Source organism: Campylobacter sp. MIT 21-1684 (genome assembly GCF_026241315.1).
In the GTDB taxonomy this organism is placed as follows: domain Bacteria; phylum Campylobacterota; class Campylobacteria; order Campylobacterales; family Campylobacteraceae; genus Campylobacter_D.
In genome coordinates, this window is record NZ_JAPHNA010000002.1 from 1 (window position 1) to 115,343 (window position 115,343).

The 115,343-nt window shown below is 32.2% G+C and carries 101 protein-coding genes, 4 tRNA genes and 2 pseudogenes (1 of these 107 running past the window's edge); 71 read left to right on the forward strand and 36 right to left on the reverse strand.

Features of this window, described 5'->3' with window-relative positions; all coding sequences use genetic code 11:
- Positions 1-15: 15 nt before the first annotated feature.
- The 6 genes from OQH62_RS00890 to lgt all read right to left on the reverse strand — a co-directional run bounded on the left by OQH62_RS00890 (position 16) and on the right by lgt (position 8,383).
- Positions 16-1,848: a dynamin family protein gene (locus OQH62_RS00890; RefSeq protein ID WP_266012600.1), complete on the reverse strand. Its 1,833-nt coding sequence runs from the start codon at positions 1,846-1,848 to the stop codon at positions 16-18.
- Positions 1,838-4,030, reverse strand: coding sequence for a dynamin family protein (locus OQH62_RS00895; protein WP_266012602.1), 2,193 nt, complete (start codon positions 4,028-4,030; stop codon positions 1,838-1,840). Before OQH62_RS00895 ends, OQH62_RS00890 begins: the two co-directional genes overlap by 11 nt.
- Positions 4,031-4,040: 10 nt before the next feature.
- On the reverse strand, positions 4,041-4,766 hold the full coding sequence (locus OQH62_RS00900; RefSeq protein ID WP_266012604.1) for a fumarate reductase iron-sulfur subunit: 726 nt from the start codon (positions 4,764-4,766) through the stop codon (positions 4,041-4,043).
- Entirely contained in the window at positions 4,759-6,750 is a 1,992-nt protein-coding gene (locus OQH62_RS00905; protein WP_266012607.1) for a fumarate reductase flavoprotein subunit, read from the reverse strand. Before OQH62_RS00905 ends, OQH62_RS00900 begins: the two co-directional genes overlap by 8 nt.
- Positions 6,734-7,507 carry a fumarate reductase cytochrome b subunit gene (locus OQH62_RS00910; RefSeq protein ID WP_266012609.1) on the reverse strand — a complete coding sequence of 258 codons (774 nt, stop codon included), beginning with the start codon at positions 7,505-7,507 and terminating at the stop codon, positions 6,734-6,736. The genes OQH62_RS00905 and OQH62_RS00910 overlap by 17 nt, the downstream gene beginning before the upstream one ends.
- Before the next feature lie 69 nt (positions 7,508-7,576).
- Entirely contained in the window at positions 7,577-8,383 is an 807-nt protein-coding gene (gene lgt, locus OQH62_RS00915; RefSeq protein WP_266012612.1) for a prolipoprotein diacylglyceryl transferase, read from the reverse strand.
- Between the two features lie 192 nt (positions 8,384-8,575).
- Between lgt and OQH62_RS00920 the strand changes: the two genes are divergently transcribed.
- Complete coding sequence (locus OQH62_RS00920) at positions 8,576-9,244, forward strand: hypothetical protein (RefSeq protein WP_266012615.1); 669 nt, start codon at positions 8,576-8,578, stop codon at positions 9,242-9,244.
- Positions 9,245-9,247: 3 nt separating this feature from the next.
- Here OQH62_RS00920 and OQH62_RS00925 read toward each other — a convergent pair whose 3' ends face one another.
- The 8 genes from OQH62_RS00925 to gatC all read right to left on the reverse strand — a co-directional run bounded on the left by OQH62_RS00925 (position 9,248) and on the right by gatC (position 15,541).
- A complete protein-coding gene (locus OQH62_RS00925; RefSeq protein WP_266012618.1) occupies positions 9,248-10,036 on the reverse strand; it encodes a shikimate dehydrogenase in 789 nt (262 codons plus the stop codon).
- Entirely contained in the window at positions 10,033-10,839 is an 807-nt protein-coding gene (locus tag OQH62_RS00930; protein ID WP_266012621.1) for an SPOR domain-containing protein, read from the reverse strand. The genes OQH62_RS00925 and OQH62_RS00930 overlap by 4 nt, the downstream gene beginning before the upstream one ends.
- 12 nt (positions 10,840-10,851) lie before the next feature.
- Complete coding sequence (locus tag OQH62_RS00935) at positions 10,852-11,397, reverse strand: DUF1882 domain-containing protein (protein WP_266012623.1); 546 nt, start codon at positions 11,395-11,397, stop codon at positions 10,852-10,854.
- Positions 11,394-12,638, reverse strand: a complete 1,245-nt coding sequence (locus OQH62_RS00940; protein WP_266012626.1) for a serine hydroxymethyltransferase — start codon at positions 12,636-12,638, stop codon at positions 11,394-11,396. The genes OQH62_RS00935 and OQH62_RS00940 overlap by 4 nt, the downstream gene beginning before the upstream one ends.
- Positions 12,635-14,146, reverse strand: coding sequence for a lysine--tRNA ligase (lysS, locus tag OQH62_RS00945; protein WP_266012629.1), 1,512 nt, complete (start codon positions 14,144-14,146; stop codon positions 12,635-12,637). The genes OQH62_RS00940 and lysS overlap by 4 nt, the downstream gene beginning before the upstream one ends.
- Positions 14,147-14,617 carry a Fur family transcriptional regulator gene (locus OQH62_RS00950; protein WP_266012632.1) on the reverse strand — a complete coding sequence of 157 codons (471 nt, stop codon included), beginning with the start codon at positions 14,615-14,617 and terminating at the stop codon, positions 14,147-14,149. It lies immediately after the preceding gene.
- Position 14,618: 1 nt separating this feature from the next.
- Positions 14,619-15,179 carry a CvpA family protein gene (locus OQH62_RS00955; RefSeq protein WP_266012635.1) on the reverse strand — a complete coding sequence of 187 codons (561 nt, stop codon included), beginning with the start codon at positions 15,177-15,179 and terminating at the stop codon, positions 14,619-14,621.
- A 74-nt stretch (positions 15,180-15,253) separates the two neighbouring features.
- Positions 15,254-15,541 carry an Asp-tRNA(Asn)/Glu-tRNA(Gln) amidotransferase subunit GatC gene (gene gatC, locus OQH62_RS00960; RefSeq protein WP_266012638.1) on the reverse strand — a complete coding sequence of 96 codons (288 nt, stop codon included), beginning with the start codon at positions 15,539-15,541 and terminating at the stop codon, positions 15,254-15,256.
- A 166-nt stretch (positions 15,542-15,707) separates the two neighbouring features.
- On the opposite strand from gatC, the gene OQH62_RS00965 reads away from it, so the two are divergent.
- The 6 genes from OQH62_RS00965 to pyk all read left to right on the forward strand — a co-directional run bounded on the left by OQH62_RS00965 (position 15,708) and on the right by pyk (position 21,138).
- Entirely contained in the window at positions 15,708-16,283 is a 576-nt protein-coding gene (locus OQH62_RS00965) for a hypothetical protein (protein ID WP_266012642.1), read from the forward strand.
- Positions 16,283-17,278 (forward strand): hypothetical protein, encoded by a 996-nt coding sequence (locus OQH62_RS00970; protein ID WP_266012974.1) that lies wholly within the window; start codon positions 16,283-16,285, stop codon positions 17,276-17,278. Before OQH62_RS00965 ends, OQH62_RS00970 begins: the two co-directional genes overlap by 1 nt.
- A complete protein-coding gene (locus OQH62_RS00975) occupies positions 17,275-17,577 on the forward strand; it encodes a tram-like protein (protein WP_266012645.1) in 303 nt (100 codons plus the stop codon). The genes OQH62_RS00970 and OQH62_RS00975 overlap by 4 nt, the downstream gene beginning before the upstream one ends.
- Positions 17,564-18,193, forward strand: coding sequence for a type III pantothenate kinase (locus tag OQH62_RS00980; RefSeq protein ID WP_266012648.1), 630 nt, complete (start codon positions 17,564-17,566; stop codon positions 18,191-18,193). Before OQH62_RS00975 ends, OQH62_RS00980 begins: the two co-directional genes overlap by 14 nt.
- A 122-nt stretch (positions 18,194-18,315) precedes the next feature.
- A complete protein-coding gene (locus OQH62_RS00985) occupies positions 18,316-19,662 on the forward strand; it encodes an FAD-dependent oxidoreductase (protein WP_266012651.1) in 1,347 nt (448 codons plus the stop codon).
- Positions 19,663-19,695: 33 nt separating this feature from the next.
- On the forward strand, positions 19,696-21,138 hold the full coding sequence (pyk, locus tag OQH62_RS00990) for a pyruvate kinase (protein ID WP_266012654.1): 1,443 nt from the start codon (positions 19,696-19,698) through the stop codon (positions 21,136-21,138).
- A gap of 2 nt (positions 21,139-21,140) precedes the next feature.
- Here the strand turns inward: pyk and OQH62_RS00995 are convergent, their stop codons facing one another.
- Both OQH62_RS00995 and OQH62_RS01000 read right to left on the reverse strand, forming a co-directional pair.
- Positions 21,141-21,791, reverse strand: coding sequence for a potassium channel family protein (locus tag OQH62_RS00995; RefSeq protein ID WP_266012657.1), 651 nt, complete (start codon positions 21,789-21,791; stop codon positions 21,141-21,143).
- Positions 21,792-21,800: 9 nt separating this feature from the next.
- Complete coding sequence (locus OQH62_RS01000) at positions 21,801-23,144, reverse strand: TrkH family potassium uptake protein (protein WP_266012659.1); 1,344 nt, start codon at positions 23,142-23,144, stop codon at positions 21,801-21,803.
- Between the two features lie 139 nt (positions 23,145-23,283).
- On the opposite strand from OQH62_RS01000, the gene OQH62_RS01005 reads away from it, so the two are divergent.
- Positions 23,284-23,359 (forward strand) — tRNA-Phe (locus OQH62_RS01005).
- Positions 23,360-23,883: 524 nt separating this feature from the next.
- Here OQH62_RS01005 and OQH62_RS01010 read toward each other — a convergent pair.
- A tRNA-Ile gene (locus tag OQH62_RS01010) sits at positions 23,884-23,960 on the reverse strand.
- A 46-nt stretch (positions 23,961-24,006) separates the two neighbouring features.
- Positions 24,007-25,131, reverse strand: coding sequence for an FtsW/RodA/SpoVE family cell cycle protein (locus tag OQH62_RS01015; protein ID WP_266012661.1), 1,125 nt, complete (start codon positions 25,129-25,131; stop codon positions 24,007-24,009).
- Positions 25,132-25,205: 74 nt separating this feature from the next.
- Between OQH62_RS01015 and OQH62_RS01020 the strand changes: the two genes are divergently transcribed.
- The 17 genes from OQH62_RS01020 to OQH62_RS01100 all read left to right on the forward strand — a co-directional run bounded on the left by OQH62_RS01020 (position 25,206) and on the right by OQH62_RS01100 (position 44,641).
- Positions 25,206-26,171 carry an RluA family pseudouridine synthase gene (locus tag OQH62_RS01020; RefSeq protein ID WP_266012663.1) on the forward strand — a complete coding sequence of 322 codons (966 nt, stop codon included), beginning with the start codon at positions 25,206-25,208 and terminating at the stop codon, positions 26,169-26,171.
- A complete protein-coding gene (locus OQH62_RS01025) occupies positions 26,119-27,354 on the forward strand; it encodes a fibronectin type III domain-containing protein (protein WP_266012667.1) in 1,236 nt (411 codons plus the stop codon). The genes OQH62_RS01020 and OQH62_RS01025 overlap by 53 nt, the downstream gene beginning before the upstream one ends.
- On the forward strand, positions 27,354-28,523 hold the full coding sequence (gene trmB / locus OQH62_RS01030) for a tRNA (guanosine(46)-N7)-methyltransferase TrmB (protein WP_266012670.1): 1,170 nt from the start codon (positions 27,354-27,356) through the stop codon (positions 28,521-28,523). The genes OQH62_RS01025 and trmB overlap by 1 nt, the downstream gene beginning before the upstream one ends.
- 79 nt (positions 28,524-28,602) lie before the next feature.
- A complete protein-coding gene (locus tag OQH62_RS01035) occupies positions 28,603-29,268 on the forward strand; it encodes a cell division ATP-binding protein FtsE (RefSeq protein WP_266012673.1) in 666 nt (221 codons plus the stop codon).
- Entirely contained in the window at positions 29,255-30,061 is an 807-nt protein-coding gene (locus tag OQH62_RS01040) for an FtsX-like permease family protein (protein ID WP_266012676.1), read from the forward strand. Before OQH62_RS01035 ends, OQH62_RS01040 begins: the two co-directional genes overlap by 14 nt.
- Positions 30,058-31,257: a murein hydrolase activator EnvC family protein gene (locus OQH62_RS01045; RefSeq protein WP_266012680.1), complete on the forward strand. Its 1,200-nt coding sequence runs from the start codon at positions 30,058-30,060 to the stop codon at positions 31,255-31,257. Before OQH62_RS01040 ends, OQH62_RS01045 begins: the two co-directional genes overlap by 4 nt.
- A gap of 52 nt (positions 31,258-31,309) precedes the next feature.
- Positions 31,310-32,026 (forward strand): UMP kinase, encoded by a 717-nt coding sequence (gene pyrH, locus OQH62_RS01050; RefSeq protein WP_266012683.1) that lies wholly within the window; start codon positions 31,310-31,312, stop codon positions 32,024-32,026.
- 10 nt (positions 32,027-32,036) lie between these two features.
- Positions 32,037-32,258, forward strand: a complete 222-nt coding sequence (locus OQH62_RS01055; RefSeq protein ID WP_266012687.1) for a DNA-directed RNA polymerase subunit omega — start codon at positions 32,037-32,039, stop codon at positions 32,256-32,258.
- Entirely contained in the window at positions 32,242-34,437 is a 2,196-nt protein-coding gene (locus OQH62_RS01060; protein WP_266012689.1) for a RelA/SpoT family protein, read from the forward strand. Before OQH62_RS01055 ends, OQH62_RS01060 begins: the two co-directional genes overlap by 17 nt.
- Positions 34,438-34,440: 3 nt before the next feature.
- Positions 34,441-35,646 (forward strand): tyrosine--tRNA ligase, encoded by a 1,206-nt coding sequence (tyrS, locus tag OQH62_RS01065; protein WP_266012691.1) that lies wholly within the window; start codon positions 34,441-34,443, stop codon positions 35,644-35,646.
- Positions 35,643-36,734, forward strand: coding sequence for a nitronate monooxygenase (locus OQH62_RS01070; protein ID WP_266012693.1), 1,092 nt, complete (start codon positions 35,643-35,645; stop codon positions 36,732-36,734). Before tyrS ends, OQH62_RS01070 begins: the two co-directional genes overlap by 4 nt.
- On the forward strand, positions 36,734-38,587 hold the full coding sequence (locus OQH62_RS01075) for an N-acetylmuramoyl-L-alanine amidase family protein (protein WP_266012695.1): 1,854 nt from the start codon (positions 36,734-36,736) through the stop codon (positions 38,585-38,587). Before OQH62_RS01070 ends, OQH62_RS01075 begins: the two co-directional genes overlap by 1 nt.
- A complete protein-coding gene (gene mnmC / locus OQH62_RS01080) occupies positions 38,584-40,422 on the forward strand; it encodes a bifunctional tRNA (5-methylaminomethyl-2-thiouridine)(34)-methyltransferase MnmD/FAD-dependent 5-carboxymethylaminomethyl-2-thiouridine(34) oxidoreductase MnmC (protein ID WP_266012697.1) in 1,839 nt (612 codons plus the stop codon). The genes OQH62_RS01075 and mnmC overlap by 4 nt, the downstream gene beginning before the upstream one ends.
- A gap of 120 nt (positions 40,423-40,542) precedes the next feature.
- Positions 40,543-41,682: a hydrogenase small subunit gene (locus tag OQH62_RS01085; protein WP_266012699.1), complete on the forward strand. Its 1,140-nt coding sequence runs from the start codon at positions 40,543-40,545 to the stop codon at positions 41,680-41,682.
- A 2-nt stretch (positions 41,683-41,684) separates the two neighbouring features.
- Positions 41,685-43,400: a nickel-dependent hydrogenase large subunit gene (locus OQH62_RS01090; protein ID WP_266012702.1), complete on the forward strand. Its 1,716-nt coding sequence runs from the start codon at positions 41,685-41,687 to the stop codon at positions 43,398-43,400.
- A 9-nt stretch (positions 43,401-43,409) separates the two neighbouring features.
- A complete protein-coding gene (gene cybH / locus OQH62_RS01095) occupies positions 43,410-44,111 on the forward strand; it encodes a Ni/Fe-hydrogenase, b-type cytochrome subunit (protein WP_266012704.1) in 702 nt (233 codons plus the stop codon).
- Positions 44,108-44,641 (forward strand): HyaD/HybD family hydrogenase maturation endopeptidase, encoded by a 534-nt coding sequence (locus OQH62_RS01100; protein WP_266012706.1) that lies wholly within the window; start codon positions 44,108-44,110, stop codon positions 44,639-44,641. Before cybH ends, OQH62_RS01100 begins: the two co-directional genes overlap by 4 nt.
- Positions 44,642-44,697: 56 nt before the next feature.
- On the opposite strand, the gene OQH62_RS01105 is transcribed toward OQH62_RS01100, so the two are convergent.
- Positions 44,698-45,306 carry a hypothetical protein gene (locus OQH62_RS01105; RefSeq protein ID WP_266012709.1) on the reverse strand — a complete coding sequence of 203 codons (609 nt, stop codon included), beginning with the start codon at positions 45,304-45,306 and terminating at the stop codon, positions 44,698-44,700.
- A gap of 335 nt (positions 45,307-45,641) precedes the next feature.
- Between OQH62_RS01105 and OQH62_RS01110 the strand changes: the two genes are divergently transcribed.
- Positions 45,642-46,871: a major outer membrane protein gene (locus tag OQH62_RS01110; RefSeq protein ID WP_266012710.1), complete on the forward strand. Its 1,230-nt coding sequence runs from the start codon at positions 45,642-45,644 to the stop codon at positions 46,869-46,871.
- Between the two features lie 119 nt (positions 46,872-46,990).
- On the opposite strand, the gene OQH62_RS01115 is transcribed toward OQH62_RS01110, so the two are convergent.
- Genes OQH62_RS01115 through OQH62_RS01125 form a run of 3 tightly spaced genes read right to left on the reverse strand, consistent with a single transcriptional unit; the run spans position 46,991 to position 50,357 of the window.
- Positions 46,991-48,232, reverse strand: coding sequence for an ArsS family sensor histidine kinase (locus OQH62_RS01115; protein ID WP_266012712.1), 1,242 nt, complete (start codon positions 48,230-48,232; stop codon positions 46,991-46,993).
- The gene (locus OQH62_RS01120) at positions 48,229-48,903 is read right to left on the reverse strand and encodes a response regulator transcription factor (protein ID WP_266012714.1); all 675 of its coding nucleotides are present in this window, start codon (positions 48,901-48,903) and stop codon (positions 48,229-48,231) included. Before OQH62_RS01120 ends, OQH62_RS01115 begins: the two co-directional genes overlap by 4 nt.
- Positions 48,904-48,932: 29 nt before the next feature.
- Positions 48,933-50,357 (reverse strand): DegQ family serine endoprotease, encoded by a 1,425-nt coding sequence (locus tag OQH62_RS01125; RefSeq protein WP_266012716.1) that lies wholly within the window; start codon positions 50,355-50,357, stop codon positions 48,933-48,935.
- A gap of 182 nt (positions 50,358-50,539) precedes the next feature.
- Between OQH62_RS01125 and OQH62_RS01130 the strand changes: the two genes are divergently transcribed.
- Genes OQH62_RS01130 through OQH62_RS01165 form a run of 8 tightly spaced genes read left to right on the forward strand, consistent with a single transcriptional unit; the run spans position 50,540 to position 58,194 of the window.
- Positions 50,540-51,421 carry a J domain-containing protein gene (locus tag OQH62_RS01130; RefSeq protein ID WP_266012719.1) on the forward strand — a complete coding sequence of 294 codons (882 nt, stop codon included), beginning with the start codon at positions 50,540-50,542 and terminating at the stop codon, positions 51,419-51,421.
- Position 51,422: 1 nt separating this feature from the next.
- Positions 51,423-51,797 carry a heat shock protein transcriptional repressor HspR gene (locus tag OQH62_RS01135; protein ID WP_266012722.1) on the forward strand — a complete coding sequence of 125 codons (375 nt, stop codon included), beginning with the start codon at positions 51,423-51,425 and terminating at the stop codon, positions 51,795-51,797.
- The gene (locus OQH62_RS01140) at positions 51,797-53,419 is read left to right on the forward strand and encodes a cation:proton antiporter (protein WP_266012725.1); all 1,623 of its coding nucleotides are present in this window, start codon (positions 51,797-51,799) and stop codon (positions 53,417-53,419) included. The genes OQH62_RS01135 and OQH62_RS01140 overlap by 1 nt, the downstream gene beginning before the upstream one ends.
- 9 nt (positions 53,420-53,428) lie before the next feature.
- Positions 53,429-53,761, forward strand: a complete 333-nt coding sequence (locus tag OQH62_RS01145; RefSeq protein ID WP_266012728.1) for a hypothetical protein — start codon at positions 53,429-53,431, stop codon at positions 53,759-53,761.
- The gene (locus OQH62_RS01150; protein WP_266012731.1) at positions 53,758-54,378 is read left to right on the forward strand and encodes an HAD family hydrolase; all 621 of its coding nucleotides are present in this window, start codon (positions 53,758-53,760) and stop codon (positions 54,376-54,378) included. The genes OQH62_RS01145 and OQH62_RS01150 overlap by 4 nt, the downstream gene beginning before the upstream one ends.
- Before the next feature lie 60 nt (positions 54,379-54,438).
- A complete protein-coding gene (gene glyS / locus OQH62_RS01155; RefSeq protein ID WP_266012734.1) occupies positions 54,439-56,433 on the forward strand; it encodes a glycine--tRNA ligase subunit beta in 1,995 nt (664 codons plus the stop codon).
- Positions 56,430-57,257, forward strand: a complete 828-nt coding sequence (locus OQH62_RS01160) for a M23 family metallopeptidase (protein ID WP_266012737.1) — start codon at positions 56,430-56,432, stop codon at positions 57,255-57,257. The genes glyS and OQH62_RS01160 overlap by 4 nt, the downstream gene beginning before the upstream one ends.
- Positions 57,247-58,194, forward strand: coding sequence for an SAM-dependent methyltransferase (locus OQH62_RS01165; RefSeq protein ID WP_266012740.1), 948 nt, complete (start codon positions 57,247-57,249; stop codon positions 58,192-58,194). The genes OQH62_RS01160 and OQH62_RS01165 overlap by 11 nt, the downstream gene beginning before the upstream one ends.
- Before the next feature lie 2 nt (positions 58,195-58,196).
- Here OQH62_RS01165 and OQH62_RS01170 read toward each other — a convergent pair whose 3' ends face one another.
- Positions 58,197-59,195, reverse strand: a complete 999-nt coding sequence (locus OQH62_RS01170) for a Ppx/GppA family phosphatase (RefSeq protein ID WP_266012743.1) — start codon at positions 59,193-59,195, stop codon at positions 58,197-58,199.
- 56 nt (positions 59,196-59,251) lie between these two features.
- Between OQH62_RS01170 and OQH62_RS01175 the strand changes: the two genes are divergently transcribed.
- The 9 genes and pseudogenes from OQH62_RS01175 (at position 59,252) to OQH62_RS01215 (ending at position 66,776) form a co-directional block, all read left to right on the forward strand.
- Positions 59,252-60,049, forward strand: a complete 798-nt coding sequence (locus tag OQH62_RS01175) for a pyridoxine 5'-phosphate synthase (RefSeq protein ID WP_266012745.1) — start codon at positions 59,252-59,254, stop codon at positions 60,047-60,049.
- A complete protein-coding gene (gene pdxA, locus OQH62_RS01180) occupies positions 60,024-61,151 on the forward strand; it encodes a 4-hydroxythreonine-4-phosphate dehydrogenase (protein ID WP_266012747.1) in 1,128 nt (375 codons plus the stop codon). The genes OQH62_RS01175 and pdxA overlap by 26 nt, the downstream gene beginning before the upstream one ends.
- Positions 61,152-61,169: 18 nt before the next feature.
- Positions 61,170-62,370: pseudogene (locus OQH62_RS01185) on the forward strand (MFS transporter).
- A gap of 17 nt (positions 62,371-62,387) precedes the next feature.
- The gene (locus tag OQH62_RS01190; protein WP_266012751.1) at positions 62,388-62,669 is read left to right on the forward strand and encodes a hypothetical protein; all 282 of its coding nucleotides are present in this window, start codon (positions 62,388-62,390) and stop codon (positions 62,667-62,669) included.
- A 61-nt stretch (positions 62,670-62,730) separates the two neighbouring features.
- Positions 62,731-63,753, forward strand: coding sequence for a uroporphyrinogen decarboxylase (hemE, locus tag OQH62_RS01195; RefSeq protein WP_266012753.1), 1,023 nt, complete (start codon positions 62,731-62,733; stop codon positions 63,751-63,753).
- Positions 63,750-64,652, forward strand: a complete 903-nt coding sequence (locus tag OQH62_RS01200; protein WP_266012755.1) for a radical SAM protein — start codon at positions 63,750-63,752, stop codon at positions 64,650-64,652. Before hemE ends, OQH62_RS01200 begins: the two co-directional genes overlap by 4 nt.
- 53 nt (positions 64,653-64,705) lie before the next feature.
- Positions 64,706-64,780 (forward strand) — tRNA-Asn (locus OQH62_RS01205).
- 126 nt (positions 64,781-64,906) lie between these two features.
- Positions 64,907-65,572, forward strand: coding sequence for a response regulator transcription factor (locus OQH62_RS01210; protein WP_266012757.1), 666 nt, complete (start codon positions 64,907-64,909; stop codon positions 65,570-65,572).
- Positions 65,565-66,776 carry a sensor histidine kinase gene (locus OQH62_RS01215; protein ID WP_266012759.1) on the forward strand — a complete coding sequence of 404 codons (1,212 nt, stop codon included), beginning with the start codon at positions 65,565-65,567 and terminating at the stop codon, positions 66,774-66,776. Before OQH62_RS01210 ends, OQH62_RS01215 begins: the two co-directional genes overlap by 8 nt.
- A gap of 18 nt (positions 66,777-66,794) precedes the next feature.
- Here OQH62_RS01215 and dnaJ read toward each other — a convergent pair whose 3' ends face one another.
- Positions 66,795-67,907, reverse strand: coding sequence for a molecular chaperone DnaJ (gene dnaJ / locus OQH62_RS01220; RefSeq protein WP_266012761.1), 1,113 nt, complete (start codon positions 67,905-67,907; stop codon positions 66,795-66,797).
- Between the two features lie 113 nt (positions 67,908-68,020).
- Here dnaJ and OQH62_RS01225 point away from each other — a divergent pair, with 113 nt between their 5' ends.
- From OQH62_RS01225 to recR, 3 genes are read left to right on the forward strand one after another with little or no spacing between them, the layout of a single operon-like run.
- Positions 68,021-68,695 carry a response regulator transcription factor gene (locus OQH62_RS01225; protein ID WP_266012763.1) on the forward strand — a complete coding sequence of 225 codons (675 nt, stop codon included), beginning with the start codon at positions 68,021-68,023 and terminating at the stop codon, positions 68,693-68,695.
- A complete protein-coding gene (locus OQH62_RS01230) occupies positions 68,692-69,912 on the forward strand; it encodes an ArsS family sensor histidine kinase (protein ID WP_266012766.1) in 1,221 nt (406 codons plus the stop codon). Before OQH62_RS01225 ends, OQH62_RS01230 begins: the two co-directional genes overlap by 4 nt.
- Positions 69,909-70,487, forward strand: coding sequence for a recombination mediator RecR (gene recR / locus OQH62_RS01235; RefSeq protein ID WP_266012769.1), 579 nt, complete (start codon positions 69,909-69,911; stop codon positions 70,485-70,487). The genes OQH62_RS01230 and recR overlap by 4 nt, the downstream gene beginning before the upstream one ends.
- Before the next feature lie 28 nt (positions 70,488-70,515).
- Here the strand turns inward: recR and OQH62_RS01240 are convergent, their stop codons facing one another.
- A complete protein-coding gene (locus tag OQH62_RS01240) occupies positions 70,516-70,977 on the reverse strand; it encodes a low molecular weight protein-tyrosine-phosphatase (protein WP_266012772.1) in 462 nt (153 codons plus the stop codon).
- Positions 70,978-71,320: 343 nt separating this feature from the next.
- Positions 71,321-73,410 (reverse strand): annotated as a pseudogene (locus OQH62_RS01245) (RNA degradosome polyphosphate kinase).
- 207 nt (positions 73,411-73,617) lie between these two features.
- On the opposite strand from OQH62_RS01245, the gene nrfH reads away from it, so the two are divergent.
- The 4 genes from nrfH (at position 73,618) to OQH62_RS01265 (ending at position 76,744) form a co-directional block, all read left to right on the forward strand.
- Entirely contained in the window at positions 73,618-74,115 is a 498-nt protein-coding gene (gene nrfH, locus OQH62_RS01250; protein WP_266012775.1) for a cytochrome c nitrite reductase small subunit, read from the forward strand.
- 16 nt (positions 74,116-74,131) lie between these two features.
- A complete protein-coding gene (locus OQH62_RS01255; RefSeq protein ID WP_266012777.1) occupies positions 74,132-75,955 on the forward strand; it encodes an ammonia-forming cytochrome c nitrite reductase subunit c552 in 1,824 nt (607 codons plus the stop codon).
- A 95-nt stretch (positions 75,956-76,050) separates the two neighbouring features.
- The gene (locus OQH62_RS01260) at positions 76,051-76,608 is read left to right on the forward strand and encodes a hypothetical protein (RefSeq protein ID WP_266012779.1); all 558 of its coding nucleotides are present in this window, start codon (positions 76,051-76,053) and stop codon (positions 76,606-76,608) included.
- A 46-nt stretch (positions 76,609-76,654) separates the two neighbouring features.
- Positions 76,655-76,744, forward strand: a tRNA-Ser gene (locus OQH62_RS01265).
- A 129-nt stretch (positions 76,745-76,873) separates the two neighbouring features.
- Here the strand turns inward: OQH62_RS01265 and OQH62_RS01270 are convergent.
- Positions 76,874-78,367, reverse strand: a complete 1,494-nt coding sequence (locus OQH62_RS01270) for a CoA-acylating methylmalonate-semialdehyde dehydrogenase (protein WP_266012781.1) — start codon at positions 78,365-78,367, stop codon at positions 76,874-76,876.
- Positions 78,368-78,648: 281 nt separating this feature from the next.
- On the opposite strand from OQH62_RS01270, the gene OQH62_RS01275 reads away from it, so the two are divergent.
- The 12 genes from OQH62_RS01275 to OQH62_RS01330 all read left to right on the forward strand — a co-directional run bounded on the left by OQH62_RS01275 (position 78,649) and on the right by OQH62_RS01330 (position 92,747).
- On the forward strand, positions 78,649-79,548 hold the full coding sequence (locus OQH62_RS01275) for a sugar ABC transporter substrate-binding protein (RefSeq protein ID WP_266012783.1): 900 nt from the start codon (positions 78,649-78,651) through the stop codon (positions 79,546-79,548).
- Between the two features lie 9 nt (positions 79,549-79,557).
- Entirely contained in the window at positions 79,558-80,634 is a 1,077-nt protein-coding gene (locus OQH62_RS01280) for an ABC transporter permease (protein WP_266012785.1), read from the forward strand.
- Between the two features lies 1 nt (position 80,635).
- Positions 80,636-81,433: an ATP-binding cassette domain-containing protein gene (locus OQH62_RS01285; protein ID WP_266012787.1), complete on the forward strand. Its 798-nt coding sequence runs from the start codon at positions 80,636-80,638 to the stop codon at positions 81,431-81,433.
- A 9-nt stretch (positions 81,434-81,442) separates the two neighbouring features.
- Positions 81,443-83,287, forward strand: coding sequence for a 3D-(3,5/4)-trihydroxycyclohexane-1,2-dione acylhydrolase (decyclizing) (gene iolD, locus OQH62_RS01290; RefSeq protein ID WP_266012789.1), 1,845 nt, complete (start codon positions 81,443-81,445; stop codon positions 83,285-83,287).
- On the forward strand, positions 83,288-84,187 hold the full coding sequence (gene iolE, locus OQH62_RS01295; protein ID WP_266012791.1) for a myo-inosose-2 dehydratase: 900 nt from the start codon (positions 83,288-83,290) through the stop codon (positions 84,185-84,187).
- The gene (locus OQH62_RS01300; RefSeq protein WP_266012793.1) at positions 84,184-85,350 is read left to right on the forward strand and encodes a Gfo/Idh/MocA family protein; all 1,167 of its coding nucleotides are present in this window, start codon (positions 84,184-84,186) and stop codon (positions 85,348-85,350) included. Before iolE ends, OQH62_RS01300 begins: the two co-directional genes overlap by 4 nt.
- A complete protein-coding gene (gene araD / locus OQH62_RS01305) occupies positions 85,347-87,056 on the forward strand; it encodes an L-arabinonate dehydratase (RefSeq protein ID WP_266012795.1) in 1,710 nt (569 codons plus the stop codon). Before OQH62_RS01300 ends, araD begins: the two co-directional genes overlap by 4 nt.
- Positions 87,057-87,065: 9 nt before the next feature.
- The gene (gene iolG, locus OQH62_RS01310) at positions 87,066-88,076 is read left to right on the forward strand and encodes an inositol 2-dehydrogenase (protein ID WP_266012797.1); all 1,011 of its coding nucleotides are present in this window, start codon (positions 87,066-87,068) and stop codon (positions 88,074-88,076) included.
- Between the two features lie 3 nt (positions 88,077-88,079).
- Positions 88,080-89,522 (forward strand): NAD-dependent succinate-semialdehyde dehydrogenase, encoded by a 1,443-nt coding sequence (locus tag OQH62_RS01315; RefSeq protein WP_266012799.1) that lies wholly within the window; start codon positions 88,080-88,082, stop codon positions 89,520-89,522.
- Positions 89,523-89,531: 9 nt separating this feature from the next.
- Positions 89,532-90,284, forward strand: coding sequence for an HpcH/HpaI aldolase family protein (locus OQH62_RS01320; RefSeq protein ID WP_266012801.1), 753 nt, complete (start codon positions 89,532-89,534; stop codon positions 90,282-90,284).
- Between the two features lie 96 nt (positions 90,285-90,380).
- The gene (locus OQH62_RS01325; protein WP_266012803.1) at positions 90,381-91,601 is read left to right on the forward strand and encodes an adenine-specific methyltransferase EcoRI family protein; all 1,221 of its coding nucleotides are present in this window, start codon (positions 90,381-90,383) and stop codon (positions 91,599-91,601) included.
- Between the two features lie 9 nt (positions 91,602-91,610).
- Positions 91,611-92,747, forward strand: coding sequence for an HNH endonuclease family protein (locus tag OQH62_RS01330; RefSeq protein ID WP_266012806.1), 1,137 nt, complete (start codon positions 91,611-91,613; stop codon positions 92,745-92,747).
- Positions 92,748-92,792: 45 nt separating this feature from the next.
- Here OQH62_RS01330 and OQH62_RS01335 read toward each other — a convergent pair whose 3' ends face one another.
- From OQH62_RS01335 to guaA, 7 genes are all read right to left on the reverse strand, one after another.
- Positions 92,793-93,308 carry a DNA-deoxyinosine glycosylase gene (locus tag OQH62_RS01335; protein WP_266012809.1) on the reverse strand — a complete coding sequence of 172 codons (516 nt, stop codon included), beginning with the start codon at positions 93,306-93,308 and terminating at the stop codon, positions 92,793-92,795.
- Entirely contained in the window at positions 93,305-95,449 is a 2,145-nt protein-coding gene (locus tag OQH62_RS01340) for a polyribonucleotide nucleotidyltransferase (protein ID WP_266012976.1), read from the reverse strand. Before OQH62_RS01340 ends, OQH62_RS01335 begins: the two co-directional genes overlap by 4 nt.
- Positions 95,450-95,519: 70 nt before the next feature.
- A complete protein-coding gene (locus tag OQH62_RS01345; protein ID WP_266012812.1) occupies positions 95,520-97,565 on the reverse strand; it encodes an LPS-assembly protein LptD in 2,046 nt (681 codons plus the stop codon).
- Positions 97,555-98,007: an RDD family protein gene (locus OQH62_RS01350; RefSeq protein ID WP_266012815.1), complete on the reverse strand. Its 453-nt coding sequence runs from the start codon at positions 98,005-98,007 to the stop codon at positions 97,555-97,557. Before OQH62_RS01350 ends, OQH62_RS01345 begins: the two co-directional genes overlap by 11 nt.
- Entirely contained in the window at positions 98,004-99,254 is a 1,251-nt protein-coding gene (gene purD / locus OQH62_RS01355) for a phosphoribosylamine--glycine ligase (RefSeq protein WP_266012818.1), read from the reverse strand. The genes OQH62_RS01350 and purD overlap by 4 nt, the downstream gene beginning before the upstream one ends.
- A 250-nt stretch (positions 99,255-99,504) precedes the next feature.
- Positions 99,505-100,923 (reverse strand): hypothetical protein, encoded by a 1,419-nt coding sequence (locus OQH62_RS01360; protein ID WP_266012821.1) that lies wholly within the window; start codon positions 100,921-100,923, stop codon positions 99,505-99,507.
- A 95-nt stretch (positions 100,924-101,018) separates the two neighbouring features.
- A complete protein-coding gene (gene guaA, locus OQH62_RS01365) occupies positions 101,019-102,554 on the reverse strand; it encodes a glutamine-hydrolyzing GMP synthase (protein WP_266012824.1) in 1,536 nt (511 codons plus the stop codon).
- A 429-nt stretch (positions 102,555-102,983) separates the two neighbouring features.
- Between guaA and OQH62_RS01370 the strand changes: the two genes are divergently transcribed.
- The 8 genes from OQH62_RS01370 to OQH62_RS01405 all read left to right on the forward strand — a co-directional run bounded on the left by OQH62_RS01370 (position 102,984) and on the right by OQH62_RS01405 (position 111,299).
- Positions 102,984-103,445 (forward strand): hypothetical protein, encoded by a 462-nt coding sequence (locus OQH62_RS01370; RefSeq protein ID WP_266012827.1) that lies wholly within the window; start codon positions 102,984-102,986, stop codon positions 103,443-103,445.
- Positions 103,438-105,258 carry an excinuclease ABC subunit UvrC gene (gene uvrC, locus OQH62_RS01375; protein WP_266012830.1) on the forward strand — a complete coding sequence of 607 codons (1,821 nt, stop codon included), beginning with the start codon at positions 103,438-103,440 and terminating at the stop codon, positions 105,256-105,258. The genes OQH62_RS01370 and uvrC overlap by 8 nt, the downstream gene beginning before the upstream one ends.
- A gap of 339 nt (positions 105,259-105,597) precedes the next feature.
- A complete protein-coding gene (locus OQH62_RS01380; protein ID WP_266012833.1) occupies positions 105,598-107,022 on the forward strand; it encodes an LLM class flavin-dependent oxidoreductase in 1,425 nt (474 codons plus the stop codon).
- A 3-nt stretch (positions 107,023-107,025) separates the two neighbouring features.
- Entirely contained in the window at positions 107,026-108,009 is a 984-nt protein-coding gene (locus OQH62_RS01385) for an ATP-grasp domain-containing protein (protein WP_266012836.1), read from the forward strand.
- A 2-nt stretch (positions 108,010-108,011) separates the two neighbouring features.
- Positions 108,012-109,031 carry an LLM class flavin-dependent oxidoreductase gene (locus tag OQH62_RS01390; protein ID WP_266012839.1) on the forward strand — a complete coding sequence of 340 codons (1,020 nt, stop codon included), beginning with the start codon at positions 108,012-108,014 and terminating at the stop codon, positions 109,029-109,031.
- Positions 109,032-109,117: 86 nt separating this feature from the next.
- Entirely contained in the window at positions 109,118-109,861 is a 744-nt protein-coding gene (locus OQH62_RS01395; RefSeq protein WP_266012842.1) for a transporter substrate-binding domain-containing protein, read from the forward strand.
- A 2-nt stretch (positions 109,862-109,863) separates the two neighbouring features.
- Positions 109,864-110,556, forward strand: a complete 693-nt coding sequence (locus OQH62_RS01400; protein WP_266012845.1) for an amino acid ABC transporter permease — start codon at positions 109,864-109,866, stop codon at positions 110,554-110,556.
- Between the two features lie 8 nt (positions 110,557-110,564).
- Positions 110,565-111,299, forward strand: coding sequence for an amino acid ABC transporter ATP-binding protein (locus OQH62_RS01405; RefSeq protein WP_266012848.1), 735 nt, complete (start codon positions 110,565-110,567; stop codon positions 111,297-111,299).
- Between the two features lie 129 nt (positions 111,300-111,428).
- Here the strand turns inward: OQH62_RS01405 and groL are convergent, their stop codons facing one another.
- Positions 111,429-113,066 (reverse strand): chaperonin GroEL, encoded by a 1,638-nt coding sequence (groL, locus tag OQH62_RS01410; protein ID WP_266012852.1) that lies wholly within the window; start codon positions 113,064-113,066, stop codon positions 111,429-111,431.
- A 15-nt stretch (positions 113,067-113,081) separates the two neighbouring features.
- Positions 113,082-113,342, reverse strand: a complete 261-nt coding sequence (gene groES, locus OQH62_RS01415; RefSeq protein WP_266012855.1) for a co-chaperone GroES — start codon at positions 113,340-113,342, stop codon at positions 113,082-113,084.
- Between the two features lie 165 nt (positions 113,343-113,507).
- Here groES and OQH62_RS01420 point away from each other — a divergent pair, with 165 nt between their 5' ends.
- Positions 113,508-115,343: the 5' portion of a hypothetical protein gene (locus tag OQH62_RS01420; RefSeq protein ID WP_266012858.1), read on the forward strand. Its footprint extends 210 nt past the window's final position; 1,836 of the gene's 2,046 nt are visible here — the first part of the coding sequence; its start codon is at positions 113,508-113,510; its stop codon lies beyond the right edge, outside the window.

Consider the following 115,343-nt stretch of genomic DNA (forward strand, 5'->3'; position numbering starts at 1 on the left):
AAACACGGTTTGTTTTTATTGTATTTCTTTTAAGGCTTGAGTGATTGAGCTTATATGTTGCTCTCTTTTTTTGAGTTCATTTTTTTTTGTAAGGATAAATTGTTTTTTCCGTCCAATTAAATTGTTACTTTTTTCTAAAAATTCTAAAACAATTTTAGATAATACTGGTTTGTCAAGAAGCAAACTTTCAAATTCATAAACATTCAATTCTGTTAAAACTCTTTCATAAATTTCATTTTTTTTAGGATAAAAAAGTGAAAATTGAGAACTGTCTAATTCATAAAAATCACGACTTTCGTTGATCTTTCTACTGAAAAAGCTAAGACTGAGTTTTGTAGCATTTTCATAATTAGAAAAGGCTTTTAAATGGAGTTTTTCAAAGAATAAATCAAGTTGCAAAAAACTTTGTAGCAAATTTTCTTTAAAGTCTTTCAAAAAATGCTCTTCACTCGCGTTACAAAAGGCTCTAAGCTCACTAAAATTTACATCACTTTGCAATTCATTATCTTTTTGTATATTAGAAAATTCTGCTTTAAAAAGCAGGATGTTTTTTTGTAAGTGCTGTACAAAATACTCTAATTTTTCTTTTATTTCTTTAAAAGACAATTCAAGTTCATTTTTTATCTTTTTGAATTCTTTAGTGAGAGTGTTGCTATTGTAAAACATTGCTAAAAAAGCGTCATCGCTTGAAATGTAAGGAGTTTTATACTGGTATTTTATATATAAATTTTTTTTAAAAAGTCCTTGAGCTTCTTTATAAAAAGAGGCATCTTTTTCTTTTATAAAGCTAAAAATTTCGCTACTAATTTTTTCACTTATACTTTTGAGTTGCTCTAAAATTTGATGATTTAAAAAAACAATTTGTTGCAAAAACTGTTTCGACTGTGTTTCTAAAAAATTCTCATAATTTTGAAATTCCTGTTCTAGTTTTTCAAAAATATTCTTAAATAAGGTATTTTCATCTTCTATGATTTGACACAAGTGTTGCATTTTTCTTTGAGTGAAATTTTGCTTTAGAATTTTTTCATCAAGTTTTTGCAAAAAATCAAGCAAGCTATGAAAATTTGATTTTTCATAGCTTTGTTTTTCTTTTGCTTCTTTACAAGAAATAGCGATAAGTTTTGTGAAATATTTTGAAAACACACTTTTTGCATACTGTAAAATATTTTCAAGTTCATTCGGGCTTAATTTGTCTTTTTGATTTAAAACGCAGATACTTGCACCACTAAGTAAAGGCAAATTTGCTTTTATTGCATCTTCTTCACTTTTTTTTCCAGCATTATCAATAAGACTTAACCATACTATCGCGTGAGTATTTTGAAGTTCTTTGAAAGTTGTTAAAGTATCAGTATTATTGGCATTTAAACCGGGTGTGTCGATAAGGGTTATCTTTTTGAGTAAAGTTACAGGTGCAAAAATATGCAAACTTTTTGCCTCTTTTTTTCTTTTTCTTTGGTCGGTGTAATTTTCAAGTTCACTAATGTCTGTTATTATATCACTACCATCTTCAAATTCGATTCTTAAAAAATATTCTTTTGCATAGTGCAAAAAAGTAGGTTTAAAGGTTACAGGTACTATACCTGTTGGCAAACATTCTTTTTGCAAGATGAGGTTTAAAAGCGTTGATTTTCCGCTTGAAAATTGTCCTATAATAGCTACATTGATATTTTTTTCTAATGAAAAAACAAGCTCATTTAATTCTTTGTTGAATTTTTGACTAAGATGCATAAAAGGTTCATTGAGTTTTTTACAAAGGGTTTTGATCTGACCTTGAAAACTTGCGTCGAAATTGAAAGCAAAAGTTTTTTCATAAGCGTGTATAAAATTATTTAAAATATCAATTTGCATTTAAAAGCTCCATTTCAAGCTGTTTTAGAGTGGCGATATTTTTGATATTTTCTTCATAAGAAAGAACTAAATTAGCATTTGCGCCTTTGAGTTTTTCAAGAACTTGCTCTAAATTTTTTAATTTTTCTTTTTGAGTATCCTCATAGTGTGAAAGTTTTTGTTCTAAAAAGTCAAAGAAAGTTTTATTGATTTGCAATTGAGTTAAAACTTTAGAAATTTCAAATTTCTTAAATCCACAAACTACGGCTTCATCAAGCTTTTTTTCAAGCAGGATGAGTTCGGTTTTTTGTTGCATAATTTCACACAACTCTAGTCTTAACAGTGCAAATTTTTCACTATTAAAAAGAGAATCTATATTTTGCGTAAGTTGGTTTTTGAAATCTTCAAATCCATTATCAAATTCATCTCGTAAAAATTCATATTTAAGACTAAGAGTGGAACGTAATTCTTCAATTCTTTTGAGATTTTCAAATTTTATATCTCTTAAAATATCATTAATTCCATCTTTTGTTGTAATGTCGATGATATGAAGAATGCGATTTGAATTGACCTTTTGTTTTTTACTTTTTACGTACTGTAATTCATCAAGAAGTCTTTCCTTAAGTTTCTTTGCTAGAAGCAAGACAAGATTTTCTACTCCATTTTCCAAATTTTCAAAATTTGCAATAGAATCTGCTATATCTTTCTTAGCTTGTTTGAGAATTTCTTTTTGGTTTTGAAATTCTTTCACAATTTTAATATTTTGCTTGTCAGAGTCGTGTTCGTTTTCCTTTATAAGTTTATTTCGGATTTCGTAATCATTCAATATATTTTTTAATTCTAAAAGCAATTCTTTTTTGTATGAATTAATAGCCATTGTGCTTTTTTTACTTGAATACAATTCGTTGAAAAGGTACTCTTCAAATTCTTTCATACCACTTCTTTTAAATTCTTCTTCATCTGCAATACCTTTATAAAATTCGCTTGCTTTTTTTGCGCTTACACATAAAAAATCAATTTTTTCAACTAGGTTACAATTTAAATTTTCTACAGCTTCTTTAATTTTTTCTCTTGTATAAACAATCACTTCTTCAAGATCTTTTTGCGTGAGTAAATCTGATTTGGTGAGTACAATGAGAAATTTGCTTAAACGAGAGTTTAAAAGACAGTTAGTTAAAAATTCTAAGTCTTTTTGTGTAAGACTTTGAGAAGCATTCATCAGATGGATTAAAAAATCGCTTTCTTTGAGATATTCATTGGTAAGGAGCTCTCTTTGAGTGATTATATCGTCAAGTCCCGGTGTATCAACTATGCAAATATTATTTTTCAAAAATTCTAAATCGCCTTCAATTTCTATCTTTTTAATTAAGGCTGAAAGTATATTTTTTGCACTGCTAAATTCTTTTAATTCGTGCAAAGAACTTTCTTTGATTAAGCTTTTTTCTTGTATGTATTCTTCTATGTTGATTTGCTTTGAAAGTGCATCAAGAAAATTGTGTAATTCTGCGCTAAATTTTGCACTTTCAAGAATATTTTGCCATTCTTTTTTATCCCAAAAATATATTTTAGCCCTTTGGCTTGTACCATATTTGAGTAATGTTAAGTTTGCAGTTTCTGGTATGTTGGAGACACCTAAAAAATCTTCTTTTAAAAGAGCATTGAGCAGACTTGATTTTCCAGAATTTACAACTCCTGTAATAGCTATACTAAAGTCAAGATCGCGAAATTTTTTTAAGGTTTTTTCTAGTCGTATTTTTGTTGTTTCATTGTGAGTGAGTTTTTGCAGCTCTTTATTAATAGTATCAAGTTCTTTAAAATTTTTTACAAAAAGTTCTTTTTTGTTTGAATGTTGAATTTCTAGATTTTGAATAAAATGAAAAACAAGAGTATTGTTTGAAACTGTCTGTAAAATTTGTAGAGCTTTGAGTAGTTCTTGTTGAGAAATAAGTCCTATCTTGAGAAGATTAATAGCACAAATTTGTGCTATTTGTACGCCAAAAATATCCACTCTTAAATTAATTTTTTTAAAAATATTTTGAAATTCTTTTAAGAGAAAGTATCTTTCATAATTGTTTTTATCAGCACTTAAAATAATGGCAATCTCACTTAGATCAAGCGAATTTTTGTCATTAAAATTCGCTTCAAAATCTAAAAATTGTAAGGTATCTTGCCATATTTGTTGTAAAAAAACTTCTAAAGTCATAGTGTCAAAATTACTTACCTCTTTGAGCCACGAGTTGTCTTCTCATATAAGCAATTTTACTTTGGAGTGGAAGATCTTTTGGGCAATTATCTTCGCAAGCAAGCAGAGACATACATCCAAATACCCCATCATCATCACCAACAAGCTCATAAAAATCTTCAACCTTTCTATGATCGTGAGGATCTTGCAAATACCGTGCTGTTCGTAAAAGTCCTGTTGCAGCAATGAAGTTTGGACGCATTAATTTCGTTGCACAAGAGGCAACGCAAATGCCACATTCTATACAACGGTCAAGTTCAAAAGTTTCTTCTGCAATTTCTGGTTCTATTCTTTCTTCAATTTTAGAAATATCAGTTTCTTTTTCGTTATGAACCCAGCTTTCTACCTTTTTACACATTTCTTCAAACCATTCGCCCGTATTTACGCTTAAATCCTTAATGTGTCTAAAGGCAGGCATAGGCATAAGTTCGATAACTCCATCTGTATAATCTTTAGTCAATGTTTTACAGGCAAGTTTAGGCACTCCATTTATCATCATAGCGCAAGAGCCACAAATTCCAGCACGACATACAAAATCAAAACTTAGATCTGCATCAAGCTTTTCTCGTATAAGAGTAAGACATACAAAGACAGTCATAAAAGGAGTTTCTTCAAGTTCATAGCTTACAAAATGAGGTTTGGAAATTTTACTTAAAGGATTGTATTTAAATGCTTTTATTGTCAGTTTTCTACTCATAATTAGCTCCTATTCTTTGATTTAAAGCTTTATATTTTGCTTGTAATTCATAAGGCATTAAAGCATTTTGAATTTCAAAGCGATTTTTCCCTTCATTTTCCATTTTTTCACGTATAGCATCAACTTCAGCCTGCCGTTTTTCACTTAAAGGATTTTCTATGATATTTCCCTTAGCTCCATATCCTCTAAATGCTGGAGGCATTTCCATTTTCATAATATCAAGCTCATCATATTCCACGCGAGGTAAATTTTCACCTTCAACCCAATAAGTTAGAGTTCTTTTCATCCAGTTTAAATCATCTCTTTTAGGATAATCTTCTCTATAATGTGCCCCACGACTTTCAGTTCTTAAAAGCGCTCCATATGCAACACAAAGGGCAACTTTTAGCATTCGCGGTACTCTATAAGCTTCTTCGAGTTCAGGATTAGCACAATTAAGCTCTTTACAATGCACTTTGACATTTTGAGCTTCAATATAAAGCTTCTCAAGCTCATCAACTGCTTCTTTGAGAGTTTCTCCCGTTCTAAATATAGCCACTTTTTCCCACATAATTTCTTTCATTCTAGTTTTAATTTCAAAGACTGAATATTTCCCTTCTTTATCTACTAATGATTTGAGGTATTGATATTCTTTACTCAAAAAATCTTTTACTATATTTGTATCAATAATTTCCCCATTGTCTTTGCAATATTGTGCAAAATAATCGCCTATAATCATACCCGCAACGACTGTTTCAGCGCACGAATTTCCGCCTAAGCGATTAAAGCCGTGCATATCCCAACACGCCGCTTCACCGCAAGCAAAAAGTCCTTCTAGCCATTGACTTTCTCCGGTTGGTTTAGTGCGAATTCCGCCCATTGAGTAATGCTGCATAGGTAAAACAGGCGCCCAACCTTTTGAACCTTCGTCTGCAGGATCGATACCATTGAAAGTTTTGCAAATGTCTTGTACATCGCGTAGGTTTTTTTCTATATGAGCTCTTCCAAGGATTGAAATATCTAGCCATAAATGATCTCCGTAAGGACTTTTTACCCCTTTTCCTTTTCGAATATGTTCCATCATACGTCGACTCACAACATCACGACTTGCTAACTCTTTTTTTTCAGGCTCATAATCAGGCATAAAGCGGTATCCATCAACATCGCGTAAAATTCCACCATCACCGCGGCAACCTTCTGTAAGTAAGATTCCACTTGGTACGATAGGTGTGGGATGAAATTGAACTGCCTCCATATTTGAAAGTCTGCAAAGTCCTGTTTCAAGTGCTATTGCTGCACCTGTTCCTTCGCAAATTACTGCATTAGTAGTTTGTTTATAAATTCTGCCATAGCCCCCTGTGGCTATCATTGTTCCTCGAGCAACAAAAGCAGTAAGTTGTCCATTAGTTAAATCTCTTGCAATTACACCTAAACATTTTTTTCCATTATGGATGATACGCACAGCTTCCATTCTGTCAATGATTTTGACTTGATGTTTAATAGCTTCATTGGCTACTCCATATAACATACAATGTCCTGTAGCATCTGCTATATAGCACGTTCTCCATTTTTTAGTTCCACCAAAATCTCTTGCATTGATAAGTCCGTGAGCTTCTTCTCTTTCTTCAATAACGGTTTTTTGTGCGTTGATTACAACAGTTCTTGGACCTTTTGTTACGCGAGTCCAAGGCACTCCCCAAGCGGCTAATTCACGTACAGCTTTTGGAGCAGTTTGAGTAAACATTCTTGCTACTTCTTGATCACAACCCCAATCACTTCCTTTTACAGTATCTGCAAAATGCAAGTCTTCATTATCACCTTCACCTTTAGCTCCATTGCCTAAACTTGCCTGCATACCACCTTGTACAGCTGCAGAATGCGAACGTTTAACAGGACAAATGCTTAAAAGTGTTGCGCTTTGCCCACTTTTGGCTACTTCGATAGCTGCTCTAAGTCCTGCTAAACCACCACCTATTACCAAGGCATCACTATATTGTATATTCATAATTTTCTCCATTGTAGTTTTTTATCATTACAGTTTGATTTTGGTAATTTTCAAAACCTATTTTAGCAAAGGCTATTAGACTTAAAATGCCTAAAGCAAGGAAGAAAACACTTATAACCCATTTTGCAGTTTTAAGTTTTTTGCGACTTTCTTTTGCATTTTTGCCCTCAAACCAACCCCATTTAACACAGAGTCTGTACAGCCCTATGCTTCCATGAAGTTCTACGCAAATAAGCAAAACTAAATAAAAAAGCCACATAAAATGATTGACAACTCTCTCTCCAGACATATCACTACTGATTTTATCAGCGTTTGTTATGATAAAGATAAGATGAGCCGATCCTAAAAAGAACATTGTAAAACCTGTAAAAGCCTGAATCCACCATAACGAGGTGTCCGTGTGTTTCATTTTTTTACTATGAGTTCTTAAGATCTGATATTGACGAAAATTAATTGGAAATTTTCTCATTGCTAATCCTGCGTGAACAATAAATACAATAAACACACAGGCTGCTAAGAATGAAGTAACATAGCTCATAATAGGATTATTATAAACAAATTTTAATTCTAAGAAATGCACTACAGAGTTAAAAAAATCTTCACTCACCAAAATTGTAGCTACAAAAAGCATATGTACCCACATAAACAGTCCTAAAAAAAGCCCAGAAGCACTTTGGATAAAATCTAGCCTAGCAGGCATTTTGCTTTTTTTGCCTTCAATACTCCTACCCAGATACCCTTCAATAAGCCCACTCATCTTGACTCCTTAAATTAAATTTAAAATCGTATTATTCTATTACAATATCCTTTAATGTAAGTTAAATAGCTATTTTTTTGATTTTAAATAAATGTAAAATAGTAGAGTTATCAAAAACATAAATAAACTTAATATCTGTCCCATAGTTAAATTAAAGATGAAAAAACCTAATCCAAAATCAGGCTCACGATAAAATTCGCAAAGAAATCGAGCCAAAGAATAGCTACAGCCATAGACGATAATAAGTTCTCCTGTAAAACTTTGCTTGAGTTTTGCTATATACACTATTAAAAAAACAATAAAGCCTTCAAAAAATGCCTCATACAGTTGAGAGGGATGTCTTAATATTCCATCAACATAAATTCCCCAAGCTATATCAGTGGGACGTCCGAAGAGTTCTTGATTTAAAAAATTTCCAATACGACCTAATATATAAGCTAAAGGAGTAGAAAGAGTGGCTAAATCAAGATAATGCCATATGTTTTGTTTTCTTTTTTTACAAAAGAAGAAACTTGCGAGGAGAAAGCCTATTATAGCTCCGTGATAGCTCATACCACGGATTCCTACAAATTCACCATTTTCATAAGGGTTGAAAATTTCCCAAGGATGGCTGATATACCAAAGAGCATTTGGATTATATATTATAATATATCCTATTCTTGCTCCAAGTATAACACCTAATTCAGCCCAAACGAAATAATCATATAAAAGATTTTCTTGTATGTTAAAATGAAATTTTTTTATAAAAAATTTTGCTAGAACTAATGCTACAATCAAAGAACTAACATACATAATGGCGTACCAATGGATTGCAAAGCCAAATACTGAGAATGCAACTACATCAAAATGAGAGTAGATATTTTGCCAAAAATTCATTTTCAAGTCTTTTTCAAAAAAATTCTTTATGCCAAAATATAGCAAAAAAACTTTAACTTGTTATAATTGAAATTTTTATGGAGGTGCGAAATGAAAATATACTGTTGTATTTTTGTGTCGGTATTGTTTATTGGGTGTTCTGGTATAAGTTCAAATTTTATCTCCCTTTCCCTACCGAATTTTAGGTATCAGGTGCCTCATCAAGCAGAAGTTGTACATTCTGAGGGTGTAAAGATTATTGTTGAGCCTGTTGTAATAGAGCAAAATAATAATTATTCAGATTATTTTGAAAGTTCTGTACTCAAAGTTCGTTTAGAAAAAGAGTTGCAACTTTTAAAACAGAATTTAGAGGAGCAAATTGCGACAATAGTACAGCTTAAAGGGTATGAGAGAGTGGATTTGAATGCTGATTATAAAATCACAACCTCTATCTCTGTCTATGCAGAAGAAACAAAAGTGCAGCAGTTTGATAGTTTTATTAAAGGCGATTCTATACGATCAGATTTTGGATTTAGTTTGAATGGGAAGATTGATTTTATTGATTTGCATAATCCTCAAAATTCAACCAATTTTTTAAATTCTGCAAAACTTGATTCCCCTGTAAGTTTAAATTATTCTATTAAAAACGATGACGGTATATTTTTATTTAAAACTACACTTAGCTCTGTTCCAACACAGTTAAATAAGGACTTAGAAAAACCTGCTTTTGAAATTGATAAGGTTTTTCTTATTTTTTATAAAAATATGTTAAATTCACTATACCTTAATCTTGTGAATGCAACAGAGCAGAGAGAGAATTTGAAAAAAGAAGAGAAAGGGTACAATGAATTTAATCAGGAGAATAGTTTTAATTTTGATTAAAAGTTATTTGAGTTCTAAGGCCTGACTCATAGCTTTTTTAATTTCTCCTTTTTCATCTTTTATGTCAAAAAAAAGTTCAAAGGCAAATACTCCTTGCCATAAAAGCATTTCTAAACCATTTTTACATCGCAGATTCTTCTGTTTGCAAAATTGTAAAAAAGCTGTTTCTTTACCATAAATAACTTCAAAAGCATAATGAGCTGTATGAGTTATCTTATCAAGTATTTTTTGACTGCAAGGAAGTTGTTCATCATTGAGTCCTGCAGAAGTTGTATTTATAATCAAATCAAAATTATAATTCTGTAAATTTTCATAAAGCATTGTGTGAAAATTTTTAAAATTGACAAATCTTTCTTCGCTACGATTTGCTATACAAACTTCTTTATCGTTTTTTTGCAAGGCATAAGCTAAAGCAAGAGCCGTACCTCCAGCACCTAAAATCAATACCTTTTGTACATTTTGAAATTCTTCAATGGCTTTTAAAAATCCTAGTGCATCAGTGTTATAGGCATAGATTTTACCTTGTTTTAAAAGCAAGGTATTGGCTGAACCTATGTTTAATGCTAACTCATCTTTAATGTCGGCGATTTTTAAAGCTTGCTGTTTAAAAGGCAAAGTAATGTTTGCTCCGTCAAACCCTAACGCTAAAAAGTCATTTTTAAGTTTCTCTTCATTTTCAAGTTTATATCGAGTATAAACACCGTTAAGTTGCAAAGACTTTATAGCGTTATTATGCATTCTTGGAGATTTAGAATGGCATATAGGATTGCCTATGACGGCCAAAAATTTCATTTTAAGGTGAAAGAAAATGCATCTTTAGCAATGTCTTTACGAATTTTTGCTAATTCTTCAGCAATATTGGTTTTATCAAAAGGACCAATTAAAACTTTTGTAATTTCTTTGCCATTGACCGTTGTCTTATACAGTTTGTAATCATAGCCTTTTTGTTTTACACTAGCAAGCTCTCTAGATTTTTGATCTAAATTACTTACAGAAAAAATTTGTACATAGATTCCAGAAGCTAAACCGTCGGGATTTATAGGCTTAGCTTCAACATTTTTAAACAATTCCTTTGTATTTGTTTTTTCTTCTTGTGCGACTTCTTTTTTTACTTCAGGTTTTTTATTTTCTTTCACTTCAGATTTTGTTATATGAGTTTCTGCTGTTTGGGTTTTTGGAATTAAATTTTCACTTGGCGGCGAAGATGGGGTTAATTCTTGAGTAATTTCTGCTGAAGTAAGATTTTCTTCAGAGTTGTTTTGTGTTTGAATATCGTGTGTATTTTGCTTCTCATCATTACTCTTTTGTATTTGTCTCCTTAAGGCTTCGAATTGATCCTCAGCGGATATATTTTCAGTGATAGGTACATTTTCAAAACTATTGTTTGTTTCTTGTTCTATGCTTACAGGTTCTACAGGAATCAACGTTTCATTTTGTGCAGTTTGCTCATTAGAATTGATGAGTTTCATTACTATCATTACAACTAAAAAGAGAATAATTAAAGCAATAATACGAAGGAGGATTTTTTTCAATTTTTCACTTTTATTGCTTTTTTCTAAGATAATATCATCAAAATCATTTTTATTGTTTTCCATAATTTCTCCTTTTTACATATGTTTAGACCACGAACTACCGCGTTCTTTATGATATACCTCGTAAGGTAAAATCAAAATATTAAATTCCCTAGGTATATCCATACTAGGATAAACTTTCCATTCTACAGGCATTTTGCTTGCAAACATCATAGAAAGTTTTGAGGCTAAGGAATATCCTTCATTTAATGCTGTATGACCTTTATGAATATAAAGATGTAAATGCCCTGGAGTTTTAGTTTTGTATGCTGTAAAATTTATAAATCCTTCCTCGCGTAAAATAAGTTGTGCCTTGTGCCAAAACCTTTCTGCATTAAAACCATTATAGTCAAAAACAATATTTTCAACCTTATTATCCTTAGTTATAAGATCGTGTGCAACGACTATTTTTTTCTCTGAATGCTCTCGAATAATATTAAGGTTTAAAGTTGAATCTATCCTTTCGAATTTATTAAAAAAGAGTCTACCACGATGAGTGCTCTTACTCAAAATTTTATCGTGTCTTAGATAATAATGGTCAGTTATCATTTTTATAAGAGACAAGTCCATAGGTGCAATCAAAACAAAGCCTTTGTATAAATGATAAAATTATCCGCAAGTGTTTTTAATTGAGCTTTAATTTCATTATGTAATTTTATATTGTGAATATCATCAAGTATGTCAGCGATGTAGTTTCCAACAATTTGTATTTCATTTTCTTTAAAACCTCTTGCTGTAAGAGCAGGAGTACCAAGTCTTAAGCCACTTGTAACAAATGGACTACGAGTTTCACCCGGAACTGTATTTTTATTTGCAGTAATTCCGGCATTACTCAAGGCTAAATCTGCATCTTTACCGCTAAATTCTTTTTCTAAAAAATTCATTAAGACAAGATGATTGTCTGTACCATTGCTTACAAGTTTATAATTTCTTTGTATTAGGACTTCAGCTAAGGTTTTTGCATTTTTTCTAACTTGTTTTGAATAGGTTTTCCACTCTTGACTAAGGTTAAATTTAAAACCAACCGCTTTAGCAGCGATAATATGCATTAAAGGACCACCTTGAATACCCGGAAAAATTGCAGAATTAATTTTCTTAGCCAATTCTTCATCATTAGTCATTATAATGCCTCCACGCGGACCACGCAGAGTTTTGTGTGTTGTAGAACTCACTATATGGGCGTGTGGAAAAGGGCTTGGATGTTCATCAGCTACAACAAGTCCAGCAATATGAGCAATATCAGCAAATAAATACGCCCCAATCTCATCTGCAATTTCTCTGAATTTTGCAAAATCAATTATTCGAGTATAAGCACTTGCGCCACACACTATAAGTTTTGGTTTGACAATATGGGCAATTTCTCTTACTTTTTCATAATTGATTCTTCCGTCAAGTTCAACCCCATAGAAGAAGCTCTCATATATTTTTCCAGAAGAGCTTACTTTTGCTCCGTGTGTTAAATGCCCTCCGTGGCTTAAATCCATACCTAAGATTTTATCTCCTCTATTTAAAAGGGCAGCATAAACGCCTTGATTAGCTTGAGAACCTGAATTTGGTTGAACATTTGCAAAAGCACAATGAAAAAGCTGTTTACACCTTTGAATAGCTAAGGTTTCAATCTGATCAACAAATTCGCATCCTCCGTAGTATCTTTTACCGGGATAGCCTTCTGCATATTTGTTAGTGAGTATGCTGCCCATTACTTCCATCACTTCAGGAAAAGTGAAATTTTCACTTGCTATCATTTCCAAACCATTGCATTGACGTTCGAGTTCTTTATTGGTCAGATCAAAAATTTCTTTATCAAATTGTTCTAAACTCACTTTCCATCCTCCTCTTTAAAATCAACCTTTAAATTCCTCATAGCTGGAAATAAAATGACGTCGCGAATAGATTTTTTGTTTGTTAAAAGCATTACAAGTCTGTCTATGCCTATGCCTTGCCCTGCTGTTGGAGGCATACCATAACTTAAAGCATTGATAAAATCTTCATCCATTTCACAAGCCTCGTCATTTCCAGCATTTTTTGTTTCAATTTGTTGTAAGAATCTCTCATATTGGTCGATTGGATCATTGAGTTCATTAAAACCGTTGGCTATCTCTCTTCCGCAAATAAAAAGTTCAAACCTTTCTGCTATTTCGCTGTTTTCATCACTACGTCTTGAAAGTGGGGAAATTGAAAGCGGAAAATCTATGATAAAAGTTGGATGAATTAATTTATCTTCAACATATTTATCAAAGAGTTCAGCTTGCAAGTGTCCCAAATCTAATTTTTCATTTGCTTCAAAACCATCGTTTTGTAATTTTTTCAGAATTTCATTTTTGTTTTCTATTATGCTGTCATCTAAGCAACCGTATTTTCTTAAAGCGTTTTTGTATGAAATTCTTTCAAAAGGTTTTGAAAAATCAATTTTTTCTCCATTAAATTCTATTACCGTATTTAAATGAAGATTTTTTAAGAGTTCAGCAAAAAGTTCTTCTGTAAGGTTCATCAAGTCTTTATAATTATGATATGCCCAATAAAATTCAATAGTTGTAAATTCTGGATTATGTGTAAGATCCATACCTTCATTTCTAAAGCAACGGTTAAGTTCAAAAATCGCTTCATATCCTCCAATTATAAGCCTTTTGAGATACAGTTCTGGTGCTATACGTAAAAAACGTTCAACGTTTAAAGCATTATGAAAAGTTACAAAGGGTTTAGCATTGGCTCCGCCTGCAATAGGATGTAACATAGGAGTTTCAACTTCTAAAAAACCTTTTTCTTCAAAGAAACGACGAATATAACTAATAATTTTTGACCGAGCAATGAAATCCTTGCGAATTTCAGAATCCATTATCATATCAAGATAACGTTTGCGGTATCTTTGTTCTTTGTCTGTGAGTCCGTGATATTTTTCCGGTAATGGAGTGAGAGCCTTTGTTGCCAATGTTATTTTACTAGTATGCAAACTAAATTCTCCTGTTTTTGTGGTAAAAGGAAAACCTTCAGCAAGTACTATATCTCCGACTTCTAAATTTTTTTTCAATACTCTATATCTTTCTTCTCCTATGCTGTCTTTGCTAAAGTAGATTTGTAAATTTTCACTTTCATCTTCTATATTTGCAAAGATCGATTTTCCGGCAATACGAAGTAATTTAATCCTTCCGGCAATTGTAGCAAAAGCCGATTCATCTCTTTTTTCGTCTAAGTCTGAAATATAAGCAAATTTTTCTTTAAATTCCTTTAGTGAGAATTCTTTGCGTAGAAAATGTGGATAGGGATTTATACCTTCATTTAAAAAATCTTTTGCTTTTTGTATTCTTTGCTGTTGCAAGATACTGTCAAACATTTAAATTCTTACCTTTACTTTTTTATTGCAATCGCTACAAACACCATATAATTGCATCAAGTGTCCTGTAAGTTTGAAATTATGTTCTTTAGCAATTAAAGACTGTTGTCTTTCTATGATAGGATTTTCAAATTCTATAATTTTTCCGCAATTTTTGCATATCATATGGTCGTGGTGGGGTTTGTTGGCAAGTTCATATTTCTTTCCAGCAGCACCAAAGGATATTGAAGTTACCATTTCAGCTTCTTCAAGGAGATTTAAGGTACGATATACAGTTGCAATACCGACATTGAGTTCGGGCTCTGCTTGTTTGATTTCCATATAAAGACTTTCAGGCGTATAATGCGAATTACTGTGATACAGTGTTTTTAAGAGAATTTCCCGTTGTTTGGTGTATTTTAATCCACCCTGTCTTAGGATTTTTTTGAATCTTTCTAATAAAACATCGTATTCTATATTTTCTATTAGCATATTATTTTCCTTTACTCTTGTTTAAATCAGTAACGAATTCTTGTAAATTTTGCTCAGCTTTGTCTAAATTATTTTCCGCTAAAGGTTGATTCATAATATATGAACCTGTTTTTTTAAGGAAGTCGAGTGTATAGCTGTTTTGTGCAAAACTGTTGAGCTTGTCATTTAAAAAACTTATTTTTGCAATACAAAAGATAAGAATAGAAAAAATAAGGAAAATCTTTGCTCCGCCGAAAAAAAATCCACCTATCCTGTCTAAAAATCCTAAACCACTGAGTTTAATAAGTTTGGCAAATAAATTCCCACATATTAAACAAATAATCCAAAAGAGAATAAGTAGAACTAAAAATCCAGCAAAATTTGCCAAGCTTTCATTTTCTATAGTATAGAAATTTTTTTGAATAAGAATTGCAGCTTGATTTGAATATTTTGAAGCAAGAAAAACACCTCCTACAATGCCTATGAGCCCAAAAATTTCTTTTACCAAACCGTTTAAAATTCCTTTAAGCCCTAAGAGTAAAGTAAAACCTAAAATAAATGCATCAAACCAATAAAAATTCATTTTCAATCACTTCCTAATTTAATAAAAACAACAAAAATTTAATTGTACACCATAAGAATTAAACATTAGATTAATCATTCCACAATTTTAGGCACAAGGAAGAAATGTTCAAAATTTTTTGGCGAATGTTCTAAAATTGTATCTATAATAGTACTGTCTTTTGGAATATCAGCTCTCAATGGAGTTTCCCCTTTTGTTGCACTGATCATAATTTCAGAAGAACTAAGATCAAGTTCATTGAGTTTTTCAACAAAACTGACAATTTCGCTTAATTGTTCAACCAATTCCGTTTTTTTTTCATCAACTATTTTTAAAGCACTTAATTTTTCAAGTTTGCTTAGTAATGTTTGATCAATCTGCATTTTGAAACCTTGGCTAAAATTTATTAGATTTTGAAAATTATAACATAAAAAAGGTTGTAAATTGTTTAGAATATTTTGTGATTTATGTGATTTGTTTATGATACAATATTAAAATTTTTTAAAGACTACAAAGAATTTAAAGAAATATTTATTAAGGAAGCAGAATTTGGGATTAAAAGAAAATGTAAAGGCCATTAAGACTGAGCTAAATACTCAAGAACAGTTTATAGAGAGGTTAATTAGAAGTGAAAAATTTATAAGAAAGTACAAATTTTATATTGTGGCATTTCTTGCTATTGTGCTTTTTTTATTGATTTTTAATACAGTGGGTGAAATGTTCAAACAAAAGAATATCAAACGGAGCAATAATCTTTATATGCATTTGCTTGCAAATCCTGATGACAAAGATGCTTTGATTCAACTTAAAGATGCAAACAGTAATCTTTATGCCGTTTTTTTAATGAAACAGCTTAACCTGAATCAAGATGATGTTAAGTTGCATCAGCAGTTGCAGGATCTTGTAAAAGAAGGTAAAGTAAATATTTTACTTAAAAATATTCTTGCTTTAAATTTAGGAGAAAAATCCCTTTTTTTAAAAGATTATAATAAAATTTTAGAAGCCTATGATCTTTTGCAGCAAGGTAAATTCGATGAAGCTTCCTTATTACTCTCACAGATTAAATCAGATTCAACTTTAGGTCAAATCGCTAAAAATTTTAAACATTATCAAGGTATTTTATGATGAAACAAGTTCTTTTATGTCTATTTTGTTTATTTTTCTTTATCGCTTGCGGTACAAAAAGGCAGTATTTTCAACCATCTCAAGTTGATGGGGTGTTAAAGCATTCTAAAAATTTGCAAGCAAAAATTGTTGATTGGAATTTAGTTTCTGCTAAATTGAGTAATGGCAAAGCCCTTGTAAAAGATGGTATTATCGATGAATTGAAACTCGAAAAAAATTTCATTCTCTTAAACTATCAGAATGGAGAGTTGATTCTTGCAGACAATGATGGAAATTTGAAAATTGTTGATAGTTTTTCTAATGAAGTCTATTCTTCAAATTTTAGCGCAGCTGTTCTTTCTGTTGCAGTTGATGGCGATGATTTAGCTTTAGTTCTTGCTGATAACAGTATAGTTTTAGTGAATAGAAATTCAGGCATACAATTTTCACGAACTTTAGCACAAGCAGTTGGGCAGGACAATCGTATGGCAAGCCCTTTATTTTTAGATAATATTATCGTGTATCCCACTCTAGATGGAAAGCTTGTTATAATATCTCGAGTTGATTTTAAAATCGTCAAAGATGTCATAGTTTCTGCTGAAAGTTTTTTTAATAATATTATCCATTTGAGTGCTATTAATGATACATTGATAGTCGCTACTGCCAAAAAAATTATCGTCGTAAATCCTCTTAAGACATTTTATTTAGAGACTGATATTAAAGATGTGCTTGTAGCACCAGATTCAATTTTTATACTTCAAAAAGATGGAGTTATTATCAAAACAGATTTGGATTTACAAAAAATTGCACAGCAAAAATTTGAATTTGCCCTTTTTACCAAAGCAAGTATTTTTCAGTCTCATCTTTATGTTTTGGAAAAAACAGGGTATTTGATTAAAACAGATTTTAATCTACAAAATATTCAAATTTTTAAACTTCAAGATGCTGTTGATAAAATGTCTTTTATGGGAAATGGTGCATTATATTATGGAGAGAAAATTTTAGATTTACTATGAATGTTTTTGATGAAGCCGCAAAAGCTTTTAATTTGTCTGTACAAGATTTACAATTTTTACATTTAGGTGCTTTTACAAAAAAGAAAACTTATTTGTGTGCTTTTAATAAGAATGATTTGCTTTTTGTTTATACTGGTAAGACAAGGTTTGTAAGTAAAGATGCTTTCTTCGTAGATGATTTGGTAAAGAAACTAGAAAAAATCAAGACGAAAAAATACCTTTTTACAAAATCGCCCCTCTGTTCTAAAGCTAGAAGATATTTAGAGGAGAAAGGATTTTATATTTATGCTTTTGTGTGACCTTGGAAATTCTAATGCGAGTTTTTTAGACGATAAGAAGCATTTTACACTTAGTATTGAGCAATTTAGAGAATTTCGAAGTGAAAAAAAGATTTTTTATATTAATGTTAATCAGAATTTAAAAGAATATCTACAAAGCCAAAAAAATTGTATTGATCTTGAAAAGTATTTTGTTTTTGATACTATTTATCAAGGTTTAGGAGTTGATAGGATAGCAGCCTGCTATACAATAGAAGATGGCGTTGTTGTTGATGCAGGAAGTGCTATTAGTGTTGATATTGTTTCAAATTCTATACATTTAGGTGGGTTTATTTTACCGGGTATTGCCAATTTTCGAAAAATCTATACTTCCATTTCTCCACGATTAGAATATGAATTTAACACTCAAGTTAGTCTTGATGCTTTTCCTCAAAAAACGAGAGATGCTTTAAGTTATGCAGTTTTTAAAAGTATTTATTTGTTGATTAAAGATACAACTCAAAACAAAAAACTTTATTTTACAGGAGGCGATGGACAATTTTTGGCAAATTTTTTTGAATATGCTATTTATGATAAACTTCTTGTTTTCAGAGGAATGAAAAAAGTGTTAAAAGAAAATCCTAATTTACTTTTGTAAAGTGTTACAAAATTTCCAAATTATTTTTTATAGGATAAATTTTTAACTTTTTATAAAAAAATTAGATTAAACTTCTATTTAAAAAGTCAAAGTTTATTTTAACTTAAACAAAGGAAACAAAAATGAGTAATGAAGAATTTGATGTGCTTGTTATCGGAGCTGGAATTTCTGGTGCAGCTTTATTTTATGAGCTTGCTAAATACACAGATATTAAAAATATTGCTTTAATTGAAAAATATAGTGTTCCAGCTAGCTTAAATTCTAAAGGCACTAGCAATTCTCAAACTATACATTGCGGAGATATTGAAACGAACTATACCTTAGAAAAAGCTAAAAAAGTAAAACGAACCTCTGATATGATAATTAAATATGGTCTTTTACATAAAGCTGAAAATGATTTTATGTTTTCTCACCAAAAAATGGCTTTAGCTGTTGGTGATGCAGAATATGAATATATGAAAAACAGATATGAAGAATTTCGTGAGCTTTATCCTTATATAAAATTCTTTGACAAAGCAAAAATTAAACAAATAGAGCCAAAAGTTGTCTTAGATAAAGATGGTATCGGAGATAGGGTGGAAAATATTTGTGCTATGGGGGTTGAAGCTGGGGAAGTTTTTACTACTGTTGATTATGGAAAGATGAGTGTGAGTCTTATAGAACAAGGACAAAAACAGGGTAAAAATACTTTAGTGGCTTTTAATCAAGAAATTACACATATAGAAAAAAAAGATGATATTTTTATCCTTCGAACTTCTCATTATAAGGAATATCGTGCAAAAGCTGTTGTTGTAAATGCCGGAGGACATTCTCTATATTTAGCACATAAAATGAATTTGGGTATGGATAAGTCTTGTTGGCCTGTGGCTGGAAGTTTTTATCTTACAAGGCAAAAACTTCTTAATGGTAAGGTATATATGGTGCAAAATCCTAAACTTCCATTTGCAGCTTTGCACGGAGATCCTGATTTACTTGCTAATATGAATACACGTTTTGGTCCGACAGCTCTTGTTATCCCTAAACTTGAACGTTATCACGGTCTAAAATCTGTTCCAGAATTTTTTGAAGCTCTTAGATTTGATAAAGTGGTCTTGAAAGTAACTTTTGGAATGCTAAAAGATGAGACGATTAGAAATTACATACTGTATAACTATCTTTTTGAACTTCCTTTTATTAACAAGCATTTTTTTGTTAAAGATGCAAGAAAAATTATTCCAAGTCTCCAATCAAGTGATATTTATTATGCTAAAGGTTTTGGTGGTGTTCGTCCTCAAATTATTGATAAAACAAAAGGTGAGTTGTTGTTAGGTGAAGCTAGTATTATGGAGACACCCGGTATTATTTTTAATATGACTCCAAGTCCCGGAGCTACAAGCTGTTTAGGAAATGCAGAAAGAGATGCAAAACTTATGTGCGAATACCTTGGAGCCAATTTTAATGAGGACAGATTTGCTTCAGAGCTTTTATAGATTTTCATTAAATAAAGAGATGTAAGGATTATTATGCTTAAGAAAACGAAGATAGTAGCTACAGTTGGACCAGCGAGTGAAAAAGAAGAAGTATTACGTCAAATGATTATCAATGGGGTAAATGTTTTTCGTTTAAATTTCTCACACGGTACGCACGAATATCATAAAAAAAATCTTTGTATCATAAGAAAAGTTGCAAAAGAATTAAACACTAGAGTAGGAATTTTACAAGATATTAGCGGTCCTAAAATTCGTATAGGTGAATTAAAAACTCCCTTTGAATTAAAAAAAGGAGACAAGCTTGATTTTTACTATGAAAAAATTATAGGAGAACAGCTTTGCGCGAATCAGTATAAGCTTAGTATTAATCAGAGCGATATTCTTTCTATGCTTAAAATCGGTGAGCATATTTATCTTTATGATGGAAGTATACGAGCTAAGGTTGTAGCTGTAAAAAGTGATAGGGTTGAAGCTTTAATTGAAAATGATGGTTTTTTAAGTTCAAATAAGGGTATTAATTTCCCAAATACTAAAATAAATATAGATATTATCACACGTAAGGATAAGAACGATATTTGTTGGGGGATAGAAAATCAGGTCGATTTTCTCGCTATTTCTTTCGTGCAAAATGCTCACGATATTAACGAAGTTCGCGAAATTCTTTCTGAAAATAAAGCCAAAATAGCTATTTTTGCAAAAATAGAAAAATTTGATGCAGTTGAGAATATTGATGAAATTATTGCTTCAAGTGATGGAATTATGGTTGCACGTGGAGATCTTGGTATAGAAGTACCCTATTACCGCGTTCCAAATATACAAAAAGAAATTATTTTGAAGGCAAATAATGCAAGTAAGCCAGTGATTACTGCAACCCAAATGCTTTTTTCTTTAGCCAAAGCAAAAACTGCTACAAGAGCTGAAATTTCAGATGTTGCGAATGCTGTACTTGATGGAACAGATGCAGTAATGCTAAGCGAAGAAAGTGCTATTGGTATTGATCCTGCAAATGCTGTTGATATAATGTGTCAAACTATTATAGAAACTGAAAAAAAATACCCTTATAATAAGTTTCAGTGTTTTGATTATTCTGATAACACAGACAAAATTATGCGTTCTTGCACTCATTTGGCAAAAGATTTACAAGTTGATGCGATTTTTGCTCTTACAAGTAGTGGAAAGTCTGCTATAAAAATTGCAAGATATAGACCAGATACAGAGATTATAGCTGTTGCACATTCTGAAAGGACCTTAAATTTTTTGAGTATAGTTTGGGGTGTTAATCCAGCAATTTTAGTAAATAAAAGTGACAATATTAACGATTTATTGAGAGATTCTGTAAAATCAAGCGTCGAAAAAGCTTTGATGTCTGAAGAGAGATGTTATATTCTTACCGCAGGATTCCCTACGGGAGTTGAAGGAACAAGTAATCTTATACGTATTCTTAATAAAGAACAAATTGCTTATTATCTTAAATAAGTTTAATATTCGAATTCTTTTAAATCTTTAACTGTACCAAGTAGTACGACAACATCGCCGCTATATACTAGCGTTGTTTCTAAATCCGGCAACAACTCCCAATCGGTATTAACTTTTTTGTAAGCAATGACACGCATATTTTGTGCTATGTGTTTGAGTGAGTTGCCAGCAAATTTGTCATCAATACTTAGTTTTACGACACGTATTGTATTTGCTGAAATGTCAAAAATTTCAAATTCAGTTGTTTTTGTAAGAAATTCTTTTACCAGTCTTTTTGCACTTTCTTTTTCTGGGTAGATGACTTTGTTAGCTCCAAGTTTTGAGAGAATTTGCCCGTGCATATTTGAAGTAGCTTTAGCGATAATATTATTTACTCCTATGTCTTTGAGTGCCATAAGTGTAAGTATAGATTTTTCTACATTTTCACCTATGCTTACAATAACAATTTCTACGTCGTGAAAGCCAGCTTCTTTTAAAGCGTTGATATTTGTAGAATCTAAGATATAAGCATAGCTTGGAGAATTTTGTATGCTTTTTAAAGCTTCTTCATTTTTGTCTGCGACAATTACAGTGTGTCCAGAAGTTATGAGTTCATCAGCGACAACTGAACCAAATTTCCCAAGTCCTATTACACCGTAGCTATTATTTTTCATTTGCAACCTTTATAAATTAATTTTTCCTTCTTGGAATTTAATATTGACTACTTTGTCTTGTCTGAAAACTGAAATTAAAAAAGCAAAGACTCCTATTCTTCCACTTAACATCATTATTATAATAATAATTTTGCTAGGATTGCTAAATAAAGAACATAAAGAAAGAGAACCACCATCTCCAGTCGAAATCCCTACAGTAGCAAAAGCTGATGAGGTTTCAAATAAAAGAGTAATGAATTTAAAGTCAGATTCTAATAAAGAAAGTAAAATAACAGCTACAACAATATAGACAGTCGAGCCTATATAGATGATAAAAGCTTTATTAATGATTTCTTGTGGAATTTCATATCCAAATATCCGTACTCTTCCATTTCGAATGCTCCAATATGCATACAACAATAACACCATTATTGTTGTAATTTTTATTCCTCCAGCAGTTCCACCCGGAGCCCCTCCTATAATCATAAATAAAGAACCAAAAAACAAACTTGCATCATATAAGCCACCTATATCTATGGTATTAAAACCGGCTGTTCTATAATTGATAGCCAAGAAATATGAAGCGAGGATTTTATCAAAAAAAGAAAAATTCCCTATGGTTTTTGAATTTGGATATTCGAAAGTAAAAATAATAAGAGTTGAGAAAAGAATAAGAAATATTGTGGCTGTAATGACAATTTTTGTATGCAAACTCAAGGTATGCAAACGTTTTCTTTGAAAAAAATATAATTCTACTAAAACAAAATAACCAAGCCCTCCTATAATAATTAAAGAAGTGATAACAAGATTCACAGTAAGGTCATATTTATAGCCAGTTAATCCATGTTCAAAAATACTAAATCCAGCATTATTAAAAGCACTAACAGAATGAAATATTCCAAACCAAAGTGCTTTATTTAAATCCATTTCAAGAGCAAAACGCAGAGTTAGAATTATTGCCCCAAAAAGTTCTATTGCAAAAATAAAGAGTAAAACTTTTTTTAAAAATTTAAAGAGTCCATCCATAGATGGATATAGTAATGATTCTTTGAGAAGACTTCTGCTGCTAAATCCGACTTTTCTTCGTATTAATATATATATAAAAAGTCCAGCACCCATATAACCAAGTCCTCCAATTTGTACAAGAGCAAGGATAATAATTTGTCCAAAAATTGTAAAATCATTTGCAGTATTTTTAACGAGCAATCCCGTCATACTTACAGCCGAAGTACTTGTGAAAAAAGCGTCTAAAAAACTGATAGGTTGAGTATGCGATAGATTTAAAGACAGCAATAAAGCACCAATGAGGGCGATCATTATATAACCGCTAAGTAAAATCTTAAAAGTCCGTCTGTCAAGACCAAATTGTTTCAAAAAAACTCCATTGACATTTTTTAGGTTGGCTATTCTAACTCATTAAAACTTTAAGCCAAATAAATTTTTTCTTATATTTTAAACTTAAATTAAAGATAAAAAGATAGAATTTTAGTTTTAATATTATTTTATTATTTTCGGTTGGATAGCTCAGTCGGTAGAGCAGCAGACTGAAAATCTGCGTGTCGGCAGTTCGATTCTGCCTCTAACCACCATCATTATAATTTTACTCTCTTAAAATTTTTACTTTACAAAACAAGTTTGCATACATTTATGATAGTGCATTATTTTTACTTTAAAGTCTTTGATGTTATTGATTTTAAAGATGGTAAGAGCATTTTATGGCTTTGAAAATTATCGTTATCTTTATAAAAAAGTAGTTTGAAAATCTTTATACAAAATTTTAAATAAAGATATAGTATAGAAAATCACATATCGTATTTATTCATAGTTTTTTTTGCAAAACTTTGTATTTCTTTTTTGACTTAAAGCAGTTTCTAATAATGAGAAGCATATAAAAATTTTTGATAAATGTTTAAACAAGACTTGTTAAAGTGTGGATTGAGAATAAATGAGGAGGAAATTTTCAAATACGAGAATCCATTTAAAGGAAAAAATGTATTAGGAAAAACGAAGAATCTTAACTTTTCATCCTCAAAGTAATTAGAATATTTTTACAATTTAAAGAAATTAACTTGCTTTAATCAACCAAAAACAGCATTAGAGTTGTATAATAAAATGGTGGATTCAGCAGGACTCGAACCTGCGACCAACCGGTTATGAGCCGGTTGCTCTAACCAACTGAGCTATGAATCCGTCAAAAAATACAAATTATAGCTTTTTTTGCTTAAAAAATATTTATTTAGCGACTTAGAAGTTTGCTTGTTTTGGTTGCTGTTTTGTCAAGCCAAAAGTAACGAAAAGTTATGAGATGCTGTGTAATTCCAAAGAATATCATAAAAATAGTAAAAGAACTTCCTCCATAGCTAAAAAATGGTAAAGGAATTCCAACAACAGGGGCAAAGCCCAGAGTCATAGAAATATTTACTGCTGTATAAATAAAAATAAAGAGTGCCACACAGTTTATCAAAACTTTTGAAAAATAGTCCTCTTTGAGTTTATAATTTAAACTCAATAAGTGAAAAATTAATAGAATATACAATAAAACAAGAATCAATCCACCTATAAATCCGAGTCTTTCTATCATATAAGCAAAGATAAAATCGCTTGTTGCAATAGGGAGAAATTTGAAATGTGTTTGTGTTGCTTGATCTTGAGATTTGCCTGTCAGTCCTCCATTGCCTATGGCTATCATAGATTGAATGACCTGATAGCTAGGTTTTTCTGATAAAAAATCGTGAATTCTTTGTTTTTGATAAGGTTTTAGGAAATAAGCATAAATTAAAGGAGAGCTAAGTCCTAGTATTAAAAGTATGCTAAGCCAAATTTTGTAATTCACTCCTATGATAAAAAGTACTCCAAAACCTACAATTAAGAGCACCATAGCACTGCCTAAATCAGGTTCTTTAACAATCAATACAAAAGGTAAAAGGATGTAAAAACTTAGTTTAAGAAAATTTTTCACTTTATAGCCATTTTTTGGAGGAGGATTTTGATTGATGAGGTATGCAAGCATTAAAATAAAGGCAGGTTTAAAAATTTCAGATGGTTGGATGGTGAAATGAGTAAAAGGAATTTGTATCCATCTTTTTGCACCTAATTTTTCAACACCAAAAATATCCACACTCAAAAGTAAGAAAATAGTTAGCCAATATGTTATAGGAATAAGCCATATAAATTTTCGAATCGGTAAAAAGAAAAAAAAGCAAAAAGCGAGGAATCCGAAACAAAAATATGTGAATTGTTTTTCAGCTAAAAAAGCATTTGCTTCGAAAATTAAAAAAAAAGAAGTTAAAATAATAGGGAAGATTAAAATAGGCTGTACATAATCAAAATGCGTTATAATTCTTCTATCAAGTCTAAACACTATTTGCCTTTGTAGATTAAATATAGTAATTATATGTTAAAATTGTAAGATTGCATCTGTGTTTAAGGAAAAAAATGCAATTTTTTTTAGTAGATGAGTTTGCAAGGCTTGATGTTTTTTTAGCAAAAAATCTTCACCAAAGTCGCAACCAAGTTGGTTTGCTTATAAAAAATGGCTGCGTTATGGTAAATCAAAAAATTCAAAATAAGAATTCATTGAGACTTCAAATTGGCGATGAAGTCCATATAAAAACTTTAGTTTTGCAAGAAACAGTCTGCAAGTATGAAGTTGATTTTGAGCTTGAAATTCTTTATGAAGATGAGGATTTGTTTGTACTTAACAAGCCTAGTGGTTTAGTTGTGCATAAGGCTGCTACTGTGAAAAGTTTTACTTTGGTAGATTGGCTTCTTGCAAAGAATTTTGTTCTGTCGAATATAGCAGGAAATCTTCGTGCAGGACTTGTGCATAGACTTGATAAAGAGACAAGTGGGGCTATACTTATAGCGAAAAATAATTTTACTCATCAAAATCTTAGTGAGCAATTGCAAAATAAAACATTAGGAAGAATTTACCTTGCATTAATTGATTTGCCTTTAAAAGAGGATAAAATTATTATTGAAAAAGCTTTAATGAGATCAAGGACTAATGCTGTTAAAAAAACAACTGTCAATCAAAATGTTAAAGGTTCTAAAAATGCAAAGTCCGCTTTTGCTAATATAGAAGTTTCTGATTTTTGCACTCTTATTGCCGCAAAACTCTTTACAGGAAGAACACACCAAATACGAGCGCATTTAGCAAGTATTAATAGACATATTTTAGGTGATACTTTGTATGGGTATAAACAAAATGATGATTTAAGAGTGATGCTTCACGCGTATTTTGTGTATTTTACCCATCCAAAAACAAAGAAACAAGTTGTTGTCAAAGCACCTTTGATGGATGATTTTAAGCAAATCTTGCAAGAAAAATGCAAATTAGGAGAAGAAAATGAAAAAATTTCGCTTGAGTCTTTATTTACTTTGTTTAATTCTTTTACTTAATGCTTGCAGTACCGGAAGTTTAGCTACTTTTGGAAATACTAAGGAGCTTGTAGTTGATGAAAATTTACCAAGACTTGAGAATGTAAAGACTCTTAGTGATATGAGTAATATAGCTTTTGAATGGGAGCCTTTATACAGCGAAAATATTCAAGGTTTTTATCTGTACCGAGCTAGTCAAGATAGTGCAGACTTTAAGCTTGTTGCGACAGTGCGTAATAAATTTCAAACGCATTATGTTGATATGAAACTTCGACCAGCTACGAAATATCGTTATATGATGAAAAGTTTTAATGAACAGGGTCATATTTCAGAACAGGGACAGCTTATAGAAGCAATGACAACTCCAAGAATCGAGGCTGTACCTTTTGTAAAAGCTATAACTAATCTTCCAAATCGTATTAAATTGATTTGGCGACCTCATACTGATTTACGGGTGAAATCGTATATTATAGAAAGAGCAAAGACTGATGATAACCGCAATTTTAAGAAAATTGCTGAAGTGCAGAATCGTTTAAATGCAGAATATATTGATGAGAATTTAAAACCCGGGGAAAACTTTTGGTATAGGATTGTTGCCGTGAGTTTTGATGGAGTTACAAGCGAATTCAGTCAAAGTGTGCATTCTACAAGTAAGGCTTTGCCGCCTCAAATTGAAAATATCAATGCAAGTACAGATGGTTCAAATAGCATTATTGTAACTTGGAATGCAAACAATTATAAAGATTTTTCTTATTATAAAATTTACACGACCAATTCGAGTTTGTTGCCTTATACGCTTTTAGCTAAGACTCAAAGTAATTCATATGAGGATAAGGTTGAAGGTGCTGGAAGAACAAAATATTATAAGGTTACTATGGTTGATCAAGATGGACTTGAAAGTGTTATGCCAAAAGAGGGAGTTATGGGCAAAACCTTAGGAATTCCTACAAGTCCTAGTATTATACTTGCTCAAAGTAGTGATAGTGGAGTGTATTTAGAATGGATTGATAATGATGAAAGAGCTGTGGAATATGAAGTGAAACGTTATGGAGACGGACAAACAACGCTTTTTAAAGGTATTAAAGAGAAGAGGCTTCAAGATATTAAAGCTTTGCCTGAAGTACAATATAGCTATGAGATTATAGCTATTGATTCTGCAGGATTACGCTCTGAACCTTCTAAAAAGGTTAAGGCAGTGCAGTAGTGCCAAATTTCAAAGCTAGGGAACTTAAAAAACTTCTTTTTCCTTTTGAAGCAGATGGAGTTTCTTTTCTTTGGAAAGCTGAAAATGAAAAAGTTATACTTGTTTTCACTTGTGTTGAAGATGAAAAATTCTTCTTGCAAGTTGCAAAGACAAAAGATGAATTTATTATAAAAGCTGATAAACATAGCAAAATTTCAAAAACAGTGTCTTTACAAAAAGCTTTGCAGTGTTTTAAAGACAATTTTTGCACCAAGATTGTGAGTGAGTCTTGTTCTTTTAAAGAGAACGTGTTGCTTGAAAATTCAAATTGCATTATACGAAATTTTGATGAGCTTTTGCCCCAACTCCAATCTAAAATGTATATAGAAATAGGTTTTGGATCAGGAAGACATTTGCTTTTTCAAGCAAGAAAGAATCCAGATGTTTTAATACTTGGAATTGAAATTTACACTCCTGCTCTTGTTCAAGTTGCAAAACTTGCAAAAGCACAAGGGCTTGATAATATTATGCTAATACGAAATGATGCAAGACTTTTGCTTAGTGTTTTACAGCCACATTCTGTGGAGAAAATTTTTTTACATTTTCCTGTTCCTTGGGAAAAAAAACCACATCGTCGTGTTATAAGTTTTGAATTTTGTAAAGAATGTGCTAGAGTCTTAAAAAAAGATGGAAAATTTGAACTTAGGACGGATAGTTTTGAGTATTTTGATTTTAGTTTGAAACAATTTTTAAAGTTTAAAAATCCGCAGTTTCATATTCAAAAAAATCATAATTTAGATATTTCAAGCAAATATGAAGACAGATGGAAGAGGCAAAAGAAAGATATTTATGAAATGATTGTTTGGAATTTCTGTGATTTTGAGGGAGATTTGAGTTGTAATGCTTTTGATTTTCAAGGGTTTGCAATGTCAGAAAAAGCTCTAGTCAATTTAGAAAAAAAATGGAGCAATTTTGTTTATAAAGGAGAAGATTTTTTCTTGCATTTAGAGAGTCTTTACAAAGCAGAAGATGCTTTGCTTTTAAAGATAGCTTTTGGTGCTTTTAATATACCGCAGCACTCGTATTTGCTTCTTAATAAAAAGGTGGATTTTATTTTTGGAGAGCCTCTTCAAATTCGGGAGAATGTTAAAGCTATGGAAAAATTGAAAGAAATTTTAAGTGATTTTTAATTAAACTCTCGTGATTTTCTTAAATTTTAAGTAAAAATAAAGCATAATTTATCAATTTTGAAATTAAAAAGGAAAAGTGATGCCAAATTTAATTCAAGCACAAAAACTCTCTTTAGGCTATGATGAGCTTGTTATTAAAGAGGCGAATTTTGCTTTTAAAAATGATGACTTTGTCTTTATTACAGGTAAGAGCGGCAGTGGTAAAAGTACGCTTTTAAAATCTTTTTATGGAGATTTGGAATTGCTTTCAGGACAGCTTGAAGTGTGTGGTACTTCAATGAAAAAAATAGGAAATTCAGAGCTTTTACAGCTCCGCCAACGTATAGGCATCATTTTTCAAGACTATAAACTTGTTCAAGAATACAGTGTCGAAAAAAATGTAATGCTACCTTTAATGATAAAAGGATACAGTAAAAAAGTGTGTCAAGAGCAGGCAAGCAAACTTTTAAAACATGTTAATTTAACTTTTAAAGCCGATAAAAAACCTGACCAGCTTAGCGGAGGAGAGCAACAAAGAGTCGCTATGGCTAGAGCTTTGGCACATAATCCTAAGCTTTTACTTTGTGATGAACCAACAGGAAATTTGGATGAATATTCTTCTGATATTATTTGGACTCTCTTAAAATCAGCACGAGAGCTTTTAAGCACTTGTGTTGTTGTAGTAACACATAGAATTCCTAGTAATTTGAGACTTAATTACCGTCGCTTTAATATAGAAAATGGAAAAATGAATGAAATTTTTTAGAACACACTTGTCCCTAATCCTACCTTTACTTTTTATGATGTTTGCTTTTGAATTTCTTTTGCTTACAAATGCAACTCTAAAACATTATAAAGAACTTGTTAGTAAGGATTATAATATCATAGTTACAAGCACAAAAGTTTTAGAAAAAGATCTTGTAAAAACTCAAGTACCTTCTTTTGTATCTCTTGAGCTTTTAGATCCTAAAGATTTGGTTGAAAGACTAAAAAGTAATATTTCTGAAAAGAATTTGCAAACATTGAAAAATTCTTTGCCGAATTTTTATAGTATTAAGCTTAAATATCTGCCTACACAGAATGAATTAGATATTCTTAAAAATAAGATTCTTAGCTTAGAAGGGGTAAATAGAGTAGAGACTTTTTCAAAAACTCATCATAAAGTTTATCCTTTGCTTACTTTAGTACAATTTATTTTTTGGCTTTTCTTGTGTATTATTCTACTGCTTAGTTTTGTACTTTTTTTAAAACAAATGCGTATTTGGATGTATGAGCACACTCAAAGGGTTGAGATTATGTGTTTGTTTGGAGCGCCTTTTTGGTTTCGCTCATTTATGCTTTATAAAGTTGTTTTTATTGATTGTTTAATAGCTTTTTTTCTTCTTGTGCTTTTTTTTACCCAAATTTATAATTTTTCTTTCATTCAAGAAAGCTTAAAAGCTGCAGATATTTTCTTGCCGCCTATTAATTTTACTTTACACTTAAGTGGAGTCTTTTTAGCAACTTTATTCGTTTGTTTGTTTTGTGCTAATTCTGTAATGTTTAAGGTAAAAAAATGAGAATATTTTTTTTTATTTTTTTCTTTCTGTTTGTGGATGAAATATATGCTAATACTCTCAATGAAAAGACAAAAAATTTAGAAGAGAATAAAAGAATTCAACGACAACTTAGTAAAAAACTTGAAGATTTGGCTAATGATATATTCAATGGAGAGAAAACACTTCAAGAGTTAAACAAACAAATAGATCTTTTAAACTCTCAAACTCTCAAACTTGAATCCAGTGTAAAAATGCAAAATACCGAATTAAATGCTCTTAATATGCAAAATAAAGAACTTATGAAAAGTAAATTGGCGATGGAGAGTAAAATGATCGCTTTACTTACAAAGGATTTTGCTTATGATTTACCTATACCGCAAGGATATATAGAAAGCGAAGAAAGTTTTATGGCTTTTGAACTTTTGGAAAGTTTAAATAAAGTCTTAAATGATGAAATTTTTAAGCTTTCTAAAGATTATCAATTTGTAAATAAATTGATAGATGAAAAACAAGAACAGATTAAAAAAATTAACACTAATCTTAAGGCTTATAATGAACAAATTGCAAAACTCCAAACCTTGCGTCAAAAGCAAGTTGCTGAAATAAATAAACAAAAAACTGACCGTAATCTTTATAGTAAAAAACTTGATGAAATCATCGCTCAACAAGAAGAGCTTCGTAAAACACTAAATCAGCTTAAAATCATAGAAAGCAAAGTACAAGAGAATAAAAGCACTCCGCAGAAAAAGAATGATACAAAAATAGCAACAAATGAGAAACAACCAAGGCAAATCGGTTCAGGGTATCAGGGTGGCAATGTGAAGAAATATACAGGAAGAAAAACTATAGCCCCCCTTGATACTTTCACTATTAAACAAAAATTTGGCAATTATGTTGATCCTATCTATAAAATTAAAATTTTTAATGAGAATGTGGTTTTAAGGAGTAATAAAGCAGATGCGACTGTAAAGAGTGTCTTGGATGGAAAAATTGTTTTTGCTAAAGATACGAGTATGTTAGCTCGAGTTGTGATAGTAGAGCACGATAATGGAATTCATACTATTTATGCTCACTTGAATAAAATTGCTCCTACAATTAAAGTAGGCAAAAATATTAAAAAAGGTGAAGTGATAGGTAGGGTTAAAAACGATCTAACTTTTGAAGTTACACAGAAAAATTTTCATATCAATCCTTTAGAGCTTATCAGTTTAAATTAACTAAATTTTAAAGCAAATTAAACTATAATCTTTGCTTAAACAAGGAGAGATAATGCAAGAAAACAAAAGAGTTTTAGTGAAATTTTCAGGTGAAGCTTTAGCTGGTGAAAATGGCTTTGGCATTGAGAATTCCATTTTAAAATTTGTTGCTTTAGAAATCAAAGAATTAATAGAACATAATGTTCAAGTAGGCATAGTTGTAGGCGGTGGAAATATTATACGAGGTGTTTCTGCTGCTAAAGGTGGTTTGATAAAACGCACAAGTGCTGATCATATGGGTATGCTAGCTACTGTGATTAATGCCATTGCTATCCAAGAAGCTTTAGAAAGTTATGGTTTGGATGTAAGAGTGCAAAGTGCAATTCAAATGGAAGCTTTTTGTGAAACTTATATTATGAGAAGAGCACAAAGGCATTTAGAAAAAGGACGAATTGTGATTTTTGCTGCAGGAACGGGTAATCCGTATTTTACAACAGACACCACAGCTATTTTAAGAGCAGTAGAGATTGAGGCAAGTATGGTAATAAAAGCTACAAAAGTGAATGGAGTGTATGATAAGGACCCTAATCAATTTGACGATGCTATATTTTTAGACACCCTAAGTTACGATGAAGCTATGCAAGATAATATTAGAGTTATGGATGATACAGCTATAGCACTTGCAAAGGATAATAAACTCCCTATTGTAGTTTGCAATATGTTTCAAGAAGGAAATTTATTAAAAATTGTACAAGGCGATACAAGTTTGTGTTCTGTTGTAAAAAATTAAAGGAGAGAAAATGTTGAGAATGGAAGAGATAGCAGCCAAAGCTTTAAAAAAAATGGGAGATGACCGATACCGACTTGCTTTAGTTGTAGCAAAAAGGGCTGAACAATTAGCTGATGGAGCAACACCTTTAGTGAATTTTGATAAAAGTAGAGTGAAATTGGCAGATATAGCATTGTATGAAATTGCAGAAAGTAAAGTTACTTTAGAGGGTTTAGTTGAAAACAATCGATGAGGAATTGTCACTTGAAAAACTCATAGAGGAAGGAAAAAATTGTAAGGATATAGAAGGGGCAAAAAAGCTTCTTTTTACTATTTGTGGAAAAGATTTTATCTTAGAAAAAGCTGTGCAGTCTTGTATTGATTATCACGAGGGACAATTTCGGAAAAGTGGCGAGCCTTATGCCGTTCATCCTATTTTGGTAGCAAGTCTTGTAGCATTTTTTAGCGGAAATAAATCAACTATTCTTGTAGCACTTTTACACGATGTTATTGAAGATACAAATTGTACCGAAGAAGAATTAAAAGCTGAATTTGGTTCTGAGGTTTTAAAGCTTGTTTTGGGGCTGACAAAGATTATAGAGATTCGAGAAGACAATCTTAATTATCCAAAATCTAAACAGAGTTTGGCAAAATCCGCACTTACTTTTAGAAATATGCTTTTAGCAAGTATTGAAGATGTACGTGTTTTAGTTGTAAAACTTTGCGACAGACTTCACAATATGCTTACTTTAGAAGCCTTAAGAGAAGATAAACAAAGAAGAATTAGCGAGGAAACCCTCGTTGTTTATGTTCCTATAGCTCATAGACTTGGAATTTCTAGTATTAAAAATTATTTAGAAGATTTGAGTTTTAAGTATTTAATGCCTGATGAATACAAACAAATTTATAATTATATTAATTCAAATGACCAGCAAATGCAGTTAGGATTGAATGATTTTATTTCTAAGGTTGAACTTTTGCTTTTGAAAAATGGCTTTAGACAGGGAACTTTTCAAATTCAAAAAAGGATCAAACACAGCTATTCTATTTATTTAAAGATGCAAAGAAAAGGTATAGGGATAGAAGAGGTTCTTGATTTGCTTGGGATACGAATTTTAGTAGAGAAAGTGAGCGATTGTTATTTGGCTTTAGGGATTTTACATACGAATTTTAATCCCCTTGTTTCTCGTTTTAAAGATTATATTGCTTTGCCAAAACAAAATGGCTATCAAACCATCCACGCGACGCTTTTTGATACTAAGAATATTATTGAAGCCCAAATTCGTACTTTTGATATGCATAAAATTGCAGAATTTGGTATCGCTGCACATTGGAAATATAAAGAAGACGGAAGTATCACTGCACCAAGGCTTGATTGGCTTACTGATATTTCTATGCGAAGTGCAAATAATCTTGAAAATACAGAAGATTACAATGCTATTGAATTGTACGAATATGCCAAAGACAGCCTCTATGTGGAAGATATTGCAGTATATTCCCCTAAAGGAGAGATTTTTACTTTGCCCAGAGGAGCTACTGTGCTTGATTTTGCTTATGAGATACATACAAAAATAGGACTTCACGCTAAAAGTGCTTATGTTAATCGTGTAAAAGTTCCTTTACTTACACAACTCAAAAATGGAGATATAGTCCGTGTTGTTACAGCAGAGGATAAATTCTACCGTTGTTCTTGGATTGATAGTGTAAAAACAGGAAAAGCCAAAGCGAGTATAAGAGAATTCTGCAAACAAAAAATTCGAGAAATCAATTTTTATAGTGCTTTTAATATGCTCCATTTTATTTTTAATGTTGAAAAAGAACGTATAGAAGAATGGGTAGAAAAAGAGAATTTAGGGAAGCGGATTCGTAAAGTAGCCAACGATAGTACGTATTTTAAAGATATAGTCAATGGCTTAAAAAAATATGCTAAAAAATCTTATTGGTTTGATAAGTATGAAATTAAAGAACAAAAAATTGGAAATTTTACTTTATATTCCAATCATAAAATTACAAATGTAGATTTTGATTATTGCTGCCATCCTAAAAGAGGAGATTCTGTAGTTGCTTTTGTCGAAGCGCAGAATGCAATTGTACATCATAAACTTTGTAATAAAGCTGAAAAAATGATAGAGAAAAATAAAGATATGGTTTTCATCAAGTGGAATTTAGACTCAATAAAATCTTATAAACTTATTTTTTCTTTAGAGAATAAAAAAGGAATTTTAGCTGAATTTTTAGTCTTACTTGCTAAAATGCAAATCAATTTACTGAATATCAATTTATCAAGAGATCTAAGTTCTGTTGTGGATTATTTTGAAATAGCAATTGAAATTCCTGATAATATTAATCCTGATACTGTAAGAGAGAGATTAAAAACGCGTTGTAGAATTTTGGATTTTATGTCCTTAGATGATGCGTATAAAGAAGGTTAAGATATGCAAATAAAGACTATAATGACAGAGGTTAAAAGAGCTTGTGCAGAGATTATTGATGAAGAAAAAATTGAAAATTTGATTGCAGATTTTTATAAACAAGGAAAGAATTTTTTCATTAAAATAGGACTTGATCCAACAGCACCTGATTTACATTTAGGACATAGTGTTGTTTTGAATAAAATGGCATTTTTGCAAAAACACGGAGGCATTGTACAATTTTTAATCGGCGATTTTACAGGTCAGATCGGTGATCCTAGTGGAAAAAATGCAACAAGGAAGAAACTTGATAAAGATGAGGTTTTGCAAAATGCAAAAACTTATGAACAGCAGGTTTTTAAAATCTTAGATAAAGAGAGAACACAGGTTTGTTTTAATTCTTCGTGGCTTAACACTTTGGGTTCTGTTGGACTTGTTGAGCTAAGTTCTGCTTTTAGTGTAGCCAGAATGCTCGAACGTGACGACTTTACAAAGAGGTTTAGAGAACAAAGTCCTATAAGTATCTGTGAATTTTTATATCCTTTGCTTCAGGGTTATGATAGTGTGGCTTTAAAGTGTGATATAGAAATGGGAGGCACTGATCAGAAATTCAATCTCTTAATGGGAAGACACTTGCAAAGAATTTATGGTGTCGGTAAAGAACAAGCTGTGATAATGATGCCACTTTTGGAAGGTTTAGACGGAGTGCAAAAAATGAGCAAGAGTTTAAATAACTATATAGCTTTTACACAAGAACCTAATGATATGTATGCAAAATTTTTAAGCATTAGTGATGAGTTAATGTTTCGTTACTATGAGCTTTTAAGTGAAAAAACTCTTGATGAAATTGCAATCATTAAAGAACAAGTACAAATGGGTTTACTTCATCCTAAAAAAGCCAAAGAAAATTTAGCCCTAGAGCTTACACAACGTTTCCATTCAAAAGATAAAGCCTTGCAAGCAAAAACTGAATTTGATAGGGTGCATATTCAAAAAAATACACCAAGTCATATTGAAGAATTCGAAATTCAAGGTGGGATATGGCTTGCAAAAGCTTTAGTATATTGTGCTTTAGAACTTTCTACTTCAGCAGCACGAAGGAGTATTAAAGCGGGTGCTGTAAGTGTTAATTCAAAAAGAATAGACAATGAACAATTTCAGCTTGAGAGTGGAGAGTACATTTTACAAGTCGGCAGAAGAAAATTTGCGAAAATAAAGGTAAAAGAATGAAATTTAAAGCCTTACAAATAGGAAAACACACTATACAGTACCCAATTTTTCAAGGTGGAATGGGGCTTGGCATCAGTTGGGACAGATTGGCTTCAAATGTATCTTTAAATGGAGGACTTGGGATTATTTCATCAGTTGGAACAGGATATTATGAAAACAGAACACATATTGCAAAAGAACTGAATTCTAAACCCTATGGAAGTGAGAATTTTTACTCTCGCAAGGGTTTGCAAAGCGTGATAAATAATGCAAGAAAAATTTGTGGAGAAAAACCTTTAGGCTGTAATATTCTATGTGCAAGTAATGATTATGCAAGGATAGCTCGTGATGCTTGTGAAGTTGGTTTTAATGTTATTGTTTCTGGGGCAGGACTTCCTACAAATTTGCCTGAATTTACAGCTGATTTTCCTGATGTGGCACTTGTGCCTATTATTTCATCACCAAAGGCTTTAAAAATTATTTGCAAGAGATGGCAGACACGTTATCAAAGACTCCCTGATGCAGTGGTGCTTGAGGGTCCAAAAAGTGGAGGTCATCAAGGATTTACTTATGAACAATGTTTTGATCCAAACTATCAACTTGAAGCTTTAATAGGTCCTGTTGTTGAAGAAGCTAAAAATTGGGGTTCTTTTCCAGTTATTGCAGCTGGTGGGATTTGGGATAAAAAGGATATAGAGAAAGTTCTTAATCTTGGTGCAAGTGGTGTGCAAATGGGAACTCGTTTCATAGGCACTTTTGAGTGCGATGCGAGTGAGGAATTTAAGAATGTACTTCTTTCGTGTAAAGAAGAGGATATTGAGCTTATTAAATCTCCTGTTGGTTATCCTGCAAGAGGAGTAAGAACTAATTTGCTTGATTTAGTTGATAAGAGAATTGGTCCAAAAATTAATTGTATAAGCAATTGTGTTGCACCTTGTGGAAGAGGAAAAGAAGCTACGAAAGTTGGATATTGTATTGCTGATCGACTTTTTGATGCTTGGAGTGGAAAGAAGGAAACAGGCTTATTTTTTACAGGAGCTAATGGTTATAAACTAGAAAAGCTTATTAGTGTAAAAGAGCTTATAAACAAGCTTGTGAATGGGGAATAATGCTTAAAATTCTAGCATTTATTCTTATGCTTTTGCAATTTTGTTTTTCAACTTATGAAAATGAGCTTGCCGATTTTGATAAAAATTTTATACATTCACAAAACCAACTTGAACTTCATAATAAGCTTAAAAGTCTTTATATTCAAACTGTGATTAATGAAGATGAAAAAACAAAGATAGAAGTGTTGAAGCGACTTCTTCTTAGTTCTAAAAGTCTCAATTTGGACGACAGCTCTTATGTACAAGAATTGCAAGAAAGTGGAGTAAGTGAATCAAGTATTAAAGCTTTGAGAAGAATTGTCCTTGAGGACACTTCCACCAAAAAATCTTCTTCGCAAGAAAAAAAGAATGTTACTACGCAACAGCCTACAAATAGTACTGAAGATATACAAAAAAAACAAGATACTCTTACTGTGCTTCATTCAAGGCAGATTGCAAGTGCAGTAGAACTTCAATTAAACACAATCTTAAAAAAAGAAGATATAAAGAGTTTTGCTTTAGAAGAAAAAGATAATTTTCGTTTTATCGCGGATTTTGAGGCTATTTTGCAAGGTGGTAGGAAAGAGTATCATTTTAGTCATTTTCGTCTCGTGATTTCACAATACAATCCAAAAATTGTTCGTATTGTGGTATATGCTAAAGAGAAAATCCCTGTTTCTTTTGAATTTAAGAAGAATGTATTCAAAATTTCTGTTACTCAAGCAAAAACACAGCCAAATTCTAAAACTAAAGCCTCTAAAAGTATTCCGGTACAAAATAAAAAAGAAACAACAGAGCAAAAGAGAGCTTTATATGTTTTAAATGTAGAGAAAAAAACATCTTTAATAGAGTTAAAACTTAGTGATATTCTTGATGAAAAGATGATTTCAACTATAAGTACCAAAGATTCGAAATTTTTTAGACAAATTGTAAGTTTTGAAGGGGTGCTTGAAGGAGGAAGAAAAAATTTTACTTTTGGGCAAAATGCTATTACAATAACGCAATATAATCCAAAAATTGTCCGTATAGTCTTAAGCTCATCGCAAGAATTTAAGTTTATGAAAAAGATAAATGGTAAAAATTTGATTATAGGTTTTGAGAGTCAAAAAAAACAGGCTGCAACACAAACAAATAAAAAATCAAATACGAGTAAAAATGTTACAAAAACTCAAAATACAACACCATCAACTAAAAATAAACTTATAGTTATTGATGCTGGACACGGTGGAAAAGACAGCGGAGCATTAAGTGATCCAAAAATGAATTTAAAAGAAAAGGATATAGTTTTAAGTGCAGCTTTAAAAGTAGGAAATGAACTCAAAAAAAGAGGGTATAGAATACTCTATACGCGTAATAATGATAAGTTTATCAATCTTAGAGATAGAACAAAGCTTGCTAACGATAAAAAAGCGGATTTATTTTTATCTATTCACGCTAATGCTGTTACAAGCACTAAAGCTAAAAGTACTGAAGGTCTTGAGACTTTCTTTCTCTCTCCTGCAAGAAGTGAACGAAGTAAAATGGCTGCAGAAAAAGAGAATCAAGGAGATTTTGAAGAGATGAATTATTTTTCTAAGCAAAGTATTTTAAATTTTCTTAATCGTGAAAAAATAGTTGCTTCAAATAAGCTTGCCATAGATATACAAAGAAATATCCTTTTGCAAACGCGTAAAAGATATAAAATTGTTGATGGAGGAGTGAGAGAAGCTCCATTTTGGGTACTTGTTGGTGCGCAAATGCCAGCTATTTTAGTTGAAATTGGTTATATTACCCATCCTAATGAAGCCAAAAGGATTGCAAGTAAAACTTTTCAAGAACTCCTTGCTAAAGGCATAGCTGATGGGGTTCAAAATTATTTTTATCATAATCAATGAAAAAAGCAAATCTTATTGTTAGAAATAATACACCTTTTTCTTTGGATTTTGACGATTATTATTTTAACTCAAATGATGGTTTGAATGAAAGCAAATTTGTTTATACCGAATCGTTCGCTTGGGATAAAAAAGATGAATTTGTTATAGCCGAAAGCGGTTTTGGTATAGGGCTTAATTTCTTTTTAACCTTGAAAAGATTCTTACACTCTAAAGACGCACCAAAACATTTGTTTTACATCAGTATAGAGGCTTTTTATATAGAAAAAGAAAAACTTAGGGAATTATATAAACAACTTGGTTTCTATGGAGAATTTAAAGAATATATAGAGCAGTTTTTGCAGTTTTACCCTAAATGCAAGGAAGGCTACTACCGTTTCTATTTTGAAAATTGCTTTTTAGATCTTGTTTTTGCTGATATTTCTGTCCTTAAAAGATTGGAGTTTAAAGCAGATATTTGGTATTTGGATGGTTTTTCACCCAATAAAAATCCTCAAATGTTTGATACAAATTGTATCTTAGAACTTTCACGGCTTTGTCGTAAAAACGCTCAGATCTGTACCTTTTCATCTTCAAGTACTTTGCAAAAAACACTTTGTAACTTTGGTTTTGAAATTCAAAAACTTCGAGGTTTTCGAAAGAGAGAAATGATAAGGGCTTTTTTTCGTGGTGAGGAAATTGTTGAGGAGAAAGAAAGGTATTTTTCTAAGGTACAGTGTGCTTTGCCTCAAAACAAACACATTGCTATTATTGGTGCTGGAATCTGTGCAGCAACTTTAGCATATGAGTTGAGTCTTAGAGGTTTTAAGATAAGTGTGTTTGAAAAAAATACTGATTTAAGTCAAGGAAATAGTGGAAATGAAAGTGGAATCTTAAGTTCGCTTATTTTAAAACCTGAAGTAGCTTTGGGAGAATTTTCGCAAAATGCTTTTATAGAGGCAAGTCGTTTTTATAGTCAAATTTTGGGTTTGAAATTAAGTGGGGTAATGGAGATCGCACATACTAAAGCTATGCAAGAACGTTTTATCGCTCAAAGTACAAACGCTCTTTTTCAAATCCACGACAAGAAAGCTTTTTTAGAAGATGGAGGACACATTTTTCCAAAAGAGCTTGTAAGTGCTTTGTTTGAAAAAAGTAAAGCAAATCTTTATTATAATCACGAATTTCAACATTATGCTTATGAGGATGAAAATTTCACTTTATACTTTAAAAATAATATTGTGAAAACAGGTTTTGGAATTTTGATTTATGCTATGGGTGCTGATACGAAAGATTTTATTCATTATGATGCAATGAAATTAAGCAAAATTCGCGGACAACTAAGCTATTTAAAACCTTTTTTGAAAACAGCTTATGCTCTTTCTTCAAAAGCATATATTTGTCCAATAAAAAACGATTTGCAAGTTATTGGAGCGAGTTTTGACAGATTTAATACAAGTAGAGAAATAAGCGAGCAAGAAAACAGGCAAAATATAATCAATATTGCAGAATTTTTAAAAGGCAATGAGAAACTTGAAATTAAAGGAGCAAAAGTAGGGTTTCGTTCATATGCTAGCGACAGATTTCCTATCATTGGTCCAGCTTATGATGAGAATTTTTATAAAAAAGAATATAAGGATTTGCTATGGACAAAAAAGAAGATTCAAGTGTTTCCTCAAAACATCTCTCATTTGTACTTGAATTTCGCACACGGTTCAAGAGCTTTTAGTACAAGTATTTTAGCTGCCCGTTATCTTTGTGCTTTGATTAATGATGAGCCTTTAGGTTTTTTTAGAGATTTTATTCCTTATATACACCCTGCTCGTTTTTTAATACGAAAACTTAAAAAAGGTTTATGATATTTAAGTTTTATTTAATGTTTTATTAATTTCTTGCATTAAATGCGAAAAGTTTAATTATAGTTTAAATTTTTTATTGTATCCTTTAATACAATATTTAGTTAAGGAAAGGAAAAGTAAATGATTGACTATAATCAAATCGAAACTCGTTTATCAGCACTTGAAAAACTTCCCTGTTTGAAAACGAAAGATTCTATTTCAAAAGCGTTAGAAAAAGCAGGTTTTACAAGAAGGGATTTTATGAAATGGGCAGGTGCTATGACAGCATTTTTAGCTCTTCCAGCGAGTTTTACTCCTGTGGTAGCACGTGCAGCAGAGCTTGCGGACAGACTTCCAGTTGTTTGGCTTCATATGGCTGAATGCACAGGCTGTTCTGAAAGTTTGTTGCGAAGTGATACACCAACTATCGATAGTTTAATTTTTGATTATATTTCTTTGGAATACCACGAAACTGTTATGGCAGCTTCAGGTTGGCAAGCTGAAGAAAATTTAGAAAGTGCTATTGAAAAACACAAAGGCAAGTATATTTTAATGGTAGAAGGCGGTATCCCTATGGGTGATACTGAACAGTATTTGACTATTGGACCACACGGAAAGAGCGGTTATGAACTTTCTCGTCTTGCAAGTGAAAATGCCTATGCTATTCTTGCTATTGGAACCTGTTCTTCCTTTGGAGGAATTCAAGCAGCACGTCCAAATCCAAGCAATGCTCAACCTCTAAGTAAAGTTACCAATAAAACTGTGATTAACGTTCCGGGTTGTCCGCCAAGTGAAAAAAATATTGTAGGCAATGTTTTACAACTCCTTTTATTTAAAGAATTACCTAGTCTTGATGTATATAACAGACCTAAATGGGCTTATGGTTTAAGAATTCACGATCTCTGTGAAAGAAGAGGACATTTTGATGCTGGTGAATTTGTACAATCTTTTGGAGATGAGGGCGCAAAACACGGTTTTTGTTTATATAAAGTAGGCTGTAAGGGACCTTATACTTTTAATAACTGCTCAAGAGAAAGGTTTAATCAACATACTTCGTGGCCTATTCAGGCAGGACACGGCTGTATAGGCTGTTCTGAACCACATTTTTGGGATACTATGGGTCCTTTTGAAGAACCGATGGCAAGTCATAAATTTGATACAGTATTTGGTCTTGGTGCAGACAGTGTTTCTGATAAGATAGGTATAGGAGTGCTTTGTTTGACAGGCGTTGCTATTGCAGCACACGCCGTTATCGCTTCTATACAGAAAGATAAGGAATAACAATGAGTCAAAAAATTATCGTAGATCCAATTACTAGAATTGAAGGGCATTTAAGAGTTGAAGTTGTTGTTGATGATAATAATATAGTACAAGAAGCTTATGCTGGTTCTACTTTGTGGAGAGGCATTGAGGTTATTGTTAAAGGTCGGGATCCAAGAGATGTTGCTTTTATGACACAAAGAATTTGTGGAGTTTGTACTTTTTCTCATTATAAAGCGGGTATTGTAGCTGTTGAAAACGCTTTGGGAATAGTTCCGCCACTTAATGCGCAGCTTACAAGAACTTTAATGAATGCAGCTTTATTTTTACACGATCATATTGTGCATTTTTACCAACTTCACGGTCTTGATTGGGCTGATGTAGTGAGTGCTTTAAGTGCTGATGTTAAAAAAGCAAGTGATATTGCATTTGCTTACACTCCAAATCCTTATGCAACAGGTGCTGATAAGCTTTTAGAAGTGCAACAAAAACTGAAAACATTTGTTGATAAAGGGAATTTGGGACCTTTTGCAAATGCTTATTATGGACATCCAACTTACCGTCTAAGTCCTGAACAAAATCTCATTGTACTCTCTCATTATTTAGAATGTTTAAGGATTCAAAGGATTATTGCCCAATGTATGGCAATTTTTGGAGCAAAAAATCCTCATCCTCAAAGTTTGACTGTTGGAGGAGTAACTTGTGTTATGGACTTGCTTAGTCCTTCTCGAATGGGTGAATATATGGTGAAATTTCAAGAAGTTGCCGATTTTGTTAACCGTGCGTATTATCCTGATCTCATAATGGCTGGACAAGAATATGCAAATGAACCAAGTGTTTTGAATGATGTAGGTGTTGCAAACCTTTATACTTTTAAAGAATTCCAACTTGGTAGAGATGAATGGCTTTTTGAAAGTGGTATTATTAAAAATGGCGATTTAAGTAAAGTATATGAGGTTAATGAAGATGAAATTACAGAAGAGGCAACCCATTCTTGGTATGCTGATAATGAACCTTTACATCCTTATGATGGGAAAACAAATCCAAATTATACAGGTTTGATTGATGGTGAAAGTATAGATCATCACGGACAAAAAGTACATACTAAAGTGTTTGATACGAAAGGAAAGTACAGCTGGATTAAAGCTCCAAGATATGAAGGACAACCTGCTCAAGTGGGACCTTTGGCGAATATTGTAGTTAATTATGCTAAAGGAAATCCAAATGTTGTTCCTGTTGTTGATGATTTCTTAAAACAAACAAATTTACCTGTCAGTGCTGTATTAAGTACTTTAGGAAGAACTGCTACCCGATGTATAGAAGCAAAAGTCGTTGCGGATCATACTTTACGTGCTTTTAATAATCTTGTGGAGAATTTAAAAGTTGATGAAAGCACCTGCGCACCTTATGTTATCGATAAAAATAAAGAATATAAAGGTCGTTATATGGGACATGTACCTCGTGGAACTTTGAGTCATTGGTGTAGAATTAAAAATGGTGTGATTGAAAATTGGCAAGCTGTTGTTCCATCTACTTGGAATGCAAGTCCAAAGGATTCTAAAGGTGTTGGTGGAAGTTATGAACAGTGTTTGATAGGACTTAAAATTACAGATGTGAAACAACCTCTTGAGATTATTAGAAAAATTCATTCTTATGATCCTTGTATTGCCTGTTCTGTTCATATTATGGATACAAAAGGGAATAACTTGAGTGAATACAAAGTGAATGTGAATGCATAGGAGGCTTTTATGCAAAATGAGAAATTACTAGAAAAAGAATTACACAGACAAGCTGAATATGAATTCAGTATAGGTTTGCGTTTGACACATTGGATTAGAGCTGTTTCTATTGTCATTCTTGTTGGAACTGGATACTATCTTTCTTATGTTTTTCAAAGTCCTTCTTCGCCTTCTGATCCTACAAATTTTATGCAAGCAAAATATCGTATGGTTCATCAAGCAGTAGGTTTTGTATTGATAGGGTGTATTTTGTTTAAAATATACCTTTTCTTTTTTGACAGAGTAAGCAAAAAAGAACGTATAAGCGTATTTGATATTTTCAATATTAAACTTTGGATAAAACAGATAAAATTTTATCTGTTTTTGGGCAAACATCCTCATTTAAAAGGTGCTTATAATCCTTTACAATTTGTTGTTTATGTTTTCTTTTATCTTGTGATAATAAGCATCATACTTACAGGTCTCATTCTTTACACTCATACTTATCACAATGGTTTAGGTGGTGTCTTGTATGATATTTTACGACCACTTGAAGCTGCGCTTGGAGGACTTGCCGAAGTAAGGACTTATCATAGAATTTTAATGTGGGTTGTTTTGCTTTTTGTACCTGTTCATATTTATATGGCTGTTTTCAATACTATTAAAGGAAAAGACGGTTCTTTAGATGCGATTATAAGCGGGTATAAATTTGTCAAAGAAGACAAAAATTGAATTTTTGCATACTTGGCATAGGAAATATTATGTTTGCAGATGAAGGTTTAGGCGTTCATCTTTGCAAACAAATTCAAAAAAATTATACCTTTTTTCATTCTTCTTCCACGCTTGATTTTGTTGATGGTGGGACATTAGCTTTACAACTGACTTATATTATTGCAAAATATGATAGCTTAGTTTTACTTGATGTTATTGATGCAGATGATGCAGACATTGGCGAGGTTTTTTTCTTTCCTTATGAAGCTATGCCAAAAAAGGTTAATTGGAGCGGGAGTGCTCACGAGGTAGAGATGCTTCAAACCTTGCAGTATATGGAATTAATGGGAGATTTGCCCCAAACACAAATTTTAGCCTGCATTCCAAAACGTATAGAGCAAATGAGTTTCACGCTTTCAAATGAGATTATACATTCTGCTAAGATAATGGAAAAAACCTTACTTAATTATCTTGAAAAGCAAGGTTTTACTTACAAGAAAGTTGCTGATTATTCTTTGCAAGAAGTAGCATCGCATTCTTACAAAGAATAAACCTATTCAAATCCAAAGATTTTGGTTGAAGTTTTTTAGCTCAAGAAAACTTCTTTTTAAGCTTGAACATCAAGTGTCTTTGCACCAAGTTCATTGATGCGATTGCTAACTTTTTCAAGAGTTGAACTCATAGTATCTTGACTGATTTGCGGAAGTGTTTTGCCCCACATTTTTTCTGCTTGTTCAAATCCTCTTTTCATACCTTCAAACCCTTTTTTGAGTTTTTCAACATCATCTCCAGCTCCTTTGATTATGAAATCTGCAATACGATTTGCTGTATTTTCAACTCCAAAAAATCCTTTTTCACTAAGAAGTTCCGCAAGTTCGTCTTTATTCATATCGAGTGGATTTTTTCCATTGTAACCTAAAGCAGTAAAGTCAATTTTTGATAACAAAGTGCTTGTTAAATTTTTACTCTTTAAAAGCTCATTAATATCACTTTGAGCACTAGTATTGCCAAATGTTGTATTGAGAGTTTGCTGTTGAAATTCTATAAAGTAGAGTTGTGTTAAGCCTTTGGCTCCAAGAGAATTTAATTTTTCAAGCGTTTTTTCTTCTAAGCTTGTGTTTGCACTTTGAATGTTTGTCTCTTTGGTGTTTTTATCAGTTTTCTTATTTACAGATTGATCAATGCTTGAAATTTTTGAATATGTATTTATTTGCATTTTTACTCCTTTTTAGTTGTTTTGTATTATATCGGTTTTTTGCAAATTATATATTGAATTAAATGTATTGCTGTTGTAAAAATAAATTTTTAATTATTTAACACCGATTTACTTTTCCATTTTATACTACCTAAAATTAAATCGAAAAAGGTTTTATAAAAATTTAAAAAATAAATATTCAATATTTCTGATTTGTTACCATAAAAAATTATTTTGTTTGAAATTTTCAACCTCATTCTGCAATTTCTATATTTTAAGTATGTATTAAGATAAATTTCCTTTTTTTGTGTTATAATCACAAATGTTTTATTAATTTTTTAATAAGGAGAATTCTCATGAAACTAGTTAAACTTAGTTTAGTCGCAGCTTTAGCTGCAAGTTCTTTTTCAGTAGCTACTGCTGCTCCGTTAGAAGAAGTTATTAAAGATATTGATGTATCTGGTGCTTTACGTTATAGATACGAAGGTGCTAGTTATGCTGGTGGAAGAACAATAGCAGGAGGCTATTCAGGTGCCAATATGACTTCAAGACAAGAACATCAATTTAGAGCTCAGCTCAATTTCAGTGGAGCCATCTCTGATAATTTCAAAGCCTTTGTTCAGTTTGATTATGCTCAAAATGATGGTGGTTACGATAGCAGTAGTGTTAATGGTAATTTAGTTTATAGTAATAATCCTTTAACAGTTCGACAGCTTTATTTAACCTATACAGATGATGCAAGTGCTACAAGCGTAATTGCCGGTAGACAACAACTTAACACCATCTGGACTGATAACGGTCTTTATGGTTTGACTGGAACAGCTCTTAAAGTAGTCAATACAAGCATCGATGGTTTAACTCTTGCTGCTTTTGCAGTAGATAGCTATGCTGAAGATGGTGATGTAGGAGATTGGCTTGGTAATAATATAGGAAACCTTTATGGAGCGGCAGCTGTTGGTGCCTATGATTTAGGAAGTGGTCAACTTAATCCTCAGTTATGGTTATCTTATATGAACGATGTTGCTTTCTTTTATGCCTTAGATCTAGCTTACAACACAACTATTTTTGATGGAGTGAATTGGAATTTAGAGGCTGCATATTTAGGTAACGCAGAGCAAACTGACGGCAATCAATTAGGTAACGGCAATCTATTTGGATTAAAAGGTGGTATCGAAGTGAATGGTTGGGATGCAAGTCTTGGCGGACTTTACTATGGTTCTAAAGATAAATTCACTATAAATACTCTTGAAGATCAAGGTAATATAGGCGTTTTAGCTGGTGAAGAAATCTTTTGGAGTGAAGGTTCACAGCTTAATGGAAGTACTGGTAGAAATATCTTTGGTTTTGTAACAGGTGGCTATACTTTTGATGAAACTGTTCGTTTAGGTGCTGATATTGTTTTTGGTGGAACTAAAACTGAAACACATACAGGTGGAGATAAATTAGAAGCAGTTGCAAGAGTAGATTATAAATACTCTCCAAAACTTGATTTTTCTGCTTTCTATTCTTATATGAATATAGACAAGGGTAATTCAAATAATACAGATCATAATTCTGTACGACTTCAAGCTCTTTATAAATTCTAAGAATTGTAGAATTTCAGTTTTTCATTTAAGCTCATCTTTAAAAAAGATGAGCTTTTTTTATTTTGAATTCTTTTTTAATCAATTTTATTGTTATAGAATTGAAAGATATTTTGGTGATTTTATTCTTTAACATTTTGAAGATATTGAAAATAAAAGAGATTTACCCCATTTTCATAAACATAATCAAGTTTCATAGAATGAGCTTCTAGTATAGTATTGACTATGTACAATCCTAAACCAAAGCTTGATTTTTGTTTTGAACCTTGAGTAAAAGCTTGAGTATAATACTCTAAACTATTATTTAATTCTGGTCCTTTGTTTTTAAAACATATAAAATCATTCATTATATCAATTTGAACAAAACCATCTTGTGAATATTTCATACCATTATCTATCATATTTTTAAAAGCTGTTGTGAAGAGTTTAAAATCTACATTAACAAAAAAACTTTCTTCTAAGAAAATGCGTATTTTACTATCATCATTCATCGCTATTTCTTTTGCTTCATCTAAAATGTCTAGGATATTATATTTTTTGCGATTTATAAAAGTTGCACCTGAAGTGATTTGTTCGATAGCAGCGAATTCATTGATGAGAATTTCGAGTCGGTTAAAAATACTTTCAAGTCTTTCTTTGTATTTAGTATTTTCAAGCATTTCAAGAGTAATTAAGCCTTTTGTGATAGGTGTTTTAAGCTCGTGCATAATATTTCTTAAAAAAAATTGACGCGACTGATTGAGTTTTAAAATTTGCAAAATGGCTTGATAAAAAGCCTCACTAACTTGTGAAATTTCATCTTCCCCTGTACTTACATTTTGTATATCTGTGAGTTTTCCTTGTGCAAATTTGTCTATTTGTTTTTTGAGTGTTTTAAGAGGTTTAAGTTTTTTGTAAATATAAATATAAAGCAAAATGAGTATGCAAATAACAGCAACAGCAATAACCTTAATAATAAAATAACGGTAGCTTTGGTAATCTTGGTCTTTGTAAAGATGCACTTTGCCATCATAAATGATATTAAGATACACCTCTCTTTTTAAAGAGATGATCTCTATAAGCGCATTATTTGTTTCTGCTCTTGCAAGTATTTCAGCAAGTGAAAGAATCTTACGAATTTCCTTAGGGTTATCAATCTGTTCCATTTTGTTGTAATTTTTTGTTTGTTGTTCAAATTCTTTCTCGCCAATTACACCACCAAGATATAAAAGTCTTGCATTTGCAATTAAAGAATATTTTGTATTTAATTCTCTTGTATAGTTTTGCTGGTCATATTCAATAAGCCACAAAAAACCAAGTATTACACTTGTTCCAGCAAAAAGAAAAAGGAAAGTGATAGAATAGAGAATTGAAGATTTATTCATTGGGTTAGTTTATATCCTATACCTCTTATAGAATGAATATATTTTGGGGTTTTTGGATCATCACCCATTTTTTGTCTGATTCTGCTGATAATGACATCTATGCTTTTATTGCTTGAATCTTCGCTAATAGAAGAACAATTATATACAAGTTCTTCTCGACTTACTACTCCGCCTTCTTTTTTAATTAAATAGCTTAAAATATCAAATTCAGCATTCGTAAGGGCAAGTTCTTGCCCTTTCATTGTAATAATATGTTTGTACTGATCATACATAAGATCTTTGATACTTTTTGCTATTGCACTTTTTGTATTAGTAATTCTTCGTAAATGGCTTTTAATTCTTGCTTGAAGTTCTTTAGGATTATAAGGCTTTGGTAAATAATCATCAGCTCCAAGTTCTAGAGCATTTACTTTATCGCTTATATCATGTCTTGCACTTGATATAATGATAGGTGTATCATACTTCTTGCGAATTTCTTCACATACTTCAAGCCCGTCAAGTCCGGGTAAAGACAGGTCTAAAATAATGAGTTGGTATTCTTTTAAGGCAAGTTTGGAAAGTCCTATATAAGGCTCGTGAGCTATATCGACTTTCATATCAAATTTTTCTAAATATTCTGCTGTGATTTCTGCGAGTTCTAAATCATCTTCTATCATAAGAATATGAGTCATTCTTTATCCTTTTATAGCTTTAATTTTTATTATTTTAACACGAGTAAGGTTGTAAAACCATTGCGATAGATCCAAATTTTAACAAATTTATTTTTTCCATTTTGTTGTAAAGCAAGATTTAAATCTTTAAGATTTTTGACTTCATTTTGTCCAACTCCTATGATAATATCGCCTTTTTTAAATCCAGAATTTTCAGCCCTGCTTTTTTCTTTTACTTTTTCAACAAAAACTCCTTTTGCATCACTTGGAATTTGAAATTGGTTTTTTATTTTTGAATCTAAATTTCTTAAGCTTAAACCTTCGATAATATTTTCTTGCACATCTTTGTTAAGGTTTTCATTTTCTCCTTTAAGTATCAGACTGACTTGTTTGCTTTCTCCGTCTCTTTCGTAGTAGAGTGTGAGTTTTTGATTTAAGTCAAGCGTGCCTATGTAGTTTTTTAAATCATTTGGGCTTTTGATGATTTTTTCATTTACTTTTGTTACTAAATCACCGCGTTTAAGTCCAGCCTCATCAGCAGAAGATCCTTTTTGCACATCGGTAATTAAAGCTCCTTCTTTATTTTTGTAGGCTTTTTTTGTATCCCCTTGTAGAGGAGCTATTGTAACACCAAGAAATCCTCTTTCAATCTTTCCTTTTTCTATGAGTTTTTTTGCAATATCTTTGACCATATTTGAAGGGATAGCAAAACCTATACCATTGTTTCCGCCTGTGCGTGAGAGTATGGCTGAATTTATCCCTACTAACGCCCCGCGGCTATCTACTAACGCCCCGCCGGAATTTCCCGGATTGATTGAAGCATCAGTTTGGATAAAATTTTCATATTGATTCAATCCTATATTGTCTTTATTAAGAGCTGATATAATGCCACTTGTAATGCTAAAACCAACTCCAAAAGGGTTGCCTAAGGCAAAAACAAGATCGCCTTCCATAAGATTGTCTGAATCTGAGAAAGTTATAGCGGAGAGATTTTTTGCTTCTATTTTGATAACAGCAAGATCAGTTTTTGGGTCCTTGCCTATGAGTTTTGCTTTATATTCATTATCGCTATATGGTAAATTAACAGTTATAGTGTCTGTATCATCGACAACGTGGTTGTTTGTAACTATATAACCATCATTTGAGATGATGACGCCAGAGCCTAAAGAGCTGATAACTTCTTTTTCATTTCCACCTTTTCTTTGAGGAAAGTTAAAATCAAAAAATTGTTTAAAATAAGGATCATTAAAAAAATCATCTAAAGGACTTTGGCGATTTGAACGTGTGATTGTTTTTGAAGTTGAAATATTGACAACTGATTTTTTTGCATCTTCTATGAGAGAATTGTAACTTAATAGAGTGTTTTTATTTTGAGCAGGATTGATTCTGGTAACGTTAGAATCTGCTTCATTAAAATTAATACTTGCGGCAAATATTGCACTTGTAAAACTAAGACAGAGAACAAGTTTTTTCATCGGATTTCCTTTTTTCAAGATATTTTTTTATCTAGCTTAGTATAAAAATAAAAAATTGCAAAAGTGTAAATGAGAACTTGAGTGTAAAAAATTTATAAAACTTGATTGACACAGGCTAAAGTTTATGTTATAATTTTTGATTATTATCTAAAGAATTTAAGAACATCAAGGATATAAGAATAATGAATAATAGTTTATACGATACTTTAGGCGTAAATAAAAATGCGAGCACAGATGAGATAAAAAAAGCATATCGCAGACTTGCAAGAAAGTATCATCCAGATATTAATAAAGAAAAAGGCGCAGAAGAAAAATTCAAAGAAATTAATGCGGCTTATGAAATTTTAAGCGATGAAAAAAAACGTACCCAATATGATCAATATGGAGATTCCATTTTTGGAGGACAGAGTTTTCAAGATTTTTCGAGAAATACTCAAGGAATGAATTTAGACGATATTCTGCGCGATCTTTTTAGTTCAGGTTTTAGCGGTACTTCACGTTCAGGTTTTAGCTCTAAAGGTTTTAGCAGTGGTTTTGGGGGTTTTGATGAGGAGAATTTAGATCTTAATGCTGAATTAGTCATCTCTTTTGAAAAAGCTGTTGTTGGCGGAGAACATAGTTTTAGTTTTCAAGGAGAATTGATTAAATTTAAAATTCCACACGGCATAAAAGATGGAGAAAAACTCCGTATTCGCAATAAAGGTAAGGTTGTGCGTGGAAAAAGAGGAGATCTCATCGTCAAAGTTAAAATAACAGAAAGTGAGCTGTATGAGAGAGAAGATGATGATCTTTTTCGCAAGTTAAATATTTCTTTACGAACAGCACTTTTTGGAGGAAAGATTACCATTGCTACTTTAAAACCTGAAAAGAAAGAGGTTACATTGAGTGTTTTACCAAATTCAAAAAATGGACAAAAAATTCGTCTTAAGGGTTATGGAGTGCAAAATCGTAAAAGTGATATTTATGGTGATATGTATTTAACTTTAAATGTGGTTTTGCCAAATACGAGCGACTTAGACTCGAAATTACTTGAAAATTTAGAAAAAAATTTACCAAAGGATTAAAATGCAGCATAATTATGATGAACCTGTTTATTTGATTAGTGTTGTAGCTAAAGTACTTAGCATACACCCTCAAACTCTAAGGCAGTATGAAAGAGAAGGTTTGGTCGAACCAAGCAGGACAGATGGTAAAATTCGATTGTATTCTCAAAGAGATATTGATAGAATCAAACTTATTTTACGTTTAACTCGAGATATGGGGATTAATTTGGCTGGCGTTGATGTGATTTTAAAACTTAAAAATCAGTTGCACGAATTTGAAAATTTAATAGATGAGCTTCGTTTAGAACTTAGCAAACAACAAAGTGGAGGACTTGCTTCAAAAGCTGTAATCAAACATAAAAATAGTTTTGATTTGATTTTTTATGAGAAAAATTAATGGATAATTTTTTAGGAATTTTCTTAGTTGCTGCTACAAGTGCTATTGTTCTTAATGTTATTTTTAAGAGATTTGAAATTCCTAGCATTATAGGTTATATTATTACAGGTATTCTTATTTCTCAAGTTTATGATTTTAACGGCAATGCAGAGCTTTCACACATAGCTGAATTTGGTATAGTGTTTTTGATGTTTACTATAGGGCTTGAATTTTCTTTTAAACATTTAATGGCTATGAAACAAGAAGTGTTTTTAAATGGATCTTTGCAAATGCTTTTGTGTGGTTTTATTTGTACCTTACTTGTAATGGTTCTTTTAGGTTTTGCAAGTAAAAGTGCTATTGTTGTGGGTTTTGCACTTGCTCTTTCTTCAACAGCTGTCGTTTTAAAAATTCTTAACGATAATGGAGATATTAAAGAACATTATGGCAGAAAAGTTTTAGGAATATTGATTTTTCAGGATCTCGCTGTTATTCCATTACTGCTTCTTGCTGATATTTTTTCTTCTACTGATAAAAATATCATACAGCTCGTACTTACCACCTTGCTTTCAGCTTGTATATTACTCACTTTGCTGTATTTTATAGGCAAGTATTTGATTGATAGAATTTTTCACTTTGTTATACGTTCTTCTTCTCAAGAAATTTTTATTTTAACTATTCTCTTTATAGTGATAGGGTCAAGTTTTTTGGCTTACAATTTTGGTTTTTCATATTCACTTGGAGCTTTTATTGCTGGAGTTTTGATAGCCGAAACAAATTACAGACATAAAATTGAAGCCGATTTAATTCCTTTTAGAGATCTACTTTTAGGTTTCTTTTTTGTAACAATTGGAATGCAGATTCAATTTGAAATAGTTTTTCAAAATTGGTTTCTTATCGTTCTTTTAACCTTCCTTATCACTTCTTTAAAATTTGGTATAGTGTTTGTCTTTTTATCTTGTTACAATAAAAAGAAAGTTGCCTTAAAAACTGCTTTTAGTATAGCTCAAGTCGGGGAATTCTCTTTGGTTATTTTTTCACTTTTACAATCAAAAAAAATGATAGATATAAACACAGCACAAATTCTTATACTTGTTTCTATTATAACGATGATGCTGACACCCTTTGTGCTAAATAATATACGAAAAATCGCTAATGTTGTTGAGGATATGACTTTAAATTCAAATTTGACTCAAAATTTTGGTGAAATTTCAAAACTTAAGAATCATTTAGTTATTTTTGGTTATGGTCGTTTAGGGCAAGAAGTGGTGCAAAAGATTAAAAATACAGGAGTGCCTTATCTTGCTTTAGAAAGTGATTTGAATTTGGTTGAGCTTGGAAGAAGTCGAGGTGAAAATGTGGTTTTTGCTAATGCAGCTCAAGAAGAGACCTTTAAAATCGCAAATATAGAGGAATGTGCAGTTGTTATCATCACTATAAGCAATGAAGCAAAACTTGAAATGTTGTGTCAGATTTTAGAAGGTTTTGCTACACCTATTGATATAATAGTGCATATGAATGCTAATGCCCAAAAAATTCTTTTTTCAAATATAAGTGAAAATTTACGCATTGTACCTTCTGAAAAAGTTTTGGCAACAAAGCTTGTGCAAGAGGCTCTAGAATGCCGTATTCATAAAAATTAAAGCTTTACAATGAAAAAAGATAAAGAGAAAAATTTACGCGTGAGGTACTTGAGGAAGTTAGAAAAATTCGCTTATACTGCTCTTTGTATTTTGAAAAAGGAAAATTTTGATAAAGAGGAATTTCAAAAAAGAATGCAAAAAAACGCTATCATTTTTGAACATTCTTTAAATCTCCCTTTACATTCTGCCTCTACAAAAGCCTTAGAAAATTTTGTAAAAGCTTGTTTAGATTTTTCCAAGGAGAGGGCTGAACTCATAAATCTTGCAAATTCTTTTCATAAGATGAAAAATTATAGTAAAAAAGAACAAAAATATAAAAAGTATCTGAAGGATTATGAATGATTAATATATTTTTTGATATGGATGGTACTTTGATTGATAGTGCAAGAGCCATAGTTGCTGCTGTGAATGAAATAAGGCAACTTATGCATTTGCCTGAACTTTCACGAGAGCATATATTATATACAATTAATACTCCGGGTGTTGATTGGGCAAAAGAATTTTATAATATTGATGATTTTGAACATTCAAGTTTTAAGAATGGTTTTGAAGAGTATTTCATCAAACATTATAATGAAAGTGTCGAGTTGTTTGAAGGTGTGAAAGAGCTTTTAGAATTTTTAAAGCATAAACAGTGTTTTTTGGCTCTTGCAACTAATGCCCCGCAAAGTTCGCTTTCAAGAATCTTAAAAAAGCATAATATTTTGCTTTTTTTTGATGCAGTTGTAGGTGTGAGTGATGAGATGAAGCCAAAACCTGATCCTCAAATGCTTCATTTTTTGCAAAAACAGGCAAAATATCATCATTCTGTTTTTATAGGCGACAGTCAAAAAGACAGAGAATGTGCTTTGAATGCTAAGATTAGCTACTATAATGCACGTTGGTATGAAAAAGAAATAAAAGATGATGAATTTAACAGCGCAGAAGGTTTAAAAGCCTTGCTTGAAAAATACTTATAATTTTTTTTAATTAAAATTTCGTTACAATCAAAATATTAATAAAAACTAAAGAAAGTAAGAATGAGTGAATTATTAATTGAAATCGGCACAGAGGAACTTCCAGCAATTCCTTTACTACAAGAGCTTGCAAATATAAAGAAAAAATGGTCTTTTGTCCTTGAAGAATATGGCTTGAAAAGCAATTTTCATTTTTATTATACCCCAAGACGTCTTGTTTTTTTTCATAATGATTTTCCTTTGAAACAAAAAGATCGTATGGTAGAATTTATTGGTGCTCCTAAAGATATAGCTTTTCATAAGGGTGCTTTAACTTCTGCGGGAAAAGCTTTTTTACAAAAGGCTCAAATTAGCGAAAATGAAATTACTTTTAAAGAGCTAAAAGGCAAGGAAGTTTTGTATTATAATAAAGTTGTAAAAGGGAAAGAAAGCGTTGTACTTTTGCCTCAAATGATAGAAAAATTTTTACAGAGCCTGAATTTTGGTAAAAGTATGCGTTGGGGCGTGCATACTTTCGAATTTATTCGTGCTATACGTAGTATGGTTTGTGTGTTGAATGATATTTTAGTTGAGTTTGAAATGTATGGGGTGCAAAGTGCAAAAAAAACTTTTATACATAGAAGTATAAGTTATGAATGCAAAACTTTTGGGAATGCTAAAGAGTATTTTGACATTTTGAAACAAAACTACATTCTTTTAGACCAAGAGGAACGGAAGAAAAAAATTGAAAACGAAATAAGAGATTTAGAAAAGAAACATTGTTTTACCGTGCTTAAGGATGAAAGTCTTTTGGCTGAACTTGTAGCTATTACCGAGTATCCAACAGCTTTATTAGGCACTTTTGAGAGTGAATTTCTTAAACTTCCAAGTGAAGTTATCATCACTTCTATGCGCGAAAATCAAAGGTATTTCGCTGTTACAAACAATGAGAACTTACTCAATCATTTTATAGTTATAAGCAATGCAGTGTGTGAGGATTATTCTAAAATTATACACGGCAATGAAAGGGTATTACGTGCAAGATTAAGCGATGGGATGTTTTTTTATCAAAATGACTTGCACAACGGTCTTTCCCCTGAAAAACTTTCAAACATAACCTATTTGGAAGGTTTAGGGACTATGAGTGATAAAATACAAAGGGAGCTTTATTTTGCAAAAATACTCTGTGAAAACTATGAATTTGCTGATTTTGAAATTGTAAGCAAGGTTCTTGAGTATGCAAAGGCTGATTTGACAACACAAATGGTCTATGAATTTACCGATTTACAGGGTATTATGGGAAGTTATTATGCAAAAGCTTTAGGTTTTTCTGACGAGCTTTGTTTGGCTATAAGAGAGCAGTATTTGCCAAATTCGGAGCATTCGGCTTTACCAAGCACTTTGCTTTCAAGTCTTGTTGCTCTTTCGATTAAACTTGAAACATTGATGGGATTGTTTAGTATAGGAAAAATTCCAAGTGGCACAAAAGATCCTTATGCTTTGCGTAGAGCTGCAAATGGAGTTTTAAAAATTGTTTTGTCTTTAGGAAAAAGTTTTGATTTGCACAAAGTACTTTTACAAGCAAAAACCTTATATAAAGACTTTGAACTAGAAGTTTTGGAGAATTTTATTTTTGAAAGACTCCATACCTTTTATAAGCTGAATTCAAGTTTTATTGCATCGGTATTGCACTCAAAAAATACTGATATACTTTTTATTGATGAGAGTATCAAGACTTTGGCTTTGTTTAGTCAAAAAGATGATTTTAATGAAAAATGCAGTACTTTCAAACGACTTGCAAATATTGTACAAAAATCATCACAAACACTTGATGAAAAACTTTTTGTTGAAGAGGCTGAAAAAAAACTTTATACAGCTTTTTTACAAAGTTTGCAAGCGCATAATGTTGCACAGAGACTTGAAAATTTATTTGGTTTAAAGCCTTATATTGATGATTTTTTTAATTCTGTTATGATTAATGTTGATGATGAAAGACTTAAAAATAACCGAGAGGCTTTGGTATTAACTATTTATGAAGAATTTTTAAAAATTGCTGATATTAAAGAATTGCGTCTATGAGAATTTGCATTTCTTTATTTTTCATTTGTTTTTTTGCTTTTGCTCAAACACCATTAGAGCTTGTTAAAGGTCAGACTTTATTTTTAGAATTTGAAAAAAAAGATTTTATAGAGGTAAAAAACGGCGATAAAAAACTTAATGTTTTTCCTCATCCAAACAATGATAAAAAGCTTGTAAGTCTTTTTTCTTTGCCTTATAAAAATCCTCCAAAAAAAAGTACTATTACAATTGTCCATACGAACAAAAAAGAGAATTTTATGATTTATACTCAAGAAGGCAATTATACAAGTGAAACCATTCAAGTACAGGTAGAAAAGGTTTTTCCTCCAAAGACTGCACAAGAACGTATCACACAAGAAGCACAAGAAACTAGTGCTCTTTATAAGAACTATACTCAAAAAGCCTTATTTAATGGAACTTTTCAATTACCTCTTGAGAGTAAAATTACAAGTGCTTATGGTAAAGCTAGAGTTTTTAATAATTCTATAACAAGTTATCACAGCGGTATTGATTTTCGTGCAAAAATAGGGACTGCTATTAAAGCGGCTAATTCTGGAGTAGTTGTACTTGCAAAAGAACGTTATTATGCGGGTGGTTCTATTGTCATTGATCACGGATACGGAATTTATTCGCAGTACTATCATCTTTCAAAGCTTAATGTCAAGGTAGGACAACAAGTGCATAAAGGTCAAATAATAGGACTTAGCGGGGCTAGCGGTAGAGCAAGTGGGCCACATTTGCATTTTGGAATTATAGTTGCTTTAAAACAAGTCGATCCTCTTGATTTTATCGCTAAATTTAATTTGCTTTTTAATGAAATTTAGTCAGTTCTTTACTTCTTGGCTTCATAAGAATTACTATAAAAATGCTGTAAATATAGGAAGAAAAGGGGATTTTTTTACAACAGTAAGTGTTGGAGAGCTTTTTGGTACTCTTTTAGCAAAGCATTTTTTACATCTTATAGATAAAGCAATTCTTACACCACCGTTGCAAATAGTTGAGATAGGAGCTAACGAAGCGTATTTGAGTCGCGATTTTTTAAAGGCTTTGCTTGAATTTCGTCCTGAAATTTTTCAATATCTTGATTTTTTTATTATTGAACCTCACAAAAAACTTCGTACTTTACAAAAAAAGACGCTTTTGGGAGTAGAATTTCACCATAGAAAATCCTTACAAGAGTGTCAATTTTCAAACGCTTTTTTCTTCTGTAATGAGCTTTTTGATAGTTTTTCAGTAGAATTAATTGATAATGGCACAATGGCTTTTGTTGAGGATTTTCACCTTTCTTTTAAACCTTTAGAACAGAATCTGAAACAAAGATGTGAATCTTTAGAGCTTTTCAAAGGAGAATTGAGTATTGAGCTTGAGAATTTTTTTGCACAGCTAGATAAGGCTTGTCAAAAATTTGTTTTTGCCAGTTTTGATTATGGGGTTTTGAAGCCTTACGATTTTAGTCTTCGTTTGTATCACCAACACCAAGTTTTTAATTTTTTTGAAGTATCTTTGCAGCAGTTTTTTGGCAAGAGTGATCTTACATATAATGTTAATTTTACTCATTTACTCAAGCTAATTGAGGAGTATAATTTTACACTTTTACATTTTCAAAAACAAAATACAGCTTTGATTGATTTTGGTTTTGAAGAACTTATAAATCAATACTTTAACAATAAAAAGCATTATGAGAATTTGTTGAGTCAAGCTAAAATCCTTTTTTTTAATTTTGATGAAAAATTCCATTTTTTTGAATTTGCAAAATTGTAATATTAAGTTTCAAAGAGGAATGTATTGATTTGCTTTTTTTCAATCGCAGCTTTACAAATACCCTCTCTTAATCCTTCATCGACGACTATGAGTTTGTGATTTTCAAACAAAGCAAATAGTAAAAAACAACCTGCTACCAAATAGTTTTTTCGAGTTTTGCCTACTATGTATTGTGCTTCTTTTTCACTCATATTCCAAAGTTGTACTCCATAATAAAGAAAATCCCTTGTATTGAGTCTCATTCCATTGATTTTTTTTGCTTCGTAATTTTCATAATTTAAGCCAAGCTTTAAAGCACATAAAGTAGTAGGTACTCCTGAATTAAGCACTATGTATTTTTTCTTACTTGCTTGTAGCGCTTTTTTTAGGTTTTTTACTTCTTCAAAGGCTTGTAAGGCGATGATTTTAAGTCTTGTATCATTGAGTAAAAAATGCAGTTTTGTTTTTTTGTCTTTGAGTCTTTTGATGCAAGCAATGTATTTTTTGTTTTTCTTTAGCTTCGTGTTTGCTTGTGTGTTTTTTATTTGTGTTTTGATTTTTTCATAAAAACGAACAATGCCAAAATCATAGCTTGTATAATGGTTTGCAAAAGAGAATTCGCAAGAAGCTCCACCTAAATCACAAAAAGCAAAATCGCCATATATACCAAGTCTATTAAGAGCTGTTTGCATTCCCAAAACACTCAATTGTGCTTCAGTTTGTGCATCGATAACCTGTATAGTAATACCAAATTCATTGTAGAGGCTGTTAAGAATTTCTTTTGTATTGCTTGCTTTTCTAAAAGCTGCTGTGGCTAGGGCAATGGCAGAGGAGAGCTTGTAGTGTTTGCTTAGAATTGTAAGAGCATTTTTGAGTTTTTCAACAGCTTCTTCTCCTATTTTCCCATCGTAGTCTAAATTTTTTGCTGCTGTGATTATGAACTCAAATTCAGCCTTTTTATTCAGTTTTTTATCCATTAACACAGCCCTAAGAGTGTTTGAACCAATATCTATGCCTAACATTACTTTTCCTTGTTACAATATTCAGTATAATAACAAAAAATATCAAAGGAAACATAATGTTTTTAGGTGTCAATATTGACCATATTGCAGTGTTAAGAGAAGCTAGAAGAGTGAATGACCCAGATGTTTTAGAAGCTGCTTTTTTAGCTGCGAAATTATGCGATCAAATTACTTTGCATTTACGAGAAGACCGCCGTCATATACAAGAACAAGATTTAAGAAATATTGTACATTTTTGCAAGATTCCTTTGAATTTAGAATGTGCTATTAATGATGAGATTCTTCGTCTTGCTTGTGAACTTCAACCTGCACGTGTTACTTTTGTTCCTGAAAAAAGAGCAGAACTAACTACTGAAGGAGGATTGAATCTCAATCATAAGAAACTCAAATCAAGCATAAAAAAAATTCACAGCGCGGGTATAGAATTTTCACTTTTTGTGAATCCAAATCCTGAAGATGTGCAAAGAGCTTTTGATTTAGGTGCAGATTTTATAGAACTACATACAGGTCATTATGCGAATTTGTATAACGCACTTTATAGTAATATTTTACAAACTCCTTATGCGATTGAAAAATTGCGTCTTCCTCGTAAAGAGCTTGAAATTCAACTCCGCAAGGAAGTTGATACAATCAAAGAATGTGCGCAAAAATCGTATGATTTAGGCTTGAAAGTGGCTGCTGGACACGGATTGAATTATAAGAATGTTGCAACTCTTGTAGCTATTGAAGAAATTTGTGAGTTAAACATAGGTCAGAGTATAGTTGCAAGAGCTGTTTTTGTAGGACTTTCAAGAGCTATTGAAGAGATGAAAGAATTGATTAGAAGAGATGCAAAAACCGAAAATAGCTATTAGTATAGGTGATATAAACGGCATAGGGCTTGAAATTGCTATACGTTCTCATTCTTTTTTCTGTCAATTTTGCGAACCGTATTATTTTATCCATTATATAATACTGCAAAAAGCTCTCAAACTTTTAAATTTGCCTTTTAAGAATGCTAATTTAGTAGAGTTTGGTAAAGGAAAAGAGAAATTTATAAAGCTCTGTTGTCGAGAAAACTATACTCTGTACTCTTTTCAAAGTGATTTGAGTTTTGAGTTTGAAGATGAATTGGAGCTTAAACCTTCACAAATTGATATGAAAAGTGGGCTTTATTCATATCTTAGTTTTGAAGCAGCTTTGCGTTTTGTCTGTGCAAACAAAGCACAGGCTCTCTTAACTCTTCCTGTACATAAAAAAGCTTGGGAGCTTGGTGGAATAAGCTTTAAAGGGCATACAGATGCTTTGAGGCATTTCTTTCAAAAAGATGCTATTATGATGCTTGGCTGTAAAGAACTTTTTATAGGTCTTTTTACTGAACATATGCCTTTGAGAAAAGTGAGTTCTGTTATTAGATTTAAGACTTTAAGTCAATTTTTAATAGATTTTCATATCCAAACAGGCTTTGAAAAAATTGGAGTTTTAGCATTCAATCCTCACGCAGGAGATTATGGCGTTATAGGTGGAGAAGAAGAAATAATAATTCAAGAAGCGATAGAATTTGCTAATGCTTATATCCATTCTTTGAAAAGTACAAAATTTTTACATACTCATAAACTTACTCAAGAAAACTTGCTTAAAAAAGCTTTAAAAAGTAAAAAATTGCAAAATGCTTTAAAAAGTGAATTTGGTGCTTGTGGAGTATATCTTCCCTCTGCACTTGTAGCTGATACAGCCTTTACGAAAGAAAGTTTAAAGCAATGCAATCGTTTAGTGGCTCTGTATCACGATCTTGCTTTAGCTCCTTTAAAAGCTTTGTATTTTGAAAAAAGTGTCAATGTAAGTCTCAATCTCCCTATAATACGCGTAAGTGTTGATCACGGAACTGCTTATGATAAAGCGTATAAAAATGCTGGGATAAGTACTGCAAGTTATAAACAAGCTTTAAAAACAGCTCTATATTTTCTTCGTAAATGATATGAAAGGTTTGTAGCGGTGAAAAATTATAAACAAAGTCTCTTTATTTTAGCCTTAAGCGCATTTTGTATGGGAGTAACTGAATTTGTAATGGCTGGAGTTTTGGTAGATGTTGAAAAGTATTTTCAAGTAGATACAAAAACTGCGGGGTATCTTACAACTTTGTATGCTTTAGGTATAATGTTTGGAGCGCCTTTAGCAACTATCCCTTTAAGTCGTTTTGCTCGACATATTCAACTTTTGATAAATCTTGGTATTTTTACCTGTGCCAACTTAATTATTTTTCTTAGTACAAATTTTTACCTCAGTGCTTTTGCTCGTTTTATTGCGGGAACGCAACACGGTGTGTTTTTTGTTATCGCCACTTTAGTTGTCAGCACAATTGCTCCATATGAGAAAAGAACAGGTGCTTTAGCTATAATGGTTACAGGACTTACAGTTGCACTTGTAACGGGAGTGCCTTTGGGGACTTTTATAGGACACTATTTTGGTTTTAAGTTTATTTTTTTACTCCTTTGTCTTTTAACAGTTTGTGCCTTTTTTGGGATATGGTATATGTTGCCAAAAAATCTTCATTCAAATCAAATGAGTGTAAAAAATCTCTTTTTGGCTTTTCAACATCCAAATCTACTGAAAACTTATATAATCACTATTTGTGCTTGTGGGGCACAATTTGTACTCTATGTTTATTTGCAAAAACTACTTGTAGAACTTAGTGGTTTTGAAGTGCAGGATACAGCTTATATTTTACTCTTATATGGAATCTTTGCCATCTGTGGAAATTTATGGGGAGGTAAATTGGTTGATAAATTTGGAGCCATTGTCGCATTGCGTCTGATTTTAAGTATCGAAGTTGCAGTATTCTTAAGTTTTTTATTGACTCAGAATTCAAAAATTACTGTGCTTTGTTCTATCGCATTTATGGGTTTTTTTGCTTTTTCTAGTATTCCAGCTTTAAAAGCATTAGGTTTTATAAAGGCTAAAAGATATAGTTATAAGGTTATTGACAGCACAGTAAGTGTTAATGAAGCTTCTTTTAATGTAGGCATAGCGCTTGCAAGTTTTATAGGTGGTTTGGTTTTAGCTTTTTTTGGTATAGAGTTGAATGCTTTGTTTTCAGCGTTTTTTATACTTCCTGCACTTTTGTTCAGTGTGCTTTTTGCTAAGGATAAATTTAGAATACAAAAGTATAAAACGGAATAGTTTTTGCTTTTTGTAAAAATATAAGGAGAGAGTATGCAAGTAGATAACAAGAACACAAACACATTTTTTAATTCTATTCCGCTCAAGAACAAACGCATTTTTATTGATGAATTTGAAGCATATATTAATGATATTAAAGAGAAAGAGTCTAATGCAAAGCAAAGTCGATTTTCAAATCAAGATCTCAATCTTGGAGTAGCAAAAGACAATTTTATCTCTTATGCCCAACAAAAAATGAGACAAGATATGGTAAAAAGAAGTGAGGAGAATTTTCTTAACAAGCTTTTTACTGCTATTGATGCTATGAATGCATAAGGGAATAGTTTATAATTTGCACAAGCTTGCTATAATTTTTACAGAATGAAAAAGGAAAAATATGGTTTTTATTGATGCTTGCTTGAGGAAAAGTACTGCTTATACACCTGTGTGGATGATGCGTCAAGCAGGACGTTATTTGCCTGAATATATGAGAGTTAGGCAAAGTGCAGGGGATTTTATCTCTTTATGTAAAGATTATAAAAAAGCTGCTGAAGTAAGTTTGCAACCTGTTGAAATTTTAGATTTTGATGCTGCTATTATTTTTTCAGATATTTTAGTTGTACCTTTGGAAATGGGGATGAATTTACGTTTTGAGAAAGGTGAAGGTCCTGTTTTTGAAGAACCTATACTCACCTATGAGCAGTTGCAAAAACTTGATGATATTCAAGCAATTGATAATTTACATTATGTCTATGATGCTTTAAAGCTTACACGCGAAAAGCTTAGTCCTAAGAAAGCATTAATAGGTTTTTGTGGAAGCCCTTGGACTATTGCAACCTATATGCTTGAGGGAAAAGGGAGTAAGAATTACGCGAAATCAAAAAAAATTCTCTATCAAAATCCTGAATTTGCACATCTTCTTTTACGAAAACTGACTGAAGTTTTGAAATTCTATTTACTTGAACAAATAAAAGCAGGTGCGAATGCTGTACAAATTTTTGACAGCTGGGCAAATGCCTTAGAATGTGAAAAATTTTTTGAATTTTCTTTTGCTTATATGCTTGAAATAAGCGATTTTTTAAAAGCGAAATTTCCTGAAGTGCCTGTGATTTTATTTCCTAAAGGAATAAGTGGTTATTTGGAAAGAATTAATGGTAATTTTGATGTTTTTGGAGTTGATTGGAGTACCCCACTTGAACTTGCTTCAAAACAACTCTCACATAAATATACTTTACAAGGCAATATGGAGCCTTGTCGTTTATATGAAAAAAAAGCTATTAAAGAAAGTGTAGAGTCGATTTTACAAGTAATGAAGGGTAAACCACATATTTTTAATCTCGGACACGGAATATTACCTGATGTTCCTGTTGAAAATGTACGGTATTTTGTCAAACTTGTAAAAGAGAGTTCGCAGCGGTGAAAATTCTTTTTGGACCTGTGAGTTCAAGGCGGTTTGGACTTTCTTTGGGTGTTGATTTGAGTCCTTTGAAAAAACAATGCAATTTCGATTGTGTCTATTGTGAGCTTGTTAGAGCAAAACCTGTCAGAATGCAAGATGAAGTTGTAAGCGTAGAACAGATTGTCAAAGAAGTTAAAGAAGCACTTCAAAAAGGTATAGCTTTTGATTATCTTACTCTTACAGCAAATGGTGAGCCAAGTTTGTATCCACATTTAAAAGAACTTGTTTATGCTTTGAAAACTCTTTTACATAAGAAAAAAATTCTCATTTTAAGTAACGGTACAGCTGTGCTTGATCAATTCAAATTTAAAACTTTACTTGATATTGATGTTGTAAAATTTAGTCTTGATAGTGCGATTAGTAAAACTTTTCACCGTATAGATAAAGCTTTAAGAAGCATTGATTTGTCTTTAATGATAGAGAAAATGGCAGAATTTCGAATGGAATTTAAGGGAGAGCTTGTTATGGAAATTTTAGTTGTTGCAGGAATAAACGACAATGAAATTGAATTTAATGCACTTAATGAAGCTCTTAGTGTTATAGCCCCGACTCGTGTTGATATAAGCACCATAGATCGCCCACCCGCCTATCCTGTAAAAGCTGTGAGCGAGGAAAGATTAAAAGAGTTGGCTTTATGTATTGATTGTGTGCCTGTGTTATTGCCTAAGAGATATTTAAATGAACAAAAAATTGATTTTACGGAAGATGAGCTTTTAAAAATGTTTCATTTGCGACCTCAAAGCGAATTGGATATTGAAATGAAATTGAGTCCTAAATCTAAAAAAATTGTGCAGAAACTTTTTGAAAGTGGAGCAGTAAAAATGGTTGATTTGGCAGGAGTGAAATTTTACAGAGTTTAGCCATTGTTTAAGCTTGACAAAATTCACAAATTACAATATAATCACATTTTTATTCCGGATTAGCTCAGCGGTAGAGTAGTCGGCTGTTAACCGATTGGTCGTAGGTTCGAATCCTACATCCGGAGCCATTGTACCGCATTTATTTTTTCATTACTTTACCGCCTTTCATAAAAATTTTATAATTGTCAATAAAAAAATAATTTGATACAATACATCTCATCATTTGTAGCATTTTTAAATAAGAAAGAGTAAAGATGGCAACGAAAATTCTTTTGCTTGAAGATGATATAAGTTTGAGTGAAATTATAGAAGAATTTTTAAATGAGGAAGGGTATGAATTAAGCGTTTGCGAAAATGCAAAAGAGGCTTTAGAACTTGCTTATGAGAAGCATTTTGATCTTTGGATCTTGGATGTAAAAGTCCCTTTAGGTGATGGTTTTTCAGTGCTTAAAGAGCTTAGGAATTTAGGAAAAAATACCCCCGCTATCTTTATAACTTCTTTAAATACAACTGATGATTTAAAACAAGGTTTTGATTCTGGTTGTGATGATTATATACGCAAACCTTTTGAATTAGCTGAACTTGCTATTCGTGTGCAGTCCTTGTTGAAAAGGGCTTTTTCACATAAAAATGAGGATTATGAAGATTTAGGCAATGGCTTTAAATTTGCTCTTACCTCAAAGATTCTTTACCATTTCGATAAAGCTTTGGTACTTTCAAGCAAAGAATTAAAGCTTTTAACTCTTTTTTTGCGTAATAAAAATACTTTCTTAAGCACAGAACGAATTTTTAATGAGCTTTGGGAATATGATGAAGAGCCTAGCGAACTTAGTGTTAGAACTTATGTAAAAAATTTACGTAAAATTTTAGGTAAAGATAAAATAGTCAATCAAAGGGGCAGAGGATACTGTTATGGCTAAAAAAGTCATACGACAGATTCTTTTTATTTATCTTACTACAACAGGAATTTTTCTGTCCATCTTTTTTACATTATGGTATGAAAAACTTTATGAAGAATTAGTACTTTTTAAAGGTACTGATTTAAAAGACCTTCATAGAAATATTGTAATAAACATAATTAATTCGCGTTTCATTCCACTTGCACAAAGCGCTCAAAATATCGCAAAAAGTTTTGATTTAAAATTTGCGATATTTGATAAACACGATGTTATCTTTGATAATTTGTCTTTTGATTTTTCCAAGATAAAAATTGATTTTAATGGGAGTGGAATTTATGAAAACACGGTATTTTTTGTTGCTCCTTTAAGAATAAGCGAATATTTTTTAGGATACAACGATAAAGAAGAGAATTTTGATACAAGTGCGGAGCTTAATGTGCTTATACAGGGTGAGAATGTAAGCAAAGATTTGCTTTGGATTCGACTGAAGCTTTTATTTTTTATTATATTTGCCTTTTTGGTTTTTGGAATAATTGCCTCTATTCTTGTAAAAATTGCTCTTAGACCATTAGAAGACAAAATTAGCACATTAAATCGTTTTATTAAGGATTCCACTCACGAAGTCAATACCCCTTTAAGTGTGATTTTGATGAGTATAGAACAACTTGAGCGTCAAAATACTTTACATAAAGATGTAAAATTTGCTCGTATTAAACTTGCTGCAAAGACTCTTCAGCAAGTGTATTCTGATCTTGTTTTTTCAAATTTCCCAAATACTCTTTCAAGTGAGAAGGAAACATTTGATTTCAATCAACTTCTTAAGGAGAGATTAGAGTATTTTAATCTTTTCTTTCTGCAAAAGAAACTTCATTTGCATTTGCAATTTGGTGAAAAAGTAAGTATTACAATGAGTAAAGTCGAGCTTTCTAAACTCTTAGATAATCTTTTAAGCAATGCTATTAAATACAATAAGAAAGGTGGAAAAATTTATATAGAGACAGGGTATAATTTTTTTAGTATTAGTGATGAAGGGTGCGGGATTTCAAAACGAAATATACAACATATTTTTGAACGTTATACAAGGTTTAATACAGATCAAGGAGGATTTGGCATAGGGCTTTCTTTGGTAAAGCAAATTTGTGATAAAAACAATTTAGAACTTTCTTGTTCTTCAAGGCAAAATCAAGGCAGCACTTTTGTGCTACATTGGAAACACGAAGCTTAAGAATTTTTCTGTTATTTTTTAAGTTTTAAACCAAGCTGCTATTTTTTCAAAGAATCCTTTTTGTTCTTGGTGCATTCCATCTTCAATGCCAAAACTTTCGCTTAGTTTTTCTAAGAGTTGTGTTTGTTCTTCATTTAATGTATCAGGAAATTTAATTGCAATCTGTACAATTTGATTGCCTATACGCGAGGAATGTACATCTTTTACTCCTTCATTTTCTAAAACAAATCTTTGCCCATCTTTAGCTCCTTTTGGCAAGTGAAGAAGTGCTTCGCCTCGTATTGTAGGTACTTTTATGCTTTGTCCAAGAATGGCTTGAGTAAAGAAGATAGGAAATTCTATATAAATATCTTCATCATCTCGTATAAAAGTTGCATCTTCATCAGCGATAATTTTTACATACAAATCCCCTCTAGTACCATTTTTAAGAATATTTCCTTTTCCGCTTACTCTTAAATTCATTCCGCTATCGACACCTTCTGGAATGGTGATTTGTGTACTATCTAATGATTCTTCATATCCCTTACCTTTGCATTCTGGACATTTTTGAGCTATACTCATTCCATTGCCTTGACAATCAGGACATGTTTGAGAAAAAGTGATGAAACCTTGTTGTATTCCTACTTGTCCTCTACCCTTACATTTTGTACAAGTTTGTAATTTTGCATCTTTAGCTCCTGTTGCATTGCAAGTTTTGCAAGAGCTTTTATAATGAAATTCAAGATTTTTTTTACATCCAAAAATTGCCTCTTTGAAACTTAATTTTAAATTGATAGCAAAGTCAGCATTGAATTTTTCATTAAAACCTTTTTTTTCACGTTTTGTTCCAAAATTTCCACCAAAAAAACTTGAAAAAATATCGCCTAAATCACTAAAATCAGAAAAACCTCCAAAATCACTTGAATTGCCTTTCAAGGCCTCTTTTCCATATCTGTCATAGAGAGCCCTTTTCTTTTCATCGCTGAGTATTTCGTATGCTTCATTAATGAGCTTGAATTTATTTTCAGCTTCTTTATTGCCTTGATTTCTATCGGGGTGATATTGGAGGGCAAGTTTTCGGTATGCTTTTTTTATTGTATCTTTATCAGCGTTTTGTGTGATTTCTAAAATTTCGTAGTAACTTAATTCCACCATTATTCCTTCATTGCTTTTGAGCAGAAAATTTAAAAATAATAATTTATCATAATTTAAATAAAATTATGTTAATTTTCTAAAAATTCGCTCAATGGAAGGATATAGGAAAAATGGTTAATGTATTGATGATTGAGGATGATTCTGATTTTTCACAATTGTTGTCTGAGTATTTGGCTCAATTTAATATCAAAATTACGAATTTTGAGAATCCAAATTCTATAGCGAGTATCCAAATGCAACATTATGACTGTTTAATTTTGGACTTAACCTTGCCGGGTGTTGATGGATTAGAAGTTTGTAGAGAAATTAGACAAAAAAGCAATATTCCTATTATCATTTCTTCAGCAAGAGGGGATTTAAGCGATAAAGTTGTAGGGCTTCAAATTGGTGCTGATGATTATCTTCCAAAACCTTATGATCCAAAAGAGATGTATGCAAGGATTATGAGTCTTGTTCGTCGTGCAAAAAGAGTTAATAGTGGTGTAGAAATTGAGAATATTAATTCAGTTTTTAAAATTGATGAAAGAAAGCACGAAATAACTTATAAAGATGAAGTTTTAATGCTTACTCCAGCAGAGTATGAAATTTTAGAATATCTTATAGAACAACACGGATACAGTATTTCAAGAGAAGAACTTGTGAGTCGTTGCAAGAGTTTAAAAGATAAAGACTCAAAAAGCTTAGATGTTATTATAGGTCGTTTAAGAGTTAAGATAGGAGATAGTTCTAAATCCCCAAAGCATATTTTTTCTGTAAGAGGTATAGGGTATAAATTAATAGGATGACGAAAAATTATTCTATTTATACAAAATTAATTATCTTATTTGTCGTTGTTTTTTTCTTAGTTTGTGTTTTTTTTATTGTACTGTTAAAAATGGAGTCTATTGCTCATAGACAAGAAGAGAGTTTTAGACAAGAGAATTTGATTAAAAGCATACTTGGTGCTTATGAGCATTCTTTGGGTAAAGATATAGAGATTTATCTTAAAAACAGCGGTTTTGCAATGCTACAAGATTCGCAGCTTATAGAGACTATACGAGAACAAAGTCAATTGATTTTTCGTAGAGATGGTGAATTTTGCATACTCTCTTCTTTAATGTATTTAGATAATTTATATTTTGATGTTCAATGCAAGGGTTTTGAAGGTTTATTTGAGAAAACTTCTAGAAGTAAGTTGCATATTGTTTTGGTTGTAAGCTTTTTTATTGTAGTTATTTTTATATACTTTTCAATTCTTAAATTCTTATCGCCTTTGAAAAAATTGCGACAACAGGTTTTAAGTGTAACACAAGGGGGACAATTTAGCTCGAAAAATTATAAAGAACACGAAATAGCAGAGATTGCCTTAGAATTTGAGAAAACCTTGAAAAAGAATCAAGAACTTGTCAAATCAAGACAGCTTTTTTTACGTACTATTATGCACGAGCTTAAAACACCCATAGGCAAAGGAAGAATTGTTACTGAAATGATACAAGATGAAAAACAAAGAAAGAGACTTTCTAATATATTTTTAGGAATGGATTCGCTTATTAATGAATTTGCAAAGATTGAAAACCTTTTTTCAAAAAATTATAATTTACATATTAAAGCGAATCGATTTAGCACTATACTTCAAGAAGCAAAGAAATATTTAATGAGAGACGATTTTAATGTTTTAGTAAAGGTAGATTTACGTGAGAATCCTTTTATTAAAGTAGATATTGAAATTTTTTCTTTGATTGTAAAAAATTTGATTGATAATGCTTTAAAATATTCAAGTACAGGTAAGTGTGAGCTTTATTGTGATGATACGTGTTTTAAAATAATAAATCCCGGCAAGGTTTTAGCTCAACCTATAGAATACTATTTTGAAGCTTTTACTCGCGAAAAGCAGCAACAAGTTCAAGGAATGGGTTTAGGACTTTATATTGTTTCTGAAGTTTGCAAACTTCATAATTTTAAATTCCTCTATACTTATGAAGATAATAAACATTGTTTCAAGGTTTGTTTTAAAGAACAATGAAGAGCAAGGGGGTAGAAAAATTTAATGAGCTTGTAGAAAGCTTTGCGAAATTACCTACAATCGGAAAAAAAACAGCTATTCGCTTGGCTTATCATATTTGTATGGGCAATCAGCTTGAGGGAATGAAGCTTGCTCATAGTATAGAAAATGCTTTGCGTTTTATTAAACCTTGTCAGGAATGCGGGGCATTAAGTGAAAATGAGCTTTGTGAAATTTGTAGCGATGAGCAAAGATGTAAAGAGAGTATATGTATAGTTGAAAGTCCAAAAGATGTTTTAACTATTGAAGAAAGTGGAAGTTATGAGGGTTTGTATTTTGTTCTTGACGATTTAAGTGAGGAAAAAGTTTTAAAACTTCGTCAAATGATACAAAAAAAAGAGTGTAAAGAGATTATTTTTGCCTTGACGCATAGCGTGAGTTCTGATGCAACTATTTTTTTCGTAGAGGAAAAATTGAAAGATTTGAAACTTCAATTCAGTAAAATCGCACAAGGTATTCCAAATGGAATTACTTTGGAAAATGTGGATGTAGTCTCTTTACATATGGCTTTGCACTACCGTACAAAAATAGAATAAAAGCAGAAAATTTCTTTAGCGAATATTTTTATAATTCTTTTTGGATTTTTTCTAAGAGTTTCACACATCCGTGAGAAATAATCGTATAGCTTTCATCAAAATCACCGCTATACCAAGGATCAGGTACTTCATTGTAATGCAATTCTTTTGTAAAAGAGCCAAATTTGATAATTTTGTTTTGTATATTGTTAAAAGTTTTCATTACATTGTTGAAATTTGAATTGTCCATAGTAAGGATATAATTTGCTTCATCGCAAAGTTTTTGAGTAAGTTTTTGACTGCGAAAAGGAGTGCTAGGTATGTTGTGGGCATTGAGTATTTTTTTTGTACCATAATGCATTTGTTCACCATTGTGCTCACCCGAAGTTCCAGCACTCAAAACTTCAAATTTGTCTTGTAATTTAGCTTTTATCAGTAAATCTCTCATTACAAATTCAGCCATAGGAGAGCGGCAAATATTTCCTAAACATACAAAAAGGATTTTTCTCATTGTTTTTAACCTTAATTTGTTGTGAAAATATAATACAGTAATTTTTTATAAGAATTTTAAACAAGTTTTGTATTTATTATGACTTGTCAAATCACTTTAATTATATTTGATAAGAAGCTATTAAACTTAAGATTTTGATATTCAGATTTCATTCTAGTAGAAATTTCTGTTCAACCGCTCTACTAATAATTTGTTAAAAAAAGACTGCTTGAATGCAATTATATTTTTGATTTTGTATTTATAATCAAAAATATAATTACTGATTTCTAGAAAAATCCTCTTTGTATTGTGTTAAGCATTTTGGCATATGCCTTTTCTTAAAGCTTATGAAACACAAATCAAATTAATTTTCCTCAAAGAGTTTAGAGGCTAAATGGGTTGCACGGCTTTGATCTGCATCTTTTTAAGAGTTTTATAGATTTCACTTACATATTCTTCTAAAACCTGTTGGGAATCAAGTATTTTTTCATCTTGTTTTGCAATGATTTTGTGATATTCACCTTGACCGTCAAGTTCATATGCAAGTGCAGTATCGCTTAATTGTAAGCGAAGAATTTGTGCAAGTTTAGCTTTACTTCTTTCATCGAAGATGGGAGTCATAAGTTCAAGCCTTCGTTCTAAATTGCGTGGCATCCAATCCGCACTTGAAATAAAATAATGCGGTTGAGTGTGTTTAAAATAAAAAATTCTTGCGTGTTCTAAATACTTACCTATAATGCTTCGTACGCGAATGTTTTGGCTGTAAGCATTTTGCGGCTTTAAGCAGCAAATTCCACGTACAATTAAGTCAATCTTGACTCCTTGACTTGAAGCTTTATAAAGAGCTTTGATGATGTCAGAATCAACAAGTGCATTCATCTTTGCAACAATGACTCCCTCATTTGCTTTAGAGCTTTCTTTGGCTATCATTTCTAAAATTTTTTCTTTAATTTGATGTGGGCTCATTGAAAGAGTTTGAAGGTGTCTGTTTTTGCTAAAGCCTGAAAGTATATGAAAAAAACTTGTACTGTCTCTTGCAAATTCTGCCTTGCTTGTAAAATAACTCACGTCAGTATAGATTTTTGCACTACTTGCGTTATAGTTTCCTGTGCTCAAATGCATATAGAATTTTAATCTTTCACCCTCTTTGCGTATGACTTGAGAGATTTTTGCATGGACTTTAAAACCTGTAATACCATAGATTATATGCGCTCCTGCATTTTCAAGAGCCTTTGCCCAATGCAAGTTATTTTCTTCATCAAATCTCGCTTTAAGCTCTACCATAACAGTAACTTGTTTGCCATCACTTGCAGCATCGATTAAAGCTTGGACAATATTTGAATTCTTTTCAACTCTATAAAGTGTCATTCTTATAGAAATGACATCAGGATCTTTACTTGCTTGTTTGATAAACTGATACACAGGATCAAAGCTTTCAAAAGGTTGTAAAATCAATACATCTTCTTTATTGATTGCTTCGAAAATAGAGATATTTTCATTAAAAGGAGGAAGAGTTTTTGGTGTATATAAAGGGCTTAATAAATGTGTGAAAACTTTATTATTTACTATTTGCCACAAACTTGAAAGGTTGAGAAAAATTCCATATTCATACACATCTTTATGAAAAATTTTCATATGAGTGTTGAGGAATTCGACGATTTGTTCATCAGCACCTTTTTGAATTTCAAGACGTACAAAAGCTCCTTTTCTACGAAGTTTTAAACCTTGTTCAAGTATCATCATAAAGTCATCAGCCTCTTCCTCTTCTATATGTATATCTGCATTTCTAGTAACTCGAAAACTTGCTGAACTTAAGAGTTTATAACCGGGAAAAATTTCCTCTGTATGTTGATGAACTATACTTTCTATAGGCACATAAGTGTTTGAACTCACTTGATAAAAGCGAGGTAGGACACGAGGGATTCGTATCATTCCAAATCTGATAATATCAGGATGTTTTTTATCACAAATTTTTACTGCTAAAGAAAAAGAAAGGTTGTTTAGATGTGGAAAAGGGTGTGTTGCATCAACTGCGATAGGTACGATGATAGAAAAGATATTAGAAAAAAAATATTCATCGCATTTGGCTTGTAAATTTGAATCTAAATTTTCATAGCTTTTGATAAAGAGATTTTCTTTTTCAAGCTCTTTTGTAATGTCTGTAAAATATTTTTCTAATTTTTCTTTCTCCTTGTGCAAGTATTTACGAATTTCTTTAAGTTGTGTTAAAGGCGTAAGCTCATCGCTGTTGCTTGCATTCACACCTGCTGAAAAAAGTTGTTTTAGTCCCGCAACACGTATCATATAGAATTCATCTAAATTGGTGCAGTAAATAGCTATGAATTTAAACTTTTCAAGCAAGGGCAAATTCTTAGAACATTGATCTAAAACACGAGAATTGAAGCGAAGCCAAGAAAGTTCTCTGTTTAAAAACATATGTGGAAGTGTTTGCATTTGCTCTCCTTGTTTTTGAATGTATTATATGATTTGACAATAAATAAGCACTTATTATCAAGAGATAATTTGTAGATTGTGAAAAACTTTTTTTATTTTGTGAAATAAAGTAAATAAGAGTAAATATATCCTTAAAATAATATTAAATATTTTTATGATATATTTTATTTTCGTCATTGTCAGTTTTGTAAATTTGGAGGAAGTATTATGAAAGAAAAAAAGAATTTTGATTTTTTTAGTATTTTTCTTATTTTACTTTTTGTATTTTTTGCTACAGGTTTTTATACTTTTTATAATGCAAAAGGTACCTCTTACTTGAGTAATGCAAGTGAATCCTGTAATAACTGTCATATTATGAATCAAGTTTATAACGACTATTTGGCTGCTCCTCATTCTAAAAAAGTAGCAGGAGAACCAAGAGCAACCTGTTCTGATTGTCATTTACCTCATAGTTTTATTGATAAATGGGTTGCTAAAACTGAAAGTGGTTTAGGCCACGCTTATGCTTTTACTTTTAAACTTGATGAATTGCCAACAAATTTAAGTGCTAATGAAAAAAGCAAACAAATGGTACAAGAAAATTGTATTCGTTGTCATAGTGAATTTGCAGCTGTGGCCATTAATGCAAGTACAAATCCACACAATGATAAAAGTTTAAGTTGTGTGTCTTGTCATAGTAGTGTTGGACATAAACGCGGATTTTAATTTTTAAAGGATTGGTATGAATAAGAAAATTTCATTGTTTGGTATAGTTGTTTTGGTTGTGCTTATAGGGGCGGTTTTATGGCTCAATAACGACATTAGCAAGAAACAAAATGAAGGCTTAGGAGGGATTGATAACAAAAATTTTGTTGAATTAAGTGATGACAATCCTGTCTTTGATGAATGGGGTAAGAATTTTCCTGATCATTTAGATATGTATTTGCAAGTGGAAACTCAAAAGCCTATTCCTACAGAATTTGGTGGAAATTTAGCGTATTCAAAACTGATACGTTATCCGCAATTAACTTTGCTTTGGGCAGGCTATCCTTTTTCAATCGATGCAAATGAAGAAAGAGGGCATTTTTGGATACAGGTTGATCAAATGGATACGGCAAGAAATAATAAAGATTTTCTTAATGCGCACGGTTTTGCCGGTTTTGGTGGTCAGCCTACAGCCTGTATGAATTGCCATAGTGGTTGGACTCCTTGGCTTTTAAAAAACATAGCACAAAATGATTGGATTGCTTTTAATTCTACAAAATATTGGACTATGATTAAAAATATTCCAGCGCTCAATGGTATAGTGGAAAATTCCGAACAACACGCAGGACCTCACGGTGGCAAGAGAATGGGCGTTACCTGTGCTGACTGTCATAATCCAAACGATATGCAACTTCGTTTGACAAGACCAGCAGCGATTAATGCTTTAGTTCAATTTAGAGGCTATGAAGCTGACGCAATTACAGGTGTAAAAGCGAGCAGGGAAGAGATGAGAACTTTGGTTTGTTCTCAATGTCACGTTGAATATTATTTTAGACCAACTGGGCAAAAAGTTACGGTTATGGGAGAGAGTATTACAAACGATACTTCAAAAAAATGGTGGAATGGTACTCAAAAGACTTATGATGAATACGAATTTTGGAGAGATGGTAACAAGCCAACTGAAATTGAAGTTGATGGTATAGAACTTGTATTCCCTTGGGCTGAATGGAAAAAAGGACAACCATTTAGAATAGAAATGTTTGATGATTATTATGAGAAGATACGTGCTATTTTCAATAAAGACTGGGTGCATAAAATCACAGATGCACCTATGATTAAGATTCAACATCCAGAAAGTGAGCTTTATAGTGGTGGTGTGCATGCTGCAAATGGTGTAAGTTGTGCCGATTGTCATATGCCTTATATAAGAAAAGGTTCAAAAAAACTTACTCAACACAATATCACTTCACCTCTGCAAGATATTAATTCAGCGTGTAAGACTTGTCATACTCAAAGCGAGGATTATTTACGAGCACAGATTAAAGATATTCAAAATTCTGTCGCTTATGATTTAAGAACAGCAGAGTACGGCATAGTAAGTTTGATAACAGATATTAAAACATTAAGAGAAAAACTCGGTGTTTTAGTAGAGTATCAAACAGATGGACAAGCTGATAAGGCTAAGATTTCAGATACTCTCAAAGAAGTTTTAGAACTCCATAGAAAAGCTCAAATGAGAGCAGATTTTGTTGGTGCTGAAAATTCAACAGGTTTTCATAATCCAAGAGAAGCTTCAAGAATGCTTTTACAAGCTATTGATATGGCAAGACAGGGACAAACAAAACTCGTTGAAATTGCAAATGCCAATCACATTAAAGATTTTAAAACTTCAAATTTGGGATTTGATGATATGCAACAGCTCAATCCGGGTGAAATTCATTATAAAGTAGATGTTAATGAACACAAAGCAGGTGAGCGTTATTATAAACACGGTAATGTCAATGGTAATCCTCCCGCCCAATATCTAGTAAATGATAAAAACCTTGCACCTTACAATTACAACATTGTAGATAAGAAATAAAATCAGGTCTTAATAAGACTTGATTTTAAATTTACTTTTATAATACATTATAAAGAATAAACTTTGCTTTTGTAAAGGCTAATAAAGGTACATTAATGATAAATAAAAACAAACTCTTTCGACAAATACATATCTATTGTAGTCTTTTTTTTCTTCCTGCTGCTTTGATTTTTGCTCTTTCAGGTCTTCTGTTTCTTTTTGATTTTCACTCAAGTATTGGTATGGAAGAACAGGATTATATTTTAGAAAAAAAGATTGAAAAAGGAGAGGAACAGCAACAATTATTGAATTTTTTAAAAGAACAAGGAATTAAAATTCCCTCAAACACCCAATTAAAAACAGGCAAAAAAAATAATACTTATGTTATGGGAGGAGTTCATTATAGCATTATAATGACTTTGATCGGGGAAAATCAATATAAAATTACAACACAAACAAGAAGCGTACTGGGAGATATGATGATGTTGCATAAAGATAAAGGAGAGTGGTATTTTTCTGTTTTAAGTGTTGGTTTGGGCATAGTTTTGTTTCTGCTTTATATTTCTGGACTTATTATTACTTTTTTCGCAAACAAAAAAGAGAGAAAGGGACAGATTATAGTATTTATTTTAGGTTTGTTGGTTACTGTAATTTTGTTTTATTGTAGTGTTTAGCGGTTTTAAGCTGTATATTATGTATTTTCTATATAATTAGACTTTTGGACAGATGGGTGAGTGGCTGAAACCACACCCCTGCTAAGGGTGCAGATCTTAACGGGTCTCGAGGGTTCAAATCCCTCTCTGTCCGCCACCGAAACTTTTTTTGAGTTTTCTAGCTAAGAATTTTAAAAAAGCAAATCAATGATAGCACTTAAAAGCAAGCTTCTATTCCAAGAAATTCTGCAAAGGGAATATTTCATTGGCATTATTTTACAATTTCTTAGGAATGTTTTTCTTCAAAATTAAAGATTATGTTTTCTTTCTCATTTGTAAAGTATCTTTGAGTTACAGTTTTTGTTTCTGTATAAAAGGTTACAGCTTGTTTGCCATAAGCGTGTAAATCCCCATAAAAAGAACCTTTCCAACCTGTAAAAGAGAAAAAAGGTAAAGGTACAGGTATAGGAACATTAACGCCAACCTGACCAACGCTGATTTCTTTGACAAAGAGTGAGGAGGCTGAGAGAGAATTTGTAAAGATAGAAGTACCGTTGCCAAATTCGTTTGTATTGATGATATTGATAGCTTCATTAAGGGTTTGAACTTCTAAAACACAAAGTACAGGAGCAAAAATTTCCTTTTTATAAATTTGCATATTTGTATTCACATTAGTAAAAACGCAAGGTCCAAGCCAGTTTCCATTAGGGTAGCCTTCTATTGTTATCCCTCTTCCGTCTAAAGCCAAAGTAGCTCCTTCTTCAATCCCACTTTCAATGATTTTTTTCACTCGTTCAAGAGCCTCGTTACTAATAAGTGGTCCATAAGCTGCTTTAGGATCATTATATGCTCCGGGCTTAACGCTTTTTAAACGATCAAGCAAGGTTTTAATAAATTTTTTTGCTTCACCAACAAAAATAACAACAGAAGTAGCCATACATCTTTGTCCCGCAGCACCCATAGAAGAACCTATGAGGGCATTGACAGCCTTTTCTTCATCAGCATCAGGCATAATAACCATATGATTCTTAGCTCCTACCAAAGCTTGAGCCCTTTTTAAATTTGCACTAGCACGTGAGTAAATATACGCACCAACAGCTGGAGAACCAACAAAAGAATAGGCTTTAATCAAAGGATGATCTAAAAGCATATCAACTTGTTCTTTTTGTCCGTGTACAACTTGTAAGATTCCTTTAGGAACATCACACTGCAGGAAAAGCTCTGCCAAACGCATTGCAGTTTGTGGAACAAGTTCGGAAGGTTTTAAAATAAAAGCATTGCCACATACAATAGCAAGTGGAAACATCCACAAAGGAATCATTCCGGGAAAATTAAAAGGTGTGATTCCAGCACATACTCCTAAAGCTTGTTTATAAGAAAAAGTATTAATACCTTTAGAAACATTTTCGACTGTTTCACCCATCAACAAAGTAGGAGCACTGCAAGCAAATTCGACTACTTCATATCCTCGTACTATATCTCCTTTTGCATCATCAAGAGTTTTACCCTGTTCTTTTGCTAAAATTGTAGCCAATTGCTCTAAATTTTCTTTAAGTAGAGCTTGGTACTGCAACATTGCTCTTACCCTTGTCATTATGGGAGTATCTCTGTATTCTAAAAAAGCTTTATGCGCTGAATGAACAGCTCGATCTATTTCATTTTTAAGCATACAAGGTACGCGCACCAAAACTTCTCCTGTAAGTGGAGAAAGCGATTCGACAAATTTGTCGCTTTTGCTTTCTATGAATTGTCCATCTACTAAAGCCTTAAGTTTATTCATTCTTTCTCCTTATTTGGTTATGAGTTTTTATTTCTAAATACAAATTTTAAACAGTTTAAAAAATGTGTGATTGAGACTTGTAACTCTTGTTTGAAATCTAACATAATTTTATATTTTTTTTGAAAAAATATCCTATTTTATGTAACTTTATGTAACTTTATGTAACTTTATGTAACTTTATAGCGGCAAATTTACAAAATAATTCCTCAATTATTTAATATTTTTTCAAAATTAAAAAAATAATCTGTATTATATCGTAATATATTGCTTAAGGAGTTATTATGTTAAACAAAGTTTTTTTGATGGTATTGTGTCTTTGTACTTTAGCTTTGGCTAAAGATATAAATATTGTTTTTGTAACACACGGGACTGATGGAGATCCTTTTTGGAGCGTTTTTAAAAACGGAGTGAGTGATGCAGCTAAAGAAACAAAAGTCAAGGTTGATTACCGCAATCCTGCAAATGGGGACAAGACAGAGATGGCAAGACTGATACAATCAGCTGTTTCAAAACGACCTGATGGACTTATTGTTACTATACCAGATAAAAATGCTCTTTCAAAGGATATTAAAAAAGCAAGAGACTTAAATATCCCAGTCATAGTCGTCAATTCAGGAGAAGAAGTTAGCAAAGAACTTGGTACTTTGATGTATATAGGCTCTTCTGAATATAAAGCAGGCTTATTAGCTGGAAAAAAAGCAAAAGAGGCTGGAGTAAAAAGCTTTGTTTGTGTTAATCACGAGATTACAAACACGGTTTTAGAACAAAGATGTCAAGGTTTTGCTGATGGTTTGGGTATTAAAAACAATATGATTGATACTGGGTATGACCCAAGCGAAATCCAAAAAAGACTTGAACCTTATTTAAAAAATGTTGATGCTATTTTGACTATAGGACCTATTTCAGCTTCTGCAACAATAGATCTTTTAAAGAAAAAAAGAATAGAAAAATATTTTGCAACCTTTGATCTTTCAAAAGAAATCACACAAGCGATTAAAGATAATGTGATTCAATTTGCAATTGACCAACAACAATATCTTCAAGGTTATTTGCCTATCATTTTCCTAGCGCAGTATGCAAAATATGGAGTTATCCCAAGTGTAGATGTTTTAACAGGACCTGCTTTTGTGGATAAAAACAATGTAAAGCAAGTTGAAGAGCTTGCAGGAACATACAGATAGGGGCATTTTATGGATGAAAGACTTAAAAAAGAAAGCCTACTGAAGAAAATTCTCAAAAAGCCAGAATTTCCTCCTGTGCTTGGAGCAGTCGTAATCTTTGTAATTTTTTTCTTTCTTGCAAGTGGTGATATGTTCTCTTTGGAAGGAAGTCTTTCTTGGATAGAGCAAGCTGCTTTGATAGGCATACTTGCAGTAGGAGTTTGTTTGTTGATGATAGCGGGCGAGTTTGATTTGTCCATAGGTTCTATGATAGGTTTTTCTGGAATGATGATGGCTATTTTAATTGTGGAATATAAGATGAATGTTTCACTTGCTATCATTCTTACATTTCTTGTTTCTATGCTTATTGGTTTTATAAATGGATATTTGGTTATAAAGACAAAACTGCCTTCCTTTATAGTTACTCTCGGTTCTTTGTTTATTTTAAGGGGTTTGACAGTAGCACTTTCAAGACTCCTTACAAATCAAACCCTTGTTTCTGGAGTGAATGAGTATTCTAGTGAAAGTTGGTTTGCAGCATTCTTTGGAGGTGAAACTTTTACTGAAGTTTTTAGTTTTTTAGCAAAACATCAACTTATTACAACCTATCCTGATGGCACTCCTGTGGTAAGTGGCATTAAAATGGTCATAGTGTGGTGGATAGGCTTGAGCATACTTGGAGTTATACTTTTAAGACTAACAAAATATGGCAATTGGATTTATGCAACAGGAGGAGATGAACAAGCTTCTAAAAATATGGGCGTTCCTACAAATAAAGTCAAAATTGCTCTTTTTATGCTTACTGCTTTTTGCGCTAGTGTTTTTGCGGCGTGTCAAGTGTTTGATTATGGTTCAGCAGATGCTCAAAGAGGACTTTTGAAAGAATTTGAGGCAATTATTGCTGTTGTTATGGGTGGGGCTTTGCTGACAGGAGGATATGGGACTGTTATCGGTGCCTTTTTAGGAGCGTTAATTTTTGGTGTTGTAAATATAGGAATTTCTTACACAAGCATTGACAGCGATTATTTTAGAGTGTTTTTGGGTTGTATGCTTTTAATAGCTGTCATCTTTAGCGATTCTATTCGAAAAAAAATTATGAGGCAATAAAATGCAAAAAGAAGCTCTTATTCATATTGAAAATATTACAAAACATTTTGGCAATATCATAGCACTTAATGGTATAAGTTTAGACTTATATCCGGGTGAGGTTATGTGCTTGCTTGGCGATAATGGAGCAGGTAAATCAACACTGATAAAAACTTTGGCAGGAGTGCACGAAAAAACTTCAGGAGTCTATAAAATCAACAATAAAGATGTGATTTCTCCGACTCCTCAAAAAATTCTTGATGAGGGTGTGGCTACTGTGTATCAAGATTTATCAACCATTCCTTTAATGTCCCTAACAAGGAATTTCTTTCTAGGCAGAGAGGATGAAATTCTTAAAAAATTTCTTTTCTTAAAGATAATGGATTTCAAAAAAGCTGACAAAATAACTATAGAAGCTATGAAGGATATAGGCATTAGCGTTAGAGAGCCTTCTCAACCTATTGGGACTTTAAGCGGTGGTGAAAGACAATGCCTTGCTATTGCTAAAGCCGTGCATTTTGGTGCAAAAGTCTTAATTTTGGATGAACCAACTTCTGCCTTAGGAGTAGCTCAATCTTCTATGGTTTTAAAATATATCTTACAAGCGCGTAAAAGAAATTTGGGAGTCATTTTTATCACCCATAATGTCTATCACGCTTATGCTGTTGGTGATAGATTTACCATACTTAATAGAGGAAAAACTTTAGGAACTTTCAAAAAAAGCGAAATAAGCATTGAAAATTTACAAAGCAAAATGGCTGGAGATAAAACTATACAAGATTTAAGTGATGAGCTTGGTGAAAATGCTTACAATTTATAAGGAATAAGAATGAAAACACTGCGTTTAACAACAACACAAGCTCTCGTGCAATTTTTAAAATCTCAATATCTTTCTGTTAATGGCAAAGAAGAGCGACTTTTTTATGGAGGTTTTGGGATATTTGGGCACGGCAATGTAACTTGTTTGGCAGAATCCTTGTATGATGCAAGAGAAGAATTGCCGACATACAGAGGTCAAAATGAACAGTCTATGGCTTTGGCAGCACTTGGATTTACAAAAGCAAAAAACAGAAAACAGATAATGTTTGTAAGCTCTTCAATAGGTCCGGGCGCTACTAATATGATTACAGCTTGTGGAGTCGCTTATACGAATTCTTTGCCTCTTTTAGTATTGGCTGGAGATTATTTCCATAACAGATTTTCTACTCCCGTATTACAACAGATTGAACAAAATTATGATTCCACAGCATCTGCAAATGACTGCTTTAAACCTATAGTAAAGTATTGGGATAGAATTACCATCCCAGAACAACTCTTGCACAGCCTCCCTCTTGCTCTTGAAACTCTTTTAAATCCTGCAACTTGCGGACCTGTCTTTCTTGGGCTTTGTCAAGATACTCAAGCTCAAGCTTTTGATTTTCCTCTGACTTTTTTAGAAAAAAGAGTCCATCATATACCAAGACAAAGAGCTGATAGAGAAAAATTACAGCAGGCTGCAAGACTGATAATTCAAAATAAAAAAATTGTCATTTTAGCAGGTGCCGGGGTTATTTATTCAGAAGCACAAGAAGAACTTTTGCAGTTTTCACAAAGCTTACAAATTCCTTTTGTAACGACTGCAAGTGCAAAATCTCTTTGTAAGCATAATGAAAAATACAATATTGGTCCTGTCGGAATTTTGGGCTCACAATCAGCTAATGATTTGTTAAAAGAGAGTGATTGTGTTGTAGTTATAGGAAGTAGATTGCAGGATTTTACCACTGCTTCTTGGACAAATTTCAATCAAAATACAAAGCTGATTACTATAAATACTTGTAGTCTTGATGCAATCAAACATCAAAGTTTGGCATTATGCTCTGATGCTAAAGAGGCTTTAAAAGAATTACTCCCTTTGTGTAAAAACTATAAAGCCGATACAAATTTTTTAGACTTAGCATTTGAAAAGAAGAGAAATTACGATGTGTATATTAGTCAAAGATGTGAAAGCAAAGGAGAGCTTTTAAGCTATGCAAATGTTATTGGTTGTCTTAATACTCTTGTTAATGAAAAAGATAAAATAGTTCTTGCAGCTGGCGGCTTACCGGGGGAATTTAATACCTTATGGAAAAACTTAGCCTTTGGTTCTATTGATCACGAATATGGTTTTTCTTGTATGGGGTATGAAATTTCCGGTGGTTACGGTTGTGCTATTGCTCATAAAGAAGGCGATACTATCGTATTGTGTGGAGATGGTTCTTATATGATGCTTAATAGTGAGTTATATTCTTCGGTATTAACGGGGGATAAAATGATCATACTTGTTTGCGACAATGAAGGCTATGCGGTTATTAACCGTTTGCAAGTACATCAAGGTGGAGAGCCTTTTAACAATCTTATCAAAGATTGCAAAAGAACAAGGGAAGCATTTATGATAGATTTTGTCGCTCACGCGAAAAGTTTAGGTGCTAATGGTGGTTTTGCCTCTACCTTAGAAGAATTTCAAGCTCTTTTTAAGGAGGCAAGAGAGAGTAAAGAAAGTTTCGTTATTCATATTAAAGTCTCTGCTTATGATTGGACTGAATATTCAAATACTTGGTGGGAAGTTGGAGTCCCTGAAGTAAGCCATAAAGAGAGCATAATTCAAGCAAGAAAAAACTATGAAATGCAAAGTCTCAAGCAAAGAAAGGGAATATGAATGAATGATGAAATTGGCGTTAAAATAGCTATTTCTCCTATTGCTTGGAGTAATGATGATCTTAGAGAACTTGGTGGAGAAACAAGTTTGCAGACTTTTTTAGATGATGCGAAAAATATAGGTTTTGACGGGGTTGAATTAGGCAGTAAATTTCCAAACGATAAAAAAGAACTCAAAAGCATTTTAAAAGATTATAACTTAGAGCTTGCAGGAGGTTGGTTTAGTGGAAATTTATTGATAAATTCTTTAGAAGAGGAAAAAGAAAATTTACTTAAAGAAATAGAAAGAAGAGTTTTTAATGGATGTTCAAATATAGTGTATGCTGAATGTTCAAATACTATTCAAGGAAAAGCTATTTCTTTAAGTAAAAAACCGATTTTAAGCAATGATGAAATGAAAAAGTATGCTGAAAAATATTCCATTTTGCACGACTTTGTCAAACAAAATGGGGTAACACTTGCTTATCATCATCATATGGGAACTATTATACAAACAGCACAAGAGGTGGATTTATTTTTACGGTATTGCTCAAAAGAAGTAGGGCTTACTTTTGACACAGGACATTTTTATTTTGCTGGGGCTCATCCTCTTTACGAATTGCAAAAACATACAGAGAGAATTTATCATATACATTTGAAAGATGTTAGAGAAAATATTAAAAGGCAATGTTTGCAAAAGGATTGTAATTTCTTGGAAGCAGTACTTGAAGGAATTTTTACAACGCCCGGTAATGGGGCGATTGACTTTTGTAGCATTATAGAATGCTTAAAAGAAAACAAATATAGCGGGTGGATTGTGATAGAAGCCGAGCAGGATCCAAGAAAAGCAGACCCTTTTGAGTACTCTCAAGCTGCTTTTGAATTTATACAAGGTTTATTGCAAGAGAAAGACAAAAAATGAAAAAATATGGCATAGGTGTTATTGGTATGGGTTGGATGGGTGAAACTCACAGCAGTGCTTATATTAATTACAAAATAAAATTTGCTCATACAGGCATAATTCCAGAACTTATCATTTGCAGTGAAATTTTACAAGAAAGGGCACAAAGGGCAAAAGAAAAATTTGGTTTTAAAACATATAGTACCTCTTGGAAAGATGTTGTTGATCACCCTGAAGTTGATATAGTCGATATTACCGCACCAAATTCTTTGCATTTAGAAATCATTGAATATTGTCTGCAAAAAAACAAACACATAAACTGCGAAAAACCTGTTGGTGCTTTTCCTCAAGAAACACTAAAAGCTTATGAGCTTAGTAAAAATTCAAATAAACAAAGTTTTGTTGGTTTTAATTATCGCTGGGCTCCTTTAGTTCAGTTTAGTAAGGAACTTATTTCAAGTGGAAAATTAGGAAAAATTCACCATTACAAAGGAAGTTTTTTTTCTTGCTATGCAGCTGATAAACTTGGAGCTTATTCGTGGAGGTTTGAAAAAGAAAATGGCTTGGGCGCGATAAGCGATTTGCTTAGTCATAGCATTGATATGGCTCATTATTTAATCGGTGATATTAAAAGTGTCAGTGGGATTATGAAAACTTTTTTACACGAAAGACCTCTTGCTAAAGATGGACAAAGTCATTATGCAAAAGCAGATGAAAATGCTGAAAAGAAAGTTGTAACTAATGATGATTATGCAGGAGCTATGGTTAGTTTTAAAAATGGCTGTGAGGGTTTTATCGATGCTTCAAGAGTTTTTTATGGTCCAACTTCAAGACATTGTTTTGAAATTTTTGCAGAAAAAGGAAGTGTGAAATGGAATTTTGAAGAGATGAATGTTTTAGAAGTCTTCTTAAAAGAGGAAGAGGATGCTTTGAATGGATACAGAAAAATTTATTCTTCGCCTAAACATCCTTATCATCAGTATTTCAATCCTTCTGATGGTTCAAGTTTGGGTTATGATGATTTAAAGGTAATTGAAATAGCCAATTTTTTAGAAAATATCTATAGTAATAAAATAATTCATCAAGCAGACTTTCTTTGTGCAGCTAAAGTCGCAAAGGTAATTGAGGCAATTACACAATCAAATACAAGCAAAAAAGAAGAATTTGTGGGAGAAGTTGAATGAAAAAGTTGAGAAGTTTAAGATGGTTTGAAAGGAATGATTTAAGAAGTTTTGGACACCGCTCCCGTGTTAATCAAATGGGGTATAGTCCAGAAGAATACATAGGCAAACCTATTATTGCTATTGTTAATACTTGGAATGAATTTAACACTTGTCATACCCATTTTAAAGAAAGAGTGGAGGATATTAAAAGGGGAGTATTGCAGGCAGGAGGTTTTCCATTAGAACTTCCTGTGATGAGCGTGGCAGAACAGCTTATGAAACCAACTTCAATGATGTTTCGTAATTTTTTAGCTATGGAAGTTGAAGAAATGCTTCGCGCTTTTCCTGTTGATGGAGCGGTTTTAATGGGAGGCTGTGATAAAACTACACCGGGTGTTTTAATGGGCGGATTTTCTTGCAATATACCTCTTATTTATATGCCAGCAGGGGCAATGTTAAGAGGAAATTATAGAGGGGAAGTTTTAGGAAGTGGGACGGATGTTTGGAAATATTGGGATTTAAAGCAGGCGGGATGTTTTTCAGAATGTGAATGGAAACAACTTGAAATGGGCATAGCAAGAAGTGCAGGAACGTGTATGACAATGGGAACTGCTGCTACTATGATGATAATGGCAGAGGCATTAGGGGTTTCTTTACCGGGTGCATCATCAATACCTGCTGTGGATTCAAATCATCGTCGTATGGCTAGAGAATGTGGAGTGAGGATAGTAGCATTAGCAAAGGAAGATATAAAACCTTCAGATATTCTTACAAGAGAATGCTTTGAAAATGCTATCATCACTTTAAATGCTACTAGTGGTTCTACAAATGCTATTATCCATCTTTTAGCACTTGCAAAAAGAGCTCACCTCTCTTTAAAACTTGATGATTTTGAAAACATTGGCAAGGATATTCCTTTACTCCTCAATCTTAAGCCTTCTGGAAAATATGTTATGGAAGATTTTTACTATGCCGGTGGAATTTTAGCCTTGCAAAAAGTTTTGCAATCAAAACTGCATAATATTAATACAATCAATGGAAAAAAATTGTATGAAAATATTAAAGATGCTGAAGTATTTAATCCTGAAGTAATCTCTACTCTTGAAAAACCATTCAATAAAGAACCTTCCTTATCAGTACTCAAAGGCAATCTCTGTCCCAATGGTGCTATTTTAAAACAATCTGCTTGTGAAAAGAGACTTTTAAAACATAGAGGCAAAGCTTTAGTTTATGAGGATATAGAAGAGCTTAAAGCAAATATTGATGATGAAACGCTTTGTGTAGATGAAAATACTGTGCTTGTTTTGAAAAATGCTGGTCCAGTAGGTGCTCCGGGTATGCCAGAATGGGGGCAATTGCCAATTCCTAAAAAATTGCTGAAGCTTGGAGTGAAAGACATGATACGTATTTCTGATGCAAGAATGAGTGGAACAAGCTATGGAGCTTGTATTTTGCACGTTAGTCCTGAATCATTCATAGGTGGAAATTTAGCATTGGTACGAACAGGAGATATTATCCATTTAGATGTAGAAAAAAGACTTTTAGAACTCTGTGTTGATGAAGCAGAACTTGCAGAGCGTCGAAAGGCTTATAAAGCGCCAAAAAGGGAGTATGAATCAGGTTATGTAAAACTTTACACTCAGTATGTTACTCAAGCTGATGAGGGGTGTGATTTTGATTTTTTAAGCACAGGCAACAGAAAGAATCAAGAGCCAAGAATTTTTTAAGGAGAAAAAATGAGACAGATTCGAATCGGAGTTTTTGGAACAGGGAGAATAGGAAAAATTCATATAAAAAATTTACTTAATCATCCACAAGTCATTTTGAAAGCAGTTTCTGATCCTTTTATTGATAAAGATTTTCTTTGTACTCTTAATGGAACCGTTTATAAAGAGAAAGATGAACTTTTACAAGACAATGAAATTGAAGCTGTTTTTATCTGCACACCAAGTGATACACATTATGAGCTTATTAAAGAAGCTTTGAGAGCAAAAAAAGCTGTATTTTGTGAAAAGCCCATAGAGTTAGATTTAAATCGAATTTTAGAAATTAAGCAAATTCTTAAAGAAACTCAAGGTTTTTTGCAAGTAGGTTTTAACAGACGCTTTGATGCAAATTTTCACCAAATAGCAAAACTTGTCAGCGAAGGTGAAGTAGGAGATATTATTCAAATTCATATTATTTCAAGAGATTTTTCACCACCTTCAAAAGCCTATGTAGAAAGCTCTGGTGGAATATTTTTGGATATGAGCATTCACGATTTTGATATGCTTGCTTTTATTACAAAAAGTCAAGTAGAAGAAATATTCGTAAGCGGGAGAAACTTTGTTACAGACTATGATGATATAGATACAGCAACTATGACTTTGCATCTTTCTAACGGTGCTTTAGCTGTGATTGAAAATTGCCGTCAAGCTGTTTATGGTTATGATCAACGCCTAGAGGTTTTTGGAAAGAAAGGACGGGTTTTTTGTGAGAATAAATATGAAAATTCAGTAACTTTGTGTAATTCCCGTAATCAAAACAGACAAAATCCTTTAGACTTTTTTTTGGAACGTTATATAGATTCGTATAAAAATGAATTAGACGATTTTATCACTAATTTTTGCAATGGTAAGAAGCCAAGCGTTGGTATTGAGGAAAGCATACAATCAACTCTTGTAGCTTTAGCTGCTGCAAAGTCTCTACAAACAAAAAGTCTTGTTTGTATAGATGAGTTTAAAAAACAATATAAAATTGGAGAGTGAAGAATGAATAAATATGACGGTTATGATCTTTATATTAATGGAGAATTTGTAAGAGGCAAAGAGCAAAGTTTTGAGGTTATTAACCCTTGCAATGAAGAAATTTTAGGAACGATTTTTTCGGCTTCAAAAGAACAGATTAATGAGGCTATTGACACAGCCGATATTGCACTACAAACATACAAAGAGCTTGACACTTGGCAAAGGGCTGAAAAAATTCTTAAGGTTGCAGATTTTCTTAAAGAAAATATCGATGAAATTGCTACCATACTCACAAAAGAAACAGGAAAACCTCTTGCTCAAAGTAGGAGGGAAATTCATCTTGCTAAAGATCAGTTTATTTGGTTTAGCGAACAGACCAAAAGGATACAAGGAAAAATTCTACAAAGTAGGAATAAAAATACTCAAGTTTATATAAACTATGAGCCCATAGGGATAGTTGCTGCATTTTCTTCTTGGAATTTTCCTCTTTTGCTTAGTGCAAGAAAAATTGCTCCTGCTTTAGCAGCCGGTTGTCCTATTATTGTCCGTAGTTCAGATCTTACTCCTCTTGTTACAAAATGCCTTTTTAAAGCTTTACACAGAGCAGAATTTCCAAAAGGAATGGTGAGTCTTTTATGCGGAAATGCTTCACTTATCTCTTCTCTTGTGATGAATGATACTCGTGTAAGAAAAATTTCTCTCACAGGTTCGACCTTTGTTGGACGACAAATGATTAAAGATTCAAGTATTACTTTAAAAAAAGTAACTATGGAGCTTGGAGGACACGCTCCTGTGATTATACACGAAGATGTAAATGTTGAAGAAGTTGCTGCTTTGTGTGTCAAAACAAAATTTGCAAATGCAGGACAAGTATGTGTTTCTCCGACTCGTTTTTATATCCATAGTAGCATTATGGATGAGTTTTGTGAATGTTTTAGAAAAGAAACTTTAAAAATAAAACTTGGAAATGGCTTAGATGAAGATGTTGATATGGGTCCTTTAATCACAAAAAAGAGAGTAACAGAAATTGAAAGCTTCATCGAAAAAGCCAAAGAAAATAAAGGGCAGATTCTATGCGGCGGCAAAAGGGCAGAAGGTTTTACAAAAGGATATTTTTTTGAACCAACAGTCATTAGAGATTTACCTGACACTTCGCCTTTGCTTTGCGATGAAATTTTTGGTCCTATAGCTCTTTTGCAAAGTTTTTCTGCTCTTGAAGAAGTCTTTCAAAAAGCAAATAGTACAGAATACGCTCTAGCATCTTACAGCTTTACTACTTCACTTGAAAAAGCCCAACTCACTGCACAGAATCTAAGTTCAGGTATGGTAGGAATTAACAGCTTTGCTTTGGCTGCTGCTGAAATTCCTTTTGGAGGGATTAAAGCAAGTGGCTTTGGGAGAGAGAGCGGTGAAGAAGGAATGTATGAATATCTTCATTCAAAAATCATTACTCAACAATATAAATAAAGATTTCAAATGAATACTATTAAGAACAAATGGAGCAATAATAGCACAACTTTAAATGGCTGGATAAGTCTTAATAATAATTTTAGTGCGGAAGTTATGGCTTATGCGGGATTTGATACTCTAACAGTAGATATGCAACACGGAATAAGTGAGTACTCTACACTTATTCCTATGCTCACAAGCATACAAAGTACGAAAACTCCTGTTTTTGCTAGAATCCCTTGGCTTGAAGCTGGAGTGTTGATGAAAACTCTTGATGCTGGTGTAGATGGGATTATTTGTCCTATGATTAACACGGCACAAGATGCACAAAAACTTGTTGAATGGTCAAGGTATCCTCCTTTAGGAAAAAGGAGTTTTGGTCCTCTTCGTGCAAAATTTCTTAAAAAAAATTATTTTGAAAACTCAAATCAAGAAATTTGTGTTTTTGCTATGATTGAAACTAAGGAAGCTATAGCTAACCTTGATGACATTCTTAATGTTAAAGGAATTGATGGAGTGTATATAGGACCTGCTGATTTATCAAGTTCTTTTGGAATTACCCCGAAATTTGATCAAGAAAATGAGACAATTTTGGAAAATATTTCTTTGATTTTACGCAAAACAAAGAGCCATAAGAAGTACGCAGGAATTCATAATCTTTCAGCTTTTTATGCGAAAAGAATGGCAAGACTTGGATTTGATTTTGTAACTTTAGCTTCTGATCTCATTTTTATGTTTGAAGGAGCAAAGAATGCTATTAAAGAATTTCGCTTGAATTAAATCTCATTTTTGAAATCTTTTTATTTGGTTTTCGATGAATAGAGTTGCTTTAAATAAATATTTTTTCTATAATTTCTTTATTTAAGAAAGGTACAAATGGCAAAGAACAGCAATCTACACGAGGCAAAAGCAAATAAAAAAGATGAGTTTTACACACAGCTTAGCGATATAGAAAAAGAACTTGCGAACTATAATAAGAAAGACTTTAAGGATAAAGTTGTGTATTGTAACTGCGATGACCCACTAGAATCCAATTTTTTCAAATATTTTTTCTTAAACTTCAAGCGTTTGGAGCTAAAAGAGCTTATTACCACTTGTTATAAAAGTCAAAATTACAAAGAAATAAGTAAAGAGCAATCTCCCAAAAAATCCTATGCGCTGCGCATTTGCAGGGCTGAAGCTGAATCTGCCCTCAATAATTCGGGGGGGGGGGTAGAACCTCATAGCATAAAATCTCACCCACTAGAAAGAATAGAATCTCTCCTTGCACTCACTCTTACAAAAGCTAAAAACCAAAGTCAAAAAACCCAAAAAGCCTTTGAAAACAATAAACAAAAGCTAGAATCTTGCACGCAAGAGCTAACCCCAGATAGATATTGCCATACCACAGGTGTTTTATTTGTTAGCGAGGATTTTGGAGAGGGCAATGCAGGGGATTTTAGGAGTAGGGATTGTATAGAACTCCTCAAGCAAAGCGATATTGTCGTAACCAACCCGCCTTTTTCACTCTTCCGCGAGTATGTCGCCCAACTGATACACTATGATAAAAAATTTTTGATTATTGGGAATGTAAATGCTATTACTTATAAAGAAATTTTTAGATTAATCAAGGCGAATAAACTTTGGCTAGGAGCAAGTATAAAAAGCGGCGATAGAGAATTTGGCGTTCCTCCACATTATCCGCTTAATGCTGCTGGTGTGAGAATTGATGAATATGGCAATAGATTTCTTAGAATAAAAGGTGTGCGTTGGTTTGTCAATTTAGACTATAAAAAACGGCACGAGCTTTTAGAGACAATTTATTCCTATGCCAAAACTCCCGAGAAATACCCAAAGTATGATAACTATGACGCTATTAATGTGGATAAAACAAATCAGATTCCGCTTGATTATGAGGGCGTTATGGGCGTGCCTATTACATTTTTAGACAAGCATAATCCTAAACAATTTGAGATAGTGGGTAAAATGAGCACAACAGGGATTGATGAGTTTAACTTTGGTTATCCATACATAAATGGCAAAAAAATCTACGCCCGAATCCTTATCCGCAGAATCCCTTCAGCACAGGACAATCAAAAGGAATTACAATTAAACTAAAGGAGCAAAATGAAAATCACAGAGTGTAGAATCAAAGTTAAGGACTTAGTAGCAGGGTATAGCAGAGATGAGGAGAGTGGAGAAGTGGTAGCCTATGGGGATTGCAAAAGTGAAGATTCTCAAGCAAGACTCAATATCCGCCCTAAATACCAAAGGGAGTTTGTGTATAAAGACAAGCAAAGAAATGCGGTGATTGAGACGATTTTCAAAGGATTCCCTTTAAATACAATGTATTGGGTGAGAAACACCGAATCTAATGCCGAGTATGAATATGAAGTGCTAGATGGGCAGCAAAGAACCATTAGCATTTGCGAGTATTATAAGGGTGATTTTTCGCTTAAAGAGCAGTATTTTCATACTTTGCCAGAGGACAGAAAAGAAACGTTTTTAAACTATGAGTTGATGATTTATGTGTGTGAGGGAGAGGAAAGTGAGAAGCTAGAGTGGTTTAGGGTGATTAATATCGCAGGAGAGAGGCTCACAGAGCAAGAATTGCGTAATGCGATTTATGCGAGTGTGTGGCTAAGTGATGCCAAAAGGAGATTTAGCAAAACAAACTCTCTAGCGGAACAAAAAGGCGGGAGGTATCTAAATGGCTCAAGTATAAGGCAGGAGTTTTTAGAATCTGCTCTTGCGTGGATAGTGGGCAAAAGGGAGGATAAGGCGATTTGTGAGTATATGGCAAAGAGTGCGAAAGATTGCAAAAATGCTGATGAGTTATGGGGCTATTTTTGCGCAGTCATTGATTGGGTGGAGATGAAATTCCCAACATACCGCAAGGAGATGAAAGGTATAGAATGGGGACTTTTGTATAATGAGTATAAAGATAAGCCTTTGGATAAAGAGGAGCTAGAATCTCGTGTGGCAAAGCTTATGGCTGATGATGAGGTGCAAAAAAAGAGTGGCATTTACGCGTATGTGCTAAGTGGAGAGGAAAAACACCTCAATTTAAGGGCATTTGACAAGGGCATAATTCGGGCAGTGTATGAGGCGCAAGAGGGCATTTGTCCGCATTGCAAAGAAACTTTTGCGATAGAGGAAATGGAGGCTGATCATATCAAGCCTTGGAGCAAGGGAGGTAAAAGCGTGAAAGAAAATTGCCAAATGCTCTGTCGCGAGTGTAATCGTAGGAAAAGTGATAAGTAGTGAATTGTGAAAATGAAGAAGTGTTTTTATTTTTATTTTCTGTTTTTAGAATTTATTGTATAAGTCTTTCTTGTTTGAAAAGAATTGTGTAGTTTCTTTTATAATACTATATGCTTCAACAAGATTTTCAAAAGAAAAATGTAAGTTTGCCGGTGAACTTGAAGGTAAAGCAAGAGCTTGAAGATTAGGATAAAATTTTTTAAAAAAATGAAAAGCATATCTTCCTGTGGTGAAAATTTGTTTAATTTGTGTTTGAGGTAAAAAATCGTGAAGATTATTTGCTTTGGCATATGATATAGTTTTATCATCAGAATTTTTTATCTTACAACTAGCAATAATATCCCATAGAGCTATTTTTTCTTGTTTTAAAAATTGCTTTTGACTTGATATATCCTCAAGTTTGACTCCATAAAGTTTTTCTAAAATTCTCCAAAACCTGTTTCTTGGATGTTGATAATAGAATCCAAATTGTCTTGATTTTACAGAAGGAAAAGAACCTAAGATGAGTACAAGAGAATTGGCATCAAAGAAAGGTTCAAACGAATAATACCTCTGATTCATTCGCACAAATCCACAGAAATTTTACCATTTTTTATTTCATCAATTTTGACTTTTACTTTATCATTTCGAGTTAAATTTAAATGTTTGCATTTAGAATGATGAAGCAAACCATCAATTCCATTTTTAAGTTCTACAAAAGCCCCAAATCCAGCTATTTTTTTTACTTCACCTATAAATTCCTCACCTATTTCAAAAGCAGATAAATCTTTTTCTCTGTTAATTTTTTTTCCAGATTTTTGACCGTTTATAAGAGTGATAATATATTCTTTGGCAGCTTGTATTTGATTGCTTTGATTCGCAGTAATTTTTACCTCGCCTTTTTCTCTATCTAAGTCTATAGAAACTTCAAATTTTTCAATAATTTCTTTAATTGTCTTACCTGCTTGTCCTATAATATCAACAATTTTAGACGGATCAACAAGAAAAGATTCAAGTTTTGGAAGAATTTCCTCATTGACAACAATTTCTTTAGCAGATTTTTCCATATGTTCTAATATAGAAAGTCTCGCTTCTTTTGCTTGATACAAAGCTTTTTTTAGAGTGTGTTTTTCAATACCACCTAGTTTAATATCCATTTGCAAGGCAGTTATACCATCTTTACTTCCTGCAACTTTAAAATCCATATCCCCATCGTGATCCTCTAAACCCATAATATCAGTAAGTATAGCTTCTTTATCTCCTTCAATAATAAGTCCCATAGCCACACCTGCTACTAACTTAAGATTTGTAACACCTGCAGCACGAAGAGCTAGGGAAGCTCCGCATACTGTTGCCATAGAGCTTGAACCATTGCTTTCTAAAATTTCACTTACGAGACGAATTACATAAGGATAATTTTGTTCTATACTAGGATATAAAGCTCTTTTAGCTAAATTTCCGTGTCCTAATTCTCTTCTACCCGGAGCTTTAAGAGCACCTGTTTCACCTACGCAAAAACTTGGAAAATTATAATGAATCATAAATCTTTCATTAATAGTATGTTTTTCGGTGAGGGTTTCAAAAAGTTGTGCATCATTGTCTGTGCCTAAAGTTGCTACAACAAGGGCTTGCGTTTGTCCTCTGGTAAAGAGACAAGAGCCGTGAGCATTAGGCAAAATATTTGTTTCTATGCTTAAAGGACGAATTTCATTTAAAGCTCTTCCATCAGCTCTTTTGCCTTTGTTGATAATCTGATCTCGTACAAGCTTTTTCTTTGCTGTTTGCAAAGCACTCATTATATTTTCTTGACTCCAAGTGCTTGCTTCTTTATGTAGTGCAATCTTTTTGGCAATTTGATGTAATTGATCTATTCTTTCGCTTTTAGCCATTTCTTTGATAGCGTTTTGAAGTTCTGTATGAAAATTTTTTTCTATAAAATGAAGTATTTGCGTAATATCAATTTTATTTTTATATTCTATATCACTATATTTTTTGTGCTTGCTAAAAATTTTTTCATATGCTTTTGTTCCATTTATAATAGCTTGTTGTGCTTTATCAAGTGCTTCTAAAAGTTCATCTTCGTTGAGTTCATTCATATTTTGAGTAAAAGTGCTAGTTTGAGCATTTGTAGTATCATCTTTTTCTTCGCAATGAGGTAAGGCTCGCATTTCTATCATTAAAAGTTCATCTTTTATGCCGGCTACATACAGATCAAGCGTGCTCTTTTTAAGTTGAGTGTTGCTAGGATTAAGAATGAATGTACCGTCTATCTTAGCTATACGAACGCCACAAACAGGAGCTTTTAACGGAATATCGCTTAAATAAAGGGCAATACTTGCAGCATTTAAACTCATAACTTGTAAATCTACCTCAGTGTCTGCAGAAAGTACCATTACTACAATTTGTGTTGGATATGCATAGCCTTCTGGAAAGAGTGGTCTTAAAGATCGGTCTATAATTCTTGCACTCAAAGTTTCAGTTTCACTAGGTTTTGTTTCTCTTTTGATATATCCTCCCGGAATTCTTCCAGCAGCATATGTTTTCTCTATGTATTGGACTGTAAGAGGTAAAAAATCTTCTTCTACCTGTTCATATTCTCTTGTAACTGTGGCTAAAACGACACTTTTTCCTATTTGCATTAAAACAGCACCATTAGCTTGTTTAGCAACTTTATTAACATCAAAAATTTCTAAATTCCCATTTATATCTATGCTATATCGCATTTTTTGTCCTTTTTTAGCAGTTAATGCTTGTGTTATTTTTTTAAAAATATCTAACAAAACTATCCTTTCTTTAAATTTTATTTTCATTTTCTTTTAAAGAGAAATCATATTTCACACCTCCAAGCGGATAAAAATTAAACACAAAATACACTCCACTTTGATTGCGCGCACTAATACCACCGCTTGTAAGTTTAGGATCCACTCTTTCTCTATACACTAAGGAATAATTCCAACATTTTCTTTGGTAAGTATAGCCAAGTTCCCACATATTAGGGTGTGCTCTTTGAATATCAAGCCATATTCCACCAAAGAGATTATAGTTTGCAGAAGCTCTATAATTTGTTCTTGTACCTATGAAACTGTATTTACCGTATTTGTCATTTTGATAGGCGTGTGAAAATTCCAAATCAGCTTTAAAGTCTATGTTGAGACTAAGTTGAGAGATAATATTTGTAAAGCGATTCTCCTGATAAGAATAGACAAGTTCGTTGTTTAAATAGGCATTTTCATTAAAATAATAGGTGAGAAGATTTTCAAGTTTATCAAATTGACCTTTTTTATCAAGATAATCAATGTTAAAACGGTGTTTTAATTTTTTTTGGGCTTTTTTATTGTAAAAATATTGCACGTTATAAAGGCTTAGGTGCTGTTCTTCTTTTTCAATATCTAAATACTCTTCACTAATTTGACCAGAATGAGTACCAACCAATAAATAGTTTAGTCCAAAATTGATTGTATGAAAATACGAATCGTAAGCTTTTGAGAGATCAGTGTAAAGATTAAACTGATGTGCGCTAGTGAAATAAGAATCGTGTTCTTTGTCAGTAGAGCCGGTATAATTTATCAAAGAGGCAAAGGCATTTTCTGTGAAGGTAAAATGCAACAAGTCGCCGAAAAATGCATTATGATAGCTTAAAGGCAGGTTAAAATTGAGTTGGTTAGCATAAGGTCCAATCTGTCTGTAATATTTATGAAAAGAAGCATCAAAAGAATAACGAATTTTTTCATTGAAAAGCTCATTTAAGAAATGATGATATTGAAAAGAAGGATACTCTTGTAAGGTGCTTTTATTATTTGTTTTTGAAGTATCTATATAGTATTTTGCATACATTCCATAAAAATTATTTTCATCAGCTAAGAAATAATTTACCTTAGAGCTTATTAAGGAAGTGAGATCGCGGTAGTCTCTGTGCCCAAGATTAAGATAATCTACATCATTAAGATAGGTTGCATCAACCCAAAGTCCTTCTTGAAAATTGTCTCCAAGTAAAGATTTTACTAAAGATTCTCGTGCATACTTGATTTCAAGTCCTGTATGAATTTGCTCTTTTAAATTTTCTTTTTTATAGTAATTTGTATTTTCTCTAAAGATTCCAAAACTAACTTCTCCGCTAGAAGAAAATGAGTCTATAAAACGTAAGGTGGAGTAGATACCAAAACCACGTTTAGCTCGAATTTGAGGATTAAGCTCCAAGTCTAAATTTTCAAAAGGTGCAAAATAAATAGGTTGTTCATAATACAAACCTTCGCTACTTTTTAATACCAAATTTGGTATTAAAAGTCCGCTTTGTCTGTGTGTGTCTGCACTAAAACCAAAATACGGCAGATAAAAAACGGGAATATTTTTTACATACAATTTTGCATTATATAAATGTACAAAATTACTCTGCCTGTTAAGCCAACCTTCGCTAAAACGGATTTCCCAATCAGGATTTTCTATATTGCAACTTGAAACTGCTGAAATTGTGCTCTTAAATTTGAGCGAATCAAAAGAGCTTAGTTTGCTTTGAAACCATACTTCTAGATTATTGTTTGTAAAAAAGAAATTTTCAAAATTCCCCTCATTCCCATCAAGTTTCAATTTCGCATAACTTGAATGCGCTCTTTCATTTTGCCCTCTTAAGATATTAACATCTCCGAAAAGTTCAATTTCACCTGTTTGTTCATTGTAAATAGCTTTGTTTGCTGTAATAAAATAAAAATCTGAAAAAATAACTACATCATCATTAGCTGTTACAAAATCTCCCTCTTTTTTTACATCTAAAGCATAAATATCAACTTCAGTAGCATTTAAAATAAAACTTAAACTGCACAATAAGCAAAATTTACGCCACATCGATGACAATAGTCCTTGCAGCATAATCTTGCCAAGTTTTGCGTAGATTATTTCCCAAAGCCCATACAAAGCCAAGCATAAAAGCCATACTGCTTAATTCTCTTACAAAAGCTCTAATACAACTTTGAAGAAAAGTCGGTTTGTCTAAAAGATTCTCATCTAAAATAATAATTTTACAGAGCATTTTACCCAAACTTGCTCCATAGATAAAGGTAAAAAGGGTATGATAGCTAAAATGAAGTAGAAAAGAACCAAAAACAAAATCTCTTAAAATGTTATCTATCCCGCTTAAATCCGTTGCAATAGCGAACTTGTCATAAAAAATAACAAAAACAATACACGATAAAATAAGATTATCAATGATATAGGCTACCATTCTTTTTGTAAAACTTGCAATCTTTAAATTTTCTCTTTCGAGTTTATGAGTTAAATCTTCTTTCATTGAGCTACCCAAAAAGCAATGTCTTTTCTAAATTGTTTGCCTTGAAATTCAACATTTTCACAAAGTTCGTATGCTTTTTCTTTTGCTTCTTGTATGCTTTTTCCTGTACCAACACAGACTAAAATACGACCACCATCGGCAAAAAGCTTTCCGTTTTCTAAGCTTACTCCAGCATAAGAGATATGAGAATTTTCAGGGATATTTTTGATTCGAATTTCGCTTTTATTGGAAGTTTTGTAAGGATAATGCTCACTTGCACAAACCACTCCAACAGCAAATTCTTTTTTGATTTTTATAGTACTATAACGCAGTCTTTTTTGGGTAGTTGCCAAAAAAAGTTCTAAAGGATTTTCTATAAGAGGCATTAGTACTTCGCATTCGGGATCTCCAAAACGCACATTAAATTCAAGCACATAAGGTTTGTTATTTTTTACCATAAGTCCTATAAAAAGTACTCCACAAAATTCATTTCCTTCTTTTTTCATTCCTGATAAGGTTGGAAGAATAATATCTTTTTGCACTTTACGCAAAAGACTTGCATTGGCTAAGGCGCTTGGAGCGTATGCTCCCATTCCTCCTGTATTTGGTCCTTTATCTCCATCGAGGAGTTTTTTATGATCTTGTGCCGGTGGTAAAAGTATATAGTCCTCTCCATCGCATACAGCAAAGATACTCAACTCAAAGCCTTCTAAAAATTCTTCTATAACGATTAGCTTGCCTGCCTCTGCGAAACTTTCTCCACTTAACATTTTAGCACTAGTTTCAATAGCCTCTTCGTGTGTTTTAGCGATGATAACTCCTTTACCTGCACACAGCCCATCGGCTTTTACTACGATAGGAGGTGTGAGCGTATGAATAAAATCTTCGGCTTTTTTTAAAGAATTAGTGCTAAGAAATTTTGCTGTTTTAATATGGTGTTTTTTGAGAAAATTTTTCATAAAAGATTTTGAACTTTCAAGCATCGCCGCAGCTTTTGTTGGACCAAAAATAACAAGATTATGAGCACGAAAAATATCTACAACACCATCGGCTAAAAAAGTTTCACTCCCTACTATACAAAGTTCAATTTCCTTTTCTTTGGCATATGTTGCTAAAACAACAGGATCTTTTATATTTAAATTTGTACCTAGACTTTCTGTAGCCCCATTTCCGGGCGCAAAGTAAAATTGTATATTGTTTTGTGTGTTTTTTAAGGCTAAGGCGATAGAATATTCACGTGCGCCATTCCCTAAAATCATAATTTTCATCTATTTTCTCCTTTGATAGGACCCAAACAGCCGTTAACATAAGATTGACCCTATAAAGTAAAAAAACCATTAGGTAGTTTTTAAAGGCTGCGGCTTCTTACTTTTGTAAAAGCTCAAACAAAGTCACAGAACACGGTAAACCACACATCATAGTACATAGAAATTGTGTTGGATCATTTTAAATATCACAAACTGCTCAGGCAGTTAATTATAGCTTTATTTAACTTAAATTTTTATGGTTTTGAAGAGTCTAGAGAAGTTTGAATTTTGTCTTGCCTGTTTTATCAAAATGTTTTCCTTGTAAAATAATATCAGCAACATTCTCCCAAATGTGTTTTTCATCTATATAGACAATATCAAAAGTGTTATCGCGCATTAAAGATTGATAATTAACTTTTTTTGGTGCGTATTTGACAATATAATAAGGATTTATACCAAAAATTTCTAATTTTATCCTACAAAGTAAATCTAAATCTGAAGTTATAACAAGAAATTTTTTTCTTTGTTCTTTGGTAATTTTTTTAATATACATTAAAAGTTTTTGATCAAAAGGATTGAGTGCTGTTTTATTGAGTCTACTTAGATAATGTTCTGCAAAAGCTAAAGCACAAAAAGAATTTTCTATATTGCTTCTTGTGAAATATGAATTTTTTACCCCAGTGGATTTGAGAGACAAATGCCAAATTTTTATATCTATGATTGTAGCACATAGATTTAGACCAGTAGCGATTTTGGTAAAAAGTTTTTCTCTTGAAAGTTTAAAGGCATTTTCGAAGATACCTAAATTTTTTTTATAAAAATCGTTTCGTAAAGAATCAAGTTTTTTCAGTGAGCTTTTATAGTAATCGTTTTCTTTTTTAAGTTTTGCCATACGCTCTTCTTTTGCCTTTAGTTTGAGAGGATCCTGATTGGAATTAGAGCGTAAGTTTATTTCAAGTTGTAAGTTTTTTATTTGTGATTCAAGTGAAGAAGAACGATTTTTTCTTGTATCTATTGTTGCAACTAAAGCTTGATAATGGCATTGTAAAGACAAGAAATTTTCATTAAAAATTTTTGTGATATTAATCATTTTATGTTTGTCTTTCATATCATTATAGGAATTTTCAAGATGCATTATTATGCTTTTAAGTACTGCAAATTGTGTTTGATCTGTGGAATTATCCATAAAAATAAGAGTGTCAAGAGCTTTATTAATAAAACGTTTGAGTATAAAATAATCCAAAATACAAGGGATTTCTTTTTCATCTTGAACATTTGATTTTAATGTTTCAACAGAAAGTATTTCTTCGGCAAAATAATTTTGTATAGCTTGAGGAATGGTAAAGGAGAGAGGAATTTTTTCTATTGCATCATAATCTGTACTTCGATAAAGTTCAGTAATATACGCACTACGTCGTGAATTTTGTATATCTTCAAGTTCATCGTCATTATCAGTCCTCCAAAAATCATTCTCGTTTATAAAATCACCTTCTTTAAATTCTTGAAATCGAGAAGGGCGAATTCCTGTAATACTTTTACCATCAGAATGAAATTCTACGAGCATACCAACACACGGCATACTTCTTTTATCGCTCCAAATATATTTGTTAAAATCGAAAAAAACTTTGGCAGAATTCGTTACCGTTCCACGTCCTGTGGAATCCATATAAATAGCTATTTTACCGTGCATACTCTTTCCTTGTAAAATTTCATAGAGTGAAATTTTAGCTTTATGTTTATAAATTTTTTATAAGGTCTCTTTAAAAAAAGCTTTGCTTCTAAGCACTATTCCCATTCTATTGTTGCAGGTGGTTTGCTTGAAATATCATAAACAACGCGGTTAATTCCATTGACTTCATTAATAATACGTCTGCTGATGTTTTCTAAAATACCATAAGGTATATGAGTGAAAGCCGCTGTCATTCCATCACTAGCATTGACAATCCTAATGCAAACAGCATTTTCATAGCTGCGGTTATCTCCCATTACTCCAACACTTTTTACATTTAAAAGCACGCAAAAAGCCTGCCAAGTTTTTTCATACCATCCTGTACTTTTTAATTCCTCTTGTAAAATGCAATCAGCCTTTCTTAACACATCAAGACTTTGTTTTTTCACTTCACCCATAATACGTATAGCAAGTCCGGGTCCGGGAAAAGGGTGTCTATAAACAAGCTCTTTGCTAAGCCCAAGTTCAAGTCCTAAAGCTCGAACTTCATCTTTAAAAATTTCTTTTAGAGGTTCGATAAGTTTTAAATTCATTTTTTCAGGCAAACCACCTACATTATGATGGCTTTTAATTGTCTTGCCTGCTCCAATAACAGAACTCTCAATAATATCCGTATACAGTGTACCTTGAGCAAGATACCGTACGCCACTATGTTTTTTTGCTTCTTGTTCAAAAACTTCTATGAAGGTGCTTCCTATAATTTTACGTTTTTGTTCAGGATCTTTTACTCCCTGAAGGCGACTTAAAAAAAGCTCACTTGCATCGATACTAATAAGTTCTATGCCTAAAGAATGCTTGAGCATAAATTCAACCTGTTCTTTTTCATTCTCTCGTAAAAGCCCATTATCAACAAAAACAGCTACAAGTTGATTCTTAATCGCATTTGCTAAGAGTGCGGCAACTACACTGCTATCAACACCTCCACTTACAGCGCAAAGTACTTTGTTTTTGCCTACTTCTTTGCGAATTTTTTCTGCTTGAAATTTTGCAAAAGAGCCCATATTCCAAACACTTTCACAATTACAAATGTATTTAGCAAAATTTTTTAGGATATTTTTTCCAAATTCGCTGTGTTGCACTTCAGGATGAAATTGTAAGGCAAAAAATTTGCGTTTTTCATCGCCAAAAACACAATAAGGGCTATTTTCGCTTGTAGCTAAAATTTCAAAACCATCGGGTACATCTTCAACTTTATCAGAATGACTCATCCATACTACTTGCTTTTGAGGTAAATTTTTAAACAAGGCACTTTCTTTTGTAAGTTCAATACTTGCTTTGCCGTATTCTTTATAAGCTGCTGGAGCTACACTTGTTTTAAAATGGTATGCCATTAATTGCATACCATAGCAAATTCCAAGCAAGGGTATGCCAAGTTCAAACACTCCAAAATCGCAAAAATATGCATCAGTTGCATACACGCTAGCAGGACCACCGCTTAAAATAATACCTTTTGGTTGTTTTGCTTTAATGTCAATTAAAGCTATATTAAAGGGTAAAATTTCAGCATACACACCTTGTTCTCTTAGTCTTCGTGCTATAAGTTGGGTGTATTGACTTCCAAAATCTAAAATGACAATATCTGCTTTTTTCATAAGTAATGAAACCTTTAATGTTTTATTAAATGAGGCATAATTTTAGCTTAATTTCATTAAGAATTGAATTAAGTTTCAATTGAGTTTGTAATTTCATATAGAAAGTGTTTTTTTAATTTTCTTCGATATTTTTGTATTTATATTTTGAGAATTTTTTCATTCTAAAGTAAAGAAAAAAATTTTTAATTGATTTTCTAATTTTTATCAACACATTATAGTTTGATTGAGAATTGAAGCAGATTTGATGGGTATGAAACAAATCTTATCGCACTGGTGAAATTTTTTGAGTATATTTTACCAACGTTGGAGCTGTTGAAACTCTTTTATGCTTTTTACAGAACCATTTTGTTCATAAACCGTATATCGAGGATCGTCCTTATAGCCGCAGGCTGATAAAAAGATTAAGAAAAAAAATGATACAATCAAGTTATGAAAAGAAATTTTATAATAAAAAATTCTAATTCCATTCTGAATGAATTGATGGGCAAGTCTCATTATAAACCTTTGAAAAATATATTTTTTTGTAAAGATTTTATCCGTTTAATGCTTCCTGATAAAAGACGTCTCATTGCTAAAGCTTTTATTACAAATACAACTTTCAATATTATGACTTTTCATACAACCGGTTATCAAGAACTCAATCACGATGATAGCAAATTTTCTATTAAACTTCTTCTAAAACAGTATGCACAAGCTTATCCTTTGAGTGAATTTTCGTGCATTAAAGAAGTAAAAATTTTTTCACAACGTTATACAAGCTTAAAGCAAGAGGTTGCTAAAACTGAAAAAGTTTTTATTGAACTTAGTCTTGGAAAATTTAAAAATCCTTTTCGTAATGAAAATTTAGCAAAAAAATTTGAAGAATTGCGGATGCTTATAAAAAATGGCTAAGATTCTTTTGCCATATTCTTTAGAAAATGAACTCAAAAATCTGCCAGAAAGCCCAGGAATTTACCAATACTTTTCAAATAGTGGCAGACTTTTATATGTAGGCAAGGCAAAGAATCTTAAAAATCGCATACGTTCATATTTTACTTTCAGCCCGTACTTGCAAGCTAATTCTAAAACTTCTTTGCGTATTCAAAAAATGATACAAGAAACAACGCATATAGAGATAATCAGTACAGAGAGTGAAGCTGATGCATTGATTTTAGAAAATTCTTTTATTAAACAACTTCGACCAAAATATAATATCTTGCTTAGAGATGATAAAACTTATCCCTATATTTATGTGGATTATTCACAAGATTATCCTCGTTTTGAAAGTACAAGAAAGCTTATTAAAAAAAAGAAAATTAAGTACTTTGGACCCTTTTTTAAAGGAGTAAAAGAACTCTTAAATGCTCTCTATCTTTACTATCCTTTAAAGCAAAAAAATTCTTGCAAAAACCCTTGTATTTTTTATCAAATTTCTCGTTGTAAAGCGCCTTGTGCTGGATATATTGGTAAAGAAGAGTATGCTAAAATTGTATCTGAAGCTACAAATGCTCTACTCAATCCTAGCATTTTAATTAGAAATTTAGAACAGCAAATGTTTCAGCTTTCGGAAAATGAAAACTATGAAGAAGCAGCCAAATTGCGAAACCAAATTTCTATTATTAAAGCTTTGCAGGTTAAGATCCATATTGATATTGCAAAATTGGAAGATTTTGAAATTTTTGCTCTCGCGTCTGAAAACAATTTTTTAAGCACTTTACGTTTTATTATACAAAATGGCAAAATTATTAGTGTTGTCAATAAAATAATTCAAGTAAAAATAGAATATGAAAAAAACGAAATTTATAAACAACTTATTTTGGAACATTCTTGCAGTGATATACCTTTAATTGCAGATACTATTTATGTATATGAGGATTTTGAAGACAGAAAATTACTTGAAAATATATTATGCAAACAAAACAGAAAAAAAATTCATATAAAAGTCCCAAAAAAAGGTGAAAAAAGAAGAATTTGTGATTTGGCATACCAAAACGCTTTTTTATATCTTAAACAGCAGAGTACAAATCATATTTTCGCTTTACAAAAAGAATTACAAAAGTATTTTGAGCTTGAAAATTTGCCTTGTTGTGTAGAAATTTTTGATAATTCTCATTTGCAAGGTGAAGCTAATGTAGGGGCTATGGTTTGTTTTGAAGGGAATGCTTTTTCAAAGTCAAGATATAGAAAATTTCATCTTTGCTTTCAGAATGACTATGAACAAATGCGTGAAGTACTAACACGTAGAGTTTTAGATTTTAATACAATACCACCACCTGATTTATGGCTTATTGATGGGGGTAAGGCTTTGCTTGATTTGGCACGGTCTATTCTTCAAAATAGAGGAGCTAATGTTGATGTTTTAGCTATTTCAAAAGAAAAAATTGATTCAAAAGCATACCGTGCAAAAGGTAAAGCCAAAGATTTGATTTATTCTTCTAAAGGCAAGTTTGTCCTCGATACTGATGATAAAAAATTACAATTTTTGCAAAGATTACGCGATGAAGCCCATCGCTTCGCTCTTAGTTTTCATCAAGAGACGAAAAGAAAACAGGATTTGCAAGCTTCAAGGCTTTTTCAGCAAGGTTTTTCACAAGCAAAAGTGCGCAAACTTCTGTCATACTTCGGTACTTTTGAGGCTATTTATCAGGCAGATTTTGATGAACTTCAACAAATAATTGGCACACAAACAGCAAAGAAATTGCAAAAACTTTCATTTAAGGAGTAAGTTCTTACATTTTACTTTTTTTTAAGAAATATTTGCTAAATTTTTGCTTTATAAAATAAATCATAAAAAGGAGGCTTTGTTAATGTCAGCTTTAAGCTTTAATTTTAAGTTTTCATTTTTTATGACTCATACTTCTTATATGTGCCTTTGCGCACAAAAATAATCTTATTCTATATTTTTATTCTAATTTCTTATTAATTCGTAGTTTTATCGCGAGAGAATTTTATTTTTAGTTATATTTAAAGGAAAAAATAATGATAAATATAAAAATTATAGTAGCTAATAATCCATTTTTTTATGGAGTTATACAGAGCTATTTGAGTAGAAAAAGGATACAAAATGAGCAGAAGACAAATCCATTTTAATGCCTTTGAAATGAATTGTATTTCTCATCTTAGTCCGGGATTGTGGCGCTATCCCAAAGACCAAGCACTACGATATAAAGATATTGAGTATTGGCAAAATATTGCAAAAATCGCAGAAAAAGGGTTATTTGATGCCATTTTTATCGCTGATGTCATCGGCATATATGATATTTATGGCGGTAATGACTTAGGTGCGCTCAAAACCGCTTTGCAAGTGCCTGTGAATGACCCTACACAACTTGCTGTAATTGGCGCAGCAGTTACGCAACATTTAGGTTTTGGTGTAACTGCAGGTGTGCCTTTTGAGCACCCTTTTCCTTTTGCACGCCGCCTTAGCACACTTGATCATCTTACCAAAGGACGCGTAGGTTGGAATATCGTTACAGGCTATCTCCCAAGTGCAAACAAAAATATAGGTTCAAGCGAACTTCCACACGATGAAAGGTATGATGTAGCTGATGAGTATATGGAAGTCATTTATAAGCTTTTAGAGGGGAGTTGGGAAGATGATGCGGTGATATTAGATGAGCAAAGCGGTGATTTTGCTAATCCTGACAAGATACACCACATAGGACATCACGGCAAATATTTTGATGTACCCGGCATTCATATGTGTGAGCCAAGCATTCAACGCACCCCTGTGCTCTTTCAAGCAGGAAATTCTATTCGTGGGAGGAAATTTGCAGCCACGCACGCAGAGGCTATTTTCATTGCACCTCCTACAAAAGAATATGCTAAAACTGCTGTGAAGCAAGTGCGTGATGCGCTTATCAAAGCTGGACGCGACCCATATAGTGCAAAAATTTATCTTCTTGCTACTATTATCACCGATTCAAATGAGAATCTTGCTCAAGCCAAATATAAAGATTTACTTTCTTATGCAAGCGTTGAAGGCTCACTTGTTATCAATTCAGGCTGGCTTGGAGTAGATTTAGCCAAATATAAGCTTGATGACCCACTAAGCAATATTCAGTCAAATGCCATAGTAGCACAAGTAGAGGCTTTGAGTAATTCTACCACAGATGATGGGAGAATTTGGACTTTGAGAGATTTAATCAAACTTACAGGTATAGGCTGTCAAGGACCAAAATTTGTTGGGAGTCCGCAAAAAGTAGCAGACATTTTAGAAGAATTTATTCAATACTCTGACGCTGATGGATTCAATCTCGCATATGCTACAACGCCAGGTACTTTTGAGGATGTAGTAGAGTTTATCGTCCCTGAACTCCAAAAACGAGGAGTGTATAAAGAATCTTACACTCAAGGAAGTTTGCGGCATAAACTTTTTGGTAGAGGTGATAGACTTGGCAATGATCATCTTGCTTCGCAATACAGGGTAGGCGGTGCAAAATGCACTATAAATGATTATGTTAATACGAGCAGAAAAAAGGAGAACTAAGTAATGTTGTATAATCAATTACAAAATGGTATTTTTATTATCCACGAGAATCCAGAGTGGATTCCACCTTTTAGAGAGGCTTTTGAACGCGCTCAAGTGCCATTTCAAGAGATTATTCTCACAGAAGGCGCTTTTTTCCTTGACAAAGAGCCTCCTCAAGGTGTGTTTTGGTCGCGGCTTAGTGCATCTTGCCATACGCGTAATAATGCTTTTTCTAAAGAATATGGTAGAGCAATTTTACAATGGTTAGAGGCTTACAAAAGACGAGTGATAAATGGTTCAAATGTACTTGAATTTGAAATAAGTAAAATCAAACAGTATCTTGCGCTCAATACCGCAGGATTCTTAACGCCAAAAACCTATGCGTGTTTTGGTAAAACGCATTTGCTTGAAGTAGCAAAAACATTTCAAACTCCTTTTATTGTTAAACACAATCAAGGCGGCAAGGGTTTAGGGGTAAGGTTTTTTGATGAATATGAAAATTTTAAAAAATATATTGGTAGTGATGAATTTGAAATGCCTATTGACGGTATTACCTTACTCCAAGAATATATTAAAGCAAAAGAAACTTTTATTACAAGACTTGAATTTATAGGAGGGAAGTTTTTTTACGCTGTACGTGTCGATACAAGTGATGGTTCTTTTGAATTGTGCCCTGCTGAATCGTGTGAGATTGAGACAAGAAAAAAGACACCAAAACTTGCAGGAGGTGCTTGTGATATAACGAGTCAATTTACTCTAAGAGAGGATATACACTCTCAAATGCCTTTTGTGCAGCAACTTGAAAATTTTTTATATAAGTGTAATATCGAAGTTGCAGGTGTTGAGGTCATTGAAACACAAGAAAATGAGCTTGTAGTGTATGATATTAATACTAATACAAATTACAATAAAGCTGTGGAGATGAGTTTAAGAGTAAAACAAGGTGGAGCTGCTGATCGAATCGTGCAATTTTTATGCGATGAATTAAAAAAAGTGAAAGGATAATGATGAAATTTGGATATTGGACTCCTGTTTTTGGAAGTTGGCTTAGAAATGTTGATGATGATAGTACTAAGTGTTCTTGGGAGTATATTAAAGATTTGACTTTAAAAGCAGAACGTTTAGGATATGTGCTGACTTTAGTGCCCGAGCTTTATTTAAATGACATTAAAGGTGAAAAGGCTTCAGCGCTTGATGCGTGGGCTATTTCTAATGCCTTAGCAGCGATTACAAGTAAAATAGAAATTCTTGCAGCATTGCGTCCTCAGTACCATCAAGTTGCTTTGACTGCAAAACAAATTGCTACTATTTCTGAAATTTGTGGAGGACGATTTAGTATTAATATGGTTTCAGCTTGGTGGGCTGAAGAAGCAAGGCAGTATGGTATAAACTTTGATGGACACGATGACAGGTATGGACTGACTAAAGAATATACTGATGTTTTAAGGGGGTTTTGGTCAAAGAGTCCTTTTCACCATCAAGGAAGATATTTTCATTTTGAGAATTCTTACAATGAGCCAAAACCTTCAACAATGCCTTTAGTCTATGCTGGTGGTGAGAGTGAGAAAGGCAGGAGTGCTATTGCAGAATTTGCAGATAAATATTTAATGCACGGAGGTACAGTAGAAGAAGTCAGAGGGAAAATTGCTGATATGAAAGCAAGAAAACAAAAGGCTGGATTAGTACCTTTTAAAGGTTTTGGAATGGCTACCTATATTATCATTAGAGACACGGAGGAGGAAGCCCTAAAAGAGCTAGAGAGAATCACAACAATTAAAAATTATGCAGATTATGAAAATTCCTATCAAAATTTTACAGGCAATTCTGAACTTGATGTAGAGATTTCTAAACAAGAATACAGTGTTTCAAATAGAGGTTTGCGCCCAAATTTAGTCGGCACTCCTAAGCAAGTTGCACAAAGAATCAAAGCCTATGAGGAAGCTGGGCTTGATTTGTTGATTATCCAATGTGCCAATATGAAAGAGGAATTAGAAAGAATTGCAAATGAACTTATGCCTTTGTTTTGAATATTTTAACAGCTTTGATATATAAGTAATTTCAAATTAAGAAATTCTCTTTACAATATTTTGACGATTATATTAAAGGAATAACAATGAAAATTATATTTGGTTTATTTTTATCTTTACTTGTGCTTTTTGGACAAGAACTTAGGGTTGGTAGTGAAAATGCTTACAAACCTTTTGCTTATATTGATGAGCAAGGGAATGCAACAGGTTTTGATAATGAAGTAATGAAAATTATCGCTTCATATATACAAGATGCTCGTGTACAATTTGTACCCGTTGCTTGGAATGCTATTTTTAGCGGTTTAGATTCTGCAAAATTTGATATTATCGCAAATCAAATTACAAAGACAAAAGAAAGAGAAGAAAAATATCTTTTTTCTACAAAGCCTTATTTTTACGATATAAGCACTATCATTACTCTTGATGAGAGAAAAATAAAAGATATTAATGAACTTCAAAATGCTAAGATAGGTGTAACTGTCGGCTCAAATCACGCAAAAAATTTAGAAGAATATCTCAAAAACCATCCTCAGTTTCAAGCCCAAATCGTATATTATAAAACAAGCCCGACCTTAGTTGCTGATCTTAAAAATAAAAGAATTGCAGCTATTGTTAATAATCCAATCGCTGCTCAAGATTATGCAAAGGCTCAAAATATCGGTATTAATGTTAGTGAGCTGTATTTTGAAAAAGTACCTGTCTATCTTCTTTTACGAAAAGACAGTGTTGATTTGCTTAAAATCATTGATGAGGCTTTGGGCAAAGCTCTCGATGAAGGAAAAATAAGCGAACTTTCTTTGCAATATTTTGGTATTGATTTAAGCAAATAATAATGTTTGATTTTGAGTATTTTTTTTCCGTAGGGATAAAATTACTTCCGGGTATTCCTATGACTTTTTTTCTTGCAATTTCTTCTTGCTTGATAGGAGGAGTTTTTGCTCTTATCTTTGCTTTGATAAGATTGTATAAGATTCCTCTAATAAATGCTTTTGTTGTGATTTATATTTCTTTTTTTAGAGGCACTCCTTTACTTGTACAGCTTTTTATGTTTTTTTATGGCATTCCTTTATTTTTACAATCTTTTGATTTGCAATTCGATTTTGTTTTAATCGATGCGATATATTATGCTTTAGTAATTTTTTCTTGTTATGCTTGTGCTTATTTGAGTGAAATTTTTAGAGCAGCTTTTCTTTCTGTTGATAAAGGGCAGATTGAAGCAGCGTATTCTTTAGGAATGACAAGCAGTCAAGTTTTAATACGCATTATTCTTCCGCAGTCTTTTATGATTACTTTGCCTAATTTGCTTAATTTTTTTATTCTACAAGTTAAAAATACAGCCCTTGCGTCTATTATTACCGTAACTGAGCTTATGGGGCTTGCTGATATAGAATCAGGGAGAAGTTCAAAATTTTTAGAAGTGTATCTAATGGCTGCTTTGATGTATTGGTTTTTATGTATTTTTTTAGAAACAATCTTTTTTAAAACAGAAAAATATTTTGCAAAATTCAGACGAAAAGTCGTTTAGGAAAAAAAATGATACAAGTGAGAAATCTTACAAAATGTTTTAATACTCAAATGGTGTTAAATAATATAAACCTCACAATACAAAGTGGTGAAGTAGTAGCTATCATAGGACCAAGTGGATCCGGAAAAAGTACGCTTTTAAGAAGTATCAATTTGCTTGAAATTCCAGACAGTGGAAAAATTGTTATCGATGATGTGGAACTTGATGTAAAGCAATTTACAAAAAAGCAATTATTGCAGTTAAGGCGAAAGAGCGCTATGGTATTTCAAAATTTCCATCTTTTTATTAATAAAAACGTTGTGGAAAATGTAAGTGAGGCATTGATTAGTGTGCAAAAATTGGCTAAGAAACAGGCAAGAGAGATAGCTTTAGAACAGCTTAGAAGTGTAGCTTTAGAACACAAAGCAAATGCTTATCCTTATGAGCTTAGCGGGGGTCAGCAACAAAGAGTAGCCATTGCCAGAGCTTTAGCCTTAAATACAAATGTAATACTTTTGGATGAACCAACTTCTGCACTTGATGTAGAGCTTATAGGCGAAGTTTTAGATGTAATTAGAAAGATTAAAAATAAGACAATGCTTTTAGTAACACACGAACTTAAGTTCGCCAAAGCTGTTGCTGATAGAATTTTGTTTATGGATAAAGGAGAAATCATAGAACACAATTTGGCAAAAGATTTTTTTGAAAATGTAAGCAATGAAAGAGTTAAAAATTTTCTTGCTAGAATCGAGAACTTGCATTGAGATATATCTTTAAAAGCCTTATATGAAATTTTTGATACTTTGTGCGGATTTTGTATTTTAAGCTAAGAAGAGAGATTTTTATGGTATTCTAAAGAGAAGTCAGCAAGAAGTTTTTCTTGCTGATAGGGCTTACATCATACCGCCCATTCCACCCATACCGCCCATAGCATTCATATCAGGCATAGCAGGTTTTTCTTCTTTAATTTCGCTGATAGTCGCCTCGGTAGTTAAGAGCATACTTGCAACAGAAACTGCATTAAGCAAGGCTATCCTTTCAACTTTTACAGGATCAATGATTCCAGAATCAAGCATATTGACATACTCACCTTTTGCAGCATCAAAACCTGTGTTTTCATCTTTGGAGTTTTCAACTGTATTTACAACAACGCCAGCATCAAAACCAGCATTTTCAGCGATTTGTCTTAAAGGTGCTCTTAGAGCTCTTTCAACAATAGCTGCACCTATAGCTTCATCGCCTTTTAAATCAAGCTTGACTTTAGCTTTAGCTTTGATTAAAGCGGCTCCACCACCTATAACTATACCTTCTTCAACAGCTGCTTTTGTTGCACTTAAAGCATCATCAACGCGATCTTTTTTCTCTTTCATTTCAGTTTCTGTCGCTGCACCGACCTTAATAAGAGCTACTCCTCCGCTAAGTTTTGCAAGTCTTTCTTGAAGTTTTTCTTTGTCATAATCGCTTGTAGTTTCAGCAATTTGAGCTTTTATTTGAGCAATTCTTGCGTCGATATTAGCTTTTTCTCCAGCACCATTGACTATGGTAGTATTGTCTTTATCAATTATGACGCTTGAAGCTTGTCCTAAATCCTGAACAGAAGCACTTTCAAGAGTTCTTCCAAGTTCTTCAGAAATGACTTCTCCTCCTGTTAAAATAGCAATATCTTCAAGCATAGCCTTTCTTCTGTCTCCAAAACCCGGTGCTTTTACAGCAGAAATATTTAAAACTCCTCGAAGTTTATTTACAACTAAAGTTGCCAAAGCTTCCCCTTCAATATCTTCAGCGATAATCAAAAGAGGTTTTCCTGTTTTTTGAATTTGTTCTAATACAGGGAGTAAATCTTTTAAATTAGTGATTTTTTTATCGAAAAGTAAGATATAAGGGTTTGAAAGTTCAACAAGCATTTTTTCTGCATTAGTGATAAAATAAGGACTTAAATATCCTCTATCGAATTGCATACCTTCAACTACATTTAATTCATCATTGATTGATTTTGCTTCTTCAACGGTAATAACTCCGTCTTTGCCTACTTTTTCCATAGCATCAGCGATAAGACTGCCAATTTTTTCGTCAGAATTTGCTGAAATAGTTGCAACTTGAGCGATTTCTTTTTTTCCTTTTACTTCTCGAGAAAGCTTTTTAAGTTCGCTAACTATTGCTTCGCACGCTTTATCCATACCACGTTTTACTTCAATAGGATTGGCTCCGGCTGTAATATTTCTTAAGCCTTCCTTAAAAATAGCGTGAGCTAGAACGGTTGCTGTTGTAGTTCCATCACCTGCTTGATCTGCTGTCTTACTTGCGACTTCCCTTACTAATGCTGCTCCCATATTTTCTAAAGAACATTTAAGTTCAATTTCTTTTGCTACACTTACTCCATCTTTTGTAATACTAGGGGCTCCAAAACTTTTTTGAATAAGCACGTTACGGCCTCTTGGTCCCATAGTTACTTTTACTGCATCATTAAGTTTTTTAACGCCTTCATAAAGCTTATTTCTTGCTTCATCTGAAAAAATAATTTCTTTTGCCATATTATCTCCTTAATATTATTTTAAAATTCCTAAAATATCATCTAAATTTAAGACTAAGTACTCATCATTTTCAAGTTTTATCTCTGTGCCACCGTATTTAGCAAATACGATTTTACTTCCATTTGATATATCTTGAACTTCTTTACTTACAGCAACTACTTCGCCTATTAAAGGTTTTTCTTTAGCATTATCTGGTATAATAATTCCAGAAGCCGTTGTTTTAGTTTCTTCTACTCGTTTCACTAAAACGCGTTTTCCTAAAGGTTGAAAATTCATTTTGTCCGTCCTTAAGTTTTTTTGAAATTTTATATAATACTCTTCATTTGAGTAACAGAATTGTACTATAAAAAATGAATTTTGTCAATACTTTAAGTAAAAATATTTATATAACTTTAGTTAAATTCACTAAAGTTAATTTATAAAAAAGACTAAAGGATAGAAATGAAAAAATTTTTTTATAGAATTTTGGCAGTGTTAGCAATACTTTTAATCGTTGGTTATACTTTTCTTTTTACAGCTTTTGGAAATGGTATTGTTGCTAATATTGCTAAAGATAGAATCAAGCAAAATGCAGGACTTGATGTCAATATAACTCATTTTGTTTTACGACCCGGTTCTGTGTCTTTGAAAGCCGATTTAGCCAATTTGTTAAATCTTAATATAGAAGGAAATTTAAGTCTTTTTCGTTTAGCTTTTGAGATCGATTATAAGGTGATTATGAATAAAAACTCTGCTCACAATTTAGGTTTAAATTTTGATGAAAATATTAAATTGAATGGGCAAGTGTTTGGAAAACTTCAAGATTTTGTTCTCACCGGAAAAGGGTCTGTTTTAGGTTCTAATGTTCAATTGGATTCTAGAATTTATGAGTTTAATCCGATTAGTCTTGATTTGCAAGTAAGGACATTAAAAATAGAAAAGCTTTTCACTCTCCTTGCCTTGCCTCAGTATGCTAAAGGGCAGATAGATATAGTAGGAAAAATTGAAGCTAAAAATTTTAAACCTGATGGCAATGCTATAATAAAACTTGATATGAGTTCTATAAATTATAAGGAAATTAAAAAAGTTTTTGGCTTAGATCTTCCTCAAAATTCAAATTTAAAATCTGAAATTCTAGCGACAATAAAAGATAATGTCATTTCTGCGAAAAGCGAGATTAAAAATGCGTATTTCAATATACAAAGTCAAAAAACTTTTTATGATTTAACAGAGAATGTTTTGCAAACAGATTTTATCCTTAAAATTCCTGATATGTCAAAATTGCAAAGTCTTACCAAAACAAAGCTTAATGGCGTTTTAGTAGTTGATGGAAATTTAGAGTTTGTTAAAAATATTGTGAAGAATTTGAATGTTAATGTCAAAGGTTTAGGTGGTTTGATACAGGCTAAACTTAAAGAAAACAAACTTCAAGCTGTTTTTGACAGAGTTTCACTTGAAAAAGTTTTTGCTTTAGTGGCCTTACCAAATTATGCTAATGGAACTATAAATGGTGTATTTGACTTAGACAATATCGATTTGACTAATTTTACTAAACTTAATGGAAAAATGAATCTGAATTCTCAAGGCACCTTTAATGCTAGTACTCTTAGCATTCTTTTGAATAAAAAATTTCCAAGCAATGAAAAATATACTTTAAAAGCACAAGCTTTGATTAAAAACAATAGCATTGATTTTGATGTTATTGCGGATACTAATTTTGTAAAATTAAATGATTGGAAAGGGGAATTCGACCTTTTTAAAACGCTTTTACATTCTGATTTTTCTTTAGAACTTAATGATTTTTCAAAACTTGGTTTTTTATTTGAAAGAAAATTAAGTGGAAATGCTCAATTTAACGGGAAGATTAATTTTAATAAAGGGCTTGATGTATTTGTTCAAAGTGAGAAACTTTTTGAGGGAAAATTTGTTTCTACTCTAAAAAACAATATGGTAAATGCGGACTTACAGGAAGTCGAACTTTCTTCTTTGACTAAGAGTCTTGATTTTATTGATTTGTATCAAGGTAAAGCAAATGCGAAAGCACAATATAATCTTGCCACAGAACAAGGAGAGGTTGTTTTGGATATGAAAGAAGGAAGATTGCAAAAGAATGCTATTACCGAAGCTTTTAGACTTTTTACTTTAAAAGATATTACAAATGATGTGTTTCATACAGCAAAAGCAAATGCGAAAATTATAAAAAATCTTATTCATTTTAATCTCACTATGCAAGCACAACGTTCTTCTATTGATGTGAATTCAGCTTCGTTTGATTCTAACAATGGAGTCTTAAATGTA

What these genes read in the sequence shown, in the direction of transcription:
- OQH62_RS00980 (WP_266012648.1), top strand. Translation starts at nt 17,564, where the DNA reads ATGCTTTTGTGTGACCTTGGAAATTCTAATGCGAGTTTTTTAGACGAT.
- pyrH (WP_266012683.1), top strand. Translation starts at nt 31,310, where the DNA reads ATGCAAGAAAACAAAAGAGTTTTAGTGAAATTTTCAGGTGAAGCTTTA.
- purD (WP_266012818.1), bottom strand. Translation starts at nt 99,254, where the DNA reads ATGAAAATTATGATTTTAGGGAATGGCGCACGTGAATATTCTATCGCC.
- OQH62_RS01140 (WP_266012725.1), top strand. Translation starts at nt 51,797, where the DNA reads ATGGATAATTTTTTAGGAATTTTCTTAGTTGCTGCTACAAGTGCTATT.
- OQH62_RS00950 (WP_266012632.1), bottom strand. Translation starts at nt 14,617, where the DNA reads ATGCTAATAGAAAATATAGAATACGATGTTTTATTAGAAAGATTCAAA.
- OQH62_RS01145 (WP_266012728.1), top strand. Translation starts at nt 53,429, where the DNA reads ATGAAAAAAGATAAAGAGAAAAATTTACGCGTGAGGTACTTGAGGAAG.
- OQH62_RS00895 (WP_266012602.1), bottom strand. Translation starts at nt 4,030, where the DNA reads ATGACTTTAGAAGTTTTTTTACAACAAATATGGCAAGATACCTTACAA.
- OQH62_RS00905 (WP_266012607.1), bottom strand. Translation starts at nt 6,750, where the DNA reads ATGAATATACAATATAGTGATGCCTTGGTAATAGGTGGTGGTTTAGCA.
- OQH62_RS01055 (WP_266012687.1), top strand. Translation starts at nt 32,037, where the DNA reads ATGTTGAGAATGGAAGAGATAGCAGCCAAAGCTTTAAAAAAAATGGGA.
- OQH62_RS01275 (WP_266012783.1), top strand. Translation starts at nt 78,649, where the DNA reads ATGTTAAACAAAGTTTTTTTGATGGTATTGTGTCTTTGTACTTTAGCT.
- OQH62_RS01260 (WP_266012779.1), top strand. Translation starts at nt 76,051, where the DNA reads ATGATAAATAAAAACAAACTCTTTCGACAAATACATATCTATTGTAGT.
- OQH62_RS01070 (WP_266012693.1), top strand. Translation starts at nt 35,643, where the DNA reads ATGAAATTTAAAGCCTTACAAATAGGAAAACACACTATACAGTACCCA.
- OQH62_RS01380 (WP_266012833.1), top strand. Translation starts at nt 105,598, where the DNA reads ATGAGCAGAAGACAAATCCATTTTAATGCCTTTGAAATGAATTGTATT.
- OQH62_RS01045 (WP_266012680.1), top strand. Translation starts at nt 30,058, where the DNA reads ATGAGAATATTTTTTTTTATTTTTTTCTTTCTGTTTGTGGATGAAATA.
- OQH62_RS00930 (WP_266012621.1), bottom strand. Translation starts at nt 10,839, where the DNA reads ATGGAAAACAATAAAAATGATTTTGATGATATTATCTTAGAAAAAAGC.
- araD (WP_266012795.1), top strand. Translation starts at nt 85,347, where the DNA reads ATGAAAAAGTTGAGAAGTTTAAGATGGTTTGAAAGGAATGATTTAAGA.
- OQH62_RS01390 (WP_266012839.1), top strand. Translation starts at nt 108,012, where the DNA reads ATGAAATTTGGATATTGGACTCCTGTTTTTGGAAGTTGGCTTAGAAAT.
- OQH62_RS01170 (WP_266012743.1), bottom strand. Translation starts at nt 59,195, where the DNA reads ATGTTAGGCATAGATATTGGTTCAAACACTCTTAGGGCTGTGTTAATG.
- OQH62_RS00955 (WP_266012635.1), bottom strand. Translation starts at nt 15,179, where the DNA reads ATGAATTTTTATTGGTTTGATGCATTTATTTTAGGTTTTACTTTACTC.
- OQH62_RS01230 (WP_266012766.1), top strand. Translation starts at nt 68,692, where the DNA reads ATGACGAAAAATTATTCTATTTATACAAAATTAATTATCTTATTTGTC.
- iolD (WP_266012789.1), top strand. Translation starts at nt 81,443, where the DNA reads ATGAAAACACTGCGTTTAACAACAACACAAGCTCTCGTGCAATTTTTA.
- OQH62_RS01370 (WP_266012827.1), top strand. Translation starts at nt 102,984, where the DNA reads ATGAAAAGAAATTTTATAATAAAAAATTCTAATTCCATTCTGAATGAA.
- OQH62_RS00970 (WP_266012974.1), top strand. Translation starts at nt 16,283, where the DNA reads ATGAAACAAGTTCTTTTATGTCTATTTTGTTTATTTTTCTTTATCGCT.
- OQH62_RS01395 (WP_266012842.1), top strand. Translation starts at nt 109,118, where the DNA reads ATGAAAATTATATTTGGTTTATTTTTATCTTTACTTGTGCTTTTTGGA.
- OQH62_RS01025 (WP_266012667.1), top strand. Translation starts at nt 26,119, where the DNA reads ATGAAAAAATTTCGCTTGAGTCTTTATTTACTTTGTTTAATTCTTTTA.
- OQH62_RS01255 (WP_266012777.1), top strand. Translation starts at nt 74,132, where the DNA reads ATGAATAAGAAAATTTCATTGTTTGGTATAGTTGTTTTGGTTGTGCTT.
- OQH62_RS01225 (WP_266012763.1), top strand. Translation starts at nt 68,021, where the DNA reads ATGGTTAATGTATTGATGATTGAGGATGATTCTGATTTTTCACAATTG.
- OQH62_RS01280 (WP_266012785.1), top strand. Translation starts at nt 79,558, where the DNA reads ATGGATGAAAGACTTAAAAAAGAAAGCCTACTGAAGAAAATTCTCAAA.
- OQH62_RS01400 (WP_266012845.1), top strand. Translation starts at nt 109,864, where the DNA reads ATGTTTGATTTTGAGTATTTTTTTTCCGTAGGGATAAAATTACTTCCG.
- OQH62_RS01130 (WP_266012719.1), top strand. Translation starts at nt 50,540, where the DNA reads ATGAATAATAGTTTATACGATACTTTAGGCGTAAATAAAAATGCGAGC.
- OQH62_RS01165 (WP_266012740.1), top strand. Translation starts at nt 57,247, where the DNA reads ATGAAATTTAGTCAGTTCTTTACTTCTTGGCTTCATAAGAATTACTAT.
- OQH62_RS01190 (WP_266012751.1), top strand. Translation starts at nt 62,388, where the DNA reads ATGCAAGTAGATAACAAGAACACAAACACATTTTTTAATTCTATTCCG.
- OQH62_RS00925 (WP_266012618.1), bottom strand. Translation starts at nt 10,036, where the DNA reads ATGAAATTTTTGGCCGTCATAGGCAATCCTATATGCCATTCTAAATCT.
- pdxA (WP_266012747.1), top strand. Translation starts at nt 60,024, where the DNA reads ATGCAAAAACCGAAAATAGCTATTAGTATAGGTGATATAAACGGCATA.
- groES (WP_266012855.1), bottom strand. Translation starts at nt 113,342, where the DNA reads ATGAATTTTCAACCTTTAGGAAAACGCGTTTTAGTGAAACGAGTAGAA.
- mnmC (WP_266012697.1), top strand. Translation starts at nt 38,584, where the DNA reads ATGAAAAAAGCAAATCTTATTGTTAGAAATAATACACCTTTTTCTTTG.
- iolG (WP_266012797.1), top strand. Translation starts at nt 87,066, where the DNA reads ATGAGACAGATTCGAATCGGAGTTTTTGGAACAGGGAGAATAGGAAAA.
- OQH62_RS00985 (WP_266012651.1), top strand. Translation starts at nt 18,316, where the DNA reads ATGAGTAATGAAGAATTTGATGTGCTTGTTATCGGAGCTGGAATTTCT.
- iolE (WP_266012791.1), top strand. Translation starts at nt 83,288, where the DNA reads ATGAATGATGAAATTGGCGTTAAAATAGCTATTTCTCCTATTGCTTGG.
- OQH62_RS00975 (WP_266012645.1), top strand. Translation starts at nt 17,275, where the DNA reads ATGAATGTTTTTGATGAAGCCGCAAAAGCTTTTAATTTGTCTGTACAA.
- OQH62_RS01240 (WP_266012772.1), bottom strand. Translation starts at nt 70,977, where the DNA reads ATGAGAAAAATCCTTTTTGTATGTTTAGGAAATATTTGCCGCTCTCCT.
- OQH62_RS01090 (WP_266012702.1), top strand. Translation starts at nt 41,685, where the DNA reads ATGAGTCAAAAAATTATCGTAGATCCAATTACTAGAATTGAAGGGCAT.
- OQH62_RS00900 (WP_266012604.1), bottom strand. Translation starts at nt 4,766, where the DNA reads ATGAGTAGAAAACTGACAATAAAAGCATTTAAATACAATCCTTTAAGT.
- nrfH (WP_266012775.1), top strand. Translation starts at nt 73,618, where the DNA reads ATGAAAGAAAAAAAGAATTTTGATTTTTTTAGTATTTTTCTTATTTTA.
- OQH62_RS01150 (WP_266012731.1), top strand. Translation starts at nt 53,758, where the DNA reads ATGATTAATATATTTTTTGATATGGATGGTACTTTGATTGATAGTGCA.
- groL (WP_266012852.1), bottom strand. Translation starts at nt 113,066, where the DNA reads ATGGCAAAAGAAATTATTTTTTCAGATGAAGCAAGAAATAAGCTTTAT.
- pyk (WP_266012654.1), top strand. Translation starts at nt 19,696, where the DNA reads ATGCTTAAGAAAACGAAGATAGTAGCTACAGTTGGACCAGCGAGTGAA.
- OQH62_RS01330 (WP_266012806.1), top strand. Translation starts at nt 91,611, where the DNA reads ATGAAAATCACAGAGTGTAGAATCAAAGTTAAGGACTTAGTAGCAGGG.
- OQH62_RS01110 (WP_266012710.1), top strand. Translation starts at nt 45,642, where the DNA reads ATGAAACTAGTTAAACTTAGTTTAGTCGCAGCTTTAGCTGCAAGTTCT.
- tyrS (WP_266012691.1), top strand. Translation starts at nt 34,441, where the DNA reads ATGCAAATAAAGACTATAATGACAGAGGTTAAAAGAGCTTGTGCAGAG.
- OQH62_RS01335 (WP_266012809.1), bottom strand. Translation starts at nt 93,308, where the DNA reads ATGAATCAGAGGTATTATTCGTTTGAACCTTTCTTTGATGCCAATTCT.
- OQH62_RS01085 (WP_266012699.1), top strand. Translation starts at nt 40,543, where the DNA reads ATGATTGACTATAATCAAATCGAAACTCGTTTATCAGCACTTGAAAAA.
- glyS (WP_266012734.1), top strand. Translation starts at nt 54,439, where the DNA reads ATGAGTGAATTATTAATTGAAATCGGCACAGAGGAACTTCCAGCAATT.
- OQH62_RS01215 (WP_266012759.1), top strand. Translation starts at nt 65,565, where the DNA reads ATGGCTAAAAAAGTCATACGACAGATTCTTTTTATTTATCTTACTACA.
- lysS (WP_266012629.1), bottom strand. Translation starts at nt 14,146, where the DNA reads ATGTTTGACAGTATCTTGCAACAGCAAAGAATACAAAAAGCAAAAGAT.
- OQH62_RS01125 (WP_266012716.1), bottom strand. Translation starts at nt 50,357, where the DNA reads ATGAAAAAACTTGTTCTCTGTCTTAGTTTTACAAGTGCAATATTTGCC.
- OQH62_RS01315 (WP_266012799.1), top strand. Translation starts at nt 88,080, where the DNA reads ATGAATAAATATGACGGTTATGATCTTTATATTAATGGAGAATTTGTA.
- hemE (WP_266012753.1), top strand. Translation starts at nt 62,731, where the DNA reads ATGGTTTTTATTGATGCTTGCTTGAGGAAAAGTACTGCTTATACACCT.
- OQH62_RS00890 (WP_266012600.1), bottom strand. Translation starts at nt 1,848, where the DNA reads ATGCAAATTGATATTTTAAATAATTTTATACACGCTTATGAAAAAACT.
- OQH62_RS01360 (WP_266012821.1), bottom strand. Translation starts at nt 100,923, where the DNA reads ATGCACGGTAAAATAGCTATTTATATGGATTCCACAGGACGTGGAACG.
- OQH62_RS01040 (WP_266012676.1), top strand. Translation starts at nt 29,255, where the DNA reads ATGAAATTTTTTAGAACACACTTGTCCCTAATCCTACCTTTACTTTTT.
- OQH62_RS01120 (WP_266012714.1), bottom strand. Translation starts at nt 48,903, where the DNA reads ATGACTCATATTCTTATGATAGAAGATGATTTAGAACTCGCAGAAATC.
- gatC (WP_266012638.1), bottom strand. Translation starts at nt 15,541, where the DNA reads ATGCAGATTGATCAAACATTACTAAGCAAACTTGAAAAATTAAGTGCT.
- OQH62_RS01300 (WP_266012793.1), top strand. Translation starts at nt 84,184, where the DNA reads ATGAAAAAATATGGCATAGGTGTTATTGGTATGGGTTGGATGGGTGAA.
- OQH62_RS01135 (WP_266012722.1), top strand. Translation starts at nt 51,423, where the DNA reads ATGCAGCATAATTATGATGAACCTGTTTATTTGATTAGTGTTGTAGCT.
- OQH62_RS01350 (WP_266012815.1), bottom strand. Translation starts at nt 98,007, where the DNA reads ATGAAAGAAGATTTAACTCATAAACTCGAAAGAGAAAATTTAAAGATT.
- OQH62_RS01345 (WP_266012812.1), bottom strand. Translation starts at nt 97,565, where the DNA reads ATGTGGCGTAAATTTTGCTTATTGTGCAGTTTAAGTTTTATTTTAAAT.
- OQH62_RS01075 (WP_266012695.1), top strand. Translation starts at nt 36,734, where the DNA reads ATGCTTAAAATTCTAGCATTTATTCTTATGCTTTTGCAATTTTGTTTT.
- OQH62_RS01175 (WP_266012745.1), top strand. Translation starts at nt 59,252, where the DNA reads ATGTTTTTAGGTGTCAATATTGACCATATTGCAGTGTTAAGAGAAGCT.
- OQH62_RS01385 (WP_266012836.1), top strand. Translation starts at nt 107,026, where the DNA reads ATGTTGTATAATCAATTACAAAATGGTATTTTTATTATCCACGAGAAT.
- OQH62_RS01340 (WP_266012976.1), bottom strand. Translation starts at nt 95,449, where the DNA reads ATGCGATATAGCATAGATATAAATGGGAATTTAGAAATTTTTGATGTT.
- OQH62_RS01210 (WP_266012757.1), top strand. Translation starts at nt 64,907, where the DNA reads ATGGCAACGAAAATTCTTTTGCTTGAAGATGATATAAGTTTGAGTGAA.
- OQH62_RS01160 (WP_266012737.1), top strand. Translation starts at nt 56,430, where the DNA reads ATGAGAATTTGCATTTCTTTATTTTTCATTTGTTTTTTTGCTTTTGCT.
- lgt (WP_266012612.1), bottom strand. Translation starts at nt 8,383, where the DNA reads ATGAATTTTTGGCAAAATATCTACTCTCATTTTGATGTAGTTGCATTC.
- OQH62_RS01035 (WP_266012673.1), top strand. Translation starts at nt 28,603, where the DNA reads ATGCCAAATTTAATTCAAGCACAAAAACTCTCTTTAGGCTATGATGAG.
- uvrC (WP_266012830.1), top strand. Translation starts at nt 103,438, where the DNA reads ATGGCTAAGATTCTTTTGCCATATTCTTTAGAAAATGAACTCAAAAAT.
- OQH62_RS00910 (WP_266012609.1), bottom strand. Translation starts at nt 7,507, where the DNA reads ATGAGTGGGCTTATTGAAGGGTATCTGGGTAGGAGTATTGAAGGCAAA.
- guaA (WP_266012824.1), bottom strand. Translation starts at nt 102,554, where the DNA reads ATGAAAAAAGCAGATATTGTCATTTTAGATTTTGGAAGTCAATACACC.
- OQH62_RS01325 (WP_266012803.1), top strand. Translation starts at nt 90,381, where the DNA reads ATGGCAAAGAACAGCAATCTACACGAGGCAAAAGCAAATAAAAAAGAT.
- cybH (WP_266012704.1), top strand. Translation starts at nt 43,410, where the DNA reads ATGCAAAATGAGAAATTACTAGAAAAAGAATTACACAGACAAGCTGAA.
- OQH62_RS01320 (WP_266012801.1), top strand. Translation starts at nt 89,532, where the DNA reads ATGAATACTATTAAGAACAAATGGAGCAATAATAGCACAACTTTAAAT.
- OQH62_RS00995 (WP_266012657.1), bottom strand. Translation starts at nt 21,791, where the DNA reads ATGAAAAATAATAGCTACGGTGTAATAGGACTTGGGAAATTTGGTTCA.
- OQH62_RS01115 (WP_266012712.1), bottom strand. Translation starts at nt 48,232, where the DNA reads ATGAATAAATCTTCAATTCTCTATTCTATCACTTTCCTTTTTCTTTTT.
- recR (WP_266012769.1), top strand. Translation starts at nt 69,909, where the DNA reads ATGAAGAGCAAGGGGGTAGAAAAATTTAATGAGCTTGTAGAAAGCTTT.
- OQH62_RS01105 (WP_266012709.1), bottom strand. Translation starts at nt 45,306, where the DNA reads ATGCAAATAAATACATATTCAAAAATTTCAAGCATTGATCAATCTGTA.
- OQH62_RS01270 (WP_266012781.1), bottom strand. Translation starts at nt 78,367, where the DNA reads ATGAATAAACTTAAGGCTTTAGTAGATGGACAATTCATAGAAAGCAAA.
- OQH62_RS01285 (WP_266012787.1), top strand. Translation starts at nt 80,636, where the DNA reads ATGCAAAAAGAAGCTCTTATTCATATTGAAAATATTACAAAACATTTT.
- OQH62_RS01020 (WP_266012663.1), top strand. Translation starts at nt 25,206, where the DNA reads ATGCAATTTTTTTTAGTAGATGAGTTTGCAAGGCTTGATGTTTTTTTA.
- OQH62_RS01405 (WP_266012848.1), top strand. Translation starts at nt 110,565, where the DNA reads ATGATACAAGTGAGAAATCTTACAAAATGTTTTAATACTCAAATGGTG.